This window comes from Micromonospora sp. NPDC007230 (assembly GCF_042869115.1).
Lineage (GTDB): Bacteria > Actinomycetota > Actinomycetes > Mycobacteriales > Micromonosporaceae > Micromonospora.
Map to the genome: position 1 here is coordinate 57,672 of NZ_JBIAFE010000024.1, position 81,431 is coordinate 139,102.

Below are 81,431 nucleotides of genomic sequence, written 5' to 3' on the forward strand. Positions count from 1 at the left end.
CGCGGCGCCCAGGGCGAGCGCGGTGTCCTCCATGGTGTGGTGGGCGTCGATCTCCAAATCGCCGACGGTGTGCACGGTCAGGTCGAAGCCGCCGTGCCGGGCGATCTGGTGGAGCATGTGGTCGTAGAAGCCGACACCCGTCTCGATGTCGGCCTTGCCGGTGCCGTCGAGGTCGATCTCGACGAGGACCTTCGTCTCCTTGGTGATCCGCTCCACCCGGGCGGTGCGCCTCATTGCAGGCCTTTCGGTCGCGACTGCGGGGCTCTTGCGCCGCACTTCCCGCGCGCTCACGAGAGCTTCTCCATCGCGGCGAGGAAGGCGTCGGTCTCGGCGGGGGTGCCGGCAGTGACCCGCAGCCAGCCGGGCAGGCCGACGTCGCGGACCAGCACGCCGGCGTCGAGCAGGGTGCGCCAGGCGGCGGTCTGGTCACCGCCCACCTCGAAGAGCACGAAGTTGGCGTCGCTGTCGGCGACCCGGTGGCCGCGGGCCCGCAGCTCGGCGACGATCCGGTCGCGCTGCTCCATGATCGCGGCGACCGTGCCGAGCAGGGCGTCGCGATGCGCCAGGGCCGCGCGGGCGGCGGCCTGGGTGAGCGCGGAGAGGTGGTACGGCAGCCGGACGAGCTGCACCGCCTGCACCACGGCCGGGTCGGCGGCCAGGTAGCCGAGCCGCCCGCCGGCGAACCCGAACGCCTTGCTCATGGTCCGGGTGACCACCAGCCGCGGGTGGTCGGGCAGCACGGCCAGCGCGCTCACCGTGCCGGGTCGGGCGAACTCGGCGTACGCCTCGTCCACGATCACCATGCCGGGCGCCTCGTCGAGCACCGCGGCGACCACGGCCGGGTCCAGCGCGGTGCCGGTCGGATTGTTCGGCGAGCAGAGGAAGACCACGTCGGGCCGGTGCGACCGGACCTGGGCGGCCGCCTCGTCGGCGGTGAGGCCGAAGTCGACGCCGCGGGCGGCCGGGATCCAGCCGGTGCCGGTGCCGAGCGCGAGCAGCGGGTGCATCGAGTACGCCGGGGTGAAGCCGAGCGCGCTGCGCCCCGGGCCGCCGAACGCCTGGAGCAGCTGCTGCTGGATCTCGTTGGAGCCGTTGGCCGCCCACACCTGGTCGACGGTGAGCCCGTGGCCCAGGTACGCCGCCAGGTCGGCGCGGAGCGCGACCGCGTCCCGGTCCGGGTAGCGGTTGAGGTCGCGCAGCTCGGCCGCGAGGGCCTTGGCGATGGCGTCCGCCACCGGCTCGGGCACCGGATAGGAGTTCTCGTTGGTGTTCAGCCGGACCGGCACGTCGAGCTGCGGCGCGCCGTACGGCCGCAGGCCCCGCAGGTCGTCGCGGATCGGCAGGTCGTCAAGCCCACTCATGCCGCCACCTCGCTTCGCTCGGGGCCGGCCGGCGGCCGGTGCGGGCTGAGCTCGCTGCGCTCGCTCACGAGCCGTCCCCCGGGAAGCGCGCGCTGACCGCCTGGCCGTGGGCCGGCAGGTCCTCGACGGTGGCCAGGGTGACCACGTGCGGAGCCACCTCGCGCAGCGCCTCCTGGCTGTATTCCACCAGGTGGATGCCGCGTAGGAAGGACTGCACGGACAGGCCGGACGAGTGCCGGGCGCAGCCGCCGGTGGGCAGCACGTGGTTGGAACCGGCGCAGTAGTCGCCGAGCGACACCGGCGACCAGGCGCCGACGAAGATCGCCCCGGCGTTGCGCACCCGCATCGCCCACTCGCGGGCCTGCGCGGTCTGGATCTCCAGGTGCTCGGCCGCGTACGCGTCGACCACCCGCAGCCCCGCCTCGAGGTCGTCGACCAGGACCACCCCGCTCTGCTCCCCGCGCAGCGCGGTGCCGATCCGCTCGGCGTGCTTGGCCGCCGGCACCTGCCGGGCCAGCTCCGCGTCGACCGCGTCGGCGAGCGCCACCGACGGCGTGACCAGCACGCTCGCCGCCAGGGGGTCGTGCTCGGCCTGGCTGATCAGGTCGGCGGCGACGTGCACCGGGTCGGCGGTGTCGTCGGCCAGGATGGCGATCTCGGTCGGGCCGGCCTCGGCGTCGATGCCGACCACGCCGCGCAGCAGCCGCTTCGCGGCGGTGACCCAGATGTTGCCCGGGCCGGTGATCATGTCGACCGGCGCGCAGCGCTCGGCGCCGTCCGGGTCGACGGTCGCGCCGTACGCGAGCATGGCCACCGCCTGGGCGCCGCCGACCGCGTAGACCTCGTCGACGCCGAGCAGCGCGCAGGCCGCGAGGACCCGCTGGTCGGGCAGGCCGCCGTTGTCCTTCTGCGGCGGGCTCACCACCACCAGCGAGCGGACCCCGGCCGCCTGGGCGGGGACGACGTTCATCACCACGGTCGACGGATACATGGCCAGGCCGCCCGGGACGTACAGGCCGACCCGGTCGACCGGCACCCAGCGCTCGGTCACCGTGCCGCCCGGCACCACCTGGGTGGTGTGGTCGGCGCGGCGCTGATCGGCGTGGACCTTGCGCGCCCGGGTGATGGACTCCAGCAGGGCGGCACGCACCTGGGGGTCGAGGCCGGCCTCCGCCGCGCGGATCGTCTCCACCGGCACCCGCAGGCGCTCCGGGGAGATGCCGTCGAACCGTTCGCTTGCCTCCCGGATCGCCGGGTACCCATGCTCCCGGACCGCCTCCACCAGGGGGCGGATCCTCTCGACGGCCACCGAGACGTCGAGCTGGGCACGGGGCAGCAGCCGGCGCGGGTCGCGCACGACGCCACGCAGGTCGATCCGGTTCAGCACCCTTGCGAGTCTAGGCCGCCGCCTCGGAGCCGACCCGCGCCGCCCGCAGGCCGGGACGGTGAGCCGGGACACGCGGGATGGTGCCCGCTCCGACTACCCTCGGACGCGTGACCGCACGGCTGCCGGTGTTCCCGCTCGGGACGGTCCTGTTCCCTGGGCTGGTCCTGCCGCTGCACATCTTCGAGGAGCGCTACCGGGCGCTGGTGCGCCACCTGGTCGGGCTGCCGGAGGGCGCGCCCCGGGAGTTCGGGGTGGTGGCGATCCAGGCCGGCTGGGAGGTCGCCGCCGGGCCGCCGGGCCGGCCGACCCTCGGCGGCGGGCAGGTCACGCTGCACGAGGTGGGCTGCACCGCCGAGCTGCGGCAGGTCACCGAGCTGGCCGACGGCGGGTTCGACATCGTCACCGTGGGCCGGCGGCGGTTCCGCATCGCCGGCGTCGACGCGGGCGCCACGCCGTACCTGACCGCCGAGGTGGAGTGGCTGCCCGAGCCGGCCGGCACCGACGAGGTGGCCGACCTGCTGGCCGCCCGGGTGATCTCGGTCTTCCGGCAGTATCTCGGGCTGATCCGGCCGGACCCGCAGGAGATCTCCGAGCAGCTGCCGGAGGATCCCACCGTGCTGTCGCACCTGGTCGCCGCGACCGCCGCGCTGACCGTCGCCGACCGGCAGCGGCTGCTCGCCATCGACGACACCGCCGCCCGGCTCCGGGCCGAGCTTCAGCTGCTCCACCGGGAGGCGGCGCTGCTGCGCGAGGTCCGGGCGGTGCCGGTGCCGCTCAGCGAGCTGGCGGGTCCCCCGGTGCCGAACTGAGCTCCGGGCCGTCCGGCGGCCAGCCGCCGTCCAGCTCCGGCTCCGGGCGCAGCGACGGCCAGCGCGACCAGCCGGCCAGCAGGGTGTACGTCACGGCCGCGCCGAACGCGGGCAGCAGCAGGTTGCCGTACGGCACGGGCAGCAGCCCGAGCAACCAGTCGATCCCGCCGGCCCGCAGGTCGGCGGGCTTGGTGAAGACCGTCCCGTCCGGCGCGGTGGCCAGCAGCCGGTGGTAGGTGCCGAGCCCGATCCGGCGGCCGACCTGCCAGGCCACCAGTGCGGCGCCGAGGCCGCCGAGGGTCCCGGCGAACAGGCCGACCGGGCCGCGCCGGCCGCGCAGCAGGAGCCACAGCGCGATCGCGGCGAGCACCCCGAAGCCGAGCCCGAGGAGGCTGAACCAGCCGTCGGCGGCGATCGGCTGCTCCGGCTGCGGGGTGGCGTAGATGGCGCCGTCGGCGGTCTTCTGCACCGGGGTGCCGGGGGCCACCCCTGCCCAGAGCAGCCCGAGGGGCGCGCCCAGCACGGCCAGCAGGACCGCAGCGGCGAGGGTGGTCCGGACCACCTTGAGCCGGCCACCGCCGCCGGCGGCCACCGGGGTCTCCCCGGGCTCGGCACCGACCACGCCCGGATGCCCGGCGTGCGGGTCCGCGCCGGGCGCGGTCACGGCGTCGGCCGGCCGGGCCCCGTCGGACGTGTCCGCCGGCTGGTCGGTGGCCGGCTCGGGTCGGGAGGAAGGCTCCGGTCCGCCGGACGGACGTGCGGCGTCGTCGGGCGCGCCGGCATGGTCGGCGGCCCGCTCGGGATCAGGGGTGTCCGGACTCACCCGGTGATCCTCTCAGGCGGCGGGCCGGCGCGGGGCGGCGGTGGCGGTCAGCGGGCGAACGGCTCCAGCATCACCGCGACGGCCTTGAGCCACGCCTGCCGGGTCTCCGTCTGGAGCTGGTGGTAGTCGATCGAGGAGCCGGTCTCCAGCGCCGGGTCGTAGGGCACCACGGTGACCGCCCGGGTCCGGGTGGCGAAGTGCCGTTCCAGGTCGTCCTGGATCGAGGTACGTCTCGGCGTCGGGCAGGAGATCAGGGTCACCGCGTTGTCGGCCAGCTCGCCCATCCCCACCTCGTGCAGCAGGTCGAGCATCCAGTCCGCGCTGAACGCGGCGTCCTCGCGGGGCACGGTGGTCACCACGAGCTGGTCGGCGGCCTGCATGACGGTACGCCAGTTCGGGCTCTCCACGTTGTTGCCGGTGTCCACGCAGACCACCTCGTGGGTACGGCGCAGCAGCTCCAACACCCGCTTGACGGTGAACTGGTCCAGCCGCTGGGCGAACCGGGGGCTCTCCTCCCCGGCCAGCACGTCGTACGAGCCGTCCGAGGCGTGCCGCAGGTAGTCGTCGAGGTGCTCCAGCAGGGTGGCGCCCTCCAGGATCTCGATCTGGGCGAGATCGTGGATCAGGTGCCGGATGGTGCGGGCGTGCCGGGCGCTGCCGGCCCGCAGGCCGAGGGTGCCGCGCAGCTCGTTGTCGTCCCAGGCGAGGACGCCACGGCCACGGACGCTGCCCACGGTCGCCGCGGCGAGCACGGTCGCGGTGGTCTTGTGCACCCCGCCCTTGGGGTTGGCGAAGGCGAGCACCCGGGGGCGGCCCAGCTCGCGGCGGAGCACACCGACGGCCCGCTCCACCTCGTCCTCCGGCTTCGAGGCCCGCCACTCGACCCGGGCCGGCTCGACCCGGGCCGGGTAGCCCTCGACGGGCGGCTGCTGCGCGGGAACAGGCGGGGGCGGCGCCGGCGGCTGGTGGCTCTCCGGCCGGTAGCGGCCCCGGTCCAGCAACGCGTACCGGGACTCCACCGGCGGCGGTTCGGGCCGGTAGCCGGGCTCCGGCAACCCGTACCGGGGCTCGACTGAGGCGGTGCCCCGGCCGCGTGGCTCCGGGTCCGGGTGGCCCGGCTCCGGCTCGGCGCGGTACGTCGGCTCGGCCCGCCAGGACGGCTCGGGACCGTCCGGGTGACCCGGCTCCGGCTCGGCGCGGTACGTCGGCTCGGCCCGCCAGGACGGCTCGGCGCCATCCGGGTGGCCCGGCTCCAATTCGGCGCGGTACGTCGGCTCGGCCCGCCAGGACGGCTCGGGACGGTGGTCCGCCTCGGCGCGGTACGGCGGCTCGCCGCCGTACCCCGGTTCGAGGCGGTGGGCCGGCTCCACCCGGTAGGTCGCCTCCACCCGGTAGGGCGGCTGCTCGGCGCCGTACGGCGGCTCGGCGGGACGCCCGACGGCCGGTGCCCGGCCGGTCCAGCCGGCACCGGCGCTACGCCGCGGCAGCGGTTCGGCGGCGGGTGGGGGCTCCGCGGGACGGTGGTCGGCGTCGATCTGCTCCGCGCCACGGCCGCCGTGTCGGGCCCGGTCGAGCAGCGCCCGCCACCGCGGTGCCGGCTCAGCCTGCCGACCCCAGCCGGTTTCGCTGCCGTCCAAGGCTTCGTCCTCCCCAGCCGTCGATCTCCGCCTGACAGGCTACGAACGAAACCCTATTCAAACCACACCCCCGCGCGCACATCCCCCCGGTGGCCCTCCTCACCGTCGCTCCGGACGACGGCCGCCGGCGACCACGTCTCAGGAGGTGGGAGCGGGGTTCGGGGATCCCGGGCCGGCGGCCGGGCCGCCGGAGGACGGTGTGGACCCGGGCACCGTCGGTGCGGCTTCCGACGAATCGCCCAGTGCGCCGGCGCCGGGGGTCGGGTCGGCCAGCCCGGTGTCGACCGGCGGCCGGGCCACGTCCCGCTGCTCGGGCAGCGGTGGGGTGAACACCGTGCGGTCCAGCCGGCGCACCTCCGGCGCCGGGTCGACCACCCGTACGCCGGGGCGGGTGGCCAGGGCCCGCAGCGCCGCCGGGGCGTCCCGCACCACCACGGCGTACACGCAGGCGCAGCCCGACCGGTAGCCGGCCGCCTCCTCGGCCGAGACCGCCGCTCCCGTGTCGTACACCCGACGCAGCTCGGGATCGGCGGAGGCGGCCGGGGCGGCGGCGCGCGCCCGGTAGTCGGCGGCCTCCCGGTCCTTGCGGGCGGCCACCTCGGCCATCCCGGCGACCACGTCGTCCGGCACCCGCAGGGCGGCGATCCGGACGATCTCGGTCTGCCGCCCGGGCAACGGCACCCGGGCGACCACCGCCGAGACCGGCGTCGCGCCGAGCGCGCTGGCCAGCTGCGCCGGCGTCAGGTACGTCGCGAACGAGACCAGGGCGTAGTCGCCCGGCCCGGGGTCGGCCGGCCCGAGCGCGGCCAGTTCGGCGGAGGCGGCGCGCAGATAGGCCGGGATGGCGTCGCCCTCCGCCACCCCGACCCGGGTGACCTCGCCGACCGTGCGGTCGCCCACCGGCTCGCGGCGACGGTCCCAGACGGCGGCGACCAGCACCGCCAGCGCGCAGGCCAGCGCGATCCAGGTGAGCAGGCCGGACCGCGTCGGACCGCGCCGGGGCGGATGCGGCGGCGGTACGTCGGTGGGCGGGCTGCTCGTCGGGCGGTCCATAACGGCGGGTCAGTCGCGGAGGGTCTCCAGCGCCCGGGCCAGGTCGTCCGGGTAGTCGCTGACGAAGGTGACCTCCTCGCCCGTCCGTGGGTGCAGGAAGCTCAGCGAGCGGGCGTGCAGCCACTGCCGGGTCAGCCCGAGGCGGGCCGAAAGGGTGGGATCGGCGCCGTAGGTGAGGTCCCCCACGCAGGGGTGCCGGAGGGTGGAGAAGTGCACCCGGATCTGATGGGTGCGCCCGGTCTCCAGCTTGACGTCGAGCAGGCTGGCCGCCGGAAACGCCTCCAGGGTGTCGTAGTGGGTGACGCTCGGCTTGCCGCCGGAGACCACCGCCCAGCGGTAGTCGTGGTGCGGGTGCCGGTCGATCGGGGCGTCGATGGTGCCGCGCAGCGGGTCCGGGTGGCCCTGCACCACGGCGTGGTAGCGCTTCTCCACCTCGCGGTACTTGAAGGCCCGCTTCAACGCGGTGTACGCCGGCTCGCTCTTGGCCACCACCATGACCCCGGTGGTGCCCACGTCGAGCCGGTGCACCACGCCCTGCCGCTCGGCGGCGCCGCTGGTGGAGATCCGGTGGCCGATCGCGGCCAGCGCGCCGATGACCGTCGGCCCGGTCCAGCCGGGGCTCGGGTGGGCGGCCACGCCGACCGGCTTGTCCACCACCACGATGTCGTCGTCGGCGTGGACCACGGTCAGGCCCGGCACGGCCTGCGGCACGACGGTGGGCGGGGCGGCCGGCGCGGGCAGGGTCACCTCCAGCCAGGAGCCCGCCTTGACCTTGTGCGAGTTGGGCCGTACCACGCCGTCGACCAGCGCGTCCCCGGCGTCGACCAGGGCCGCGGCGGCGGTCCGGGAGAGCCCGAACAGCCGGGACACGGCCTGGTCCAGCCGCAGGCCCTCGAGACCGTCCGGAACGGGCAGCGACCGGTGGTCGCCGCCGGTGGCGAAGACAGAGGTCACGCCCGCTCCCGCTGCTCGCCGCCGGTGGCCGTCCCGGCGGCGTCCGCCGGCTGCGCCGACCGGGCGCCGGCCCGGCTGCCGTCCCGCTGCCGGCCGGTCAGCTCCAGCAGCACGGCCAGGATCACCCCGCAGACCAGGGAGCTGTCGGCCAGGTTGAACACCGGCCAGACCTGCCCGTACGGGTCGAACAGGCTGATCATGTCGACCACGTGGCCGACGAAGTGGCCGGGGGCCCGGAAGATCCGGTCGGTCAGGTTGCCGAGCGCCCCGCCGAGCACCAGCCCGAGCGAGACGGCCCAGGGCAGCGAGCGCAGTCGCAGCGCCATCCAGCCGATCCAGGCGATCACGCCGATGGTGATCAGCGGGAAGACCCAGGTGTGGTCGGAGCCGATGCTCCAGGCCGCGCCGCTGTTGCGGGTGAGGGTGAGGTAGACGGCGCCGCCGAGCAGGGACACCGGCCCCCGGCCGGTCAGCTCCGAGAGGGCGAGCTGCTTGGTGGCCAGGTCGGCGAGCAGCGCGAACAGGGCGACGCCGAGGAGGATCCCGATCGCCCTGCGGCGGGACACCCCGGCGCGTGACTCAGCGGTGCCGGACCCGGCGGGCGGTGCTGCGGTCATCTGCTCCCCATCGACGCTTTCGACGGTGACCCTCACCGTCTCCGTTCCGCCGGGGAGCGGACCTCAGCGCCGCTCCTCCAGCTGCTTGCAGGTCACGCAGAGGGTGGCCGACGGGAACGCGGCGAGCCGCTCCACCGGGATCGGGTTGCCGCACCGCTCGCACCAGCCGTACCCACCCTCGTCGAGACGCTCCAGGGCGCGCTCGACCTGCGTGATCCGCTCCTTGATGCTGTTGGCGAGGGAGATCTCCTGCTCCCGCTCGAACGTCTTGGTGCCGGTGTCGGCCTGGTCGTCCCCGGCCGAGTCGGTCAGCCGATCGCGCTGCAGCTCGGTGATCTCGCTCAGCGTCTGATCGTACTCGGCGTTGAGCTCGTCCCGCCGCGCCGCCAGCGCGGCCCGGATCTTCTCGGTCTCCGCCGCGCTGCGGGTGGCCTTCGCCACCGGCTTGCGGCCGGCGGTCCTGGTGTCGGCTGGCTTCGCCATCGTCAGCTCCCTTGGCCGCGTGCCGCGGCGGTCGGCGGTGTCCGGGCAGGGGACACCGGCGTGGGTGTCCCCCCAGTTGCAAAACGGGCGCACGGCGACCAGGGCCGTGCACTCCGGAGGGTGGCAAGAATACGGAACGTACAGGCGTCCGACAACGTGCCGCACCGTCGCACCGCGATTCAGCCCCGAACAGCCACCAATCGGGGCAAAAGGAACGCTAGCAGATCATCCGTCCCGGTCCTCGCCGTACTCGCCAAACCAGCGGGCCAGTCTCCCGCGCCGGCTCACCGCACGCAGCCGTCGCTCCACCTCGTCGCGGACCTCGGCCGTGGCGACGATCAGCAGGCTGTCCCCGACCTTCAGCCGGGTGTCCAGGCCGGGCACGAAGCCCGCCCCGTCGCGCAGCACCAGGGTCACCGAAGCGCCCACCGGCAGCCGCAGCTCGTCCACGTGCACCCCGCCCAGCCGGGACCCCGGGGGCACCTCGACCTGGAGCAGGTCGGCGCGCATCCGTTCCAGCGGCGCCGTCTCCACGCGGATCTCGGCCGCCTCGGCCGGCGCGGTCACCCCGAGCCGGCGGGCCGCCGGGGCGAGGGTCCCGGCCTGGAGCAAGGTGAAGATCACCACCAGCACGAAGACCGCGTCGAAGAGCCGTTCCGCCCCCGGCACCCGGGCCGACAGCGGGATGGTGGCCAGCACGATGGGCACCGCGCCGCGCAGTCCGGCCCAGGACAGGAAGAGCTGCTCGCGCGGGCGGATCCGGAACGGCAGCGCGGAGACCGCCACCGACAGCGGGCGGGCCAGGAGCAGCAGCGCCAGCCCGGTGACCACGGCCGGCAGCACCGCCGCGTCCAGCCGGCTCGGCGAGACCAGCAGGCCCAGCAGGACGAACAGGCCGATCTGCGCCAGCCAGGCCAGCCCGTCGGCGAAGCCGAGGATGGCCTGCCGGTGCGGCAGCCGGGCGTTGCCGAGCAGCACGCCGGCCACGTAGACGGCGAGGAAACCGGAGGCGTGCAGCACCGCGCCGGCCGCGTAGGCCAGCACCGTGAAGCCGACCACCGCGATCGGGTACAGGCCGGCCGAGGGGAGCGCCGCCCGGCGCAGCGCGTACCGGCCGGCGATCCCGGCGGCCACCCCGACCGCGGCGCCGACGCCCAGCTCGTACCCGACCAGGAGCACCTCGTACCACCACGGGTGGGCGGCCGTCGCCCCGCGGGAGAGCAGCAGCACCACGATCACCACGGGGGCGTCGTTCATGCCCGATTCGGCCTCCAGCGTGGCCACCAGGCGGGGCGGCAGGCGCAACCGGCGCAGGGTGGCGAAGACCGCCGCCGCGTCGGTCGAGGAGAGCACCGCCCCGTAGAGCAGGGCCAGCCGCCAGTCCAGCCCCAGCAGGAGGTGCACCACGAGCCCGACCACCAGGATGCTGACCAGCACGCCGACCGTGGAGAGCGCGGCGGCCATCCCGAGCACCGGACGCAGTGTGCTCCACCGGGCGCTCAACCCGCCCTCGGCGATGATCACGATGAGGGCGCTGAACCCGAGCACCCGGGTCAGCTCGACGTCGTGGAACCGGATGCCCAGCCCGGCCTCGCCGATCGCCACGCCCAGCGCGAGGTAGACCAGCAGACTCGGCACGCCGAGCCGGGTGGAGACGCGCACCGCGCCCACGGCCACCAGCAGGACGGCCGCGCCGAGCAGCAGCGCGAGATCGAGCCCGGGGGTCATCCGCGGCCGGCCCGGGCGGTCCTCACTCGGCCGATCCGTCGCGCAGCCGACGCAGCACGTCGGGCAGCCCGGCGGCCGGGCGCTCGACCAGGAAGAGCTTGTCCCGGCTGGCCGCGCCGGCGCGCAGGGAGACCGCCGCCGGCCGGACGCCGAGGGCGTCGGCCAGGGCTCGGCGGGCGGCCTCGGTGGCGCGCCCGTCCACGGCGGGGGCGTGCACGGCGATGACCAGAGCCGGCCCGTGCGGGCCGTCGAAGCGTCCGCCGACCCGGGCCCGGGCAGCGCCGGGCTTCACTCGGACGGCGACGGTGAGCGGGGCATCCATGGTCATCCCGGTCGGCCCGGCCGGGCGTCGGCGAGCAGGACGGTGGCCGGCGCGCAGCGGGCGCAGGGGGTGAAGCCGAGCCCGACCGCCTCGGTGACGGGCAGCGGTTCGTCGTCCCGGCCGACCAGATGGGGGCAGCCGGGCAGGTGGAAGCGGGGGTGGCCGTCGACCACCCGGACCTCGGCGTCGAGCCGGGCCAGCCGGGCCACGTCCGCCGCCGGCAGGTCCTGCGCAGGCGGGTCACCGTCGAACGGGCCGTCGGCGGCCGGCGAGGTGGGTGCCGGGGCGTCCGGCACGGGCCCGGCCTCGTCGGCCGACGGCTCGCGGGGGACGGGCGGGGCGTACGGGTCGCGCGGCGAGTATGCGGTCGGCGGCGCCTCGTCCGGATCGGTCACCGGCGACTCGGGTGGTTGCCGCCACCCGGGTCCACCGGTGCCGACCGTCGACGGGATGTGCTGGACCGGGATCTCCGGCTCCCCGACCCGGGCGCCGAACGGCGGGCCGGTCCGGGTGCGGTTGCGCGGCCCGGCCACCCGGTCCGCCGTGGCCCGGGTGGCGGCCGCCTGGCGGGCGCCCGCGACGAGGGCGACGGCGGCCAGCAGGCTGACCGCGATGGAGGTGATCAGCAGCGGGCTGGACCCGTTGGCCAGCCCGGCCACCAGGAGCACGACCGCGACGAGGATGAGCAGGATGCTGGCGACTATCACGGCTCACCCCCGCCGCGTCGTGTCGGTCTGCGCGGCCGGCGGCCGTCGTACGGACGGCCGCCGGCGACGGGATCAGCGGCCGGACTCGATGGAGCCCGCGCGGCTGCCGCCGTAGGAGCCGGCGAGGCCGGCGGCGGCGAGGCCGTTGCTGCCCCCGCCGGAGCGGACGCTTTCGGTGCGGTTCATCTCGGCCTCCAGGCCCTGGCCGCGGCCGTCGAGGTCGCGGAGCTGGCTCTCCAGGTACGCCTTGAGGCGGGTGCGGTACTCGCGCTCGAACTGCTTGAGCTCCTCGATGTGCTTCTGCAGCGCGGTGCGCTTGGCGTCCAGGCCGCCCATGGCCTCCTGGTGCCGCTGGCGGGCGTCCCGCTCGAGGGCGTCGGCCTTGGCGCGGGCCTCGCGGGTGACCTCCTCGGCCTTGGTGCGGGCCTCGGAGAGCAGCTGGTCCGCCTCGCGCCGGGCGTCCGAGACGTGGTCGTCGGCGGTCCGCTGGGCCATCATCAGCACCCGCAGCGCCTGCTGCTCGCCGTCACCGCCGGCGGCCGGACCGCCCTGGGCACGGACCTGCTCCAGCTCGGCCTGCATGGCGCGCGCGGCCTGGTCGGCGGCCGCCTTGTCGCGCTGCACCCGGTCGAGCTGCGCCTTGACGTCGTTGAGCTCGGCTGCGAGCCGGGCGTCACCGCCGGGGCCGGCGGGGGCGCCACCGCGGCCGCCGCGCTCCACCTGGGCGCGCAGCTCGTTGTTCTCCTCGATCAGACGGGCGAGCTCGCGCTCGACCTCGTCCAGGAAGGCGTCGACCTCCTCCTCGTCATACCCCCGCTTACCGATCGGCGGCTTTTTGAAGGCGACGTTGTGGACGTCGGCCGGGGTCAGCGGCATCGAAACTCCTCGGGTCAGTTGCGGCCGCGAAAGCGCGCTGGTCAGGCGAAAGACCTGATCAGCGGATCTAACACGAACTCCATCAGCACGAACAGGATAACCAGGAGCACAAGGGAGGCCAGGTCGATGCTCACGGTACCAATTCGCAGCGGAGGGATCACACGCCTCAACGCCCGCAGAGGCGGATCAGTGACGCTCCACACCGATTCGAGTCCCGCCGACGCTCCCCGGCCCGGTTGCCAGCGGCGACCGTATGCCAGAACGGCGCCAAGGACAAATCGGGCCAACAGTACAAGCAGGAACAGAAAAAGGAGCAGATACAGCACCTGGAACAGAATCGACAACACGGCAGGCGACGTCCCTCGGTCGGGCTAGCTCAGGCTGAAAAAGCCGCCCTCAGCGATCTTGGCCTTGTCCTCCGCGGTGACCTGGACGTTGGCCGGTGAGAGCAGGAACACCCGGTTGGTCACGCGCTCGATCGTACCCCGGAGCCCGAACGCGAGCCCGGCGGCGAAGTCGACCAGCCGGCGCGCGTCCGCCTCGTCCATCTCGGTGAGGTTGATGATCACCGGCACCCCGTCGCGGAAATGCTCGCCGATGGTCCGCGCCTCGCGGTAGGTGGTCGGGTGCAGGGTGGTGATCTGGTAGCGCTGCTCCTCCTCGGCCGCCACCGCCCGCTCGCGGGGCTGCACCTGCGGGGCCAGGGCCAGGTTGTCCCGGGTGTGGTAGGTCAGCGCGCCGGAGCTCTCTCCGGCGCCCGAGCGGGTGATCGACCGGACGCTGGACCGGTCGGCGCGCTCCGGGCGCTCGACGTCGGCCCGGTCGGCGTCGCCGCCCCGGCTCGAGGCGCGCTCGCTCAGCCTCCCGCGGTCACCCAGCCGGGTACGGGCCGCCGGCGGCTCCTCGGGCTCCTCGTCGTCCTCGTCGGCAAACTCCTCGGAGTACCGGCTCGACCGGTAGCGCGAGTCCCGGTAGCCACCCTTGTCGTAGCCACCGTCCTCGTAGGCCCGGTCATCGTCCTCCTCGACGAGCCCGAGCCAGACCCCCGCCTTGCGCAGTGCACCCATCCCCGCGCCCTTCCGTCCGCCGTGCGGCACGCACCCCCGTGCCGTGTCGCTTGATCACGAGTGGACACCACAGTGCCCACCGGACCGGATCGGCAATCCCCGGACGAGCGGTTCGCGGTCCGCCCGTCACGGCCCCCGGCTACGGGAACGCCGTTCCTGAACAACACTGATGTAATTTGCTTCTTTCGCGGTCAGGCTACCGCAGCGTGGGGCGCATTCCGAGTAACGCGCTGCCGACGCGGACATGTGTCGCGCCGTACCCGATCGCGGTTTCCAGATCGCCGCTCATGCCCGCCGACAGCGCCGTCGCCGCCGGATGCCGGACGCGGAACCGCTGCGCCACCTCGGCCAGCCGGGCGAACGCCCGTTCCGGCTCCCAGCCCAGCGGGGCCACCGCCATCAGCCCGCTCAGCCGCAGCGCCCCGGCGCCGGCCACCGCCTCGGCCACCGGGCCGAGCCCCCGGTCGGGGTCCGCCGAGTCGGGCAGCGCCCCGCCCCGGGCCGGGTCGCCGTCGATGCTCACCTGCACCAGCACGTCCAGCGGCCGGTCCCGGCCGGCCGCCGCGGCGGCGTCGAGGGCGGCGGCCAGCCGCACGCTGTCGACCGACTGGACGACGTCGGCGTACCGGGCCACCGAACGGCACTTGTTGCGCTGCAGCTGGCCGATGAAGTGCCACCGCGGGGTCACCCCGGCCGCGGCCACCTCGGCGGCCTTCGGGGCCGCCTCCTGGTCGCGGTTCTCCCCCACGTCGGTCACGCCGAGTCCGGCCAGCGCCACCACGTCGCCGGCCGGGTAGGTCTTGGTCACCGCGACCAGGGTGACCTCGCTGCGGTCCCGGCCGGCGGCCGCGCAGGCGTCGGCGATGCGGGCCCGGACCCGGGCGAGCCCGGCCGCGAGCTCGGCGCGCCGCTCGGGTCGCACCGTGGCTGGTGTGTCGGTCATCGGCGCCGCTCAGGACCCGTTCTTGAGGAAGTCCGGCACGTCGACGTCGTCGAACAGCACCCGGCGCGGCGACTGCTGCGGGGCCGGCATGGTGGCCGGCGGGGTCACCGGCGCGGTGGGCTGGGTCGGCTGGTTCTGGTTGGTCTTGCGGCCCTGATCGACCGCCTTGTACGCGGGCGCACCGCCGTCGAAGCCCGCCGCGATCACGGTCACCCGCACCTCGTCGCCGAGCGCGTCGTCGATGACCGCACCGAAGATGATGTTGGCGTCCGGGTGGGCCGCGTCGGTGACCAGCTGGGCCGCGTCGTTGATCTCGAACAGGCCCAGGTCGGAACCGCCGGCGATGGAGAGCAGCACGCCCCGCGCGCCGTCCATGCTCTGCTCCAGCAGCGGGCTGGAGATGGCCGCCTCGGCCGCCTCGACCGCGCGGTTCTCGCCGCGGGCGCTGCCGATGCCCATCAACGCGCTGCCGGCGCCGCTCATCACGCTCTTCACGTCGGCGAAGTCCAGGTTGATCAGACCCGGCGTGGTGATCAGGTCGGTGATGCCCTGGACACCGGAGAGCAGCACCTGGTCGGCGGTGCGGAAGGCGTCCATCATGGAGATGTTGCGGTCGCCGAGCGCGAGCAGCCGGTCGTTCGGGATGACGATGAGCGTGTCGCACTGGTTGCGCAGCTCCTCGATGCCGGCCTCAGCCTGCACCTGGCGGCGCTTGCCCTCGAACGAGAACGGCCGGGTCACCACACCGATGGTGAGCGCACCGAGCTTGCGGGCGATGTTCGCCACCACCGGCGCGCCGCCGGTGCCCGTGCCACCGCCCTCGCCGCAGGTCACGAAGACCATGTCGGCGCCCTTGAGCACCTCCTCGATCTCGTCGCGGTGGTCCTCGGCGGCGTTCTTGCCGACGTCGGGGTTGGCGCCGGCGCCCAGCCCTCGGGTCAGTTCCCGGCCGACGTCGAGCTTGACGTCCGCGTCGCTCATCAGCAGCGCCTGCGCGTCGGTGTTGATCGCGATGAACTCGACGCCCTTGAGCCCAACCTCGATCATCCGGTTGACGGCGTTGACGCCGCCGCCCCCGATGCCGACGACCTTGATGACCGCCAGGTAGTTGTGCGGAGGTGTCATCTCCGGTCCTTTCCCTTCGAGATTGGCATGGGCCGACCCCACACGGCTTGGCCAGATCAGCGGCGGAGCAATGCCCAGCGCGGTGGAGGGCCGAAACCCTCACCCTGTACTAGAGGCTTAGAGCTATGTCAACCACTGATCTCTTCCGGGCAACGTAAGCGCCGCCGCGCGATGAGCCAAGGACCTTTCCGGCGTGTCGCCACCGGAGCGGGCGGCGACACACTCGCCGACGGGGCGATCAGCACGCGGCGACCCGTTCGCTGACCGGCGGATCACCGGAAGGTGACCACGTCCGGGGCGCTGACGTCGATCGTGTCGGCCTTCCGACCGAGCAACGCGGTGGCCACCTTGGACTTGTCCGCGCCGCGGGTCGCGTCCCCCCAGACCACCGTCCGGCCCTCGTGCAGCCGCAGGGTGATCCGGGCCAGCCCGGCCACGTCCACCGAGACCAGCTCGGCGCGCAGCCGCGGGCTGAGCGCGGCCAGCACGTCCAGCCCGGCCCGGGTGCCCGGGTCGGCCGCCGCCGGCCGACCGACCCGGATCACCGGCAGCCCGTCCGGGGCCCGGGGCAGGTCCTGGAACGGCACACCGGTCCCGTCGATCACCGCGTACCGGTCCCCCTGCGGCACCACCGCCACCGGGGTCCGCTCCACCACCCGGACCACCAGGGTGCCCGGCCAGTCCCGTTCCACCGTGACGCGCTCCACCGGGGCGAGGGTGCCCACCCGCCGGGCCGCCGCCGCCAGGTCCACCCGGGCCAGCGGCGTGTCGTCCGGGACCGCCACGACGTCGCGCACCTCGACCGGGGTGACCAGCTTCGCGCCGATCACCCGGACCTGCCGGACCCCGAACAGGCCGGTGCCCAGCACGGCCCAGGCCACCAGCCCGGCGGCCGCGAGCACGCCGACGGCGGCCGCCCAGGGCAGCGCCGCGCGCATCCGCCGCTGCCGGGCCCGGGCCATGAACCGCCGGGTCGACGGCGGGACGGCGTCGGCACCGGCCCGGACCAACTGCCACCGGCGCACCGGGCTGCGCCGCCCGGCCCCGCCGTCCTGACCCGGTGTCCGGCCGCGCGCCGGGCCGGGGCTCATCCGGCCGCGGCCGCCGCGCCGTCCGGACCGACGCCGGTGCCGATCGCCGCCGCGTCGCTCGCCACGCCGGTGCGGGCCAGCAGGGCGTCGAGCAGCTGGTCGCCCATCAGCGAGATCGGCGGCGCGCCCATGGTCACCACGACGTCGCCGGGGCGGGCCCGCCGGGCCACCTCGGCCGGCACGTCGTCCCAGGCCTCGACGAAGACCTTCCGGTCGGCCGGCAGCGGCACCGCCGCGAGCAGCGCGACGGAGCCCTCACCCGGCTGGCGCAGTTCGCCCGGGCCGAACACCTCCAGCAGCACCAACTCGTCGGCGATGCCGAGGGCGGCGGCGATCTCCGCCAGGAGGTCACGCGTGCGGTAGAGCCGGTACGGCTGGAAGACCACGATCAGTCGGCCCTCGCCGGCCACCTCGCGCAGCGTCTGCAGGGCCAGCGTCATCGACGTCGGGTGGTACGCGTACTCGTCGTAGACCAGCACGTCGTCCGCCACGCCCTTGCGCTCGAAGCGCCGCCGGACGCCGGGGAACGCGCCCAGCGCCGCCTCGGCCGCCTCGATCGGCAGCTCCAGCAGGTAGGCGGCGAGCACCGCCGAGGCGCTGTTCAGCCCCATGTGCCGCCCCGGCACCGGCAGCCGGATCTCGCCCAGCGACCGGCCGTCGATCTCGGCCAGGTAGCGCACCCCCTGAGCGGAGGACGCCATCCCGCTCAGCCGCAGGTCGGCGTCGGGCGACTCGCCGTACGTCCACACCCGGCGTCCCTCGGCGCGCAGCGTCTCGGCCAGCCGCCGCCCGCCCGGGTCGTCGGCGCAGGTGATGATGAACCCCTCGGGGTCGGTGAGCCGGGCGAAGTCGGCGAACGTCGCCTCCAGGTTGGCCAGGTCGCCGTAGGTGTTGAGGTGGTCCGCCTCGATGTTCGTGATGATCGAGACGTACGGGCGGTAGATGAGGAACGAGCGGTCGCTCTCGTCCGCCTCGACCACGAAGTATTCACCCGTGCCGTGGTGCGCGCCGGAGCCCACCTCGGAGATCTCCCCGCCGATCACGAAGGACGGGTCGGTGCCGGCCTGCTGGAGCACCATGGTGACCATCGAGGTGGTGGTGGTCTTGCCGTGGGTGCCGGCGACCGCCACCGTCCGGCGGCCGGTCATCGCGGCCGCGAGGGCCTCGGAGCGGTGCAGCACCCGCAGCCCCCGCCGGCGCGCCTCGACCATCTCCAGGTGGTCCTGTGGGATGGCCGAGGAGTAGACCACGGTGTCCACCCCGTCGAGGTTCGTCGCCTCGTGGCTCATGTGGATGGTGCCGCCGAGCGCCCGCAGGCCGGCCAGGGACGGCCACTCCCGCAGCTCGCTGCCGGAGACCGGCAGTCCCCGGGTGAGGAACAGCCGGGCCAGGCCGCTCATGCCGACCCCGCCGACCCCGATCAGGTGGATCCGGCCCAGGTCCTCCGCGGTCATCGTGCCGGCGGGCGTGAACTGCGCGGTGTTCATGAGAGGTACCTTCCCGTCGCGGGGGCCGGCGTCATCGGGCCACCGCCTCGTAGACGAAGTTGAGCAGGGCGACGTCGCCGTCGCGCCGGCCGTACGCGGCCGCGGCGGCGCCCATCGCGGCGAGCCGCTGCGGGTCCCGGACCAGCGGGATGACCGTCCGCTCCAGCCAGCCCGGGGTCAGCTCGGCGTCATCGACGAGCAGCCCGCCGCCGGCCTCCACCACGGGCAGCGCGTTGCGCTTCTGCTCCTGGTTGCTGTGCGGGTACGGCACGTAGATGGTGGGCAGCCCGATGGCGGCCACCTCGGCACAGGTCATCGCGCCGCCCCGGGCCAGCATCAGGTCGGCGGCGGCGTAGCCCAGCTCCATCTCGGACAGGTAGGGCAGGGTTACGTACGGCACCGGCAGGTCGGTCGGGATGGAGACCGGCTCGTTGCGGGCGCCGATCACGTGCAGCACCTGCACGCCGTTGCGGGCCAACTCCTTGGCCGCCCCGGAGACCGCCAGGTTGATCGAGCGGGCGCCCTGCGAGCCGCCGGCGACGAAGAGCACCGGCAGGTCGGGACGGAGTCCGAAGTGGGCGCGGGCGGCGTTGCGCATGGCGGCCCGGTCCAAACCGGCGATGCCGCGGCGCAGCGGCACCCCGACCACCCGGGCGTTGCGCAGCGACTCGGCCTGCGCCGGCTGGTGCGGGAAGCCCGCCGCGACGTGCTTGGTGAACTTCATCCCGAGCCGGTTGGCCACGCCCGGCGGCACGTTCACCTCGTGGATGACGATCGGCAGTTCCCGGCGCCACGCGGCCAGGTAGCCGGGCACCGAGACGTACCCCCCGAAGCCGACCACGACGTCGGCCCGCACCTCGTCGATCACCTTGCCCGCCGCGCGGGCCGCCTTCCACATCCGGTCCGGGGTGCGGACCAGGCTCATGTTGACCGAGCGGGGCAGCTGGTAGGCGGGGATCTGCCGCAGGTCGTAGCCGGCCGGCGGGATCAGCTCGTTCTCCAGGCCCTTGGGTGTGCCGAGGCAGGTGATCCGGACGCTGGGGTCGTGCCGGCGCAGGCAGTCGGCGAACGCGAGCAACGGGTAGATATGCCCGCCGGTGCCTCCTCCGCAGAGCACCACCGAACGCAGCGGACCCATCAGCGTCTCCTCTCGCTCGCCGTCCCGGCGCGCGTCCGGCCCCGCCGGGCGGCGCGGGCTGCGGCCTGGTCGTCCTCCCGCCGCGACCGGGACCGGGGTACGGACCCACGGTCCGCCGGTGGCGTCGCCGGGCGGCGGCGCCGGCCGGGAAGCGGCGGCAACGGGGCCCAGAGTAGTCGGACCCACCGGGCCGGCGGACGGGCATGCAGGGCTCGGGCCGCGTCCGGCTCGGCCCGGGCGAAGGACGCGAGCATGCCGACCGCCGCCAGGGTGACCACCAGGGCGCTGCCGCCGTCGGAGATGAACGGCAGCGGCACGCCGGTCAGCGGCAGCAGTCCGGTGACCCCGCCGATGTTGATCACCGCCTGGCCGACCAGCCAGGCCGTGACGCCGGCCGCGGCGAGCCGGCGGAACGGGTCCTCCACCCGCCGGGCGATCCGCAGCCCGGTGTACGCCAGCACGGCGAACAGCACCAGCACCACGGTGCAGCCGACCACGCCCAACTCCTCGGCGATGATCGCGAAGATGAAGTCGTTGTGCGCCTCGGGCAGCCAGGCCCACTTGAAGGTGCTCTTGCCCAGCCCGACACCGAACCAGCCGCCGTGGCCGAGCGCGTAGCGGGCCTGGACGAGCTGGTAGCAGCCCTCCAACTGCTGCTCGAAGCAGGTCTTCGGGTCGGGCGGGTCGAGAAACGAGGTGAGCCGGGTCAGCCGGTAGTTGTCGGCATCGCGCGAACCCGAGCCGGCCCCCAGGGACGCGGCGGCGACCAGCAGGCCGACGCCGAGCAGGCCGACCGCGGAGAGGGCGGCGAAGACCCGTCTCCGTACGCCGGCCGCCCAGAGCATGCCGACCACCAGGGCCAGCAGGCAGAGCATGCTGCCCAGGTCGTTGTAGCCGACCAGCACGGAGAGCAGCCCGACCACCGGGAACAGCGGGGTGGCCAGCTCCTTCCACCAGCCCAGCGCGGCGCCCTTGCGGGCCAGCACGTGCGCGCCCCAGAGCACCAGCGCGAACTTGGCCACCTCGACCGGTTGCACCGAGACCGGGCCGAGCCAGAGCCAGAGCAGGTTGGCCTCGAGCGGGCCGACCGACTTCACCCGGAACAGCGCCTGCAGCGCGACCAGCAGGTTGAGGATCAGCAACAGCACCACGGCCACGCCGAGGAAGGGCCGGGCGATCGCCCGGAAGGTGCGGGCGGGCAGCCGCTGGCAGGCCCAGAACGCCACGATGCCGATCACCGCGAAGACGGTCTGCCTGACCAGCGAGGCCGAGGCGTCGCCGTCCTCGGCGTAGTCCTTCACGCTGGTCGCCGAGAAGACCATGGTGAGGCCGATCAGCAGCAGCAGGCCGGCGCTGGAGAGCAGCAGATAGTAGGAGGCCAACGGCCGGGCCAGCAGGCCGCGCAGCGCGGCCAGCCCGCCGGCGGCGTCCAGCCCGAGCGGCGGGGCCGGCGGGTCGGCCGGTCGGGTCGCGGCCGGTGCCCGTCTGCTCTGCGTATCGGTGGTGCCCTCGGTGTCTCGTCCCTCCCCCACCCGCCCATCATCGCGGCTCGACCCGCCCGCCCGTGGCGCAACCGCCCGGTCGGCGTGTCGGGGCGGGAAGACGGCCTGCCAGCGGACCGGTGGTCACCACCGGGGACCTGCCGAAGAGGAAAGGGCCCCGGCCGTCGGCCGGGGCCCTTTGCACGGCGGCGCTCAGCTGACCGCGGCGAGGAACTCGCTGTAGAACAGGCCCAGCGCGATGGCCACGCCGATGCCGGCGATGATCCAGAACCGGACCACGATGTTGACCTCGCTCCAGCCGGCCAGCTCGAAGTGATGCTGCAGCGGCGACATCCGGAACACCCGCTTGCCGGTGGTCCGGAACGAGATGATCTGGATCACCACGGACATCGTGATGATCACGAAGAGCGCGCCGACGATCGGCAGCAGCAGGATGGTCCGGGTGGACATCGCCATGCCGGCGATCAGGCCGCCCAGGCCGAGCGCCCCGGTGTCGCCCATGAAGATCCGGGCCGGCGAGGTGTTCCACCACAGGAAGCCGACACAGGCACCGGCCGCCGCCCCGGCGATCAGGGCGATCTCCAGCGGGTCCCGGACGGTGTAGCAGTACGCCTCGGTGTAGTTCGGGTCGGCGCACCAGTGCCGGTACTGCCAGAACGCGATCAGCCCGTACGCGGCGAGCACCATCACCGAGGCGCCGGTGGCCAGGCCGTCGAGGCCGTCGGTGAGGTTCACGCCGTTGGTCGCGGCCATCACCACCAGGATGATCACGATCACCGAGGCGATCTTGCCGATCTCCAGCGCCGGGATGTCCCGGATGAAGCTCAGCGTGGTGCTGCCCACCGTCTCGGCGTTGGTCCGGTTGCCGCTGACGTCGTACATGGTGCTCGGGAAGTAGAGCGCGACGACGCCGAAGATCGCCCCGACCAGGATCTGGCCGGCCAGCTTGCCGCGCTTGTTGAGGCCACCGCTGTGCCGCTTGCGCACCTTCAGGAAGTCGTCGATGAAGCCGACCGCGCCGGAGAACACCATCAGCCCCAGCAGCACCAGCGCGGTGATGGTCGGCTCGACCTGGGCGATCTGGGCGTCCGGCAGGGTGGTCAGGGCGAGGTGGCCGGCGACGTACGCGATCACCGTGGCCAGGATGAAGACCACGCCGCCCATCGTCGGCGTGCCCTTCTTGCCCTCATTGCTGGCGAGCCCGAGGTTTGATCGGATCGGCTGGCCGGCCTTCAGCCGGGCGAACACCTTGATCGCGATCGGGGTACAGAAGAGCGAGATGAGGAAGGCGACCCCGATGGCGACGATGACCGCCCTCATGAGGCGGCCCCCTCGGTGGCGTCCGCGCGCAGCGCGTCGGCCACCTCCCAGGTGCGGTACCGGGAGCCCTTCACCAGGACCACGTCACCCGGACGTAGCTCGCTCCGCAGCACCTCGACGGCCGCCGCCTGATCGGTGAGCAGCACCGACTCTCCTCCCCAGTTGCCTACCGCTGTCGCCCCGTGGTGGATCGGCGCCGCCGGCTCGCCCACCACGAGCAGCCGGTCGACACCCAGCTCGGCCGCGAGTCGGCCGACCTGCTCGTGTCCCTCCCGTTCGAAGTCTCCCAACTCGGCCATGTAGCCGAGCACCGCGACAGTACGCCCCTGACCGCGCAGGCTGGCGAGCGCCCGCAGCGCCACGCCCATCGACGCCGGGTTGGCGTTGTACGAATCGTCGATCACCGTGACCCCGTCGGCGCGTTCGAAGACGTCCATCCGGCGGGTGGAGACCAGGCCCAGCTCACCCAGGGCGGCGGCCAGCTCGGCCAGCGGCATTCCCAGCTCGCGGGCGACCGCCGCGGCGGCCAGCGAGTTGGAGACCTGGTGCCGCCCGGTCAGCCCGAGCCGCACCGGCACGCTCCCCTCCGGGGTCACCAGCGTGTACGACGGCCGGCCCCGCCCGTCCAGCGTCACCTCCACCGCCCGCACGTCGGCCCGCTCCGACTCGCCGTACCGGACCACCCGGGCCTCGGTGCGCGCCGCCATCGCGTCGACCAGCGGGTCGTCGGCGTTCAGCACGGCCAGCCCGTCGGCGGGCAGCGCCTCGACCAGCTCCCCCTTGGCGAGGGCGATGGTCTCCACCGAGCCGAACTCGCCGATGTGCGCGACCCCGACGTTGAGCACCACGGAGATCCGCGGCGGCACCACCTCGCACAGGTAGCGCACGTGCCCCACCCCGCGGGCGCCCTTCTCCATGACCAGGTATCGGGTCTCCGGGCCGGCCTGCAGCGCAGTGTACGGGTGCCCCAGCTCGTTGTTGAACGAGCCGGGTGGCGCCACGGTCGGGCCGAGCCGGACCGCGAGCTGGGCGATCAGATCCTTGGTGGTGGTCTTGCCGGACGACCCGGTGAGCCCGATCACGGTCAGTCCGGGCAGCCGGTCGACCACCGTGCGGGCCAGCCGCCCCATCGCGTCGAGCGCGTCGGCCACCAGCACCATCGGCACGCCCGGCACCTCACGGGTGCCGAGCACGGCCACCGCGCCGGCGTCGACCGCGCCGGCAGCGTAGTCGTGCCCGTCCACCTGCTCGCCGGGGAAGGCGACGAAGAGGCCGCCCGGGCCGACCTTGCGGGAGTCGAACTCGACCGACCCGGTGACCCGGACGTCCGGGTCGGCGGCGACCAGCCGCCCGTCGACGGCCACGGCCACCTCGGCCAGGGTCAGCGGGATCATGGCCGCCCCACCAGGTCGCCGAACCGGACCCGCAGCGCCTCGGCGAGCTCCACCCGGTCGTCGAACGGCAGCACCTCGCCGTTGATCTCCTGGCCGCGTTCCTGCCCCTTGCCGAGCAGGGCCACGATGTCACCCGGTTCGGCCAACCGGACCGCCTCCTCGATCGCGGCCCGCCGGCCGGGCGCCTCGATGATCCGCGCGGCGGTGTTCGCCGCGTACGCCCCGGCCAGCACCTCGGCCCGGATCGCGGCCGGCTCCTCGGTGCGCGGGTTGTCGTCGGTCACCAGCACCACGTCGGCTCCGGTCGCCGCGACCGCCCCCATCACCGGCCGCTTGCCCCGGTCCCGGTCGCCGCCGGCGCCCAGGACGCAGATCAGCCGGCCGGTGGTCAGGTCCCGCAGGGCGGTCAGCACCGCCTCGATGGCGTTGGCCTTGTGCGCGTAGTCGACCACCCCGAGCACCGGGGCGTCGCCGCTGACCAGTTCCAGCCGCCCGGGCACGCCGCCGCAGGCGGCCACCCCGCGGGCCGCGGTGGCCGGGTCGACCCCGGCGGCCACCAGGGTGGCGATGGCGAGCAGGGCGTTGGCCACGTTGTGCCGCCCGGGCAGCGAGACGCCGGTGGGCAGGGTCAGCCCGTCCGGGCCGTGCACGGTGAAGCGCTGGGCGTACCCCTCGCCGTCCACGCCGTCGGCCCACCAGGTGGCGGTCGGGTCGCCGGCCGCCGAGTAGGTCACGGTCGCCGGCTTGACCAGCGGGCGCAGCGCCGGGTCGTCGTGGTTGAGCACCTCGACCTGGCAGCGCCCGTCGAAGAGCTTCGCCTTGGCGGCGAAGTAGTCCGCCTCGTCGGCGTGGAAGTCCAGGTGGTCGGAGCCGAAGTTGGTGTAGCCGCCGACGGTGAAACGCACCCCGCCGACCCGCCCCATGGCCAGCGCGTGGCTGGACACCTCCATGACCACCGCGTCGACCCCCCGCTCGCGGGCCACGGCGAGCATGGCGTGCAGGTCGGTCGCCTCCGGGGTGGTCCGGACGCTGTCGATCACCAGGTCGCCGAGCCGGGTCTCCACGGTGCCGATCAGGCCCGTGGTGTGCCCGGCGGCGCGCAGTCCGGACTCGATCAGGTAGCTGGTGGAGGTCTTGCCGGCGGTGCCGGTGACGCCGATCACGGTCAGGCCGGCGGTCGGATCGCCGTATACCGTGGCGGCGACCTCGCCGAGCACCGCCCGGGGATCGTCCACCACCAGCGTGGGCAGGCCCGTTTCGGCGGCCAGCGCCACCCCGGCCGGGTCGGTCAGCACGGCCACCGCGCCGGCCTCGGCCGCGGCGGCGGCGAACTCCGCGCCGTGCCGGCGGGCGCCGGGCAGGGCCGCGTACAGGTCGCCGGGGCGGACCTCCTGGCTGGCGTGGGTCACCCCGGTGACGGCCACGTCGGCGGCCTCCGGAGGCAGCTGACCCTGCCTTTCGCTGGCGGCTGCGGGGCTCGCAAGCTCGCTCCGCGCGCTCGCCCGCAACCGGGCGGCGAGGTCGCCGAGCCGGACGGGATGCACGGTACGGGGACGTGGATTGCCGGGCACGGCGTCAGACCCTACCCGGTCGTCCGGTCCCGAGCGCACAGCCGCCCCGGTGGTTCGTCGCCACTCACCGATGATGTCTCCCGGTGCCCGCTCAGCGCGGAAAGACCTCGAACTTGGGGGACTTGTTGGTCGGCGAGGCCGGCACCCGGTAGTGCGCGAGAGTGAAGCCCATCATGTCCCGGAAGGCCGGTGCGGCCACCCCGCCGACCTCCCCGCCCGGGCTCCAGACGAAGACCGCCACCACGTACCGCGGCTTCTCCGCGGGGGCCATCCCGATGAACGAGTGGACCTCGCCCGGCTGCCGTTTGCCGTCGACGTACCGCAGGCCGGTGCCGGTCTTGCCGGCCACCCGGTAGCCGGGGACCGCGGCGGCCAGGCCGGTGGCCGAGCCGTCCGGGCCGTCGACCGTGGTGACCGCCTCCAGCATGGTGCGCAGCGCGGCGGCGTTCTGCGGGCTGAGCACCGAGCGGGTCTCCGGGGCGGGCCCCGGCGTCCGCTTCCCGTCCGGGCCGATCACCTCCTTGATCAGATGCGGCTGGACGTACGTCCCGTCGTTGGCGATGGCGGCGTACGCGGCGGCCATCTGCAACGGCGTGGCGTCCACGCTGTGCCCGATCGGCACCGACCCGTCCGCCGAACCGCTCCACTGGTCGGCGGGGAGCAACCGCCCGGAGGCCTCCCCGGGCATTCCCTCGCCGGTGGGCTGCCCCAGCCCGAACCGCTTCTGGTAGTCGATGAGCCGGTCCCGGCCCAGTTTGTCGGCGATCTCGATGGTCCCGACGTTGGACGAGAACGCCAGCATGCCGGGAATGCTCATCCGCCGCCCGTTCGCCGGGTGGGTGTCCTCGAACCTCACCCCGCCCTTGATGATCGTGTTCGCGACGGGAAGGACCGTGTCCTTGGTGATCACGCCCTCCTGGAGGGCGGCGCCGTAGGTGATCGCCTTGTGGATCGAGCCCGGGTCGACCACGAAGCTGGTGGCCGCGTCCGCCCGGTCGCTCGGCGAGTTGACCTTCGTCGGCTCGGTCGCGCTGTAGCCGGGGTAGCTCACCTGGGCCCGGACCTCGCCGGAGGGCACCTCGATGATCACCGCCGCGCCCACGCTGTTCCGGGTCTGGGCCATCCGGGCGGACAGGATCCGCTGGGCCTGGAACTGCAGGTCACGGTCGAGTGTGAGCCCCAGCGAGCTGCCGGGCTTCGCCGGCGTGGTCTCGCTGTAGCCGCCGGGGATCGGCGCGGCCAGGGCGCCCTGCCCCGCCTCGTACCGTTTCCGGCCGGGCTGTCCCCGCAGCAGGTCGTCGTACTTCGCCTCCAGTCCCTCCAGGCCGTTCATGTCCTGGCTGGTGAAGCCGATCAGGTTGGCGGCCAGATCGCCGCCGGGCACCTCGCGCTTCTCGTCCCGGTGCGTGCCGATGCCGGCCAGGTCCAGTGCCATGATCTGCTTGGCCTTGTCGATGTCGACCCCGCGGGCCAGATACTCGAACTGGGACTTGATGGTGGTGCCGGGGAGGGTGCGCTCCTTCATCTTGTCGGCCAGTTCGGTGACCCGCACCCCGAGCAGCGGGGAGAGCAGCTTCGCGGTGGCCAGCGGGTCCTTGACCTTGGTCGGGTCCACGAAGACGTAGCGCGCCTCGACGCTGTGCGCCAGCGGCTCGCCCTTCCAGTCGTAGATGGCCCCGCGCGGGGCCGGCAGCTCGACCACGGTGAGCCGGTTCGCGAGCCCGCCGTCGGCGTACGCCGGGGTGTCCACGGTCTGCAGGAAGACCAGCCGGACGCCGATGGTGGCGAAGAGCGCGAGGGCGAGCAGCGTGCCGAGCCGCAGCCGGCGGCGCGGGTCGGCCAGCTTCGGCGGCCGGCGCGGTTTGCGGGACGGCCGGCGGGCGGCAGCCGGGCGGGCCGGGCGGCGCGGGGCCGTCCGGCGGCGCGGTGCCGGCGCCTCGTCGTCGTCGAAGGGCTCCCGGACCGGGCGCGCCGACACGGTCCGCACCACGCCGCTCCGGCCGCCCGCGGTGTCCCGGCGGCCGGCGCGGGTCGCCCCGGCCCGGCCGCCGTCGAGCACCTGCAGCGCCGGCCGGAACGGGTCACCGGAGCGGCTGCTGCGCGGGGTACGCCGCTGCTCGGCGCCCCCGCCGGTCCGGGCGGCGCCGCCCTCCCGGATGGTCCGCCCCCGGGGCGTGTACGCCCGGGCGTCGGAGATCCCGCCGACGCCCGGTTCCCCGGAGCGCGGGTCGGCGCCCCGGCGGCCCGGGGACGAACCGCGCCGGGAGCCTGTGGCGTCCCGGCGCGGTTCCTCCGATCTCGGCGGCACGGCTCAGCCTCCGTTGCCCTGCTGGCTGGTGATGGCGGGCGCGCCCTGCGCCGGGTGCGGCACCCCGATCATCTGCCCGTCCGGCAGCCGGATGTACGCCGGATCGCCGGACTCCACCAGGCCGAGCTTGCGGGCGTTGGCGGTCAGGTTGCCCGGCGCCTCCTGCTCCGCGATCTCCTGCTTCAGCCGCTGCTGGTCCACGTCGAGCTTGGCCTGCTCCTGCTGAAGCCTCTCCAGCTTGAACGCGTTCTCGTTGATCTTCGTGTTGATCGCCAGGATGCCCAGCACCCCACCGACCACCAGCACCAGGATCAGCCCGACGAACGGCGCCCGCGGCACGGACACCGGCGGCGGCGGGGCGACCCGCAGCCGCGGCGACGCCGCACCGGTGTTCCGGGTCCGCTCGGCCGGCCGCAGCGCGGCCGTGCCCTCGGTGGCGAACTCGCGCGCCCCCCGGGCGCGAGTCTCCTCCCGGCGGTCGCGTCGGTCGGCCCCCGTCGTCGCCGTCGCGATACGCGTGGTGCGCTGCGCCGCGGTCCGGCCCCCCGACCGCGGTGCGCGCTGCCCGACGGCGTCCCGGCCGTCGCGCGTGTTGACGTTCATGTCCCCTCCCCCTCGTCGTCCGTCCCGTTCCCGTCCCCCGGGGCCGACGGGTCCGGTACGGACCCCGGTGACCCCGTCCCCGGTTGGTGCATCGCCTTCACCCGGCGGCGGTACCGTTCGCGGTCGGTACGCCCCTGCCGGGCCGCCTCCGGGTCGAGCCGTTCCGCTGCCCGCAGCCGCACCGACGCGGCGCGCGGGTTAGCGGCGACCTCCGCCTCCCCGGGAAGCTCGGCGCCCCGGCTGAGCAGCCGGAACGTCGGGCCCGACCCGGGCAGTTCGACCGGGAGGTCGACCGGGCCCTTGCTGCGGACCCGGTCGGCGAGCGCCTGCTTGGTGAGCCGGTCCTCCAGCGAGTGGTAGGACAGGACCACCATGCGGCCCCCCACGGTGAGCTTGTCGAGCGCGGCCGGCAGCGCCGCTTCCAGCGCTGCCAGTTCCCGGTTTACCTCGATCCGTAAAGCCTGAAACGTTCTCTTTGCCGGGTGTCCGCCGGTTCGTCGGGCTGGTGCCGGGATGCTCTCCCGGACCAACTCGGCCAACCGGGCCGACGAGGTGATCCGGGCGCGCTCGCGCTCCCGGATGATCGCCGAGGCGATCTTGCCGGCGAACTTCTCCTCGCCGTACACCCGCAGCAGCCGGGCCAACTCGGGGTGCGAGTAGGTGTTGACCACCTCCTCGGCGGTCACCCCCCGGGTCTGATCCATCCGCATGTCCAGCGGGGCGTCCTGCGCGTACGCGAACCCGCGGTCGGGCGCGTCGAGTTGCAGGGACGAGACGCCGAGATCGAACAGGACCCCGTCGATCGCCGGGTACCCGAGCCGGTCGAGCACCTCGGGCAGCTCGTCGTAGACGGCGTGCTCCAGGTGGATCCGGTCGGCGAACCGGGCCAGTCGGACCCGCGCGTGGGCCAGGGCCTCGGTGTCCCGGTCCAGGCCGATCAGCACCGTGTTCGGGTGCGCCGCCAGCACCGCCTCGGCGTGCCCGGCCAGCCCCAGCGTGGCGTCGACGTGCACGGTCCGGCCCTTCCGGCCCAGCGCCGGGGCGAGCAGCTCAAGACACCGCTCGAGCAGCACCGGCACGTGTGCGCCGCGTAGCTCCCCCATGTCGACCCCCACTGGTTGAAACCTTCCGTCCGTATCGCGTCCGTCGTCGCCACGACGCCTCGTCATACCGCCAGATCCCCATCCGCTCCCGCCCGCCGGAGGCCGCGGCCCTCCCGTTGGATCGTGCGCCTGGCACCGGGGAAGGGGTGCCAGGAACTCGAAAGCGGCTGGAGATCTCGCAGTACGTCGGGCGTCGTCACGCCCTACAGACCGCCGGGCAGCACCCCCTCCTCGATGTCGGCGAAGTCGTCTTCGCTCTCCGTGAGGTAGGCCTCCCAGGCCGCCTTGTCCCAGATCTCCACCCGGGTGCTCGCGCCGATCACGACCAGATCCCGGTCGAGCGCGGCGTAGGACCTCAGGTGCGCGGGGATGGTGACCCGCCCCTGCTTGTCCGGCACCTCGTCGTGCGCGCTGGCGAAGAAGACCCGGCTGTAGGCCCGGGCCGTCTTACTCGTCATCGGCTGCGCGCGCAACTGGTCGGCGATTCGTTGGAACTCGGGCATCGGGAAGACGTAGAGGCAGCGCTCCTGCCCTTTCGTGATCACGACACCCCCCGCCAGTTCGTCCCGGAACTTCGCCGGCAGGATCAACCGGCCTTTGTCGTCCAGGCGCGGGGTGTGGGTGCCGAGGAACATCGGCCCAACCCCCTCGCCCTGAGCGGCGTTCGCGGCGCCGCTGACCCCCCGGGCCGGTGTGGCCCTCCCGGCCTCACCATCGCGCCCCACTCTACTCCACTTCCCTCCACCTGCAACCAGAAACGCCCGCGTGGCGCGTCGCGTCCGCGCGCAAAAGAGCACGTCAAATGGGGTGGGGCGGAGTGGAGGGCGGCGGCGGCTCCCGAGGCGGGTCCGCTACCCGACATAGATCGACTCCATCCGGCCGAGCGCCCGATGGCCGTCCGCCGGGTGTCCCCGGCCGAACGGATCGCCGTCGGCGGCGATCTGGCGGGCCCCGGGGTCCGGTAACCTCGCTCGGGTGACGGACGCGAAGATGCCCCTGCGGGCGAAGGTGGCCAGCTCGGTGTCGCGGACCGCAGCGGCGCTGTCACGGGCCGCAGGTCGTGGCGACGGCTCGGTGATCGGCGGCTGGATCGGCCTCAAGATCGACCCTGACCTGCTCGCGCACCTGTCGGCGGGTCGCGCCATCGCGCTGGTGTCCGGCACCAACGGCAAGACCACCACCACCCGGCTCACCGCCGCCGCCGTCGGCGTGCTCGGCCGGGTCGCCACCAACTCCTTCGGCGCCAACATGCCCACCGGCCACACCTCGGCACTGGCCAAGGCCGGCAGCACCCCGTACGCGGTGCTCGAGGTCGACGAGCACTACCTCGCCCAGGTGCTGGAGGCCACCGAGCCGCACGTGGTGGCGCTGCTGAACCTCTCCCGCGACCAGCTCGACCGGGCCAAGGAGGTCGCCATGATGGCGCAGCTCTGGCGCGCCGCGCTGGTCCGGCACCCCGACGTCCGGGTGGTCGCCAACGCCGACGACCCGATGGTGGTCTGGGCCGCCACCCCGCCGGCCGACCCGGCCCAGGGCCACATCCCGCCCAAGGTCACCTGGTTCAGCGCCGGCCAGCGCTGGCACGACGACTCGTGGGTCTGCCCCGAGTGCGGCGCCACCATCCAGCGCACAGGTGACCAGTGGTGGTGCACCGGCTGCCCGCTGCGCCGGCCCACACCGCAGTGGGCCGTCGAGGACGACGGCGTGCTCGACCCCACCGGCGCCTGGCACAAGATCCAGCTCCAGCTCCCCGGCCGGGTCAACCTGGGCAACGCGGCCACCGCCCTGGCGGTCGCCGCCGAGTTCGGCGTACGGCCGGTGGACGCGGTCTCCCGACTCGGCACGGTCACCTCGGTCGCCGGCCGCTACGCCCAGGTCGACCGGGACGGACGCAACATCCGACTGCTCCTGGCGAAGAACCCGGCGAGCTGGCTGGAGGCGTTCGACATGGCCGACGAGGCGCCGACCCTGCTCTCCATCAACGCGCGCGACCCCGACGGGCTGGACACCTCCTGGCTCTTCGACGTCGACTTCGCCCCGCTGCGCGGCCGGCAGGTGCTGATCACCGGCGACCGGGCGTACGACCTCGCCGTCCGGCTCGACGTCAACGACGTGCCGTTCCAGCACGTGCGCAGCTTCGACGAGGCGGTCCGGGCGGTGCCGCCGGGCCGCCTGGAGGTCATCGCCAACTACACCGCCTTCCAGGACATCCGAGCGGAGCTGGACCGTGTCAACTGAGAGCCTGCGCATCGTCTGGATCTACCCCGACCTGCTCTCCACCTACGGGGACCGGGGCAACGCGCTGATCCTGGCCCGGCGGGCCCAGCTGCGCGGCATGCCGGTCGAGGTACTGGAGGTCCGCTCCGACCAGCGGCTGCCCGCCACCGCCGACATCTACCTGATCGGCGGCGGCGAGGACGGCCCGCAGGCGCTGGGCGCGCAACGGCTGATCGCCGACGGTGGCCTGCACCGGGCGGTGGCGCAGGGCTCGGTGGTGTTCGGCGTCTGCGCCGGCTACCAACTCCTCGGCACCTCCTTCTTCGCCAAGGGCGCCAAGTACGCCGGGCTGGAGCTGCTGGACATCGCCTCCGACCGGGGTCCCACCCGGGCGGTCGGCGAGCTGGCCGGCGAGGTCGACGCGCGGCTGGGCATCCCGTACCTGACCGGCTTCGAGAACCACGGCGGGCGTACCCACCTGGGTCCGGGGGTGTCCCCGGTGGCCCGGGTGACCGCCGGCGTCGGCAACGACGGGGCGACCGAGGGCGCCTGGCGGGGCAAGCTGCTCGGCACCTACTCACACGGCCCGGCCCTGGCCCGCAACCCGGCCCTGGCCGACCTGCTGCTGCGCTGGGCCACCGGCGCCCACCAGCTGCCCGCGCTCGACGACACCTGGGCCGAGCGGCTCCGGTCCGAGCGCCGCGCCGCGGTGGCCGCCGCCCGGGCATGATCCCGGCCGCCCGGGGGCTGCTCCGGCGGTCATCCGCACGGCTCGCGCGGATGCTCCGGCAGCCGTCCGCCCGCCGGTTCGGGCTGCTGCTCCTGCTGCTCGGCGGTTTCGCCGTGGCGCTGCTGGTGCTGCCCCGGCCGGCCCCGGCCGAGCTGCCCCGGCTCGCCCACTCCCTCGGCGGGTACGCCCCGGTGGCGGCGGTCCTCGGCGGCGCGCTGCTGCTGGTGGCACTGGTTCCGCGTACCTTCGTCACGCTCGCCGCGGGCGCGATCTTCGGCCCGGTGGCGGGTGCCGCGTACGCCCTCGGCGCGGCGCTGCTCGCGGCGGCGCTCGGCTTCGCGGTCGGCCGCCTGCTCGGCCGGGAGTTCGTGGCCGAGCGGGTCCGGGGGCGGCTGGCCCGGCTGGACGGCTGGTTCACCCGGCAGAGCGTGCTCGGGGTGGTCACCGTCCGGCTGCTGCCGATCGCCGGCTTCGGGCTGGTCAGCTACGGCTACGGCACCACCGGCGCGCGGGTGCTGCCGTTCCTGGCCGGCAGCGTGATCGCCGCGGTCCCCACCGCCGTCGGGTACGCGGCGATCGGCGCGGCGGTCAGCTCCCCCGGCGAGATCAACTGGTACGCCGCCGCCCCGGCCAGCCTGGGCCTGATCGCCAGCGTGGTCATCGTGCACCGCTGGTGGCGCGCCGAGCGGCGGCGCCGCGTGTCCCGAGCTGAGCCGGCGTGACCACCGACGAGCGGCTGCCGGGCGGCTTCATCGCCGAGGTGAGCCGGGTCGGCGACACCGTACGCCGCACCGCCCCGGCGAACCTCGACTACGTGGCGGCCCTGCTGGGGCACCTGGCCACCGCCGCCCCGGGACTGGCGCCCCGGCATCTCGGCTTGGACGAGCACGGGCGGCAGGTGCTGACCCACCTCGACGGGCGGGTGCCCTGGCGGGAACGCGAGGACCCGGCCTTCTTCTCCGACGTTGTACTGACCCGCCTCGGCGGGCTGATCCGTGGCCTGCACGACGCCTGCGCCGGCACGGAGCTGGCCGGTGGCGCGGAGACGGTCTGCCACCGGGACCTGTCGCCGAAGAACACCGTCTACCGGGACACCCCGGCCGGGTTGCTGCCGGTGGCCCTGCTGGACTGGGACCTGGCCGGGCCGGGCCGCCGGATCGAGGACGTCGCGTTCGCCGGCTGGCACTGGGCCGAGTTGGGCGACGGCGCGGACCCAGCGGAGCTGGGCCGCCGCTGCCGGCTGCTCTGCGACGGCTACGAGGCGGGCGGCCCGGGGCCGCCGCTCCCCCGTCACGAGCTGGTCGATCGCATGCTCGACCAGATCGAGGGCACCTGGCGCGGGATCGATGCCGGCGCCGATCGGGACGAGCCCGGCATGCGGCGGCTCCGCGCGGCCGGCGCGGTCGAGGCGATACGCGACTGGCAGCAGTGGCTCCTTCGGCACCGTCCAGCGGTCGAGGTGGCGTTCGGCGTCCGCTGACGCCCGCGTCCCCGCGGCCCGGGCCGAGCGCACGTACTGCGAACACCTTTGGACCTGACGTCGTAAACGATTCACCCCGGTCACCGCTGGCCACACGCGCGACCACCGGGGTGATTCGTTCACGACATCAGCTCGAAAGGCGCGGAAGAGCAGTGCCCCGGGTCCGAGGAGCACGGCCCGACCCGAACTCAGCCGGACGGGTCCTCGCCGCTTGGCCGGTCGTCGGCGGCGGATCAGGCGACGACGGAGACCATGCGGCCCTTGACCACGATGACCTTGCGGGGCTCCTTGCCGGCCAGCGCGCCGGCCACCGCCTCCAGCGCGGCCGCCCGGACCGACTCCTCCGACGCGTCGGCGGGTACCTCGATCCGGCCCCGCACCTTGCCGTTGACCTGCACCGGGTAGGTCACCGTCTCGGCGACCAGCAGCGCCGGGTCGGCGGTCGGGAAGTCCGCGTACGCCAGGGAGGTGTCGTGGCCCAGCCGCTGCCACAGCTCCTCGGCGACGTGCGGGGCGAACGGCGCCAGCATCAGCACCAGCGGCTCGGCCACCTCGCGCGGGGTGGCGGACAGCCGGGTCAGCCCGTTGGTCAGCTCGATCAGCTTGGCGATGGCGGTGTTGAACCGCATCCCCTCCATGTCACCGCGGACGCCGTCGACGACCCGGTGCAGCAGCCGGCGGGTCTCCTCGTCGGCCGGTGCGTCGACGACCCGCGCCGCGCCGGTCTGCTCGTCGACGATCGCCCGCCAGACCCGCTGCAGGAACCGGTACGAGCCGACCACCGCTCGGGTCTCCCAGGGCCGGGACACCTCCAGCGGGCCCATCGACATCTCGTAGACCCGGAAGGTGTCCGCGCCGTACGCCGCGCACATCTCGTCCGGGGTGACCACGTTCCTCAGCGACTTGCCCATCTTGCCGTACTCGCGGTTGACCTGGACGTCGCCCAGGAAGAAGCCGCCGTCGCTCTCCACCACGTCCGCCGCGGACACGTACGCGCCGCGGGCGTCGGTGTAGGCGTACGCCTGGATGTAGCCCTGGTTGAACAGCTTCCGGAACGGCTCGAAGCTGGAGACGTGGCCCAGGTCGTACAGGACCTTGTGCCAGAACCGGGCGTACAGCAGGTGCAGTACGGCGTGCTCGGCGCCGCCCACGTACAGGTCGGTGCCCCCGCAGTCGCCGGCGCCGCGCGGCCCCATCCAGTACCGCTCGTTCTCCGCGTCGACGAAACGCTCGCCGTTCGTCGGGTCCAGGTAGCGCAGCTCGTACCAGCAGGAGCCGGCCCACTGCGGCATCACGTTGGTCTCCCGGGTGTAGCGCTTCGGCCCGTCGCCCAGGTCCAGCTCCACCTCCACCCAGTCGCGGCGGCGGGACAGCGGCGTCTCCGGGTTCGAGTCGGCGTCCTCCGGGTCGAACGTCTTCGGCGAGAAGTCATCCACCTCGGGCAGTTCGACCGGCAGCATCGACTCGGGCAGCGCGATCGGCGCGCCGCTGGAGTCGTACACGATCGGGAACGGCTCGCCCCAGTAGCGCTGCCGGCTGAACAGCCAGTCCCGCAGCCGCCAGGTCACCGCGCCGGTCCCGTGCCCGTTCGCCTCCAGCCAGTCGATGATCCGGGCCTTGGCGTCGGCCACCCCCAGGCCGTTCAGGTCCACGCCGCGGTCGGGCGCGGCGCTGTTGATCGCCGGGCCGTCCCCGGTGTACGCCTTGCCGGCGAAGCCCTCCGGCGGCTGCACCGTACGCACGATCGGCAGGTCGAACACCTCGGCGAAGTCCCAGTCCCGCTCGTCCTGGGCGGGCACCGCCATGATCGCGCCGGTGCCGTAGCCGGCCAGCACGTAGTCGGCGATGAAGATCGGGATGCGCGCGCCGGTCACCGGGTTGGTCGCGTACCCGCCGACGAAGACGCCGGTCTTCTCCCGGGTCTCCGCCTGCCGCTCCACGTCCGTCTTGGCCGCGGCGGCCTTCCGGTACGCCTCGACGGCCGCCCGGGGGCTGGCGTGCCCGCCGGTCCAGGACTCCTTCGTCCCCTCCGGCCAGGCCGCCGGCACCAGCCCGTCGACCAGCTCGTGCTCGGGGGCCAGTACCACGTAGGTGGCCCCGAAGACGGTGTCCGGCCGGGTCGTGAACACCCGGATGGACTCCCGGTCGGCGGGGAAGTCGATGTGCGCGCCCTGCGAGCGGCCGATCCAGTTGCGCTGCATCAGCTTGATCGGCTCCGGCCAGTCCAGCTTGTCCAGGTCGTCCAGCAGCCGGTCGCCGTACGCGGTGATCCGCATCATCCACTGCTTCAGGTTCCGCTTGAAGACGGGGAAGTTGCCCCGCTCGGAGCGGCCGTCGGCGGTGACCTCCTCGTTGGCCAGCACGGTGCCCAGCCCCGGGCACCAGTTCACCGGCGCCTCCGAGACGTACGCCAGCCGGTGGTCGTCGACGGCCTTCCGCCGCTCGGCCACGGTCAGCTCGGCCCACGGCCGGCCGTCCGGAGTGGGCCGGTTGCCCCCCTCGAACTCGGCGATCAGCTCGGCGATCGGGCGGGCCTTCCGCGCCTGGTGGTCGTACCAGGAGTTGAAGATCTGCAGGAAGATCCACTGGGTCCAGCGGTAGAAGTCGGTGTCGATGGTGGCCACCGAGCGTCGCTCGTCGTGGGCCAGCCCCAGCCGGCGCAGCTGCGCCTTGTACCGCTCGATGTTCGCCTCGGTGGTCGTCCGGGGGTGGGTGCCGGTCTGCACCGCGTACTGCTCGGCGGGCAGGCCGAACGCGTCGAAGCCCATGGCGTGCAGCACGTTGCGCCCGGCCATCCGCTGGTAGCGGGCGAAGCAGTCGGTGCCGATGTAGCCCAGCGGGTGGCCGACGTGCAGGCCGGCGCCCGACGGGTACGGGAACATGTCCAGCACGTACAGCTTCTCCGCACCCGCCCGCGGGTGGCCGGGGTCGGCCAGCGGGCCGGTCGGGTTCGGCGCGTGGAAGGTGCCGTCCCGCTCCCAGGTGTCCTGCCAGCGGTGCTCGATCTCGTCGGCCAGGGCCGCGGTGTACCGGAACGGGGGGATGTCGGTCGCCGGTGCGGCTGCCTCACTCATGGCGTCTCCTCGGCGCGGGTCAGGTCGGGTAGTGGGAGGTCTCCCGCGGGCACAAAAAAGCCCCTCGCGCAGGAGGGGCCGCCGTGCTGTCGCGCGTTCAGCGCATCAGCACGGCTGGGTAAGAAGCAGGAAGACTCCGGCCATGTCCGGCAGTGTACCCCGCCTGCCCACCGACTATCTCGCCCGATCCACGGGGCGGGACTCGTCCCCCGGTCCGGCGAATATTTCGGGCGTAACCGACCGACCGGCTGCGGGGGTCGGCGACAACGACAAACATGGTTAGCCTGAGAGGCCAGTGAGATTTCTGCGGCAGACGTGGCTCGACGTCGCGAACCAAACGGCGGGTCCAGGTGCTCTATTCAGCGCTGCCGTCCAGGCGACGAGGAGGAGGCCCGTGACACAACAGACCTGGGACGAGGTGGGCGGTCTGCTGCCGCACGACGAGTTCCGCGCCGCCAGCGAGGCCATCGTGGCCAACATCGAGCAGGTGATCGAGGGCAAGACCGCCACGGTCCGGCTCGCCCTGGCCGTGCTGCTCGCCGAGGGTCACCTGCTGATCGAGGACGTGCCCGGCGTCGGCAAGACCAAGCTCGCCAAGGCCCTGGCCCGCTCGATCGACTGTTCGGTGCGGCGGATCCAGTTCACCCCCGACCTGCTGCCCAGCGACGTCACCGGGGTCAGCGTCTACAACCAGGAGACGCACGACTTCGAGTTCCGGCCGGGCGCGGTCTTCGCCAACCTGGTGGTCGGCGACGAGATCAACCGGGCCTCGCCGAAGACCCAGTCCGCCCTGCTGGAGTGCATGGAGGAGCGGCAGGTCACCGTTGACGGGGTCACCTACCAGCTGCAGACCCCGTTCATGGTGATCGCGACGCAGAACCCGATCGAGATGGAGGGCACGTACCCGCTGCCGGAGGCGCAGCGCGACCGGTTCACCGCCCGGATCGCGATGGGCTACCCGGACGCGGGCGCCGAGCTGGCCATGCTGGACGGCCACGGGGCCACCGACCCGCTGACCGAGCTGCGCCCGGTCTCCGACGCGGCGACCGTCCGCCAGCTGATCGGCCACGTCCGGCAGGTGCACGTCGCCGACGCGGTCAAGCAGTACGCGATCGACCTGGTCACCGCCACCCGCGAGGCGCCCGACCTGCGGCTCGGCGCGTCCCCGCGGGCCACCCTGCAGCTGCTGCGCACCGCCCGCGCGGTGGCCGCCCTGGAGGGCCGGGACTATGTCCTCCCCGACGACCTGCAGGCCCTCGCGGTGCCGGTGCTGGCGCACCGGATCATCCCGACCGCGGACGCGCAGCTCGCCCGGCGCACCACCGACGCGATCGTCGCCGAGCTGGTGCACCGGCTGCCGCTGCCGAACGACCGCAAGCGCTCCCCGTACGACACCCGGCCCGGCGGCACCGGTCGCGGGCCGTACGAGCCACGGAGGCCGTGAGGTGCGCGACGGGCTGCGAGGGCTGACCACCCGCGGCCGCTCGTTCCTGGCGGCCGCGGTCGCCGCGGCGATCTCCGCCGGCATCCTCGGCGAGAAGGACCTGCTCCGGGTGGCCGTCCTGCTCGCCGTCCTGCCGCTGCTCGCGGCGGCGTACGTGGGGCGCAGCCGGTACAAGCTCGCCTGCAGCCGGTCCCTCGAACCGCACCGGGTGCCGGTCGGGGCCAGCTCCCGGGTGGTGCTGCGGCTGCAGAACCTGTCCCGCCTGCCGACCGGCACCCTGCTGCTCGAGGATCGGCTGCCGTACGCGCTGGGCAGCCGGCCCCGGGTGGTGCTGGAGCGGCTCGGCGCGCACCAGGCCAGCTCGGTGGCGTACACCGTCCGGGCCGACGTGCGCGGCCGGTACGAGGTAGGCCCGCTGGTGGTCCGACTGACCGACCCGTTCGGGCTCTGCGAGCTCAGCCGGGCCTTCCCCAGCATCGACCACCTCACCGTGATCCCGCAGGTCACTCCGCTGCCCGCGGTCCGCCTCCCCGGCGAGTACGCCGGCAGCGGCGACAGCCGGGCCCGGTCGGTCGCGGTGCACGGCGAGGACGACGCGGCCACCCGGGAGTACCGGGTGGGCGACGACCTGCGCCGGGTGCACTGGAAGTCCACCGCGCGCACCGGCGAGCTGATGGTGCGCCGGGAGGAGCAGCCCTGGGAGAGCCGGGCCACGGTGGTCCTGGACACCCGTGTCGCCGGCCACCGGGGCGACGGCCCGACGGCGAGCTTCGAGTGGGCGGTCTCCGCCGCCGCCAGCATCGCCGTGCACCTGCGCCAGGCCGGCTACAAGCTGCGCCTGGTCACCGGCTCCGGCGCGGACGTGGGCGCCACCGAGGCGGCCGGCGACGGCCTGCTCCTCGACCACCTCGCCGAGGTACGCCTCGACAGGCGCGGTGAGCTCACCACGCTGGTGCAGCAGGTCCGGCAGCGGGCCGACGGCGGCCTGATCATCGCGCTGTTCGGCACCCTGAGCACCGCCGAGGCGGAGCTGCTGGCCGGGCTGCGCGGCAACGGCGCGACCTGCGTCGGGTTCCTGCTCGACAGCACCACCTGGCTCAACCTGCCGGCGAAGGCCCGCAGCGAGGCGGAGCACGCGCACGGCACCGCCGCGCTCGCCCTGTTGCAGAGCGGGTGGCGGGTGATCGGCGTGGAGCACGGCAACCGGCTGCCCGTGCTCTGGCCGCAGGCGGCCCGCGGCTCGCAGGGCTTCGCGCTGCGGGCGGCGCTGGCCGAGACGGTGGCCGGTGGCGTGCGATGACCGGAAGGGTGGTCCCGTGAGGGAGCGGAGCGAGCGAACCATTTGGCTCAGCACCGGGGCGCGTCGCGCCGCCGGCGAGCGGAGCGAGGCGGTGGCGTGACCGCGCACCGCAACCTGGGCTTCGTCGCCGCCGCGGCGACGCTGCTGGCGGCCGCCCCGCTGTCGGCGATCTTCCTGCGCTGGACGTGGCTGATCGAGGCGGCCATCGTGGTCGCCGTGGTGGCCGGCGCCGCCGCGCTGAGCCGGCTGGCCCGGGCACCCCTGTGGGGTCAGCTCATCGCCATGCTCGCCGGCCTCACGCTGGGCCTGACCTGGGTCTTCCCGGGCGGCACCGAGCTGCTGGCGTTCCTGCCCACCCCGGGCACCTTCGCCCACTTCGGCGACCTGCTCGGCGCGTCGATGCAGGACATGCGCACCTACAGCGTGAAGGTCGACGACGTCGACTCGCTGCTCTTCCTCACCGTGCTCGGCGTCGGCGGCGTCGCCGTGCTGGTGGACGTGCTCTCCGTGGGGCTGCGCCGGCCGGCGCTGGCCGGGCTGCCGATGCTGGCCATCTACTCGGTGCCGGTGGCGGTCTACGTGGACGACGTGCCCGCCACCCCGTTCGTGGTGGGTGCCTGCGGCTTCCTGTGGCTGCTGGTCACCGACAACGTCGACCGGGTACGCCGGTTCGGCCGCCGGTTCACCGGGGAGGGCCGGGACGTCGACGTCTGGGAGGCCTCGCCGCTGGCCGCGGCGGGTCGCCGGCTGGCCGTGGTCGGGGTCGCCCTGGCGGTGGCGCTGCCGCTGGCCGTGCCCGGGATGACCAGCGGCCTGCTGAACGCCGCCGGCAGCGGCACGGGCGACGGCAACGGGCGCCCGGGCCAGGGCGGCAACTCCGGCCGCATAGACCTGTTCGCCGCGCTCAGCGGTCAGCTCAAACAGAGCACGGTGACCGAGCTGGTCAAGGTCACCACCAACGAGCCGACCCCGTTCTACCTGCGCTTCGGCGTGGCCGACGACCTGCGTCCGAACGGCTTCCGGGATCGCACTCCCACCGGCCGGGGGGTGAACCAGGGCCTGACCGACCCGGCGGAGCGGGCCGGCGTCGAGCGGCAGCGCTACCGGGCCACGGTCGAGGTGTCGAAGACCCTCAACATGCCGCTGCTGCCGGTCTACGCCGAGCCGGTCAAGACCGAGGACCTCGGCCGCAGCTGGCGCTACGACACGCATCTCGGGGTCATCTTCTCGGACCGGGAGAACTCGCGGGGCAAGCGGTACTCGTTCGACTACGTCCGCTCGACGTACAGCCCGTCGGTGCTGCGCGCGGCGCGCTCCCTGCCGACCGACGACCCGTTGCGGCGCCAGCAGACCACCACGCCGGGGGCGCCCGCGGTCGACCAGTTGGTCAGGCAACTCGTCAAGGGCAAGCAGAACGACTACGACAAGGTCCGGGCGATCTACGACTACTTCTCGGTGGAGAACGGGTTCACCTACTCGCTCTCCACCCGGGACGGCACCAGCGGGGAGGACATCACCGACTTCCTGTCCACCAAGGCGGGCTTCTGTCAGCAGTACGCCGGCGCGATGGCGTGGCTGGTCCGGGCCGCCGGCATCCCGGCCCGGGTGGCGTTCGGCTTCACCAACGGCACCAGGTCCAGCGGCGGCACGTATGTGCTGACCAACCAGAACCTGCACGCCTGGACCGAGGTCTACTTCGGCAGCGGGATCGGCTGGGTGCCGTTCGACGCCACCCCGGCGGCGAGCGTCCCCGGGTCGGTCCGGTCGGTCTGGGCCCCGGACACCGAGGCGACCGAGGAGGCCACCCCGTCGACCGGGGGCACCGCCGCCCCGGACGGGGTCGACGCCTCGGCCGGCCCGAACAGTCCCGACCGGCTCGACAAGGACGCCGACCAGGGCCTCTCGGTCGGCGACGGCGGCCCCACCCAGCAGTCGCCGGTCTGGCCGTGGTGGGTCGCCGGGGCGCTCGCCCTGCTGGTGCTGCTCGCGGTGCCGGCGCTGCGCCGCTCCGCGCTGCGTCGGCGCCGGCGGGTCCGGGCTGCGGCGCCGGCGGCCACCACGCTCGCCGCCATCCCCGGCCAGCGCGGCGAGGTACGCGACATCGTGGTCGGGGTGGACGCCGACCGGGCCCGCGCGGACGCCCACGCCGCCTGGGACGAGCTGCTCGACACCCTGGTGGACTTCCAGGTCCGGGTCGACCGGACGGAGACGCCCCGGTCGACCGCCGAGCGGCTGGTCCAGGAGACCCTCACCGAGGACGCCGGGGCGGTGACCGGAGTGCGACTGCTCGGCCGGGCCGAGGAGCGGGCCCGCTACGCCCGCGACCCGCTGACCGGCGAGGAGCTGCACCCGGCCCTGCGGTCGGTACGCGGGGCACTGGCCGCTCGGGCCGACCGGCGTACCCGGATCATGGCGGCCCTGCTGCCGCCGTCGGTGCTGCTGCGCTGGCGGACCACGGTGTCGGAGCGGTCCGCCCGGCTGGTCACCGCCGGCGGGGAGGTGCGGCAGCGGCTGCTCCGGTGGAGCCCGCGCCGGCTGCTGGCGGGCCGCCCGGCCCGGTGAACCGGCACGGCGGCACGACCGCGCTGCGTCCTGGAAGTGGTGGTGTCCGGATCCATCGGATGCCACCACTTCCGCGATGCAGCGTGAGATGCTCGCCGGTGTACGGGCCCACGGCGACACGCCGTCGCGGTGGGCCCGCCGTCAGCGGTCCGAGCCGGTCAGCGGTGTCCCTCCGGGCGCTGCCGCCAGCGGTCCTCCATCCGGTCGAGGAACGAACCCCGCCGGCCGGTCCGGCCACGGGTACGCCGGCTCGTCGTGCCGCCCACCACGTGCAGGTCGGGCGACTGGGAGCGCCGGTGCGACTGCACCGCGTAGCCCAGTGAGGCCAGCATGACGACGAAGCCCGCCACGGCCAGCGGGGGTGTCTTGATCACGGCACCGTAGATCAACAGGGCCAGACCAGCGATTACCACGCCGGCAGCGACGAGCAGGCGACGCCGCGCGTGGAAACGCGGGTCGCTGGCGCGCACGGCCGAGGCGAACTTGGGGTCCTCGGCAAGCGACCGCTCGATCTGCTCGAACAGCCGCTGCTCGTGCTCCGAGAGCGGCACGGCACTCCTCCCCGGTCACGTTGGTCGGCCCGGTCGGGCCGACAGACCGTGGCAGCCAACCGGCTGCTTACCCGCAAGTCTACGAGGGGGCTCGCGCGTCGGAAAGCGGGACGACCTACGGCCGGGTCGGTTTTTCGACTCGTCGCGGATCACGCCTCCCGAGAAGACTGGCCGGACCTATGACGGACCGCCCGAATCGGGCAGCTGCCGCGTCGGCGGCCACCTCCGCCTCCCGCCAGCCGCGCTCCGGCGCGCCGAGGGTGAGCTGCCGCGGGGTCTCCGCCGCGGTGGCGAGCCCCTCCATGCGTACGCCGACCAGGCGGACCGGCTCGCCGGCGGCCAGGGCGGTCCAGAGGGCCCAGGCCGTGTCGAACATCTCCCGGGCGGTGTCGGTGGGCACGGTGAGGGTGCGGGACCGGGTGACCGTGCGGAAGTCGGCCAGCCGGACCTTGAGCGACACCGTCCGACCCACCTGACCGGCGGCGCGCAGCCGGGCCCCGACCTTCTCGGCGAGGGCCAGCAGGGCGCGGCGGATCTCCACCGGGTCGGTGACGTCGACGTCGAAGGTGACCTCCGCGCCGATCGACTTCTCCACCTGCTCCGGGGAGACCCGGCGCGGGTCCCGGCCCCAGGCCAGCTCGTGCAGGTGGGTCGCGGCCGCCTCACCGACCGCCCGCCGGAGCAGGCCGAGCGGCGCCTCGGCCAGGTCGCCCACGGTGTTCAGGCCGAGCCGGCGCAGCGTCTCGGCGGACCGCTCCCCCACTCCCCACAGCGCCCCCACCGGCAGCGGGTGCAGGAAGTCGAGCACCCGGGCGGCGGGCACCACGAGCAGCCCGTCCGGCTTGGCCCGGGTGGAGCCCAGTTTCGCCACGAACTTGCTCGGCGCCACCCCGACCGAGCAGGTCAGCCCCTGCTCCTCGGCGACCCGGCGGCGGATCAGCCGGGCGATCCCGGCCGGGGAGCCGAAGAGCCGGCGGGCGCCGGCCACGTCGAGGAACGCCTCGTCCAGGGAGAGCGGCTCGACCAGCGGGGTGACGTCCCGGAAGATCTGCATCACCGCCCGGGAGGCCGGCGAGTATTGCGTGAAGTCGGGCGGCAGGTAGACCGCGTCCGGGCAGAGCGCCCGGGCCCGCGCGGTCGGCATGGCGCTGCGGACGCCGTACCGTCGGGCCTCGTAGCTGGCCGAGCTGACCACCCCGCGCGGCCCCACCCCGCCCACCACGACCGGCCGGCCGCGCAGCTCGGGCCGGCGGCGCACCTCGACGGAGGCGAAGAAGGCGTCCATGTCGACGTGCAGGATGGGGCAGCCGGTGTCGTCGGCGTCCGGCCCGAAGCGCGGATCACCGCCCCGGGGCAACGACTGGCTGCGGCCCATTCCCGCACGCTAACCGCCCGGTCCGACAACCCGCCCGCCACCCCGCCCGAGCGCCCGCCACGAGCCGCCCCGGCGGCGACGCCAGGCCCCTCCCTACCGTTGCAGCTGCGCGGATCTTGCGGGCGCAGGGGCGGGCGGGTCAGCCGCGGATGGTGAGCAGTGGGATGGTCATCTCGGCGGCGGTGTCGGCGCCGTGGTACGCCACCAGCCGCGACTCCATCGGCTTCTCCGAGCGGGTGGCGACCACGGCATATGTGTCCCGGCAGACCACCACCACGTCGCCGATCCGCTGCAGGTGCTCCTCGGCCACCGGCCCGAACCAGCCGGTGGCCACCGCCTCGTCCCGGGTCGTCACCCACGCGACGCCGTCCAGCACCGCCGACCAGGCGGCCACCACGTCCGCGGTGGCGCCCGGCTCGACGTGCAGGTAGCGGACCCGGGGCTCGCCGGCGACCACCCGGACCCCGGCCCGCAGCCGGGGATCGGTGTCCAGGTCGATCCGGTGACCCGCCGGCACGTTGAGCTGCCCGTGATCGGCGGTGACCAGCAGCGCGGCGTCCGGCGGCAGCCCGTCGACCAGCCGGACGAGCAGCCGGTCCACCTCGGCGGCGGCCAGCCGCCACGGCACGGAGTCGACGCCGCTCAGGTGCCCGTGCCGGTCCAGGTCAGGGTGATACCCGGAGACCAGGGTCGGCCCGGCGCCGGCCGCGAGGGCGGCGAGCATCTGCCCGGCGAGCGCGTCGACGCCGGACGCCCCCCGGTAGTCGCCGCCCCGGTTCGCGGCCAGGGTCAGGCCGCTGCCGCCGTACTCGGGGCGGCTGACCACGGTCACCGCGACCCCGGCGGCGCGGGCCCGCTCGTACTGGGTGGGGACGGGCTGCCAGCGCAGCGGCTCCGGGTCGCCGGCCCACTCGATGTGGCTGAGCACCCGGTCGGTGTCCGGGACCCGGACCTTGAAGCCGAGCACCCCGTGCGCGCCGGCGGCCGTGCCGGTGCCGAGGGTGACCAGGCTGGTCGGGGTGGTGGAGGGAAATCCGGAGGTGAGCGGGGTGCCGACGGTGGCGACCAGCCCGGCCAGGGTCGGGGCGTACGGGGTGGCGGCGGGGATCTGGTACCAGCCGAGCCCGTCGACCAGCAGGACCGCGATCCGGCGTACCCCGGCCAACCGGGGCGCCAGACCGAGCAGGTCGGCCGTGCCGGGCACGCCGAGCACCGCGAGCGCGCTGGGCAGGACGTCGGCGAGGCTGCCGCCCCCGTAGCGGGGCGCGACCGGGGCGAGCGGATCCACCGCCGGGCCGGTCATACCGGGCGGCGGGCGAACAGGTGCAGCTGGGCGGCGATGTCCCGGTACGGCGGCCGGGCCGCCAGGGCCCGTTCCAGCTCGACCAGGGCGGCCGGCTGACCGTCCGCCACGGCGGCGGGCAGCAGGTCGGCCAGGACGCGTACGCCGTGGATCTCCTCGACGGTGAGCCCGGCGGCGCTGAGCAGGGCGGCGGCGCCCTCGGCGTCGTACCGCCGGCGCAGGGTGTCCCGCGGGCCGGCGCTGCCGTCCGGGTCGGCGGCGAGCGCGGCGGCCACGTCGAGGTGGCCGTTCATCGCGCGGGTGAGCACGGCGGCGGCCCGCCCGGCGACTAGGACGCTGGCCGCGCCCCCGTGGCGCAGCGCGCCGACCAGGGCCGAGACCACCGACGCGGGGTCGTCGACGACCTCCAGGACGGCGTGGCAGAGCACCAGGTCCATGCTGGCCGGCTCGACCAGCCCCGCGAGCGCGTCACCGTCGCCCTGCACCGCGCGTACCCGGTCGGCGACCCCGGCCTCGGCGGCGCGGCGGGTCAGCGCGGCGAGCGCGTCGGGACTGGCGTCGACCACGGTGACGTGGTGGCCCGCCTCGGCGAGCGGGACGGCGAAGCCGCCGGTCCCGCCGCCGACGTCGAGCACCGTGAGCCGCTCGCCCACCCGGCGCTGCAGCTCGGCCCGGAGCACCGCCCAGATCACGGCGGTACGGGGGGTCAGGGTTCGGGTCTGCTCCACCCCGCCGAGCCTAGTCACCCGCGCCAGCGGGGTCAGGACTCGCCGCCTCCGGCCGGGTCCTCCTCGGCGCGGGAGCGGTGGGCGTTGGCGACCGGCCCGTCCGTCACCGGGTATTCGTGCACCTCGGTGTCGTACGCCGGGACCCAGTCCGCACCGAGCCGGGTCCGTCGGGCGTTGGCGACGCCGCGGTGGGTGTTGCTCCCCGTCATCGTTTTCCACCTTTCCCGCGTGGGCCACTCTGCCCACGCCGGCGGACCGTATCTCCGGCCCGCCGATCCAGGAAACGGAAATGTGGCCCACGACATGCCCGCTGCCGGGCCGGTGTGGCGAAGATCTCCACGACGTGGGCCTGTTGCCGGCCCACCGTCAACCGGATCAGGCTGACCAGATGGTCGTCCTGCTCTGCGCCTTCAGCATCGTGCTGCTCGGCGCGTTCGCGCAGGCGGTCAGCGACTTCGGGTACGCGCTGCTGACCGTGCCGCTGCTGGCCGCGGCGATCGACCCCCGCAGCGCGGTCGTGCTCTCCGCGTTGACCGGCATCGGGCTGACCCTCACCACGGCGGTCCGGGAGCGGGCGTACGCCCGGTGGCGGGTGGCGGCTGCGCTCAACGTGGCCGCCCTGCTCGGCCTGCCGGCCGGCCTGCTGGTGCTCGCGTACGCGCCGGACCGGCTGCTCAGCGGGCTGATCGCGGTGGTGGTGCTCGGCTGCGTCGCGCTGGTCGCCCGCGGTGCCCGGATCCGCACCGGCCGGGTCGGGCTCGGCGCGATCGGCGTGCTCGTCGGCGTGCTCACCGCCGCTACCGGCACCAACGGGCCGCCGCTCGTCGCCGCGTTCCACTCGCTCGGCTACGACCCGCGTACCTTCCGGGCGACGCTGGCCGCGACCTTCTCCGGCACCGGGCTCGTCGGGCTGGCGGGCTTCCTGCTCGCCGGCCAGGTGCACGCCGACCTGGTGCGGATCGCCCTCGTGGCGCTCCCCGCCGTGCCCCTGGGCTGGTGGCTGGGGAACCGGCTGTTCCACCGAATCGACCCGGTGGTGTTCCGGCGGATCGTGCTGGTCGGGCTGCTCGGCAGCGCCGGTGCCGCGCTCGCCGCCCTCGCCGGCTGACCGGTCAGCGGAAGTCGCGGGAGGCCGGCGTGACCGGCGGGTCGATCGCGTCCAGCCGGTCCGCGGTGAGGCTGGTGACGCCCTCGTGCCGCTGCAACCGGCCCCGCACCACCAGCGCCCCGCTGGTGCGGGCGACCCGCCGGTAGCGCTGCCAGAGCCCCGGCGAGCAGGTGACGTTGAGCATCCCGGTCTCGTCCTCGAGGTTGAGGAAGGTGACCCCGCCCGCGGTCGCCGGCCGCTGCCGGTGGGTGACGATCCCGCCGACCCGGATCCGCTGGCCGGGCTCCACCCGGCCGAGCCGGGCGATCGGCACCGCGCCCAGGGCGTCCAGCCGGTCCCGGATGAACCGGGCCGGGTGGCTCTCCGGGGACAGGCCGGTGGCCCAGACGTCGGCGACCAGCCGGTCCACCGCCTCCATCCCGGGCAGGGTGGGCGGCGTCGCGCCGGTCACCGTGCCGGGCAGCCGGCCCGGCCGGTCCTGGGCCGCCGCGCCGGCGGCCCAGAGGGCCTGCCGCCGGGTCAGCCCGAAACAGGCGAAGGCGTCCGCGGTGGCCAGCGCCTCCAGCTGGGCGGCGGTGAGCCCGACCCGCCGGGCCAGGTCCGGCATGTCCCGGTACGGCCCGTGGGCCGTCCGCTCCGCCTCGATCCGCTCGGCCACGTCGTCGCCGAGGGTGCGTACGCTGCTCAACCCGAGCCGGACCGCCGGGCCGCCCAGCCCCCAGGCGTGCGGCGGCTCCCCCGGCTGGCTCCCCCACCGGGTCTCCGGCGTGGACTCCAGCACCGCCTTGGCGCCGCTGGCGTTGATGTCCGGCCGGCGTACCTCGACGCCGTGCCGGCGGGCGTCGTCGACCAGGGTCTGCGGCGAGTAGAAGCCCATCGGCTGAGCGTTGAGCAGGGCGGCCAGGAACGGGCCGGGGTGGTAGCGCTTGAGCCAGGAACTGGCGTACACCAGGTAGGCGAAGCTCATCGCGTGGCTCTCCGGGAAGCCGTAGCTGGCGAAGGCGGTGAGCTTGCGGTAGACGTCGTCGGCCAGTTCGCCGGTGATGCCCCGCTCGGCCATCCCGGCGTAGAGCCGGTCGGCGATCTGCGCCATCCGCTCCACCGAGCGCTTCGCCCCCATCGCCCGGCGCAGCTGGTCGGCCCCGGCCGCGTCGAAGCCGGCCAGGTCGATGGCGAGCTGCATGAGCTGCTCCTGGAACAGCGGCACGCCGAGGGTCTTCTCCAGCGCGTTGCGCATCAGCGGGTGCGGGAACGTCACCGGTTCCTGCCCGTTCTTGCGCCGGATGTACGGGTGCACCGAGCCGCCCTGGATCGGGCCGGGACGGATCAGCGCCACCTCCACCACCAGGTCGTAGAAGACGCGGGGCTTGAGCCGGGGCAGGGTGGCCATCTGGGCGCGACTCTCCACCTGGAACACCCCGACCGAGTCGGCCCGGCAGAGCATGTCGTAGACCTCGGGGTCGTCCAGGGTCATGTCGCCCAGGTCCAGGCTCATCCCGATCATGTCGTAGCCGTAGTGCAGCGCGGAGAGCATGCCGAGGCCGAGCAGGTCGAACTTGACCAGCCCGACGGCGGCGCAGTCGTCCTTGTCCCACTGCAGGACGCTGCGGCCGGGCATCCGCCCCCACTCGACCGGGCAGACCTCGATCACCGGCCGGTCGCAGATCACCATGCCGCCGGAGTGGATGCCCAGGTGCCGGGGGAACCTCTGCAGCTCGTTGGCGTACGCCACCACCTGCTCGGGGATGTCCGCCACGTCCACCGTCGCCACCGAGCCCCACCGGTCGATCTGCTTGCTCCAGGCGTCCTGCTGCCCGGGCGAGAAGCCGAACGCCTTGGCCACGTCCCGCACCGCCGACCGGGGCCGGTACGAGATGACGTTGGCGACCTGAGCGGTGTACTCCCGGCCGTACCGGGCGTAGACGTGCTGGATCACCTCCTCCCGGCGGTCGGACTCGATGTCCACGTCGATGTCGGGCGGGCCGTCGCGTTCCGGGGCGAGGAAACGCTCGAAGAGCAGCCGGTGCCGCACCGCGTCCACGTTGGTGATCCGCAACGCGTAGCAGACCGCCGAGTTGGCCGCCGAGCCCCGGCCCTGGCAGTAGATGTCCTGCTCGCGGCAGAACGTGACGATGTCGTAGACCACCAGGAAGTAGCCGGGGAAGCCGAGATCCTCGATCATCCGCAGCTCGTGCTCCAGCTGCGCGTACGCCTCCGGGTGCGCCTCGGGCGGGCCGTAGCGTTCCCGGGCGCCGTCCATGGTCAGCCGGCGCAGCCAGCTCATCTCGGTGTGCCCGGGCGGCACCGGGTACGCCGGCAGCTTCGGCGCGACCAGTTGCAGGTCGAAGGCGAGTTCCGCGCCGAACTCGGCGGCCCGGGCCACCGCGCCCGGGTGCGCGGCGAACCGCGCCGCCATCTCCGCGCCGCTGCGCAGGTGGGCGGTGCCGGCGGCGGGCAGCCAGCCGTCGATCTCGTCCAGGCTGCGCCGGGCGCGCACCGCCGCCACGGTGGTGGCCAGTCGACGCCGGCCCGGGGTGGCGTAGTGCACGTTGTTCGTGGCGACCGTGGGCAGCCCCGCCGCGTCGGCCAGCTCGACCAGGGCGTCGTTGCGGTCGGCGTCGATCGGGTGGCCGTGGTCGGTCAGCTCCACCGCCACCGTCTCGGCGCCGAAGAGCGCGGTGAGCCGGTCCAGCTCCCGGGCGGCGGCGTCGACGCCCTCGGTGAGCAGGGCGCCGGGCACGTGCCCCTTGCGGCAGCCGGTGAGCACCAGCACGTGGTCGCGCAGCTCCGCCGCGACCTCCTCCAGCTCGCCGTAGACCGGGCGGCCCTTCTCGCCGCCGCGGAGCTGGGCGCGGGAGATGGTGGCGGCCAGCCGGGCGTACCCCTCGTGGCCGTGGGCGAGCACCAGCAGGTGCGACCCGTGCGGGTCGGGCTCGCCGTTCTGCGGGCCAGGCAGCCCGAGGGAGAGCTCCGCGCCGAAGACCGTCGGCAGGTGCAGCGCGCGGGCCGCCTCGGCGAACCGCACCACGCCGTAGAAGCCGTCGTGGTCGGTGACGGCGAGCGCGGTGAGCCCCAGCCGGGCGGCCTCCTCGGCCAGTTCCTCGGGGTGGCTCGCGCCGTCGAGGAAGCTGAAGTTGGAGTGCGCGTGCAGCTCCGCGTAGGGCACCGGGTCGTCCGGGCGGGGCAGCTCGGGCGGCTCGTACTGCTGCCGCTTGCGGCTCCACGCCGGGGAGTCGCCGCCGTCGGCGTCGACCGCGAGCGGGTCCACCACGTGCAGGTGCCGCTCGTCCCGGGACCGCCCCTTGCCGGACCGCCCACCGCGGGGCCGGCCGGAGAGCACCTGTTCCAGCTCCGACCAGGACAGATTCGGGTTGTGGAAGCTCACCGGCCCGGCCCGGCCGCTCGGCGCTCAGTCATAGATCGCCTCCACCAGCCACTGGCCGCCCTCGACCGCGAGCAGCAGGGCGGCGCCGTCGGCCAGGCAGACCTGGAACCGGGCCCGGCGCCGGGCCTCGGCGGGTGCCCACCAGCGCTCGTCCACCGGCCACGGGCCGGCCCAGCCGACGATCTCGGCCGGCCGGCCGGCCTCGACGACCAGTCGCGCGGGCGGGGCGCTCACCGCCAACCGGGCACTGACCACGACGGGCTCACCCGCGGCGTCGTGCACGGTGGCGAGGAGCGGGGTCGGCAGCACCACGGCCGGCGCGGGTGGCGGCAGCCGCCCCGGCCACGGCGGGACCGGCGCCCCACCCGGCCGCGCCACCCCACCCGACCGCGCCACCCCGCCGGGGCGCGCCACCCTGGATCGGGTGGACGTACCCGACGGACCCGCCGCGCCCGGGCGCGACTCCCCGCCGGGCGATCCGGCGGAAGCATCGGCCGTCCCGGCCGGCAGCGGCGGCCCGCCCGCCGGGCCGGCGGGCAGGGGCGGCTCGCCGGGGCGAGCGGGCAGTCGTTCGTCGCCCCACGGGACCAGGCGTACCTGGTCGGCCGGGGAGCGTCCGCCGCCGAGCACCGGGGTGACCACCGCCTCGGGCCCGAGGATGCCCTGCACCCGGCTCAGCGCGCGGTGCGCCCGCTCCCGCTCCTCGCCGGTCTCCCCCCACAGCCCGGGTTGCAGGCCGGCCTGGGCGAGCACCCCGTCCGGCACCAGCCGCAGCCGGATGATGCCGGCGGTGGGGCGGGCCGGGCGGGCCCCGCCCCGGCCGTTGCTGCCGGAGAGCCAGCCGTCCAACTGCCAGCGCACCCGATCGGCGATGGCCGCGGCGGTGAGCAGGCCGTCGTGCCGCCAGACCCGGTGCAGCTCCTGGCCGTGCGCGGTGACCGCCTCGATGCCGAGCCGGGTGCAGGCCAGCCCGTACGCGGCGAGCCGCTCGTGCAGTTGCTCGGCCAGCGTCCGGGCGGCGAACGCCGCGGCGTCGACCCGGTCGATCGGCTCGTCGTACTCGGCGGTGACGGTCAGGTCGGCCGGCGGCTGCCGGACCGCGAGCGGCCGGTGGTCCCGGCCGGCGGCGAGCCGGTGGGCCAGCGCCCCGTCGAAGCCGAACCGGGCCAGCACGTCACCGGCGGGCAGCGCGGCGAAGTCCCCGAGGGTACGTACCCCCAGCCGGCGCAGCAGATCGGTCAGGGCCGGCCGGCCGAGCGCCTCGACGGGCAGGGCGGCCAGGAACTCCGCGGTCCCGCCGGGCGGCACGATGCGCCCGTCCCGGGCGGCCAGCCCGGCGGCGAAGACCCCGTCGGCGACGCCGACCTGGCTCTCCACCGCGCAGGTCTGGGCGACGTGCTCGACGATCCGCTCGGCCGCCGCCTCCTCCCCGCCGAGGTAGCGGCTCGGCCCCCGGGCGGCCAGCGCGCAGGCGCCGGGGCGGATCACCTCGACCCCGGCGGCCACCTCCTCGACGGCGGCCACCACCGGCTCGAACGCGCGGGCGTCCCGGCCGGGATCGTGGTCGACGACGGTGAGCTGCGGGCAGCGCCCCTGCGCCTCCCGCTTGCGCAGCCCCCGGCGTACGCCCTCGGCGCGGGCCCGCTCGGAGCAGGCGACCACCCGGTTGGCGTGCAGCACCGCGACCGGGTCGGTGGCGGGCACCCCGTCGACGATCTCGGCGGCGAGGACCGGCCAGTCCGGGCACCAGAGCAGCAGGGTCCGCACCGGCGCCCCGGTCATGCGGCCACCTCGCTCCGCTCGGCGGCCGCATGAGGCTCCACTGGACTGTGCCTGATGATTCGCGCGCTGCGCTCGCTCATGCCGACCCGACCGCGGTGCGGGACCGGGCGGCCGGGGCGGGCGGCGCCACCACCCGGAGCCGGGGCGAGGCGGTGCGGGCGGCGGCACCGGTCGCCCGGGGGATGACCCGGGTCAGCTCGTCGCCGGGCAGCCAGACCTTGATCTCCTTGGGGCGGGCGGCCGCGCCCCGCCCCCGGGCCGAGACGGTCACCTCCCGGCGGCGCAGCCGCCCCCGGCCCGGGCCGAGCCCCTCCCAGACCCCGCGGACCACCTGGAGCGTGACGTCCGCGCCGTCCCACCGGCCGTAGGGGACGAGCACGCTGCCGCGTTGCCGGGCCCGGGCGGCCAGCCGGTTGGCGACGGAGGCGGAGACCGTGGCCGGCACGGCGGTGACCACCACGTCGACCCCGTCAATGAGCGCGGCGACCACGGTGGGCCACTCGGGCCCGGGGTGCGGCACCAGGGCGAGCCGGTCCAGGGCGATCCCGGCCTCGGCCGCCGCGCCGGCCCCGAAGGTGGGCACGCCGACCACGGCGCACCAGGAGCCGGCCCGGGACGCCTCGGCGAGCAGGGCGAGGATCAGCGACGTCCCGCCGCTGCGCCGGGGCTGCCCGACGCCGACCGCGATGGTGCTGCCGCGCCGCAGCCCGCGGTTGGGCAGCAGCCCGGTCAGCTCGGGCCGGACGGGCAGCACCCGGTGGCCGCTCGCCGGGTCGGGCGCGCTCGCCGGGCGCACCAACTCGGCCAGCGCGGCGGAACCGACCACCATGCGGCCCGCCATCCGACCTACCCCCTGCCGTGTGTCGCCCACGGGTACGCCCCGTGGTGGTGCTGCTGGATCTCCATGTGCGGCGGACGTCGCCGGACCGGGCACGACGATGTCCGGCCACCCGCCTCCCCGCCGGGTGGCCGGACGTCGCCGGGTCAGGCGGCGGCTGCTCCGGGTCGCGGCGCAGCGTCGGACACGCCGAGCCGGAGCGGCCGGTGCAGACCGTCGAGCGCCGGTTGCCGGCCGAGCGCGGTCTCCACCACGACCACGAACTCCTCGGCGGCGCGGAGCAGGTCGTCGGCCTCCCGGGCGCTGACCACCCGGGGGATGCCGGCCTCGGCGGCGGCCCGCTTGCTCGCCCCGGCGGCGAAGAAGCCGGCCCACTCGTCGAGCTCGGGGGCGACGGTGGAGAGCAGGACCCAGACGCTGGTGATCCGGTTGCGCCGGCCGGGCGCGGGGCGGGCGCGGGCGGCGAGCAGCGCGGCGGCGGCGCGCAGCGCCGCGAGGTGGGCGGCGGCGTACCGGAGGCCGTCGGGGCGGGTCCGGGCGGCCTCGGCCAGCCCGTGGCGGGCCACCGCGAGCAACTGGGCGGGGGTGCGGTGCGGCAGCACGTGCGCGGGCACCGTCGGGGCCTGGGCCGGGCTGGTCGGCATGGTCTCTCCTCCGCGTGGGCCGGGGCGGGGCGGCCGCGGGACGGATCGGATCCGCCGGCGGGACGCCCGGAGCGGGCGGTGCGGAGGAAGACGCACCAGGTGGGGGCCGGCCGGGTGTGGACGCTTCCCCACACCACACCCGGCCGGCGTACCGGCGGGTCCGTCGCCCGCCGCCCGGGGGTCGTGGGCGGCGGGCGACGGTCCTGCCTGACGGGTCCGGACTCGCGACTGTCCGGAGCCCGGTGCGGTCCGCGGAACCGCACCTCCCCGGGAGCCGGCGCCGCGAAACACCCCTCCCGGGCGTTGGAACGAGCGTACGACTGAATCGAACACTCGTTCTAACTGCCCTGACAGTACACCTCCCCTCCGACGAAAATGCAACGTGTGACGCGCCCGGGCGTGCCGATCACCCCGGGCCCGGCGCGTCGCCCGGGACACGCGAGAGGCGAGCCGGATTCTCAGCCGGCCCACAGCTTCGGCAAAGGGCGCGTCGAGTTCCCCGGCCCAGAGTGGCTTCATGAACGTGAGCCGAACCGAAGAAACCCGCCGGTGACCGCCGCCGTCGCCGACCGGCGGACCGGGCGGCGCACCCTGCCGGCGGTCCCCGCCTGGTGGGCCGACGTCGCCGGCACGGCCGCGGTGCTCAGCCTGCTGGTCGTCACCGCCCTCTGGACCGCCGACCGCGGGGTGCAGGAACTGCTGGGCGGCCTCGCCACCGGCCTCACCTCGCTCGGCCGGCTCGCCGGTCTGGTCAGCGCCGACCTGATGCTCATCCAGGTGGTGCTGATGGCCCGGGTGCCGCTGATCGAGCGGCGCTTCGGTCAGGACCGGATCGCCCGCTGGCACCGGCTCGCCGGCTTCGCCTCGTTCCACCTGCTGCTCGCCCACGTGGTGCTGACCATCCTCGGGTACGCCGGCACGGCCCGGCAGGGCGTGCTGGCCGAGACCTGGGACCTGGTCGTCACGTACCCCGGGATGCTGCTGGCCACCGCGGCGCTGGCCCTGCTGGTGCTGGTGGTGGTGGCCTCGGTCCGCGCGGCCCGGCGCCGGCTGCGCTACGAGTCCTGGCACCTGCTGCACCTGTACGCGTACCTCGGCGTCGCGCTGGCGCTGCCGCACCAGCTCTGGACCGGCGCCGACTTCGTCGGCTCGGCGGCGGCCCGCGCCTACTGGTGGACGGTCTACCTGCTGGCGCTGGCCAGCGTGCTGGTCTACCGGCTCGGGCTGCCCGTCTGGCGGTCGCTGCGGCACCGGATCGAGGTGGCCGCGGTGGTGCCCGAGGCGCCCGGGGTCACCTCGGTCTGGCTGCGCGGGCGCGACCTGCACCGGCTGCCCGCCCGGGCCGGGCAGTTCCTCCTCTGGCGGTTCCTGGACGGCCCCGGCTGGTCCCGGGCGCACCCGTACTCGCTGTCGGCGCCGCCGAACGGGGACCTGATGCGGATCACCGTCAAGGACCTCGGCGACGACAGCGCCCGGGTGGCCGCCCTGCGCCCCGGCACGAAGGTGCTGGTCGAGGGGCCGTACGGGCGCCTGACCGGGGAGCACTGGCGCGGCGGCGGGATCACCATGCTCGCCTGCGGGGTCGGGATCACCCCGCTGCTGGCACTGCTCTGGGAGCTGCCGTACGCCCCCGGCGAGGCGGTGCTGCTCTACCGCGCGCGCACCCCGGCGGATCTGGCCTTCCGGGCCGAGCTGGACCAGCTCGCCACCGAGCGGGGGCTGGTGGTGCACCACCTGGTCGGCCCGCGGGCGGCCCGCCCGGCGTGGCTGCCCGCGTACGCCGAGGGGCTGTCCGACGCGGAGGCGCTGCGCCGGCTCTCCCCCGGCATCTCCGGTCACGACGTCTTCCTCTGCGGACCGGACGGCTGGGTCGACGCCGCCCGCGCCGCGACCCGCGCGGCGGGGGTTCCCGACGCGCACACCCATCACGAACGGTTCGCCTGGTGACAGGCACGAAAGGAGGATCCGTGCGACGGATCACCCTCTGGCTGCTCTCCACCGTGGCGGCCCTGGTGCTGCTGTTCAGCTACCGGACCAGCACGATGGGCCCGGGCGGGGCGAGCAGCGCGGTCGCCGGCGGCGGATCCGACGGGGTGGTGACGAACCCCGGGACCGCGACCGGTGCGGACGGCTCCACCGGCGCCGGCTCGTCGGGAGGCGCCTCTTCCGGCGGCACGGTCACCGGGTCGGTGGCGCAGACCCGGTGGGGGCCGGTGCAGGTGCGGATCACCGTCTCCGGCGGGAAGATCACCGACGTCACGGCGGTGCAGGTGCCGGACGGCAACCGCCGGGACCAGGAGATCAACGACTTCGCGGTGCCGGTCCTGCGGCAGGAGGCCCTGGCCGCGCAGAGCGCCCGGATCGACACCGTCTCCGGGGCCACCGTCACCAGCGACGGCTACCGCGAGTCCCTCCAGTCCGCGATCGACGCGGCGCACCTGAAGTGAACAGGGTGGCGACGATGAACCTGACGATGGAACTGGACCGGCGGGCCTGGGTGGTGCAGGTGATGGGGCTGCCGGTGAGCGTGCACCTGCGCGGGCCGGAGGTGCACACCGACGCGGTGGCGGCGCGGGTGGAGCGGGTCTTCGCCGAGCTGGGCGAGGTGGACGCGGTGTTCAGCACGTACCGGCCGGAGAGCGTGCTGGGCCGGCTCGGCGGCGCGCTGCCCGACCTGGCCACCGCCGAGCCGGTGGTGCGCGAGGTGGTGGAGCTCTGCGAGCTGGCCCGCGCCCGCACCGGCGGCTGGTTCGACGCCCGGCGCCTGCCGCTGCCCGGCGGCGGCACCGGCTTCGACCCGTCCGGGCTGGTCAAGGGATGGGCGGTGGAGCGCGCCGCCCGGCATCTCGCCGACCTGCCCGAGCACGACCTCTGCCTCAACGCCGGCGGGGACGTGCTGCTGCGTACCGCGCCGGGCCGGCCGGCCTGGCGGGTCGGGGTGGAGGACCCCGACCACCCCGAGCGGATGCTCGACGTGGTCGAGCGGGCGGGCGGTGCCGTCGCCACCTCGGGCACCGCACGGCGCGGCGCGCACATCCTGGACCCGCGCGCCGGCCGGCCCGCCGAGGCCGTCCGGTCGGTCACCGTGGTCGGCCCCGAGCTGCTCTGGGCCGACGTGTACGCCACCGCGGCCGCCGCCCGGGGCACGGACGCACTCGACTGGCTGGCCACCCTGGACGGCTACGCGGCCCTGCTGGTGGAGGCCGCCGGTCGGGTCCGGGCCACCCCGAACTGGCCCGGCTCTCGACCGGCGGCTCCGGCCCGCGCCGCATAGTCAGGCCGGCCTCCCCCAACCGGCTTAACTGCATCCGTCGGACACAGCGTACCCTAGACACAGTTTTGGGTCCGCGACAAGACCGGCCCGGAGGAGGATCATGGAGCGGATGAACAGCGGGGCCGTCGACAACCGAAAGCTCTACGAACTGCTGTGGGGCCCGCGGACCCCGCCCCGCCGCGGCCCCCGCCCCACCCTCACCCTCACCGTGATCGCCCAGGCCGGCATCGCCATCGCCGATGCCGAGGGGTTGGACGGACTCACCATGCATCGGGTGGCCGAGGCGTTGGGCGTCACCAAGATGGCGCTCTACCGGTACGTGCCCGGCAAGGCCGAGCTGGTCGCCCTGATGCTGGAGGCGGCGGTGGGCGAGCCACCCCTGCCGCCGGAGGGCGCCGACTGGCGCGGCCGGCTCGACGACTGGACCCGGCAGATGCTCTGCCGGTTCCGCCGCCACCCGTGGGCCCCTGCGGCCACCTGCGGCCCTCGGCTGCACGGCCCGAACGAGCTGGCCTGGCTGGAACGCGCCGTCGCCGCCCTCACCGGCACCGGGCTGACCGGCGACGAGCAGCTCGACGTCGTGGTGCTCCTGGCCGGGTACGCCGCCAACCTGGCCCAGCACGCGTCGACCACCGCCGACACGCCAGGCCAGCACAGCGAGGCCGGACTCGTCGCGCTGCTGCGCGGCCGTGCGGACCACTTCCCGTCGCTCGACGCCGCCGTGCGCTCCGCCGCCCACCAGGCCGACGGCGACCAGGCCCTCGACTTCGGGCTCGCCCGCATCCTCGACGGCATCGAGGCGCTGATCACCGCCCGCGCCACCGGACGGATCCCACCGCGGTCATGACCCGGCCGTTCGTCGGGACGGCGACCTCCGTGATCACCGGCGCCGGTCACGGACGTGGCGTGGCCGGGTGAACCGGGCGGCAACCGAACCGGGAGAATGAACGGCATGCAGCCACACCCGAACGTGCAGGCGGTGCAGCGGACGCTCGACGACGCGGACGCCCGCGACGGTTCCGGCGGGCCGAGCCGGGTCCGCCTGCTGCCCGAGGCGGTGCACACCGCCGCGGCGGCCGCCGAGGCGCTCGGCGTCGGCGTCGGCGCCATCGCCAACTCGCTCGTCTTCGACGCGGACGACGCGCCGCTGCTGGTGCTCACCTCGGGCGCGCACCGGGTGGACACCGCCGGGCTGGCCGCGTCCCTCGGGGTAACCCGGCTGCGCCGGGCCACCCCGGAGTTCGTCAAGCGGCACACCGGTCAGGTGATCGGCGGGGTCGCCCCGGTCGGCCACCCCCGGCCGCTGCGCACCGTGGTCGACACCGCCCTGCGGGCGTACGACGAGGTGTGGGCGGCCGGCGGCGTGCCGCAGGCGGTCTTCCCCACCACGTACGCGGAGCTGCTGCGGATCACCTCCGGCGCCCCCGCCGAAGTGGCGTGAGCGAGCGAACCATCAAGCTCAGCAGCGAGGCGGCTCACGCCGCGGGGCGAAGCGGGGCGGTGGCGTGAGCCCGCCGGGACTCGTCACGCTGCACGTGTGGCGGATCCACCCGGTCGCGGTGCCCGGCGCGCTGCTCCGGATGGCCGTCCACCCGCCGCGACTGCGCCGGGCCCCCGGCGTCCGGTTCGCCAAGCTGCTCGGCACCGGGACCGGCACCGGCTTCGGCCCCGGCGACGCCGACCCGACCCGGTGGGCCGCGCTGGTGGCCTGGGACTCCCCGGCCGCGGCGGCCGGATTCGACGCCTCCCTGGTGGGCCGGTCCTGGGCCCGGATCGCCCGCTCCTCGGTCCGCCTGGAGCTGCGCCCGTTGACCAGCCGGGGCGCGTGGTCCGGCCGCCGGCCGTTCGGCGAGCCGTCCGGCGGCCCGGTCACCGGGCCGGTGCTGGCGTTGACCCGGGCCCGGCTGCGCGCCCGCCGCGCGGTCACCTTCTGGCGGGCGGTCCCGCCGGTAGCCGCCGCCCTGCCCGCCGCGCCCGGGCTGCTCGCCCGGTTCGGCGTCGGCGAGGCCCCGCTGGGCTGGCAGGGCACCGTCAGTGTGTGGCGCGCCCCGGCGGACCTGGTCGCGTTCGCGTACCGTCAGCCCGAGCATCGCGCCGCGATCACGCGTACCCCCGCCGAGGGCTGGTACGCGGAGGAGCTGTTCGCCCGATTCGCCGTCGACGACGTGGTCGGCGACCGGGCGGTGCTGGGGTGGGTCGCCGAGGGCGATCCGGAAACGGCGAGAGGACACGCATGAGGTTGGTGCGGTGGACGCCGGACGATCTGGTCCGGCGGCTGGACGACGTGGTGGCCGTCTACGGCGAGGCGATGGGCTACCGCGCCGACCTGCTGGAGGCCCGGCGCGGCTACATCGCCACCCACGTCCGCCGCCCCGGCTTCCGCGCCGTCGCCAGCCTCACCAGCGAGGGGCACCTGGCCGGCTTCGGGTACGGCTACCTCGGTGCCGCCGGCCAGTGGTGGCACGACCAGGTGCACCGGGCGCTGGACACCGAGGCGCGGCAGCGCTGGCTGCCCCACTGCTTCGAGGTGGTCGAGCTGCACGTCCGCCCGCCCGCGCAGGGGCACGGCCTCGGCGCCGGCCAGCTGCGTGCCCTGCTCACCATGGCGGAGGGGACGACCACCCTGCTGTCCACGCCGGAGGCCGACGAGCAGAAGTCCCGGGCCTGGCGGCTGTACCGGCGGTTCGGCTTCGTCGACATCCTGCGCAACTTCCACTTCCCGGGGGACGAGCGACCGTTCGGCGTGCTCGGCCGGGACCTGCCGCTGCCCCCGCCCGGCCCCGGCGGCGCCCCTGCCCCGGCCGGGCCGTGATCCGGGGCCGGCTGCCCTGGGCGCTGCTGGCCGGCCTGGTCCTCGCCCAGATCGGCTACCCGCTCACCGCCGGCGCCAGCCGGGCCGGGCTGGCCGTGGCCACCGTCGTGCTCGGATACCTGCTCTCCGTCGGGCACGCGCTGCTCACCCGCGGTACGCGTACCGCGGTCGCGGTGGTCGCGGTGGCCACCGGCGGCGGGTTCGCCGTGGAGGCGCTCGGGGTGGCCACCGGCTTCCCGTTCGGCAGCTACGACTACTCCGGCGAGCTGGGCCCGAAGCTGGCCGGAGTGCCGCTGATCATCCCGCTGGCCTGGACCTGGATGGCCTGGCCGGCCTGGCTCACCGCGGTCCGGCTGACCCGGCCGGCCACCGCGGGCGGGGTGCGTTTCCGCCGCGCCGGCCGGATCGCGCTGGCCGCGGTCGGGCTGGCCGCCTGGGACCTCTTCCTCGACCCGCAGATGGTGGCCGAGGGCTACTGGGTCTGGCGGGACGTCGGCCCCGCCCTGCCCGGCCTGCCCGGCGTCCCGGCCAGCAACTACCTCGGCTGGCTGCTCTTCGCGCTGCTGCTGGCGGCGGCGCTGCGGCCGCTCGCCGGGCCGGCCCTCGACCGCACCGACGGGCGGGACGCGCCGATGTTCGCGCTCTACCTGTGGACGTACGCCGCCAGTGTGCTGGCGCACGCGGTCTTCCTCCGCCTGCCGGCCTCGGCGGTGTGGGGCGGGGCCGGCATGGCGGTGGCCGCCGTACCGCTGGCGGTGGCGCTGCTGCGGGCCCGCCGTCGCGTCCCCGAGCGCCGGGAGGTGGACGTGGCGGCCCGCCCCGGCGTCGACGCGCCGGCATGAGCGAGCGAATCGGCCAGCTCAGTGTGTCGGTGCCGGATGGTGTCGCCGGTAGGGCGGCGACGGCATGAGCGCTGTCCTCGCCCTGGCCGTCGCGGTCGCCGCGCTCACCGCGCACACCTGGGTCAACGCCACCCGCTGGCTGCGCCGCCCCGCCGCCGGCCCGGTCGAGGTGACCGAGGCGGTGGCGGTGCTGCTGCCGCTGCGCGACGAGGCCGACCGGGTGGCGCCGTGCCTGCGCGCGCTGCTCGCCCAGCGCGGGGTGCCCGACCTGCGCATCGTGGTGCTCGACGACAACTCAGGCGACGGCACCGCCGACGTGGTCCGCGCGGTGGCCGGCGACGACCCGCGGCTCACCCTGCTCAGCGGGGCCGCCCCGCCGCCGGGCTGGCTGGGCAAGCCGCACGCCTGCTGGCAGCTCGCCACCCGGACCGGCCCGGCCCCGGCGGTGCTGGCCTTCGTCGACGCCGACGTGGTGCTCACCCCGTACGCGGTCGCGGCGGCGGTGACCGAGCTGCGCGCGGCGGACGCGGCGCTGCTGTCGGCGTACCCCCGGATCGTGGTGCGGACGGCGGCCGACCGGCTGGTGCAGCCGCTGCTGCAGTGGTTGTGGCTGACCTTCCTGCCGCTGCGCGCGATGGAGCGCTCGCCGCGGCCGTCGCTGGCCGCGGCGGGCGGCCAGTTCCTGGTGGTGGACCGGGCCGGCTACCTGCGGGCCGGCGGGCACGCGGCGGTCGCCGACCGGGTCCTGGAGGACATCGAGCTGGCCCGGGCGGTGAAGCGCGCGGGCGGGCGGATCGCCCTGGCCGACGGCTCCCGGCTGGCCGCCTGCCGGATGTACGAGAACTGGCCGCAGCTGCGCGACGGCTACACCAAGTCGCTCTGGGCCTCCTTCGGGCACCCCGGTGCCGCCGTGCTGGTGGTGGCGCTGCTGCTCCTGCTCTGGACCGCGCCCCCGCTGATCGCGGTGGGCACGCTGGCGGCCGGCGCGCCGGCGGTCGCCGGGCTCGCGTTCCTGGCCTACCTGCTGGGCGTCGCCGGGCGGGTGGTCACGGCGCGGGCCACCGGCGGGCGGGCCTGGCCCGACGCGCTGACACACCCCGTGTCGGTCGTGGTCCTCGGTTGGCTGACCCTGCGGTCGTACCATCTGCGGAAGCGACGCCGGCTCACCTGGCGGGGTCGTCCGGTCGGCTAGGGGGGCGCGGCATGGCGCGGATCGTGGTCATCGGCGCCGGGGTCGGCGGGCTGGCCGCCGCCGCTCGGCTGGCGGTCACCGGGCACGAGGTCACCGTCTTCGAGCGCGCCGACACGGTCGGCGGCAAGCTCGGCCGGTATGTCCACGACGCCCCCGAGGGGTCGTACCGCTTCGACACCGGGCCGAGCCTGGTCACCCTGCCGCAGGTCTTCCACGACCTGTTCGAGGCGACCGGCGCGAAGCTCGACGAGTACCTGGACCTGGTGCCGCTGGACCCGATCGTCCGGCACGTCTTCCCCGGCGGCGGTCCCACCCTGGACTCGTGCGCCGACCCGGCCGAGTTCGCCGCCCGGATCGGCGCGGCGTTCGGGGACCGGGCCGCCGCGGACTGGCAGCGGCTCTGGCGGCGGGCCACCCGGGTCTGGAGGGCGTCGCACCGGGACGTCCTGCGCCGCACCGTCGACTCCCCCCGGGACCTGGCCGCGCTGGCCTGGCGGCTCGGCGACCTGGCCGCGATCGGCCCCGGCCGCTCCCTGCGCGGCGTCGGCCGCAGCCACCTGTCCGACCCGCGGCTGCGGATGTTGCTCGACCGCTACGCCACCTACACCGGCGCCGACCCGCGCCGCGCCCCGGCCGCGCTGGTCGCCGTCCCCTACGCCGAGCTGGCGTACGGCGGCTGGTATCTGCGCGGTGGGCTGGGCAGCCTCGCCGACGCGCTGCTGTCGCGCTGCCTGGACCTCGGGGTGGTGGTGCGGACCGGGACCGCGGTCACCCGGATCGACGCGGCCGGTGGCCGGGTGCACGGGGTACGCCTCGCCGACGGCACCGCCGGAGTCCCCGCCGACGTGGTGGTGGCCAACGTGGACGCGCTCACCCTCTACCGGGACCTGCTGCCCACCCCGCGCCGGCTGGCCGGGCTCACCGACCGCAGCCTGGCCGGCTTCGTCCTGCTGCTCGGCGTACGCGGCGACTCCGGGCTGGCGCACCACACCGTCTTCTTCCCCCGCGACACTGACGCCGAGTTCGACGCGGTCTTCGGCGCCCCGGGGCGGGGGGTGCGGGCCCGGCCGGCCCTCGACCCGACGGTCTTCGTCACCGTGGCCGACGATCCCACCGTCCGCCCGGCCGGGCACGAGGCGTGGTTCGTGCTGGTCAACGCCGCGCGCCACGGCACCGCCGCGGGCGCGGTCGACTGGCGGCGACCGGGGCTGGCCGAGGCGTACGCCGACCGGATCCTCGACGTGCTCGCCGAGCGGGGCGTGGACGTCCGGGACCGGCTGGTGTTCCGCGAGATCCGTACGCCGGCCGACCTGGACGCGGCCACCGGCACGCCGGGCGGGGCGATCTACGGCACGGCGGGTGGCCTGCTGCGCCCGGCCAACCGGGGCCCGGCGCACGGGCTCTGGCTGGTCGGCGGCTCCAGCCACCCCGGGGGCGGGCTCCCGATGGTCACCCTGTCGGCCCAGATCGTCGCCGACGAGATCGGCCCGGCCTGGGCGTGAGGACCCCGGTCAACGGCCCGGGGTTCGGGCGGGCTGCTCGGCGGGTCGGTCGGCGTCGATCAGCGCGCGGCGGACGGCGGCGAGGAGCTGCCCGAGGCCGTAGCCGGCCAGCAGCACCCAGACCGTGGTGACCATGGTGCTGGTGCCGGCGGTCACGTCGGCGTCGAGCAACCCGGTGAGACCGGCGACCACCAGCCCGACCAGGGCCACGCACACCCGGGTGGGGCGCTCCCCCACGGTCACCACGCCGACCTCCCGCATCCCGGCGGCGATCGCCCGGGCCCGGACGTACTCGTGCAGCCAGGACAGGCCGCCGGCTGCGGCGACCAGCGCGCCCGGCGCACCGAGCAGCCAGAACGCGGTCAGCCAGGCGGCCTCACCGAGCCGGTCGGCGACCGAGTCGTAGACGTAGCCGAGCCGGGTGGTGCGGTTGGTGACCACCGCGACCGCGCCGTCGACGCTGTCCGCCACCGCGGCGAGCAGCACGAGCAGTGCGCCGAGGAACGGCCCGTCGCCCGGTCGCCCGACCAGCAGCGGTACGCCGACGCAGAGCAGCACCCCGACCACGGTCACCGGGGTCGGGCCGACCCGCAGCCGGCCCAGGATGTAGCCCACGTGGTAGGAGAACCGCAGCCAGGCGCGGACCACCGGCGCGGCCGCGCGGGGGTCGAACCCGCCGTGCAGCCGCGCCCACGCGGCCGCGTACTGGTCCCAGTTCAGCTGTGTGCCCACCACGGAATCAACCGTAGAAGGGCGGTGCGGGTGGCGTGGGCCAGCTGGTCACACCCGCGCGGCGGCCTGGAGATGCTGCCAGACCTCGCGGGTGGCGGTGGACCGGTTGAGGGTGATGAAGTGGATCCCCGGCACGCCTTCGTCCAGCAGCCTCGCGCACATCTCGCTGGCCTGCTCGATGCCGAGGCGGCGGACCGCCTCCGGGTCGTCGGCCACCCGCGCGAACCGCTCCGCCAGGGCCGGCGGGAACGGCGCGCCGGAGAGCTGGACGGACCGCTCGATGGTGCCCAGCTGGGTCACCGGCATCACGCCGGCCAGGATCGGGGTGTCGCAGCCGGCGGCCGCCACCCGGTCCCGCAGCCGCAGGTAGTCGTCGGCGTCGAAGAACATCTGGGTGATGGCGAACTCGGCCCCCGCCTGGCACTTGCGGACGAAGTACCTCGTGTCGCTGGCCACGTCGGGTGAGCGCGGGTGCTTGTACGGGAAGGCGGCCACCCCGACGCTGAAGTCACCGGCGTCGCGGACCAGCCGGACCAGCTGCTCGGCGTATCGCACGCCCTCCGGGTGCCGGACCCACTCGCCGCCCGGGTTGCCCGGCGGGTCGCCCCGCACGGCCAGCACGTTGCGTACGCCGACGGAGGCCAGCCGGCCGATGACGTGCCGCAGCTCGGCGACCGAGTGGTTCACCGCGGTCAGGTGCGCCATCGGCAGCAGAGTGGTGTCGGTGGCGATCCGCTCGGTCACCGCGACCGTGGTGTCCCGGGTCGAGCCGCCCGCGCCGTAGGTGATCGAGACGAACGAGGGGCGCAGCGACTCCAGCTCGCGGATGGCCTGCCAGAGCAGGCGCTCCCCCGGTGGGGTCTTGGGCGGGAAGAACTCGAACGAGAAGGTCGGCTGGCCGTCGCGGATCAGCTCCCCGATGGCCGGCTGAGGGTTCGGGAGGACCGAGGGAAGACCGAGCGCCACGTCCCGACTGTAACCGGCCCGTCCCCTCGTACCCAGGGTCTTCCCAGCCCGCGAGCGGAGCCGGGCAAAGCGTCGCACCCTGGGAGTAAAAAGGGGCGGCGCGGAGGGAGCCGGCCGATGGCCGGTCCCCCGGGGCCCGCGCGGGGGTCAGCACGACCGGCGGCGCGCCGGGCCGGCACTGCCGGGCGTCCGCGTCGCACCGCGCCGACGCCCTCCGGAGGACCGATGATCCCCATCCCGCCACCCGGCCCGCGCCTGTTCGGGCCGCTCCTGGCCGAGCTGCGGTCAGCACGCGGCTGGAGCCAGCAGCGGGTCGCCGCCGAGCTCTGCGCCGCGTCCGGCGTGCCGACCCTGACGAGACACGAGGTCTCCCGGTGGGAACGGCAGCGCCGGCTGCCCGGCGACTTCTGGCTGGGCTGGCTCGCCGTGGTCCTCGGGGTGCCGGGCGAGCTGCTGGCCGAGGCCGCGGCGCACAGCCGACGGCTCGGCGCCGTGCCGGCGGCGGTCGACCGGGCCGGTTCCCGGGCGCGGCTGGCCCTGCTCACCCTGGCGCACCGCTGGGCGGCCGACCCGACCGGGGCGGCGCTGGGCGGTCCGCTCGCCGGCCACGCCCTGACCGGGCCGGCCGGCGGGGGGTCGCGCCCCGACCGGGAGCCCGCCGGACCTGCTCCGGACCTGGTGGCGGGCGAGCCGACCCTGGCCGGGGTGACGGGCGGGCCGGCCGGCCGGGTGCCGGGCCGGCCGGCGGTGCCCGCCGGCGGCGACCTGGCCGAGCTGCGACGCTGGGACGACCTGCTGGGCGGGGCGGACCTGGCCGGCCACGGCGCCCAGCGGTTGCGCCACACGGCCCGCGCGTTCACCGTCGCCGGGCCGGCCGGCCGCCGCCGGCTGCTGCCCGGGCTGGCCGAGTCGGCCCAGCTCGCGGGCTGGCTCGCGGCCGACGCCGGGGACCTGACCGGCGGCCTGGACGGCTACCGGCTGGCACTGCGGGCGGCGGTGGCGGCCGGCGACCCCGCGTTCGCCGGGCACGTCCTCGGGTCGGCCAGCCACCTGCTGGCCGGCGCCGGGGACCCGGTGGGAGCGCTGACCCTGGCCCGGATCGGCTACGCCGGTGCCCGCGACGCCGCCTCCCCCGGGCTGCGGGCGCTGCTGCTGCACCGGGTGGCGTTCGCCGCCGCGCTGGCCGGCCGGCCGCGCGCCGCCCGGCCGGCCCTCGACGCCGCCGACCGGACCGGCGGGCCCGAGCCGGGCCGGGAACCGCCGTGGCTGTACTGGCTGGACGAGGCCGAGCTGTCCGCGTTGACCGGCCGCACCCTGGTCGCGCTGGGCCGTCCGGGGCCCGCCGTGCCGCTGCTCGGGCCGGCAGCCCGCGGGCGGGACCGGCCGCGCCGCGCCGCCGTCTACGGCGGCTGGCTGGCCCGGGGCTACCTCCAGCTCGGCGAGGTGGCGGGGGCCTGCGCGGTGGCCGGCGAGGCGCTGCTCGACGCCGTCCGGTCCGGTTCGCCCCGGGCGGTCGGCCAGCTCACCGGGGTACGCCGACGGCTGGCCGCGCACCGCGACGAGCCGGCGGCCCGGCGGTACGCGGGCCTGCTCGCGGCGGCCCGCCCGTACCTGCCGGTCGGTGCGGCGGGCGGGGCCGGGGCGGCGCGATCCCGTCGACCCCCGTCGAAACCCCGCCATGGCGGCACGACGCGATCGGCGGGGACCGGCTAGCGTTCACGCGTGACCCACGCTGCTCCCGTATCCCCCGTCGACCGCGCCGGCCTGCGCCAGCGGATCGACAAGGCCCTCACCGAGTTCCTCGCCGGCCAGCGCGGCTGGCTGACCGCGGTCGACGACGGCCTGGTGCCGGTCGCCGAGGCGATCGAGGCGTTCGTGCTGAGAGGCGGGAAGCGGCTGCGTCCGGCCTTCGCGTACTGGGGCTACCGGGGGGCCGGCGGGCTCGACTCCGACCAGGTGGTGGCGGCCCTGGCCGCGCTAGAGTTCGTGCAGGCCAGCGCCCTGATCCACGACGACCTGATGGACCGCTCGGACACCCGGCGCGGTGAGCCGGCCGTGCACCGGCGGTTCGCGGCCCGGCACCGGGCGGCCGGCTGGAGCGGCGACCCGGACGGCTTCGGTGACGCGGCCGCGATCCTCCTGGGCGACCTCTGCCTGGTCTGGTCGGACGAGCTGCTGCACGCCGCCGGCCTCGACCCGCGTACGGTGGCCCGGGCCCGCCCGGTCTTCGACGAGATGCGCACCGAGGTGACCGTCGGGCAGTACCTCGACGTGCTGACCCAGGCCACCGGGGACACCTCGCGGGAGCGGGCCGGCAAGGTGGCCCGTTACAAGTCGGCGAAGTACACGGTCGAGCGGCCGCTGCTGCTGGGCGCCGCGCTGGCCGACGCCCCGGCCGAGGTGCACGCGGCGTACTCGGCGTACGGGCTGCCGCTGGGCGAGGCGTTCCAGCTGCGCGACGACGTGCTGGGGGTCTTCGGGGATCCGGGGCGCACCGGCAAGCCGGCCGGCGACGACCTGCGCGAGGGCAAGCGGACGTATCTGGTGGCGGCGGCCCTGGAGGCGGTCGACGGCGCGGGCCGGGAGCTGCTGCTCGGCGGGCTCGGCGACCCGGGGCTGGACGCCGCCGGGGTGACCCGGCTGCGCGAGCTGATCACGGCGAGCGGGGCGCTGGAGCGTACCGAGCGGCGGATCGCCGGGCTGACCGAGAGCGCGCTGGCCGCCCTCACCACGGTCGATCTGGACACCGAGGCCCGGCAGGCCCTGGTCGACCTGGCCATCGCCGCCACCCGCCGCACCGACTGACCCCACCCCACCCACCCCCCACCTCCGCTGTTGATCATGAGGTTGGCGGCTGAGTTGATCGCGACAACTGCCGCCAACCTCATGATCAACGGGCGGGTCCCCGGGGGGTGGGTGGGGTTAGAAGCCGAGGGCTTGGGCGCGGCGTTTGACCTCGCGGGCCTGGTCGCCGCCGAGGGCGGCGGCCGGCGTGCCGGGGAGGGTGGGGTCCTCCTCGTAGAGCCAGCGCAGCGCCGCCTCATCGTCGTACCCCGCGTCGGCGAGCAGGTTGAGCACGCCGGGCAGGTGCTTGAGCACGGTGCGGTTGGCCACCAGGTCGGCCGGGACGCGGCGGACGCCGTCGCGGCGGACCGCGATCAACTCCCGGTCGCGGATCAGCTGATGCACCTTGCTGATCGACAGGTCGAGGCGCTCGGCCACATCCGGCAGGGTCAGCCAGCCGGCCGGGTCGGTCGGTCCGGGCAGGTCGGCGCCGGCGGGTACGGATTCGGTCACCCGACCACCCTGCCACGTGCCGGGACGGCCCGGGCGGCGGCACCCCCGTCCGCCGCTTCCGGACGCGGCGCGACCAGGCCGGACACGCGCGGCGGGACCATCGTCGGCCGTCGGCTGTAGCATCCTGTTCAACCTTCACCCTCCTGACACATAGACTGCCTGCCGATGGACACACAGGTCGCCGACACGTTGCTGGGCTCGCTGATCGACGGGCGCTACCGCATTCGCGGTCGCGTGGCCCGTGGCGGCATGGCGACCGTGTACACCGCCACCGACGAGCGCCTGGAGCGCACCGTGGCGGTCAAGATCATTCACCCGACCCAGGCCCCCGAGGCCCGGGCCCGGATGGCCGGCTTCGTGGAGCGGTTCACCGACGAGGCGAAGACCATCGCCCGGCTGACCCACCCGAACGTGGTCGCGGTCTACGACCAGGGCACCCACGCCGGCCTCCCCTATCTGGTGATGGAGTACGTCCGGGGCCGCACCCTGCGCGACGTCCTCGCCGAGCGGCGCCGGCTCAACCCGGACGAGGCCCTGGCGATCGCCGAGCAGATGCTCGCCGCGATCGCCGCCGCGCACCGTGCCGGCCTGGTGCACCGCGACGTCAAGCCGGAGAACGTGCTGGTCGCCGAGGCGCCCGCCGGCGGCACCGGCAACCTGGTGGACAGCGTGGTCAAGGTGGCCGACTTCGGGCTGGCCCGCGCGGTCGAGGCGAGCGCCGAGGAGAACGGCAACCAGCTCATGGCCACCGTGGCGTACGTGGCCCCGGAGCTGGTCACCGAGGGCCACGCGGACCCACGCACCGACGTCTACTCCGCCGGCATCGTGCTGTTCGAGATGCTCACCGGCCGGGTGCCGTACGACGGCGACCGCCCGGTGGACGTCGCCTGGCAGCACGTCGACCGGGACGTACCGCCGCCGTCGGCGCTGGTCCCGAGCCTGCCGAAGGTCCTCGACGACCTGGTCGGCCGGGCCACCCGGCGCGACCCGGACGCCCGCCCCACCGACGCCGGCGCGCTGCTGGCCGAGGTGCAGGTGGCCCGGGACGGCCTGGGTAACGCCCACACCGCGGTGCTGCGGCAGGTGAGCGACGAGAACCCGATGACCCAGCCGACCATGGTGGTGGCGGCGGTCCGCCCGGCCGAGCGTCCCGCCTGGGCCCGGCTGCCCGAGGGTGGCGGGCAGCACCCGCACCGCCACTGGTCCGCCGGCAACGACCCGGGCTCCGGGCTGGCTGGGCTGCGTACCCGGATCATGGGCTCGCCCCGGGGCCGGCTGGCGGTCGCCGCGGCGGCCGTGGTGCTCGGCCTGGTGGCCGCGCTCGGCGGCTGGTGGTTCGGGGTGGGGCGCTACACGGTCGCCCCGCAGCTGGTGAGCCTGACCAAGGCCGAGGCGGAGGCGCGGGCCGCCCGGGGCGGCTTCACCCTCGACTACGCCGCCCCCCGCTATGACGAGAAGGTGCCGAAGGACAGCGTGCTGGGGCAGAACCCGGGCTCCGCGGCCCGGATCCTCAAGGGCGGCACGATCACGCTGACCCTGTCGCTCGGTCCGGAGCAGTTGCCGGTGCCGGACGTGGTGGGCAAGGACTTCGAGCTGGCCCAGGCCGAGCTGACCGACGCCAAGCTGGTGGTGGTCAAGGGCTCCGCCCGGTACGACGACGAACTGCCGGCCGGGGTGGTGATGGCCACCGATCCGAAGGTGGGCACGGTGGTCAAGCCGGGCACGAAGGTGACGGTGGTGCTGAGCAAGGGGCGCGCCCCGGTCACCGTGCCGAACCTGGTGGGCAAGAACCTCAACGACGCCCGGGGCATCCTCGCCCAGCTGGGGCTGACCCCGGTGGAGTCGTACAAGGACTCGGACAAGCCGAAGGACGAGATCCTCGGCCAGAGCCCGGCCGACGGCACCGGGGTGGAGAAGGGCGCCCAGGTCAAGCTGGAGATCAGCAAGGGGCCGCCGCAGGTGATCGTGCCCCGGGTGATCGACCTGCCGTGCGATCAGGCCAAGCAGGTGCTGGAGAGCCAGGGCTTCCCGGCCAACATCCAGGTCAACCCCGCAGGGGTGGCCCGCTTCCAGAACCCGGGCGAGAACACGCCGGTGCCGCCGGGCACCCCGGTCACGGTGACCTGCCTGTGAGCGCGAGGAGTGAGCCGGGTTCGCGAGCCCCGCAGTCGCGAACGAAAGACGGTCCGGTGAGCGCGCGGCGGCGGGTCGGCTCGCACACCCCCACCTCCGGCGGCCTGGCGAAGGCGGCGCTGCCGTACGTCGACGCGGCCGGCGCCGAGGTGGTGCAGGTCTACGTCTCCAACTCGCGGGGCTGGGCCCTGCCGGCGGGCGACCCGGCGCAGGACGCGCTGTTCCGGGACGGTTGCGGCGAGCGCGGGGTGCCGGTCTTCATCCACGCGTCGCTCCTGGTCAACCTGGGCTCCCCGACCCCGGCCACCGTCGAACGGTCGGCCCGGACCCTGGCGCACGCGCTGCGCCGGGGCCGGGCGATCGGTGCCGAGGGCGTGGTGTTCCACGCCGGCAGCGCGGTGGACGCGGGGTACGCCGAGGCGGCGATGCGCCAGGTACGCGACGCGCTGCTGCCGCTGCTCGACGAGGCGGCGGCGAGCGGTGGGCCGCTGCTGCTGGTCGAGCCGAGCGCCGGGGGCGGCCGGTCGCTGGCCTCCCGGGTGGAGCACCTGGGCCCCTACCTGGACGCGGTGGACCGCCACCCGATGATGGGGGTCTGCTTCGACACCTGCCACGCCTGGGCCGCGGGGCACGACCTGGCCGTCGAGGGCGGGATGACCGCCACGCTGGACGCCCTGGTCGCCGCCGTCGGGGCGGACCGGCTGAAGCTGGTGCACGCGAACGACTCGAAGGATCTGTGCGGCTCGACCCGGGACCGACACGAGAACATCGGCAAGGGCACCATCGGTGAGCCGGCGTTCGCCGAGCTGATGCGCCACCCGGCCACCGCCGGCATCCCGGTCGTGGTGGAGACCCCGACGGAGAAGCATGTCGGCCACGCCGCCGACATCGCCACCCTCACCCGCCTCCACCCCTAAACCTCCCCCTCCCTCGCACCCCCGCTCAACCCGCGTTGATCAAGAAGTTTGCGTCGGAATCCGCCGCGCCGAGGGCGGCGCAAACTCCTTGATCAACACGCGGGGGCGGGGTGGGGTGGGGTGGGGTGGGGTTAGGCGCGGAGGATCTGGGTTAGGGCCTCGGCGGCGCGGTCGACGGCGGCGTCGGTGACGTCCAGGTGGGTGACCAGGCGGGCGGTACGCGGGCCGAGCACCGAGACCAGCACGCCCGCCGCCCGGGCGGCGGCCGCGAGGGCCTTCGCGTCGAGCGGGTGCTTGGTCAGGTCGAGCGGGACGATGTTGGTCCGCACCGGCATGGCGAGCACGCCGTACGGGGCGACGGCCTCGGCCAGCCGGGCGGCCTTGGCGTGGTCCTCGGCGAGCCGCTCGACGTGGTGGGCCAGCGCGTACCGGCCGGCGGCGGCGAGGATGCCGACCTGCCGCATGCCGCCGCCCATCCGCTTGCGGATCCACCGGGCCCGTTCGATCTTCTCGGCGCTGCCCAGCACCAGCGAGCCGACCGGCGCGCCGAGGCCCTTGGAGAGGCAGACGGACAGGGTGTCGAAGAGGCCGCCGTACTCCGCCAGCGGCACCTCGTCGGCGACGTGCGCGTGCCAGATCCGGGCGCCGTCACAGTGCAGCGCCAGCCCGTGGTCGTCGGCCACCCGGCGCAGCTCACGCAGCGTGGCGAGGGGGATCACCCCGCCGCCGCCCCGGTTGTGGGTCTGCTCGACGGCGATCGCCCGGGTCGGCACCGCGAAGTAGCCGTCGGGCCGGACCATCCCGGCCACCACGTCCGGGTCGATCTCCGCGCCGACCGCCGGCCAGGTCCGTGACGAGATTCCGCCGTACGCGGCCGCCGCGCCGATCTCGTACGTGACCACGTGCGCGTCGGCGTCGCAGAGCAGCTCCTCACCCGGCGGCACGACGAGCTGGAGCGCGATCTGGTTGGCCATCGAGCCGCTCGGGGCGAACAGTGCGGCCTCGTGCCCGAAGCGGGCGGCCACCTCGGCCTCGAGCGCGGCGACGGTGGGGTCCTCGCCGTACACGTCGTCGCCGACCTCGGCGGTGGCCATCGCCTCCCGCATCCCGGCGGTGGGCCGGGTCACCGTGTCGGACCGCAGATCAACAAACTCAGCCACAGTCATCCTTTCGGCTGCCGACCGCGGGGCTCGCAGGCCCACTCCGCGCGTCAGCCACAGTCATCTCTTCGGCTGCCGACTGCGGGGCTCGCAAGCTCACTCCTCGCGTCAGCCACGGAGCATCTCCGCCACCAGGAAGGCCAGCTCCAGCGACTGCTGGGTGTTCAGTCGCGGGTCGCAGGCGGTCTCGTACCGGTCGGGCAGGTCGAGGTCCTCGATGCCCTGGGCGCCGCCCAGGCACTCGGTGACGTCCTCGCCGGTCAGCTCGACGTGCAGGCCGCCCGGGTGGGTCTCCAGGCTGCGGTGCACCTCGAAGTAGCCGAGCACCTCGTCGACGATCCGGTCGAAGTGCCGGGTCTTGTAGCCGTTCGAGGACTCGTGGGTGTTGCCGTGCATCGGGTCGCACTGCCAGACGACCTTGGCCCCGGCCGCGGTGACCTTGGCGACGATCGGCGGCAGGGTGTCCCGGACCCGGTGGTTGCCCATCCGGCTGATCAGGGTGAGCCGGCCGGGGACGTTGTCCGGGTTGAGCTTCTCGCAGAGCTCGATGGCCTCGTCCGGGGTGGTGGTCGGGCCCAGCTTCACGCCGATCGGGTTGGCGATCCGGGAGATGAAGTCGAGGTGCGCCCCGTCGATCTGCCGGGTCCGCTCGCCGATCCACAGGAAGTGCCCGGAGAGGCCGTACGCCCGGTTGCCGGAGATCCGGGTGAGCGCCCGGTCGTACTCCAGCGCCAGGGCCTCGTGGGAGCAGTAGAGGGTGACCGTACGCAGCGCCTCGTCGTCGGTCATCCCGCAGGCCCGGATGAAGGCCAGCGCCCGGTCGATCTCCCGGGCGATCGCCTCGTAGCGCTCGCCGGCCGGCGACTGCTTGACGAAGTCCTTGTTCCAGTCGTGCACCGCGTGCAGGTCGGCGAGCCCGCCGGCCAGGTACGCCCGGAGCATGTTCATCGCGGCCGCCGAGTTGGCGTATGCCCGGATCATGCGCTGCGGGTCGGCGACCCGGGCCTCCGGCGTGGCCTCCAGCGAGTTGATCATGTCCCCGCGGTACGCCGGCAGGCCGCGCGCGTCGGTCGGCAGCGACCGGGGCTTGGTGTACTGCCCGGCGACCCGGGCCACCTTGACCACCGGCAGCGATGCGCCGTACGTCAGCACGATCGCCATCTGGAGCAGGGTGCGGGCGTTGGCCAGCAGGTGGCTCTCGGTGTTGTCGGCGAAGGTCTCGGCGCAGTCACCGCCCTGGAGCAGGAACGCCTTGCCCTCGCAGACCAGCGCGAGGCGCTGCCGGAGCTGGTCGACCTCGTACGGCGCGACCACCGAGGGCACCGTGTCGAGGACCTTGCAGACCTCGGCGACCTGGGCCGGGTCCGGCCACGGCGGGGTCTGGGCCCGGGGCAGCTCCCGCCAGCGGTCCAGGCCGAGGGCCGCGTCCTCGGCGGAGTCGGCGGTCGGGCGGCTGGTCTGGAGTCCCGGGCTGCCCACCGCCGGGTGGGTCAGCTGATGCCACTCATGGCGCATGAGAGAAAGCGTACGGCGACCGCCGGGGTGACCCGCCGCCGAGGGGGACGGTTCCGGCAGTTGGGAGATCACCGCCACACTCCGGCCGGCCGCAGGTCAGCCGGGCGGACGGGTCAGGGGGTGATCGACGGTTCGGGGGTGTGACCGCCCGGGGCCTCGCCGGAGATGCACCAGTCCGCACCACTGCGGGTGACCGTGAACAGCAGCGCCCGGGTGGCCTTGCGGGAGCCGACGGCGACGGTGACGGAGGTGCTGACCTCCTGGCCGTTCGGGCCGGACCGGACATCGGTGATGGTGGCCTGCGGCACGGTGAAGTGGTCGGCGAAGTCGCCGTTGGGGCCCGTCGCGGCGGCGTCGAAGGCGGCCTGCACGGGGGCGCAGAACTGGCTGCGGCCGGCGTCGACGTCCTTGCCCGCCATCGCGTCGAGGTACGCCTGCACCCGCTCGCGGCTCTTGGCCGCCGCCTCCTCGGCCGGCGCCCGCTGCGGCCCGCCGTCGGAGGCGGCCCCGGGCCCGTCGTCCCCGCCGAGGCCGCAGCCGGTCAGGGCCAGCGGCAGGAGCGCGAGCAGCACCACCCCGGTCGCCACCCTCGGGTGTGTCAGGCCCATCGGTCCCTCCCATCGGCACGGGCATCGAAGATGCCGAGCGGCGAGTGTGCCACATCGACCTCCCCGCTTGTCGAGCCGTCGTACCGGAATGTCGGTCACGTCCCTGGCGACGGCGCGCGGCCGTTCCATCTTGCCTCGACCACCCCGGTCAGCCGGTCCGGCGCGCGGGCGGCTCAGCCGGCTCGGCGGGCGGGGCCGGACAGCCGGGCGGGGAGGGGCCGGTGCGGCCCCTCCCCGCCGGGTGGGTGATGCGTCGGCCCTCGGCTCAGCCGAGGCCGCCCTTGATGGCGCCGATCAGCTCGCCGTTGCTGGTGTCACCGGAGAGTTCCCAGAAGAACGCGCCACCGAGGCCCTGGTTCTTCGCGTAGGTCATCTTGCCGCCGATGGTGGACGGGGTGTCGTAGCTCCACCAGTTGCTGCCGCACTTGGCGTACGCCGTGCCGCCCACGGTGCTGGTCGCCGGGCAGCTGTTCTTGAGCACCTTGTAGTCCTCGATGCCCTGCTCGTAGGTGCCGGGCGCCGGGCCGGTGGCGGTGCCGCCCGGGGCGGACTGGGTCACCCCGGTCCAGCCGCGGCCGTAGAAGCCGACGCCGAGCAGCAGCTTGTCGGACGGGACCCCCTTGCCCTTGAGCTTCTGGATCGCCGCGTCCGCCCAGAAGCCCTGCTGCGGGATGCCGGCGTACGAGTAGAGCGGGGAGTGCGGGGCGGTGGGCCCCTGGGCGTTGAACGCGCCGAAGTAGTCGTAGGTCATCGGCATCAGCCAGTTGAGGTACGGCGTGGCGCCGGCGTAGTCGGCCGCGTCGATCTTGCCGCCGCTGCTGCCGTCGGCGGTGATCGCCGCGGTGACCAGGAAGTTGGCGCCGAACTTGCTGCGCAGCGCGCTGACCACGTTCTTGAAGGCGTTCGGTCCGCTGCTGTCGCACTGCAGGCCGCAGGCGTTCGGGTACTCCCAGTCGACGTCGATGCCGTCGAAGACGTCCGCCCAGCGCGGGTCCTTGACCAGGGCATAGCAGGAGTCGGCGAACGCGGCCGGGTTCTGCGCGGCCTGGGTGAAGCCGGCCGACCAGGTCCAGCCGCCGAAGGACCAGAGCACCTTGAGGTTCGGGTACATCCGCTTCAGCTTGCGGAGCTGGTTGAAGCTGCCGCGCAGCGGCTGGTCCCAGGTGTCCGCCACGCCGTCGACGCTGTCCGCCGCGGTGTACGCCTTGTCGTAGTCGGCGTAGCTGTCGCCGATGCTGCACCGACCGCCGCTGGTGTTGCCGAACGCGTACAGGATGTGGGTGAGCTTGGCCGCCGACCCGCTGGTGTGGATGTTCTTGACGTGGTAGTTGCGGGCGTAGACGCCCCACTCGGCGAAGTAGCCGACGACCTTCTTGCCCCCGGTCGGCGGCGGGGTCGTGGGCGGCGGGGTGGTCGGTGGCGGAGTGGTGGGCGGAGCCGTGGTGGGCGGGGTGGTCGTCGGCGGGGTCGTGGTGGGCGGCGGGGTGCCACCGGTGCAGGAGGCGCCGTTGACGGTGCAGTTGAGCGGTGCCTTGTACGCCCCGGTGCCGTTGTAGCCCCAGCTGAAGCTGGCCCCGGGGGCGAGCGGGCCGGCCCAGCTCTTCTTCACCGCGACGTAGTGGTTGCCGCTGCTGGTGACGTCGGCGTCCCAGAAGGTGCTGATGGTGGTGCCCGCGGGCAGGTCGAACTCGATGCGCCAGGTGTCCACGCTGGCGCTGGTGCCGTTGGTGACGGTCACCTTCGTCTCGTGACCGGTCCCCCAGTCCTGCACCTTGGTGAAGGTGGCGGTCACGCTGCCCGCGGCGGACGCGGTCGCCATCGGTACCGCCGCGACCGCCAGCGCGACCACGGCACCGGTGGCCCAGAGGGCCTGGCGGAGCGATCTCTTCATACGGCGTCTCCCTAAACAGTTAGGAAACTTTCCAGATTGATGCTGAGACGCTACTCACGCGTCATCACTTCGTCAAGATGTAGATGCGTCGATTTCCTGTGCCCGCGCCGATCGGTCCCGGCGGGCGCGTAGCCTCGCCACATGACCGTTTTCGACGTGCAGATCGACGCCCTCACCGGCGGCCCCGCCGACCTCGCGCGGTACCGCGGCCGCGCGCTGCTGGTGGTCAACGTGGCCTCGCGGTGCGGCCTCACCCCGCAGTACGCCGGCCTCCAGGCCCTCGCCGACGAGTACGCCGACCGGGGCCTGACCGTGCTCGGGGTGCCCTGCAACCAGTTCGCCGGACAGGAGCCCGGCACGGCCGCGGAGATCGAGGAATTCTGCCAGGTCAACTACGGCGTGACCTTCCCGTTGACGGAGAAGGTCGACGTCAACGGGCCGGGCCGGCACCCGCTCTACGCCGAGCTGGTGTCCACGCCGGACGCCGAGGGACACACCGGCGACGTGCGGTGGAATTTCGAGAAGTTCCTGGTCGCTCCGGACGGCGCGGTCGCCGCCCGGTTCGCCCCGCAGGTCACCCCGGACGCCGCCGAGCTGCGGGCCGCGATCGAGAAGGTGCTGCCCGCCTGACCGCGCTCAAGATCCGCCCTAATTGCCGGAAAGAGTGGCTGTTCAACACGAAATAGCCACTCTTTCCGGGAAAGCGCAGCCAGCGAGCCCGTCCGCGACGGTTCGGACGGGCGGATCGGTCGGCTCAGCGGGCGCGCCGACCCCGCTACGGGAATCGGCGCGGCCCCGGAGGCGGTCAGCCCGCGACGGAGCGGAAGACCGGGTAGTAGCCGCCGGACTGCCCGGCGGCCGTCGGGTGGTACGAGACGGTCAGGTTGAGGTAGTTCAACGCGTGCAGCCACTTCTCGCCGTAGCTGCAGAGCTGGTGGCCGACGAAGATCGACCGGACGTCGGCGAACTTGAAGCCGGCGGAGGTCGCGGCCGTCCTGGTGATGTCGTCGAGCAGGTTGATGCCCTCGTTGATCTTCGCTCGGGAGGTCGCGCTGAGCCCGACGCAGACCGTGCCGAGCTGGTAGAAGACCGGGTAGCCGACGACCACCACCCGGGCCGAGGGCGCCCGGCTCTTGATGCCGTTGTAGACGTTGGCGAGCTTGCCGGGCAGCTCGGTCCGGGCCTTGTCCTCGGCGGCCTGCACGGCCGCCACGCACTGGCTCTCACCCTGCAGGACGCAGGTGGTCATGATGTTGGCGAAGCCGACGTCGTTGCCGCCGACGGTGACGCTGACCAGGGTGGTGGTCGAGGACAGCGCTGAGAGCTGACTGTTGATGACGTCCGTCGTGGTCGCGCCCGAGCAGGCCACCGAGCGGTACGAGGCCGGCCTGATGTTGGTGTTGTAGAGCGCGGGATAGGCGTTGGTGCTGCGCAGGCAGGACCCGCTCTCGGAGGTGTAGCTGTCGGCGCCGACGCCGGAGGCGTACGAGTCGCCGAGCGCGACGTACCGGTCGGCGGGGGCGGCCTGGGCGGGGGCGGCCAGGGCCAGGGTAAACCCGAGCGAGGACGCCAGGGTCAGGGCGAGGGTGGCAAGACGGGATCTCCGCACGTCGCACTCCTGGGGGTGGGAAGTGGTGGTGGGAGATAGATATCAATGGATCGGGTCCGGACGGAAGATCAACAATTCGCAGGGTTCGTCGATAGACCCTTATAGATACAAATCATTATCAATCCAAACCCGGCTGGTGAAGGTTTTCGCCAGGCGGAGGCGACCCCCCGACCGGATGCCAGGCCGCCGAATAACCGACCACCTTGGTCGGGAATGCCGGTCGCCGTCGTGCGGTTGGCACCGGACATGACAACTGTGGGACTGATCGGCAGCGGCAACATCGGCGGCACGGTGGCCCGACTGGCGGTGGCCGCCGGTCACGACGTGGTACTCAGCAACTCGCGTGGCCCGGAGACGCTCAAGGAACTGGTAGACGAACTGGGCCCCCGGGCCCGCGCCGCCACCCCGGCCGAGGCGGCGGCGGCCGGCGACCTCGTGGTGGTCACCATCCCGCTGCGGGCCTACCGGGCGGTGCCGGCCGAGCCGCTCGCCGGCAAGATCGTCATCGACACCAACAACTACTACCCGGAGCGGGACGGGCGGTTCCCGGAGCTGGACGACGAGTCGACCACCACGAGCGAGCTGCTCCAGCGGCACCTGCCCCAGGCGCGGGTGGTCAAGGGCTTCAACAACATCTACTTCAAGCACCTGCTCGCCCTGGCCCGGTCGGCCGGCGCGGCGGACCGTACCGCCCTGCCGATCGCCGGCGACGACGCGGCCGCCAAGGGCACCGTCGCCGGGTTCCTCGACTCACTCGGCTACGACGCGGTCGACGTGGGCCCGCTCGCCGAGGGCTGGCGGTTCCAGCGCGACACCACCGCGTACGCCGCCCTCTACTCGGCCGACCCGGCCAACGACTGGGAGCGGCCGGCACCGGTCGACGCGGAGCGGCTGCGCGCCGCCCTCGCCGCCGCCCGCCGCTACGCCGACAGCTGACCGTCCCGTCCGGAGGGCGGGGAAGCTTCCCGTCCTCCGGACGCGCCGGTTGCGCCGCGGTGTCCGGGCGGTCAGACCGCCTGCGGCGGGAGCGCGAGCCGCATGTTCGGGTCGCGGGTCTCCTGGAAGCCGAGCGAGCGGTAGAGCGGCCGTCCCGCCGCGGAGGCCCGCAGGTCGATCCGCCGCACGCCCCGCTCGCGGAACCAGCCCAGCAGCGCCGTCAGGCAGGCCCGGGAGTGGCCGCGCCGGCGGTGGACGGGATCGGTGCTGACATTGAAGACGTACCCGGTCAGGCCGTTCGGGTTGTCCGGGCCGCCGAGCCGGCGCTCGATCGTGCCGACCGCGCAGGCGGCCAGCGTCCCGTCCGGCGCGTCGACCACGAAGGCAGCCATCGACGGCTCCGGCTCGGCCAGCCACTCCCGCAGCTGCGCCCGCGCGACGTCCTGCCACGGGCCCGGCGGCGGATCCGCACCCTTCACCGCCGCGAGCATCAGGCCGCGCAACCGGACCAGCTCGGCAGCGTCATCCGGCGTCGCCGGGCGTGCGTCGACCATGAACGGCACCGTACCCGGCCAGCGACGGCACGCTCCGCCCGGTCCGGGCGCGTGGCTGGCCGCACCGGCCCGGTCCGGCTTGGACGCGCGGTGGAACCGTCGGGACGGGCCGGCGCGGGTGGGCCGGCCGTGCCGGAGGGGCGGTCAGATCGGGCGGCGGCCGGCGAAGCCGCACTCCACCCGGTGGTACCAGCGCACCTCGTCGTCCCCCTCCAGCCAGCACCAGAGCACCGCCCGGCCGCTCCGTTCGCCGGGGAAGTCCAGCAGCACCGGGGCGATCCCCTTGACCTGGATGTCGTGCTGGTGGATCTCCTCGAGGACGGCGTGCAGCCGGGCTTCGAGGGCCTTCACCTCGGCCAACCCGCCGAGCGCGCTGACCCCGTGCTCGGCCAGGTCGACCCGCAGCTCGGCGAGGTCGGCGCGGAGCCGGATCAGCTCGTCGATGCGCGGCCGTAGCGTGGCCACCAGGTGTCGCGCCTGGGCGAGAGTGAACACCGGGCCAGTATGCGGCACCAACCCACCGGGGGCACCGCCAGCGACGGTTGGGGGCGACCTCGCGCCGTGGCTCGTGCCTGCCGCCTCAGTCGGCCTGGGCGGCCAGTTCCCGGGCGCGGTCGCGGGCCGCCTCCAGCGCCGCCAGCATGGCCGCGCGTACGCCGTGGTTCTCCAGCTCGCGGATGGCGGAGATGGTGGTGCCGGCCGGCGAGGTGACCGCCTCGCGGAGCTTGACCGGGTGCTCGCCGGAGTCGCGGAGCATCACCGCCGAGCCGATGGCGGTCTGCACGATCAGCTCGTGCGCCACCTGCCGGGGCAGGCCGAGCAGGATGCCGGCGTCGATCATGGCCTCGACCAGCAGGTAGAAGTAGGCGGGACCGGAGCCGGAGAGGGCGGTCACCGCATCCTGCTGGGACTCGGGCACCCGGATGGTGGCGCCGAGCGGCTTGAACATCTCCTCGGCGAGGGCCAGGTGCGCGCCGGTGGCGTGCGCGCCGGCGGAGATGGCGCTCATCGCCTCGTCCACCAGCGCCGGCGTGTTGGTCATCACCCGGATCACCGGGGTGCCCTCCGGCAGCCGGCGGCTGAAGAAGGTGGTGGGCAGGCCGGCGCAGAGCGAGATGACCAGCTTGTCGGCCGGCACCTTCGGGCCGATCTCGTCGAGCAGCGCCGCCGCGTCCTGTGGCTTGACCGAGACGGCGAGCACCTCCGCCTCGTCCACCGCGACGAGGTTGTCCACCACCCGTACGCCGTACCGGGCGGTCAGCTCCTCGGCACGGCTGGGTCGCCGGGCGGTGGCGAGCAGCCGCTCGACCGGCCAGCCGGAGCGGAGCAGGCCGGAGAGCATCAGCTCGCCGATCTTGCCGGCGCCGATCACGGCGACGGTGTGCACCTCGGGTGCCATGGGCGGTACCTCTCTCGGTCGAGGCGGGGCGGGGGGGGGGGCCCCCCCCCGCCGCCCCCCCCCCCCCCCCCCTCACCCCCCCCCCCCCAAATAAAACCCCGCGCGCACCCCCACCCCGCCCCCCCACACACCCACCCCGGGCGGCGCGCCCCCCCCCGCCCC

73 protein-coding genes and 2 pseudogenes (1 of these 75 only partly in view) are annotated in these 81,431 nt (G+C 74.8%); 25 read left to right on the forward strand and 50 right to left on the reverse strand.

From position 1 onward, the window contains the following. The 3 genes from hisB to hisD form a co-directional block, all read right to left on the reverse strand. Positions 1 to 234, reverse strand: partial view of an imidazoleglycerol-phosphate dehydratase HisB gene (gene hisB, locus ACFYML_RS28065; RefSeq protein ID WP_357435210.1) — the start only. 378 nt of this gene lie to the left of the window's left edge; 234 of the gene's 612 nt are visible here — the first part of the coding sequence; its start codon is at positions 232 to 234; the stop codon falls past the left edge of the window. Between the two features lie 53 nt (positions 235 to 287). Beyond that, complete coding sequence (locus ACFYML_RS28070; protein ID WP_387423478.1) at positions 288 to 1,361, reverse strand: histidinol-phosphate transaminase; 1,074 nt, start codon at positions 1,359 to 1,361, stop codon at positions 288 to 290. 64 nt (positions 1,362 to 1,425) lie between these two features. Continuing rightward, on the reverse strand, positions 1,426 to 2,748 hold the full coding sequence (gene hisD, locus ACFYML_RS28075; protein ID WP_387423479.1) for a histidinol dehydrogenase: 1,323 nt from the start codon (positions 2,746 to 2,748) through the stop codon (positions 1,426 to 1,428). Between the two features lie 107 nt (positions 2,749 to 2,855). On the opposite strand from hisD, the gene ACFYML_RS28080 reads away from it, so the two are divergent. Further along, positions 2,856 to 3,557: an LON peptidase substrate-binding domain-containing protein gene (locus ACFYML_RS28080; protein WP_387423480.1), complete on the forward strand. Its 702-nt coding sequence runs from the start codon at positions 2,856 to 2,858 to the stop codon at positions 3,555 to 3,557. On the opposite strand, the gene ACFYML_RS28085 is transcribed toward ACFYML_RS28080, so the two are convergent. The 25 genes from ACFYML_RS28085 to mraZ form a co-directional block, all read right to left on the reverse strand. Further along, on the reverse strand, positions 3,523 to 4,380 hold the full coding sequence (locus tag ACFYML_RS28085) for a DUF2567 domain-containing protein (RefSeq protein WP_387423481.1): 858 nt from the start codon (positions 4,378 to 4,380) through the stop codon (positions 3,523 to 3,525). The genes ACFYML_RS28080 and ACFYML_RS28085 overlap by 35 nt on opposite strands. 47 nt (positions 4,381 to 4,427) lie before the next feature. Further along, positions 4,428 to 6,017, reverse strand: coding sequence for an ATPase (locus ACFYML_RS28090; RefSeq protein WP_387423482.1), 1,590 nt, complete (start codon positions 6,015 to 6,017; stop codon positions 4,428 to 4,430). A gap of 138 nt (positions 6,018 to 6,155) precedes the next feature. Next, positions 6,156 to 7,070 carry a hypothetical protein gene (locus ACFYML_RS28095; protein WP_387423483.1) on the reverse strand — a complete coding sequence of 305 codons (915 nt, stop codon included), beginning with the start codon at positions 7,068 to 7,070 and terminating at the stop codon, positions 6,156 to 6,158. A 9-nt stretch (positions 7,071 to 7,079) separates the two neighbouring features. Continuing rightward, positions 7,080 to 8,024: an RluA family pseudouridine synthase gene (locus ACFYML_RS28100; protein ID WP_387423484.1), complete on the reverse strand. Its 945-nt coding sequence runs from the start codon at positions 8,022 to 8,024 to the stop codon at positions 7,080 to 7,082. Continuing rightward, a complete protein-coding gene (gene lspA, locus ACFYML_RS28105; protein WP_357435200.1) occupies positions 8,021 to 8,641 on the reverse strand; it encodes a signal peptidase II in 621 nt (206 codons plus the stop codon). The genes ACFYML_RS28100 and lspA overlap by 4 nt, the downstream gene beginning before the upstream one ends. Before the next feature lie 63 nt (positions 8,642 to 8,704). Further along, on the reverse strand, positions 8,705 to 9,124 hold the full coding sequence (locus ACFYML_RS28110; protein ID WP_018785248.1) for a TraR/DksA C4-type zinc finger protein: 420 nt from the start codon (positions 9,122 to 9,124) through the stop codon (positions 8,705 to 8,707). A gap of 225 nt (positions 9,125 to 9,349) precedes the next feature. Then, positions 9,350 to 10,852: a potassium/proton antiporter gene (locus ACFYML_RS28115; protein WP_387423485.1), complete on the reverse strand. Its 1,503-nt coding sequence runs from the start codon at positions 10,850 to 10,852 to the stop codon at positions 9,350 to 9,352. A gap of 22 nt (positions 10,853 to 10,874) precedes the next feature. Further along, a complete protein-coding gene (locus ACFYML_RS28120; RefSeq protein ID WP_148796578.1) occupies positions 10,875 to 11,180 on the reverse strand; it encodes a DUF167 domain-containing protein in 306 nt (101 codons plus the stop codon). Continuing rightward, positions 11,177 to 11,881, reverse strand: a complete 705-nt coding sequence (locus ACFYML_RS28125; RefSeq protein WP_387423486.1) for a hypothetical protein — start codon at positions 11,879 to 11,881, stop codon at positions 11,177 to 11,179. Before ACFYML_RS28125 ends, ACFYML_RS28120 begins: the two co-directional genes overlap by 4 nt. 72 nt (positions 11,882 to 11,953) lie before the next feature. Next, on the reverse strand, positions 11,954 to 12,757 hold the full coding sequence (locus tag ACFYML_RS28130) for a DivIVA domain-containing protein (RefSeq protein ID WP_387423487.1): 804 nt from the start codon (positions 12,755 to 12,757) through the stop codon (positions 11,954 to 11,956). A 41-nt stretch (positions 12,758 to 12,798) separates the two neighbouring features. Then, positions 12,799 to 13,104 carry a YggT family protein gene (locus tag ACFYML_RS28135; RefSeq protein WP_357435191.1) on the reverse strand — a complete coding sequence of 102 codons (306 nt, stop codon included), beginning with the start codon at positions 13,102 to 13,104 and terminating at the stop codon, positions 12,799 to 12,801. Positions 13,105 to 13,128: 24 nt separating this feature from the next. Continuing rightward, entirely contained in the window at positions 13,129 to 13,824 is a 696-nt protein-coding gene (locus ACFYML_RS28140) for a cell division protein SepF (protein WP_387423488.1), read from the reverse strand. Positions 13,825 to 14,020: 196 nt separating this feature from the next. After that, positions 14,021 to 14,767: a YggS family pyridoxal phosphate-dependent enzyme gene (locus ACFYML_RS28145; RefSeq protein ID WP_387423489.1), complete on the reverse strand. Its 747-nt coding sequence runs from the start codon at positions 14,765 to 14,767 to the stop codon at positions 14,021 to 14,023. Between the two features lie 9 nt (positions 14,768 to 14,776). Continuing rightward, complete coding sequence (gene ftsZ / locus ACFYML_RS28150) at positions 14,777 to 15,892, reverse strand: cell division protein FtsZ (RefSeq protein WP_357435187.1); 1,116 nt, start codon at positions 15,890 to 15,892, stop codon at positions 14,777 to 14,779. A 272-nt stretch (positions 15,893 to 16,164) separates the two neighbouring features. Continuing rightward, entirely contained in the window at positions 16,165 to 16,983 is an 819-nt protein-coding gene (locus ACFYML_RS28155) for a cell division protein FtsQ/DivIB (protein ID WP_387423490.1), read from the reverse strand. Then, positions 16,980 to 18,470, reverse strand: a complete 1,491-nt coding sequence (murC, locus tag ACFYML_RS28160; protein ID WP_387423492.1) for a UDP-N-acetylmuramate--L-alanine ligase — start codon at positions 18,468 to 18,470, stop codon at positions 16,980 to 16,982. Before murC ends, ACFYML_RS28155 begins: the two co-directional genes overlap by 4 nt. Before the next feature lie 31 nt (positions 18,471 to 18,501). Further along, positions 18,502 to 19,608 carry an undecaprenyldiphospho-muramoylpentapeptide beta-N-acetylglucosaminyltransferase gene (gene murG, locus ACFYML_RS28165; protein WP_387423493.1) on the reverse strand — a complete coding sequence of 369 codons (1,107 nt, stop codon included), beginning with the start codon at positions 19,606 to 19,608 and terminating at the stop codon, positions 18,502 to 18,504. Further along, positions 19,608 to 21,023: an FtsW/RodA/SpoVE family cell cycle protein gene (locus ACFYML_RS28170; protein WP_387423542.1), complete on the reverse strand. Its 1,416-nt coding sequence runs from the start codon at positions 21,021 to 21,023 to the stop codon at positions 19,608 to 19,610. Before ACFYML_RS28170 ends, murG begins: the two co-directional genes overlap by 1 nt. Before the next feature lie 279 nt (positions 21,024 to 21,302). After that, entirely contained in the window at positions 21,303 to 22,430 is a 1,128-nt protein-coding gene (gene mraY / locus ACFYML_RS28175; protein ID WP_387423494.1) for a phospho-N-acetylmuramoyl-pentapeptide-transferase, read from the reverse strand. Further along, a complete protein-coding gene (gene murF / locus ACFYML_RS28180; protein ID WP_387423495.1) occupies positions 22,427 to 23,824 on the reverse strand; it encodes a UDP-N-acetylmuramoyl-tripeptide--D-alanyl-D-alanine ligase in 1,398 nt (465 codons plus the stop codon). The genes mraY and murF overlap by 4 nt, the downstream gene beginning before the upstream one ends. After that, complete coding sequence (locus tag ACFYML_RS28185; RefSeq protein WP_387423496.1) at positions 23,821 to 25,434, reverse strand: UDP-N-acetylmuramoyl-L-alanyl-D-glutamate--2,6-diaminopimelate ligase; 1,614 nt, start codon at positions 25,432 to 25,434, stop codon at positions 23,821 to 23,823. Before ACFYML_RS28185 ends, murF begins: the two co-directional genes overlap by 4 nt. Before the next feature lie 52 nt (positions 25,435 to 25,486). Continuing rightward, positions 25,487 to 27,703, reverse strand: a complete 2,217-nt coding sequence (locus ACFYML_RS28190; protein WP_387423497.1) for a peptidoglycan D,D-transpeptidase FtsI family protein — start codon at positions 27,701 to 27,703, stop codon at positions 25,487 to 25,489. A 3-nt stretch (positions 27,704 to 27,706) separates the two neighbouring features. Further along, entirely contained in the window at positions 27,707 to 28,306 is a 600-nt protein-coding gene (locus tag ACFYML_RS28195) for a hypothetical protein (RefSeq protein WP_387423498.1), read from the reverse strand. Continuing rightward, on the reverse strand, positions 28,303 to 29,409 hold the full coding sequence (gene rsmH / locus ACFYML_RS28200) for a 16S rRNA (cytosine(1402)-N(4))-methyltransferase RsmH (protein ID WP_387423543.1): 1,107 nt from the start codon (positions 29,407 to 29,409) through the stop codon (positions 28,303 to 28,305). The genes ACFYML_RS28195 and rsmH overlap by 4 nt, the downstream gene beginning before the upstream one ends. Before the next feature lie 203 nt (positions 29,410 to 29,612). Beyond that, on the reverse strand, positions 29,613 to 30,044 hold the full coding sequence (gene mraZ / locus ACFYML_RS28205; RefSeq protein ID WP_357435173.1) for a division/cell wall cluster transcriptional repressor MraZ: 432 nt from the start codon (positions 30,042 to 30,044) through the stop codon (positions 29,613 to 29,615). 355 nt (positions 30,045 to 30,399) lie between these two features. Between mraZ and ACFYML_RS28210 the strand changes: the two genes are divergently transcribed. Genes ACFYML_RS28210 through ACFYML_RS28225 form a run of 4 tightly spaced genes read left to right on the forward strand, consistent with a single transcriptional unit; the run spans position 30,400 to position 33,836 of the window. Beyond that, complete coding sequence (locus ACFYML_RS28210) at positions 30,400 to 31,647, forward strand: MurT ligase domain-containing protein (RefSeq protein WP_387423544.1); 1,248 nt, start codon at positions 30,400 to 30,402, stop codon at positions 31,645 to 31,647. Next, complete coding sequence (locus ACFYML_RS28215) at positions 31,637 to 32,356, forward strand: glutamine amidotransferase (RefSeq protein ID WP_357435170.1); 720 nt, start codon at positions 31,637 to 31,639, stop codon at positions 32,354 to 32,356. The genes ACFYML_RS28210 and ACFYML_RS28215 overlap by 11 nt, the downstream gene beginning before the upstream one ends. Next, entirely contained in the window at positions 32,353 to 33,078 is a 726-nt protein-coding gene (locus tag ACFYML_RS28220) for a TVP38/TMEM64 family protein (RefSeq protein WP_387423499.1), read from the forward strand. Before ACFYML_RS28215 ends, ACFYML_RS28220 begins: the two co-directional genes overlap by 4 nt. Continuing rightward, complete coding sequence (locus ACFYML_RS28225) at positions 33,075 to 33,836, forward strand: phosphotransferase (RefSeq protein WP_387423500.1); 762 nt, start codon at positions 33,075 to 33,077, stop codon at positions 33,834 to 33,836. Before ACFYML_RS28220 ends, ACFYML_RS28225 begins: the two co-directional genes overlap by 4 nt. A gap of 233 nt (positions 33,837 to 34,069) precedes the next feature. On the opposite strand, the gene leuS is transcribed toward ACFYML_RS28225, so the two are convergent. Continuing rightward, positions 34,070 to 36,910 (reverse strand): leucine--tRNA ligase, encoded by a 2,841-nt coding sequence (leuS, locus tag ACFYML_RS28230; protein ID WP_387423501.1) that lies wholly within the window; start codon positions 36,908 to 36,910, stop codon positions 34,070 to 34,072. A gap of 394 nt (positions 36,911 to 37,304) precedes the next feature. Here leuS and ACFYML_RS28235 point away from each other — a divergent pair, with 394 nt between their 5' ends. The 3 genes from ACFYML_RS28235 (at position 37,305) to ACFYML_RS28245 (ending at position 42,216) form a co-directional block, all read left to right on the forward strand. Beyond that, positions 37,305 to 38,354, forward strand: a complete 1,050-nt coding sequence (locus ACFYML_RS28235) for a MoxR family ATPase (protein WP_073833913.1) — start codon at positions 37,305 to 37,307, stop codon at positions 38,352 to 38,354. A 1-nt stretch (position 38,355) separates the two neighbouring features. Continuing rightward, positions 38,356 to 39,654, forward strand: a complete 1,299-nt coding sequence (locus ACFYML_RS28240; protein ID WP_387423502.1) for a DUF58 domain-containing protein — start codon at positions 38,356 to 38,358, stop codon at positions 39,652 to 39,654. A 96-nt stretch (positions 39,655 to 39,750) separates the two neighbouring features. Next, on the forward strand, positions 39,751 to 42,216 hold the full coding sequence (locus tag ACFYML_RS28245; protein ID WP_387423503.1) for a transglutaminaseTgpA domain-containing protein: 2,466 nt from the start codon (positions 39,751 to 39,753) through the stop codon (positions 42,214 to 42,216). A gap of 158 nt (positions 42,217 to 42,374) precedes the next feature. Here the strand turns inward: ACFYML_RS28245 and ACFYML_RS28250 are convergent, their stop codons facing one another. The 5 genes from ACFYML_RS28250 to ACFYML_RS28270 form a co-directional block, all read right to left on the reverse strand. After that, on the reverse strand, positions 42,375 to 42,767 hold the full coding sequence (locus ACFYML_RS28250; RefSeq protein ID WP_357435159.1) for a DUF3040 domain-containing protein: 393 nt from the start codon (positions 42,765 to 42,767) through the stop codon (positions 42,375 to 42,377). A gap of 115 nt (positions 42,768 to 42,882) precedes the next feature. Further along, positions 42,883 to 44,142, reverse strand: a complete 1,260-nt coding sequence (locus ACFYML_RS28255; protein WP_387423504.1) for a DNA polymerase IV — start codon at positions 44,140 to 44,142, stop codon at positions 42,883 to 42,885. A gap of 139 nt (positions 44,143 to 44,281) precedes the next feature. After that, complete coding sequence (locus ACFYML_RS28260) at positions 44,282 to 45,445, reverse strand: alkaline phosphatase family protein (RefSeq protein WP_387423505.1); 1,164 nt, start codon at positions 45,443 to 45,445, stop codon at positions 44,282 to 44,284. Further along, on the reverse strand, positions 45,442 to 46,191 hold the full coding sequence (locus tag ACFYML_RS28265) for a methyltransferase domain-containing protein (RefSeq protein WP_198940229.1): 750 nt from the start codon (positions 46,189 to 46,191) through the stop codon (positions 45,442 to 45,444). Before ACFYML_RS28265 ends, ACFYML_RS28260 begins: the two co-directional genes overlap by 4 nt. Before the next feature lie 14 nt (positions 46,192 to 46,205). Next, positions 46,206 to 46,382 (reverse strand): hypothetical protein, encoded by a 177-nt coding sequence (locus tag ACFYML_RS28270; RefSeq protein ID WP_387423508.1) that lies wholly within the window; start codon positions 46,380 to 46,382, stop codon positions 46,206 to 46,208. 179 nt (positions 46,383 to 46,561) lie between these two features. Here ACFYML_RS28270 and ACFYML_RS28275 point away from each other — a divergent pair, with 179 nt between their 5' ends. Then, positions 46,562 to 47,281: a sulfite exporter TauE/SafE family protein gene (locus ACFYML_RS28275; protein ID WP_387423509.1), complete on the forward strand. Its 720-nt coding sequence runs from the start codon at positions 46,562 to 46,564 to the stop codon at positions 47,279 to 47,281. Between the two features lie 4 nt (positions 47,282 to 47,285). Here ACFYML_RS28275 and ACFYML_RS28280 read toward each other — a convergent pair whose 3' ends face one another. From ACFYML_RS28280 to ACFYML_RS28300, 5 genes and pseudogenes are all read right to left on the reverse strand, one after another. Then, the gene (locus tag ACFYML_RS28280; protein WP_387423510.1) at positions 47,286 to 50,666 is read right to left on the reverse strand and encodes an error-prone DNA polymerase; all 3,381 of its coding nucleotides are present in this window, start codon (positions 50,664 to 50,666) and stop codon (positions 47,286 to 47,288) included. Positions 50,667 to 50,690: 24 nt separating this feature from the next. Continuing rightward, positions 50,691 to 51,020: pseudogene (locus tag ACFYML_RS28285) on the reverse strand (DNA polymerase Y family protein); the annotation flags it as partial. A gap of 114 nt (positions 51,021 to 51,134) precedes the next feature. Next, positions 51,135 to 52,448: pseudogene (locus ACFYML_RS28290) on the reverse strand (DNA polymerase Y family protein); the annotation flags it as partial. A gap of 76 nt (positions 52,449 to 52,524) precedes the next feature. Next, a complete protein-coding gene (locus tag ACFYML_RS28295) occupies positions 52,525 to 53,289 on the reverse strand; it encodes a hypothetical protein (RefSeq protein WP_387423511.1) in 765 nt (254 codons plus the stop codon). Positions 53,290 to 53,432: 143 nt separating this feature from the next. Further along, positions 53,433 to 53,930, reverse strand: coding sequence for an SAV_6107 family HEPN domain-containing protein (locus tag ACFYML_RS28300; RefSeq protein WP_387423512.1), 498 nt, complete (start codon positions 53,928 to 53,930; stop codon positions 53,433 to 53,435). Between the two features lie 549 nt (positions 53,931 to 54,479). Here ACFYML_RS28300 and ACFYML_RS28305 point away from each other — a divergent pair. The 10 genes from ACFYML_RS28305 (at position 54,480) to ACFYML_RS28350 (ending at position 63,552) form a co-directional block, all read left to right on the forward strand. Continuing rightward, complete coding sequence (locus ACFYML_RS28305; protein ID WP_387423514.1) at positions 54,480 to 55,877, forward strand: ferric reductase-like transmembrane domain-containing protein; 1,398 nt, start codon at positions 54,480 to 54,482, stop codon at positions 55,875 to 55,877. 20 nt (positions 55,878 to 55,897) lie between these two features. Beyond that, positions 55,898 to 56,377: an FMN-binding protein gene (locus tag ACFYML_RS28310; protein WP_387423515.1), complete on the forward strand. Its 480-nt coding sequence runs from the start codon at positions 55,898 to 55,900 to the stop codon at positions 56,375 to 56,377. 14 nt (positions 56,378 to 56,391) lie between these two features. Beyond that, the gene (locus tag ACFYML_RS28315; protein WP_387423516.1) at positions 56,392 to 57,204 is read left to right on the forward strand and encodes an FAD:protein FMN transferase; all 813 of its coding nucleotides are present in this window, start codon (positions 56,392 to 56,394) and stop codon (positions 57,202 to 57,204) included. Positions 57,205 to 57,304: 100 nt separating this feature from the next. Next, the gene (locus tag ACFYML_RS28320) at positions 57,305 to 58,051 is read left to right on the forward strand and encodes a TetR/AcrR family transcriptional regulator (RefSeq protein ID WP_387423517.1); all 747 of its coding nucleotides are present in this window, start codon (positions 57,305 to 57,307) and stop codon (positions 58,049 to 58,051) included. A 105-nt stretch (positions 58,052 to 58,156) separates the two neighbouring features. Beyond that, positions 58,157 to 58,645 carry a YbaK/EbsC family protein gene (locus ACFYML_RS28325; protein ID WP_387423519.1) on the forward strand — a complete coding sequence of 163 codons (489 nt, stop codon included), beginning with the start codon at positions 58,157 to 58,159 and terminating at the stop codon, positions 58,643 to 58,645. Positions 58,646 to 58,709: 64 nt separating this feature from the next. After that, positions 58,710 to 59,441, forward strand: coding sequence for a monooxygenase (locus tag ACFYML_RS28330; protein ID WP_387423520.1), 732 nt, complete (start codon positions 58,710 to 58,712; stop codon positions 59,439 to 59,441). Then, a complete protein-coding gene (locus ACFYML_RS28335; RefSeq protein ID WP_357435143.1) occupies positions 59,438 to 60,016 on the forward strand; it encodes a GNAT family N-acetyltransferase in 579 nt (192 codons plus the stop codon). Before ACFYML_RS28330 ends, ACFYML_RS28335 begins: the two co-directional genes overlap by 4 nt. Continuing rightward, positions 60,013 to 60,858: a carotenoid biosynthesis protein gene (locus ACFYML_RS28340; protein WP_387423521.1), complete on the forward strand. Its 846-nt coding sequence runs from the start codon at positions 60,013 to 60,015 to the stop codon at positions 60,856 to 60,858. Before ACFYML_RS28335 ends, ACFYML_RS28340 begins: the two co-directional genes overlap by 4 nt. 64 nt (positions 60,859 to 60,922) lie before the next feature. Next, entirely contained in the window at positions 60,923 to 62,050 is a 1,128-nt protein-coding gene (locus ACFYML_RS28345; RefSeq protein WP_387423522.1) for a glycosyltransferase, read from the forward strand. An 11-nt stretch (positions 62,051 to 62,061) separates the two neighbouring features. Then, positions 62,062 to 63,552 (forward strand): phytoene desaturase family protein, encoded by a 1,491-nt coding sequence (locus ACFYML_RS28350; RefSeq protein WP_387423523.1) that lies wholly within the window; start codon positions 62,062 to 62,064, stop codon positions 63,550 to 63,552. Between the two features lie 9 nt (positions 63,553 to 63,561). Here ACFYML_RS28350 and ACFYML_RS28355 read toward each other — a convergent pair whose 3' ends face one another. Next, complete coding sequence (locus ACFYML_RS28355; RefSeq protein WP_387423524.1) at positions 63,562 to 64,287, reverse strand: CDP-alcohol phosphatidyltransferase family protein; 726 nt, start codon at positions 64,285 to 64,287, stop codon at positions 63,562 to 63,564. Positions 64,288 to 64,332: 45 nt separating this feature from the next. Further along, entirely contained in the window at positions 64,333 to 65,250 is a 918-nt protein-coding gene (metF, locus tag ACFYML_RS28360) for a methylenetetrahydrofolate reductase [NAD(P)H] (protein WP_387423525.1), read from the reverse strand. 225 nt (positions 65,251 to 65,475) lie between these two features. Between metF and ACFYML_RS28365 the strand changes: the two genes are divergently transcribed. Beyond that, complete coding sequence (locus ACFYML_RS28365) at positions 65,476 to 66,963, forward strand: helix-turn-helix domain-containing protein (protein WP_387423526.1); 1,488 nt, start codon at positions 65,476 to 65,478, stop codon at positions 66,961 to 66,963. 9 nt (positions 66,964 to 66,972) lie between these two features. Continuing rightward, positions 66,973 to 68,055, forward strand: a complete 1,083-nt coding sequence (locus ACFYML_RS28370; protein WP_387423527.1) for a polyprenyl synthetase family protein — start codon at positions 66,973 to 66,975, stop codon at positions 68,053 to 68,055. 117 nt (positions 68,056 to 68,172) lie between these two features. Here ACFYML_RS28370 and ACFYML_RS28375 read toward each other — a convergent pair whose 3' ends face one another. Then, positions 68,173 to 68,547, reverse strand: coding sequence for an Rv2175c family DNA-binding protein (locus tag ACFYML_RS28375; RefSeq protein ID WP_387423528.1), 375 nt, complete (start codon positions 68,545 to 68,547; stop codon positions 68,173 to 68,175). Between the two features lie 165 nt (positions 68,548 to 68,712). Here ACFYML_RS28375 and pknB point away from each other — a divergent pair, with 165 nt between their 5' ends. Further along, the gene (gene pknB, locus ACFYML_RS28380; protein ID WP_387423529.1) at positions 68,713 to 70,680 is read left to right on the forward strand and encodes a Stk1 family PASTA domain-containing Ser/Thr kinase; all 1,968 of its coding nucleotides are present in this window, start codon (positions 68,713 to 68,715) and stop codon (positions 70,678 to 70,680) included. Positions 70,681 to 70,736: 56 nt separating this feature from the next. Then, on the forward strand, positions 70,737 to 71,597 hold the full coding sequence (locus ACFYML_RS28385) for a deoxyribonuclease IV (protein WP_387423530.1): 861 nt from the start codon (positions 70,737 to 70,739) through the stop codon (positions 71,595 to 71,597). A 131-nt stretch (positions 71,598 to 71,728) separates the two neighbouring features. Here ACFYML_RS28385 and ACFYML_RS28390 read toward each other — a convergent pair whose 3' ends face one another. The 4 genes from ACFYML_RS28390 to ACFYML_RS28405 form a co-directional block, all read right to left on the reverse strand. Further along, positions 71,729 to 72,763, reverse strand: a complete 1,035-nt coding sequence (locus tag ACFYML_RS28390; RefSeq protein WP_387423531.1) for a threonine aldolase family protein — start codon at positions 72,761 to 72,763, stop codon at positions 71,729 to 71,731. A 102-nt stretch (positions 72,764 to 72,865) separates the two neighbouring features. Beyond that, complete coding sequence (locus ACFYML_RS28395; RefSeq protein WP_387423532.1) at positions 72,866 to 74,272, reverse strand: class II 3-deoxy-7-phosphoheptulonate synthase; 1,407 nt, start codon at positions 74,270 to 74,272, stop codon at positions 72,866 to 72,868. 113 nt (positions 74,273 to 74,385) lie between these two features. Continuing rightward, positions 74,386 to 74,880: a hypothetical protein gene (locus tag ACFYML_RS28400; RefSeq protein ID WP_357435123.1), complete on the reverse strand. Its 495-nt coding sequence runs from the start codon at positions 74,878 to 74,880 to the stop codon at positions 74,386 to 74,388. Between the two features lie 265 nt (positions 74,881 to 75,145). Further along, the gene (locus ACFYML_RS28405; protein ID WP_387423533.1) at positions 75,146 to 76,771 is read right to left on the reverse strand and encodes a glycosyl hydrolase family 18 protein; all 1,626 of its coding nucleotides are present in this window, start codon (positions 76,769 to 76,771) and stop codon (positions 75,146 to 75,148) included. A 141-nt stretch (positions 76,772 to 76,912) separates the two neighbouring features. On the opposite strand from ACFYML_RS28405, the gene ACFYML_RS28410 reads away from it, so the two are divergent. Beyond that, on the forward strand, positions 76,913 to 77,401 hold the full coding sequence (locus ACFYML_RS28410) for a glutathione peroxidase (protein ID WP_387423534.1): 489 nt from the start codon (positions 76,913 to 76,915) through the stop codon (positions 77,399 to 77,401). Positions 77,402 to 77,576: 175 nt separating this feature from the next. Here the strand turns inward: ACFYML_RS28410 and ACFYML_RS28415 are convergent, their stop codons facing one another. Next, positions 77,577 to 78,380 (reverse strand): SGNH/GDSL hydrolase family protein, encoded by an 804-nt coding sequence (locus ACFYML_RS28415; protein WP_387423535.1) that lies wholly within the window; start codon positions 78,378 to 78,380, stop codon positions 77,577 to 77,579. 246 nt (positions 78,381 to 78,626) lie between these two features. Between ACFYML_RS28415 and ACFYML_RS28420 the strand changes: the two genes are divergently transcribed. Next, complete coding sequence (locus tag ACFYML_RS28420; RefSeq protein ID WP_387423536.1) at positions 78,627 to 79,316, forward strand: NADPH-dependent F420 reductase; 690 nt, start codon at positions 78,627 to 78,629, stop codon at positions 79,314 to 79,316. Between the two features lie 71 nt (positions 79,317 to 79,387). On the opposite strand, the gene ACFYML_RS28425 is transcribed toward ACFYML_RS28420, so the two are convergent. The 3 genes from ACFYML_RS28425 to proC form a co-directional block, all read right to left on the reverse strand. Next, positions 79,388 to 79,870 (reverse strand): GNAT family N-acetyltransferase, encoded by a 483-nt coding sequence (locus tag ACFYML_RS28425; protein WP_387423537.1) that lies wholly within the window; start codon positions 79,868 to 79,870, stop codon positions 79,388 to 79,390. A 144-nt stretch (positions 79,871 to 80,014) separates the two neighbouring features. Next, positions 80,015 to 80,365 (reverse strand): DUF2203 domain-containing protein, encoded by a 351-nt coding sequence (locus ACFYML_RS28430; RefSeq protein WP_387423538.1) that lies wholly within the window; start codon positions 80,363 to 80,365, stop codon positions 80,015 to 80,017. An 85-nt stretch (positions 80,366 to 80,450) separates the two neighbouring features. After that, complete coding sequence (gene proC / locus ACFYML_RS28435; RefSeq protein ID WP_387272156.1) at positions 80,451 to 81,269, reverse strand: pyrroline-5-carboxylate reductase; 819 nt, start codon at positions 81,267 to 81,269, stop codon at positions 80,451 to 80,453. Positions 81,270 to 81,431 lie beyond the last annotated feature (162 nt).

Coding starts and splice junctions, on each gene's coding strand:
- ACFYML_RS28070 (WP_387423478.1), bottom strand. CDS start 1,361: ATGAGTGGGCTTGACGACCTGCCGATCCGCGACGACCTGCGGGGCCTG.
- ACFYML_RS28095 (WP_387423483.1), bottom strand. CDS start 7,070: ATGGACCGCCCGACGAGCAGCCCGCCCACCGACGTACCGCCGCCGCAT.
- lspA (WP_357435200.1), bottom strand. CDS start 8,641: ATGACCGCAGCACCGCCCGCCGGGTCCGGCACCGCTGAGTCACGCGCC.
- ACFYML_RS28110 (WP_018785248.1), bottom strand. CDS start 9,124: ATGGCGAAGCCAGCCGACACCAGGACCGCCGGCCGCAAGCCGGTGGCG.
- ACFYML_RS28115 (WP_387423485.1), bottom strand. CDS start 10,852: ATGACCCCCGGGCTCGATCTCGCGCTGCTGCTCGGCGCGGCCGTCCTG.
- ACFYML_RS28120 (WP_148796578.1), bottom strand. CDS start 11,180: ATGACCATGGATGCCCCGCTCACCGTCGCCGTCCGAGTGAAGCCCGGC.
- ACFYML_RS28130 (WP_387423487.1), bottom strand. CDS start 12,757: ATGCCGCTGACCCCGGCCGACGTCCACAACGTCGCCTTCAAAAAGCCG.
- ACFYML_RS28140 (WP_387423488.1), bottom strand. CDS start 13,824: ATGGGTGCACTGCGCAAGGCGGGGGTCTGGCTCGGGCTCGTCGAGGAG.
- ACFYML_RS28145 (WP_387423489.1), bottom strand. CDS start 14,767: ATGACCGACACACCAGCCACGGTGCGACCCGAGCGGCGCGCCGAGCTC.
- ftsZ (WP_357435187.1), bottom strand. CDS start 15,892: ATGACACCTCCGCACAACTACCTGGCGGTCATCAAGGTCGTCGGCATC.
- ACFYML_RS28155 (WP_387423490.1), bottom strand. CDS start 16,983: ATGAGCCCCGGCCCGGCGCGCGGCCGGACACCGGGTCAGGACGGCGGG.
- murC (WP_387423492.1), bottom strand. CDS start 18,470: ATGAACACCGCGCAGTTCACGCCCGCCGGCACGATGACCGCGGAGGAC.
- murG (WP_387423493.1), bottom strand. CDS start 19,608: ATGGGTCCGCTGCGTTCGGTGGTGCTCTGCGGAGGAGGCACCGGCGGG.
- mraY (WP_387423494.1), bottom strand. CDS start 22,430: ATGAGGGCGGTCATCGTCGCCATCGGGGTCGCCTTCCTCATCTCGCTC.
- murF (WP_387423495.1), bottom strand. CDS start 23,824: ATGATCCCGCTGACCCTGGCCGAGGTGGCCGTGGCCGTCGACGGGCGG.
- ACFYML_RS28195 (WP_387423498.1), bottom strand. CDS start 28,306: ATGAACGTCAACACGCGCGACGGCCGGGACGCCGTCGGGCAGCGCGCA.
- rsmH (WP_387423543.1), bottom strand. CDS start 29,409: ATGGGGGAGCTACGCGGCGCACACGTGCCGGTGCTGCTCGAGCGGTGT.
- mraZ (WP_357435173.1), bottom strand. CDS start 30,044: ATGTTCCTCGGCACCCACACCCCGCGCCTGGACGACAAAGGCCGGTTG.
- ACFYML_RS28210 (WP_387423544.1), top strand. CDS start 30,400: ATGCCCCTGCGGGCGAAGGTGGCCAGCTCGGTGTCGCGGACCGCAGCG.
- ACFYML_RS28220 (WP_387423499.1), top strand. CDS start 32,353: ATGATCCCGGCCGCCCGGGGGCTGCTCCGGCGGTCATCCGCACGGCTC.
- leuS (WP_387423501.1), bottom strand. CDS start 36,910: ATGAGTGAGGCAGCCGCACCGGCGACCGACATCCCCCCGTTCCGGTAC.
- ACFYML_RS28255 (WP_387423504.1), bottom strand. CDS start 44,142: ATGGGCCGCAGCCAGTCGTTGCCCCGGGGCGGTGATCCGCGCTTCGGG.
- ACFYML_RS28260 (WP_387423505.1), bottom strand. CDS start 45,445: ATGACCGGCCCGGCGGTGGATCCGCTCGCCCCGGTCGCGCCCCGCTAC.
- ACFYML_RS28270 (WP_387423508.1), bottom strand. CDS start 46,382: ATGACGGGGAGCAACACCCACCGCGGCGTCGCCAACGCCCGACGGACC.
- ACFYML_RS28275 (WP_387423509.1), top strand. CDS start 46,562: ATGGTCGTCCTGCTCTGCGCCTTCAGCATCGTGCTGCTCGGCGCGTTC.
- ACFYML_RS28295 (WP_387423511.1), bottom strand. CDS start 53,289: ATGGCGGGCCGCATGGTGGTCGGTTCCGCCGCGCTGGCCGAGTTGGTG.
- ACFYML_RS28300 (WP_387423512.1), bottom strand. CDS start 53,930: ATGCCGACCAGCCCGGCCCAGGCCCCGACGGTGCCCGCGCACGTGCTG.
- ACFYML_RS28315 (WP_387423516.1), top strand. CDS start 56,392: ATGAACCTGACGATGGAACTGGACCGGCGGGCCTGGGTGGTGCAGGTG.
- ACFYML_RS28320 (WP_387423517.1), top strand. CDS start 57,305: ATGGAGCGGATGAACAGCGGGGCCGTCGACAACCGAAAGCTCTACGAA.
- ACFYML_RS28325 (WP_387423519.1), top strand. CDS start 58,157: ATGCAGCCACACCCGAACGTGCAGGCGGTGCAGCGGACGCTCGACGAC.
- ACFYML_RS28335 (WP_357435143.1), top strand. CDS start 59,438: ATGAGGTTGGTGCGGTGGACGCCGGACGATCTGGTCCGGCGGCTGGAC.
- ACFYML_RS28345 (WP_387423522.1), top strand. CDS start 60,923: ATGAGCGCTGTCCTCGCCCTGGCCGTCGCGGTCGCCGCGCTCACCGCG.
- ACFYML_RS28350 (WP_387423523.1), top strand. CDS start 62,062: ATGGCGCGGATCGTGGTCATCGGCGCCGGGGTCGGCGGGCTGGCCGCC.
- ACFYML_RS28365 (WP_387423526.1), top strand. CDS start 65,476: ATGATCCCCATCCCGCCACCCGGCCCGCGCCTGTTCGGGCCGCTCCTG.
- pknB (WP_387423529.1), top strand. CDS start 68,713: ATGGACACACAGGTCGCCGACACGTTGCTGGGCTCGCTGATCGACGGG.
- ACFYML_RS28390 (WP_387423531.1), bottom strand. CDS start 72,763: ATGACTGTGGCTGAGTTTGTTGATCTGCGGTCCGACACGGTGACCCGG.
- ACFYML_RS28395 (WP_387423532.1), bottom strand. CDS start 74,272: ATGCGCCATGAGTGGCATCAGCTGACCCACCCGGCGGTGGGCAGCCCG.
- ACFYML_RS28400 (WP_357435123.1), bottom strand. CDS start 74,880: ATGGGCCTGACACACCCGAGGGTGGCGACCGGGGTGGTGCTGCTCGCG.
- ACFYML_RS28405 (WP_387423533.1), bottom strand. CDS start 76,771: ATGAAGAGATCGCTCCGCCAGGCCCTCTGGGCCACCGGTGCCGTGGTC.
- ACFYML_RS28410 (WP_387423534.1), top strand. CDS start 76,913: ATGACCGTTTTCGACGTGCAGATCGACGCCCTCACCGGCGGCCCCGCC.
- ACFYML_RS28420 (WP_387423536.1), top strand. CDS start 78,627: ATGACAACTGTGGGACTGATCGGCAGCGGCAACATCGGCGGCACGGTG.
- ACFYML_RS28425 (WP_387423537.1), bottom strand. CDS start 79,870: ATGGTCGACGCACGCCCGGCGACGCCGGATGACGCTGCCGAGCTGGTC.
- proC (WP_387272156.1), bottom strand. CDS start 81,269: ATGGCACCCGAGGTGCACACCGTCGCCGTGATCGGCGCCGGCAAGATC.